Origin of the sequence: Streptomyces sp. NPDC001351, from assembly GCF_042896045.1 — a bacterium.
In the GTDB taxonomy this organism is placed as follows: Bacteria; Actinomycetota; Actinomycetes; order Streptomycetales; family Streptomycetaceae; genus Streptomyces.
Genome location: NZ_JBIAWS010000006.1, coordinates 1 through 111,088, shown reverse-complemented (window position 1 = coordinate 111,088; position 111,088 = coordinate 1). Strand labels below are relative to the sequence as shown.

The window sequence follows — 111,088 nt, the reverse complement described above, 5'->3', positions numbered from 1 at the left end:
GCCTGCGGACGGCAGTGGGCTGCGTGTATCGGTGGTGCGACCGCTGTAGCGTGGCAGATTTGTCGAGGGCATGCCATGAAAAGCCAGTGAAGCGGGTTGGGGTGATCGCCGGGAAAGCGCTGCCGAGGGGGAGGAACATGGACCTCAGTGACGGCAGTCTTCGCCTGTCGACGAGAGGACCGGCTGGTTGTGGCACGGGTCGGAGTGAACGGCGTGGAGCTCTTCTACGAAACGGCCGGGGACGGCGATCCCCTGGTCCTGGTGCACGGATCATGGGGCGACCACGACAACTGGACCCCGGTCCTCGACGCCCTCGCGAAGCGATTCCGGGTCCTCGTCTACGACCGGCGGGGGCACAGCCGGAGCGAACGCCCCGCCGGGCAGGGGACCCGCACCGAGGACGAGGACGACCTCGCGGCACTGATGGAGGCACGGGGATACGCGCCGGCGTACGTGGCGGCCAACTCCTTCGGAGCCTCGACCGCACTGGGCCTGGCCGCCCGGCGCCCCGGACTCTTCCGGGGCCTCATCGCCCACGAGCCCCCGCTCCTGGGCATCGTGGCCGACGTTCCCGAGCTGCAGCCGCTGATGACGGACATCGCGAAGAAGATCGAATCCGTGATCGCCCATCTGCGGGCGGGCGAAACCCTGGCGGGAGCATACGAGTTCGTGGAAGAGGTCGCGCTGGGCCCCGGAATGTGGGAGCGGCTGCCGGACGCGGTCCAGGAGACGTTCCTGCGCAACGCCCCCACCTTCGCCGACGAGCAGTCCGATCCGAACTGGGCCGTCCTCGACCTCGACCGCCTCGCCGGCTACACCGGGCCCGCCCTGCTGTCGAAGGGCACACAGAGCCCGCCGTGGTTCGCCACGATCGTCAGCCGGCTGTCCGCGGCCCTGCCGCAGGCGCGGACACACACCTTCGAGGGCGCGGGGCACATCCCTCATGTCACGCATCCGGCGATTACGTCGACCTCGTGACCGGTTTCGTCGAAGGGGCGGCCCGCCGGTCTCCATGACCCGTGGCTCTACGGGGCTGTCGGGTCTGCGCGGGGTCAGTCGCCGTCGCCGAAGGCCGCGTGTCCCTGTTGCCCCTGCTCGCCCTGGGCGACCTCGATGCCCGCGTGCAGATCGGTTGCCGCGTCCAGCACCGCCGTCGCCGATACGGCCACGCAGGCCAGGAGCAGACAGGCCAGGGAGCGGGGGAGCAGACGGGCGGCGGGTGCGGGAGTGGTCAGGAGGGCGGTGACGCGGCGAGGGACCGGGCCCGCCGTGGCCGTCAGCGACAGGCGCGGGCGCGCGGAGGAGCCCGCCGCCCGGGCCGCGAGGGCGGCGCGGCCCACGGCTCGGGCGGTGAGCGCGCGATCGCCCGTCGCCTGCGCCGCGGACTCGTCGGCCCAGCGCTCCAGGGCGTACGAGAGCGGCGCGCGCAGGCCGCGCAGCGCGGGGTGCAACGCGACGGCGAACTCCACGGCCGCGAGGAAGACGTGGTGGCGGCCGGTGAGGTGGGCGCGCTCATGGGCGAAGAGCACCTCGCGTTCGCCGGCGCTGAGGGCGCGCAGCATTCCGGTCGTCACCACGATACGGCCGGGCCGCCCGGGCAGGGCGTAGGCCTCGGGCCGGTCGTCGTGCCGCACACAGAGATCGCCGGCGCTCGCACCGCTGCGGAACTGCCGGTGGGCGGCGCGCAGTTCGCGCAGGTGGCGGCGGGCCCGGTCGAGAACCAGGACGCCGAGACCGGTCAGCGCGAGGGCGGCCGGCACCGCGGCCGGCACGGTGGCGGGCAAGCCGGCGCCCAGCAGCTGCGGGGAGAGGTGTGCCGCCTCGGCGACGAAGGACAGACGCAGGGCGCCGGCCAGGGCGAGCATGCCCAGCGCCGCCGTGCTGGAGAGGGCGAGGACCAGCGCGAGAGCCGTCAGCGCCCAGGCGGCCGTCCGCGGCCGCAGCTGCTCGGCGCCACGCCGGGCCACGGGCACGGCGAGGAACGGCATGAGCAACGGAAGCCACACGGCGTAGATCACGGGATTCCTCCAGGGGCCGCCGGACCGTAGTCGACCAGCCTACGCGCCGCAGCCGACAACAAGATCCCCAAGGCGCTGTTCACACACTGCCCCCACCGCCCTCCGGGCCGCCCTCCAGGAGTGTGCGCAGGAGCTGTTCGTCCTCCGGGCTCAGATCGGAGACGAAGCGGGCGAGGACGGTGCCGCGGTCCTCGTCCTTGTCGAGTTCGGCGTGCATACGGCGGGCCGTGAGGCCGGGGGAGTCCTGGGCCGGGGCGTAGGCGTAGCCGCGGCCGGAGCGCGCGCGGGTGACCGCGCCCTTGGCGTGCAGACGTGTGAGGATCGTGGTCACCGTGGTGCGGGCGAGACCGCCGCCGAGCTCCAGCTGGACGGCGCCGGGCGTGAGCGGCGCGTCCGCGGCCCACAGTGCGGCCAGCACGCTCGCCTCGAGCTCGCCGGCCGGCCGTCGGTCCGTGCGCCCGTCGACCGGGCCGTCGACCGGCTCGTCAATCTGCCCCTCGGGCATGGGAACACTCCTCGGCTCTCATTCGTCTACAGTTCAGTAGACGGTCTACATGACTGTAGTCGCTAGACGCGGGTCCGTACCCGCTCCGTCTCCACGTCCCAGTATGAGAGGGGTCGCCTCCGTGGCAGCTGCCCAGTTCGCCGTCGCCCAAGCGGTGAACGTCCTGGATGCCGGATCCCTGCTGTCCGCCTTCGGCGCGTTCGGTATCGCGGTCGTCATGTTCGCCGAGACCGGCCTGCTGGTCGGTTTCTTCCTGCCCGGCGACTCGCTGCTGTTCACGGCCGGGCTGCTGTGCGTCCCCGGCGTCCATGGATCCGTGCACCTGTCACTTCCGCAGGTGCTGGCCGCCGCCGTGGCCGGCGCACTGCTCGGTGCCCAGACGGGGTACTGGCTCGGGCGGCGGGGCGGCCGCGCGCTGCTGGCCCGCAGCCGCGCGAAGAAGCTGCACGAGGGCGCGGCGCGGGCCGAGGAGCTGCTCGCGCGCTACGGGCATGCCAAGGCGGTGGTCCTGGCCCGCTTCGTGCCGGTCGTGCGCACCGTGCTGAACCCGCTGGCCGGGGCCCTCGACGTGCCGGTGCGTGTCTTCACCCCGTGGCAGGTGATCGGTGGCCTCATCTGGACGATCGGTCTGGTGCTGGGCGGTTACGCGCTGGGTTCCTCGGTGCCGAACGTCGACCGCTACCTGCTGCCGCTGGTCGCGCTCGTGGTCCTCCTCTCCCTGACCCCGATCGCGCTCGAGGCCCGGCGCGCCCGCGCCCGCCGCGCCTCCGAGGAGGCCTCCTCGTGACCGGCCTCGCCTTCGGCGGCGCCTCGGTGGACGGCGGCGCGTACACCTGGATCACCGGTCTCGCCCGTCACACCCCGTCCGCCGTGAACACCGTGATAGCCGTCTGGTCCGACTACGGCCTCGCGCTGTTCGGCGTGCTGATGCTCGCCGTGTGGTGGCGGGCCCGCAGCGCGGGGGAGGCGCGGATGGTCCGGGCGCTGGCGGCACCTGTCGTCGTGGTGGTCTGTTACGTGGTCGATGTGCTGGTCAAGTCGGCCGTCGCCGAACGCAGACCGTGCCGGACACTGCACACCGTCACAGTCGAGGCATGCCCGGCCGCGGGCGACTGGTCGTTCCCCAGTAACCATGCGGTGATCGCCGGTGCCGCCGCGGTGGCGCTGTGGCTCGCGCACGAGCGCCTCGGCCGGATCGCGGCTGTGGCCGCCGTCCTGATGGCCGTCTCCCGGGTCTGGATCGGCGTGCACTATCCGCACGACGTGGTCGTGGGCCTGGCATTCGGCGCGGCCCTGGCCTGGCCCCTCACCACCCTGGCGGACCGCGCCGCCCCTCTTGTCACCCGTGCGGCGGCCACTCGGCTCAGGCCGCTGGTGACGGCTTCATGACTGGGCACGAGGGGGAGGGAGACGAGCGGGGAGCTGGGCGTGGTGGAGGAGCCGCGAACGGCGGTGAAGCTGCCGGGACCGGTGGAGGAGCTGCGAACGGCGGAAAGGAGGTCGGGCCTGGTGGCGATGCTGGGCGCGGTGGGGGTGCTGCTGGGCCGGGCGGTGACGGTGAGCGCGGCGAGTGTGATGCCGGATCCGCCGGGGGCGGAGGGGCCGGGCACGTAACCCGGCGTTCAGCGCGGGGCCCGGCCGGCGGAGGGCGGCGGCCGGCGGTTCCGGGAGCGCAGGCGCGCGACCCTGCCGGGCGGCCGCGCAGGAGCCCGAGCGGACGAGGGCCGAGCGCCAACCGGAGCGGGCAAGGGCCGGGCCGAACCGGGCAAGGGCCAGGCGTCAACCGGACCGGACAAGAGCCGGTCGTGCATCGGGCCCGGCAAGGGCCAGGCGTGAGTCGGGCCGGACCACCGCCGGTGCTGCTTGCCGTCGTCTGCGCGCTGCTGTTCGCCGGCCTCGCGACCGCGGTGGGACTGCGCCACGGCGCCCCCCTGCCGGGAGACACGGCGGCCCACGCGTGGGGGCTTGCGCACAGGCCCCCGGAGGGGGTGGCGCTCGCCCGCGGGATCACGGCGACGGGGACGGGGCCCTGGCCGTACGTACTCGTCGTGATCGCCGGGCTCCTCGCGGGGCGCACCGCGCGTGAGCGGCTCCGGACCGCCGTAGTCCTCCTGGTCGTGCTGGTCGCCGGGCAACTGGTCCGCACCGGACTGATGGAACTGCTTGCGCGGGCCCGCCCGGCCCCCGCCGACTGGGCGACGCATGCGTCCGGCTTCTCGTTCCCCTCCGGCCACGCCACCAGTTCCGCCCTCACCGCAGGTCTGCTGTGCTGGGCGACGACTCGTCGCGCCCGCGTGGATCTCGCCCGCACGACCTGCACCCTCGCGGTGTGCTGGGCGGCGGCCGTCGGCCTGACCCGCGTGTACCTCGGGGTGCACTGGGCGAGCGACGTCATCGGCGGCTGGCTGCTCGCCGTCGCGTGGCTGGGTCTGTGTTGGTGGGGCTGGGCGCGGTGGCTGCCCGTGGAGTCGACGGGGCGCGAAGGGCCAGGGGCACCCGGCACGGGCACGGCGCTGGACGAGCCCGCCGTGCCCCTGTCCCCGGAGGCTTCCGGCCCGCGTCTGCCCACGGACGCTCGCGGCTTGCCCCCGTCTTCGGGCGCCTCCGGGCCGTCTCCGTCTTCGGAGGCCTTCGGTCCGCGTCTGGTCACGGACGCTCCTGGCCGTCCCCCGTCCCCCGACTCGGCCCCGTGATCGGACTACTGCTGCCTGCCTTCGTCTCCCCACCCGCCCCCGCCCAAGGACGTTCCGGACCCGCACCCTCCCGCTGACACCCCCTGGTCCGCCCCTGTCCTGGGAAACCCCCATAACCCCCACCCACAACCCCCGCACACCGCACCACCGCCGATGGAGGACCATGCCCCCCAAGATCCTGGTCGTCGAGGACGATCACGCCTTGCGTGATGTGCTGCTGCGTGGGCTGCGGGACGAGGGCTTTGACACCGTGCCGGCCGCCGACGGCGCGACCGCGCTGCGGCTGGCCGGGGACGAGGTGGCCGCAGCTGTGCTGGACGTGGGGCTGCCGGACGCGGACGGGCGGGACGTGTGCCAGGCGTTGCGGGCGAACGGGTTCGTGGCCCCTGTCATCTTTCTCACCGCACGGCAGAGCCTGACCGACCGGCTGTCCGGGTTCTCCGCGGGCGGCGACGACTACCTGCCGAAGCCCTTCCACCTGGTGGAACTCGCCGCCCGGCTGCGCGCGGCACTCAAACGCGCCGCACCGCCGCCCCGCCCCGCGGCCGGCGGCCTCGTACTGGACGCCCTGCGGCACTCCCTGACCGTGCGCGGAACCGAGGTCGACCTCACACCGACGGAGTTCCGGCTCCTGGCCCCCCTCATGGCGACCCCCGGCGAGATCGTGAGCCGGCGCGAACTCGTCCGGGCGGGCTGGCCGGAGGGCGCCCAGGTCAGCGACAACACCCTCGACCAGTACCTGACCCGGCTGCGCCGCAAGCTGCGCGAGGCGGGCAGCGAGGTCACGATCGGCACCGCGCGCGGCATCGGGCACCGGCTGACATGACCGCACCCCCCACCCGGCCGGCGGCCCCACGCACCCCGCGCGTCGGCCTTCCTCCCCGTCTCGTCCCCCGCACCCTGCGCGGCCGGCTCTCCCTGGTCGCGCTCACCACCGCCGCACTCCTGATGATCATCCTGACCGTCGTCTTCAACACCGTGGTCCGCCACCATCTGCGGCGTCAGGCGGACGACGAACTGCGCACCCGAGCGGCCGCCGTCGCCACCACCGTGGACACCGGCGGTCCGCGGGTACGGGTCCTGGAGACCGTCAACGACCATCTCCTCGACGCGAACGTGTGGATCTACGCCGGTCGGCGGCTGCTGGAGCAGCCGCCCTCGGCAGGCGCGCTCACCCGGGTCGCCGAAGGCCTGGCCCGCCGGGGCGGACGGCGCTGCGTCACCGCCTCCGGCCACGGTTCGGGCCCCGTCCGCCTCTGTTCCGAGCCCGTCCCCGGCGCACAGCAGGCGGCCACCATCGTCACGGCCCTGGACCTGTCGCCGTACCGCAGTTCGGCCGACACTCTGCTGCTGGGCTCGTTGGTCCTGGACGCCGTGATGCTGGCCTGCACCTACGCGCTGACCCGGCTGGCGGTAGGACGCGCGCTGCGTCCCGTCGAGGCGATGACCGACCAGGCGACGCAGTGGAGCGCGGTGGCCTCCGAGGAACGGTTCGGCAGCGCGGACCGCCCGGCCGAACTCGCCCGGCTGGGGGCGTCGTTGGACGCCCTCCTCGACCGTATCCGCGCGGTGCTGCGGCATGAGCGGCAGCTGACCGGCGAGCTCTCGCACGAGCTGCGCACCCCGCTCAGCAGGATCGTCGCCGAGCTGGACTGGTACCGCTCGCGCCCGCGCACCGCGGCCGAGACCAGCGCCGTGCACGAGACGATCGCCGAGGCCGCCGAGTCGATGCGCGCCATCTGCGACACCCTCCTGGACAGTGCCCGCGAGGACGCGACCACCGCCGCCCCCGGCACCGCCCCGGTCCTGCCCACCCTGCGCCGTCTCGCCGCACAGGCGGATCCCCCCGACCACGTGATGGTCACGGTCGACGCGGCCGGTGCCGGTGACGGCTCGGACGGACGGCTGGAGGCCGGCGTACCGGACGCACTCCTCGAACGGATCGTCAGCCCGCTGCTGGCCAACGCCCTGCGGTACGCCGAGTCGAGCGTCACCCTGAGCGCGGACCGCGACGGCGGCGGCGTACGCATCTGTGTCACGGACGACGGACCGGGCGTGCCGCCCGCCTTCGCCGGACAGCTCTTCCAGCCCGGCCGCCGCGCCGACCCGGACGACGGACACGGCGGAGCGGGCCTCGGGCTGCCGCTGGCGCGGCGCCTGGCCCGCTCCGCGGGGGGCGAGGTCTCCCACGATCCCGAACTCGCCCCCGGTGCACGCTTCGTGGTCAGACTGCCGCCCGGCTGACTCCCTCCGCGAGACGGCGCTCGCGCGCCTGGGCGTACCCCATCAGCCCGAGCAGTACGGCCAGCAGCACCGCCGACGAACCGGCAGTCCCGAGATCGAGGCCGCCCTTGGCGACGGGCTTGGTGAGGAAGTCGCCGGCCGTCGCACCGAGCGGCCGGGTCAGTACGAACGCGAACCAGAACAGCAGCACGTTCGGCACCGCGGGCACCTTCATCAGGGCGACCAGGACGGCGAGCACCCCGCCGACGAGCAGCGCACCACCGGCGTAGCCGAGGCCGGAGCTGTCGGAGAGGAAGTCGCCCATGGAGGTGCCGAGCGTGTTCGAGACGAGGATCGCCGACCAGAACAGCGCCTCCCCGCGGAAACTGACGATGTCCCGGATGACGAACGTCATCCCGGTCAGCTTCCACACGGCGAAGATGACGATCAGCAGCGAGATGAGGATGGCGGCGCCCGCCGGATAGCCGAGGCCCAGGCCCTGCGGCCCCCAGCCCAGCGAAGTGGCGCCGCCCGAAAGGTACTTGGCGCTGGCGTCGCGGTTCATGAAGTCGGACATCGTGGTGCCGGCCATGCTGGTCGACAGGATGACGGTCCAGTAGAAGAACGGGTTGTAGCGCCGCGACCTGAGCTGGACGACCAGCGTCACGATGAAGACCAGGAACAGCGCGATCGTGGTCAGGAAGTAGCCGAGCTTGAGGGTCTGCGAGAAGAGGTCGCCCGCTGTCTCGCCGAGGGTGGTCGCCGCGATCTTCATGATCCAGAAGGCCAGGGTGACCTCCGGGAGCTTCTTCACTACATCGCGACGGCCGGCGGCGGCGTCGAGGTCGCTGAGGACCGTCGACTCGGCCGCCTGTGTGGGGGGTTGCCGGGTCATGCGGTGGGGATCTCCTGTCGTCGTTGCGGTTCGGTGACGTCCTTGCGAGGGATCACGAGGAAGACGAGCGAGCCGAGGATCACCGTGCGGAACAGCGCGTTCGGCACCACGGTGCCCAGGCCCGGGCGAACTGGGCGACCTGCAGCTTGATCACCCAGACATATACGGCGACTTCGCGAACCTTGTTCAAACGCGGGGCACGATCGGCGGCGGGTGAACGGCGCCGCAGCAGCGCCGTGCGTGTACGCCGCAGCCGCCTCGGTTGCCCCAGACGTATCCAACGCCATAGGGGGGACGCTGTCACCGGAAACCTGAACGCATCCTGACTGCGGTGCCGTCACAGGGCTCTCGAACGGACCAGTCCGGCCAGCACCAGCAGCCCCGGCACCAGCGGCAGCCAGACGGTCAGCAACCGGTAGCCGAGCACGGCCGACACGCTCACCGAGCCAGGGGCGCCGGCCGTGGTCAGCGCCCAGGCGAGCGCGGCGTCCAGGGAACCGAGGCCGCCGGGGGTCGGCAGCAGGACGGCGGCACTGCTCGCGGCGAGATAGGCGAGCGCGATGCGCCCTGCGGGCAGCGGTACGTCCAGGGCGCGGACGACGGCGACCACCACCGCCGTGTGCAGGGCCGCGAAGGCCAGCGAGCCGCCCCACAGGGCCGCGGCGCGCCGGGGGTTCTCGTGCACGGCGCGTACGTCGGCCGCCGCGCAGGCCAGCGCCCGCCGCAGCCGCGTCCGCCGCACGAGCAGGACGGCCACGGGTACGGCCACGGCTGCCGCCAGCGCGCCGACCAGCAGCTTCGGTCCGCCCACCGACGGCAGCCGCAGCACACCGGGACAGGCGAGGGCGAGCACCGCCATCAGGGCGATCCGGACGACGGCCCCGGCGGTGGACTTGACCGCGAGGGCCGTGGCCGCGCGGCCGGGTGCCAGTCCGCTGCGCATCAGGAACCGCAGGTTGACCGCGCCCGCGCCGAGCCCGGCCGGCAGCAGATGGTTCGCCGCGGAGGCCGCGAACTGCACCGCTACCAGTCGCCCGGCGGGTAGCGCCTCGCGCACCGCGCCCTGCTGTGCGAGCGCCGCGCATGCCCAGGTCAGCAGGGTGAGCAGGGCTGCCAGCAGCAGCCGGCCGCGGTCGGCCACGGCCAGGCGGTCGACGCCCGAGTCGAGGACGGCCCAGTGGAGGGCGGCGAGGCCGAGGGCGGCGGCGGTGAGGACCAGTGCGGCCGCGGTCTGCCACGGCGCGAAGCGGTCCGCGGGCCGCGCGGATGTGCTCCGCCGCGGGGCCCGGACGGGCCGCCTTTCGTCTGCGGCTTCGTCGTGGCCGGTCGCGCCCCTCAAGGAGGCTGCCGAACCGCACCGGATCTCGCCAAGGGTGCTTGGCCTGCCGGCGGCCACGGACGAGGTGACCTCGGCGTTCATGCGTGCCGCCCTTCCACGGTCGTGGTCATCCCTGACCGCCTTCCTTGCCTACGGCGCCGGGAGCCAGATACGCGTAGCCGCCCGTCAAGCGGTGCGGCTGCCACGTACGGGCGTACGAGGGCGGGTGGATGAGGTGAGTGGTGAGGAGGACGACCGGCATGCGGTGGGCTGTTCGTGCGAGCTCCGCGCCGGTGATGTTGGCGTCGTGGCCGCCCGTGTGGGCGGAGGCGCAGCCCGCGGCGAAGGCGACCGGTACGGAGTCGCCCTCAGTGACCAGGCACGGTGGGTGTACGCCGAGACGGCGCAGGTCCGCGGCGGTGCGGCTCCAGACACGGTGCTCGGCGGCGGTTCTCGACACGGCGCGCTCCAACACGTCGAACTGGACGGCCAGATGGCCCGCGAGCCCCACAGCCACCACGGTCACCGCCAGGGTTCGCCGACGCCCGCCCGGCGCGTCGACCAGACGGGCCAGGGCGTCCGCGACCGGGATCGCGAGCAGGGCGTAGGCGGGCAGCAGGAAACGGGGCGCGGCATAGCCGATCAGGAAGAGATACGGCACGGCCGCGGTGACCGCACAGGCAAGCGGCAGCAGCGTGCGGGTCGTACGGCGGGCCCGTACGGCGATGACCAGCGCTGCGGCGGCGAGCAGCGGGAGGACGAACCACCAGGCGATCACCGGCGGGCTCGCGATCGCCCCCGTGCACGGGCGGCACAGGGCACGCCCGCCGAGGCTGCGGAGCTGGTCGACGACGGCGTTGTGCAGGCCCAGGCCGCCCTGGATACGGGAGCCGGCGGCCAGCCGGGCGCCGACGCCGCCGTAGTCGACGTATGCCTCGACGATCCACTCGGTGGCCCCCGCCGCGAGGCCGGTGACCAGGGCCAGCAGGAGTCGCAGCCGGCGTCGAGGGTGGACGAACAGCACGAGCGCGAGCAGCGGGAGGGCGACCCAGACGGCGTCCGTGGGCCGTATCCAGGCCATCAGCGCCGCGCCCGCGGCCACGCCCCACAGGGCGCCGCTCCGGGTACGGTCGGACCAGGTGTGCAGGAAGAAGCCCACGGTGGCCGACGCGCCCACGGCCACCCAGTAGTTGGGCATGGCCTGGGGGCCGTAGAAGAGGGTGATCCACAGTGAGGCGAACAGCGCGCCGCCTGCCGCGATCACTCGTACGGGGAACAGGCCCCGCCAGGCTCGCAGGGCCCAGTACAGGCCGAGCCCGGACAGGACCGCCAAGTACACCCGCAGCAGCGCGGTGGACGACGACCAGGAGGCGACGGGAGCCACCAGCAGGGTGATGCCGCGGGCGCGCGGTGCGCTGAAGAAGGCCGCCGGGGCGTGGCTGCTGACCTGGCTGACGTACACCGTCTCGTCCCAGCCCAGGCCCATTCCGGGCCGCACCAGGGCGAGTTGGAGCAGTGTGAAGGCGGCCGCCACCGCCGCGAGCCACCACTCGCCCGCGGAGCGCCACGGCGGCCGGGGGGTCGCCGGCGGCCCGTGCCGGGTGGCGCGGGTCGGAGCGGTGTGGGGGGTCCTCGTCATCGTTCACCCATCCGGCCCTACAGGTTGTAGGGTCGATCTCACCCTACAGGTTGTAGGTCGGGAGCAGGCCGGAGCCGGGTAAGGGGCGGGTGCGACTTGGTGACCGCCGGACCCTACGCGCCGTAAGGTGGTGGCCATGGCAGGTACGACGTCTCGCGGCAGGGGCGAGCGACGCAGCCCCGGCGAGCTGGAGAGCGAGGTCCTCGCCACCCTGTGGGCGACGGACCGGGCCCTCACCCCGGCCGAGATCCAGACCGACCTCGGCGGCGACCTCGCCTACAACACCGTGCACACGATCCTTCGGCGGCTGCACGACAAGAGCCTCGTCCTGCGGGACGCCGACGGCCGGCGCGGCGCCTACCGGCCGGCGAAGAACGCGGCACAGATGACCGCCGAGGCCATGCACCAGGCCCTGGACCGCGGCCCCGACCCGATAGCGGCCCTCCAGCAGTTCGTCACGGGCCTGAGCCCGGCGGAGGAGGCCGCGCTGCGCGCACTCCTCGGCGAGAGCGGTACGTGAGGCGGCGGCCGCAGCACGGCCAGGGAGTTCATGAGGCGCGCCTGTTGCGACCATTCGGCAGGAGGCGCAGGGGCGGCGGGCGAAGGAGGCGGCACGGGCCATGAGGATCGACGTCTACACCCCGCTGCTGCTGTCCCTGCTGCTCGCTTTCGTCAGCCCCCAGGTCGGCCTGCGCCTCGCGCCCGCTCCGGCGGCCCGGGCCCTGACCGTCGCCGCCGTCCTCGCCGCGGGTGCCACCACCTGGGCGCTGGTCCTGCTGACCGTCACGCTCGTCGACGAGGCACCGCCGGTCGTCGCCGACGCCCGTGAGGACGGGCGGGTACTGCCCGATCCCGTCCCGGAGATCGTCGCCCTCGCCGCGCTCGCGGTTCTCGCGGTGGCCGCCTGCCGGGTCCTGCGGGCGATCCGCGCCGAACGCGCCACCCGCCGCACCCTGCGCCGCCTGTGCGAGGGCCACCCGGACGGCACCGAACTCGTCGTCGCGGCCTCACCGACCGCACAGGCGTTCGCGGTGCCCGGAACCCCGGGCCGGATCCTGGTCACCTCCGCGATGCTCGCCGCACTGCGACCCGCCGAACGCCGCGTCCTGTTCGCCCACGAGCGCGCCCACCTCGCGCACCGCCACTCCCTGCTCGTCCACGCGGTCACCCTCGCCGCAGCGGCCAACCCCCTGCTCGCGCCGGTGCGTACGACGGTCGCCTACCTGGTGGAGCGCTGGGCCGACGAACACGCCGCCGAGGCAGTGGGCGACCGCAGGACCACCGCCCAGGCCCTGGCCCGAGCCGCCCTGGTCGCCCACCGCCCCGGCTGCGCACTGCACTTCTCCGACCGGGCCGTCACCCGCCGGGTCGCCGCCCTGCAGACGGCCCCGCCACCTCACCTGCGCCCCATCGCCGCGGCAGTACTGGCCCTCGGGATCCTGCCCGCCCTGGGCGCGGCGGACGCGACGGGGGATCTGCTGCACCTTCTGGGCAGCGTGCTGACCTAAGCCGGGCGCCGGCTCTGGAGCGGCCAGGGGGCGCGGGCGCTCGCCTGGGCCGGGCGGGAGTCCGGTGCTTGCCCCGGGTGGACGTGGGCGGGCGCCGGCCCTGGTCCGACGGTGGCGCGGGGGCTTGCTGTGTGTGCCGGCCTCGTCATCCGGTCCGCCCCGCCCCCGCCTCAGTCCCCCCGGCCGTCCCCCTCCGTACCCCCGCCGCAACCCCCACCGCCACGCACCCCAACACCAGCGCCAACGCCCCGAACCCATATGTCAGGGTCGCCGCGGTCGCCACCCCCGCCACCAGCAACGGGCCGCCCGCATCGCCCAGTTCGCGTCCGAGTTCCGCCGCGCCCATCGTCTGCCCGAGTCGTTCCTGCGGGGTCTTTGAGGCCAGGGTCGCGAAGCCGAGCGGGGTGATCAGGCCCGTGCCGGTGCCGATGAGGGCGGCGGCGAGCAGGACGCCGGTCAGGCCGGACAGCATCGCGCAGGCCAGGCCGGTTGCCGCGAGCAGGAGACCGGAGGTGAGCCCGGCGCCCGCGGTGAGCCGCCCCGCGTCCAAGGCCCGTCCGGCACGCGGCTGCACCACCGCCGCGCACCCCGCGAGCACCGACACCGCGGCCCCCGTCGCCACCGTCCCGAGCCCCGCCACCGCACCGGACACCGGCAGAAAGCCCACCCCGGCCGAGAGCGCGGCCGTGGCCCCCGCGAGCGCGGCCGTCGGCACGAGAAACACCGGGTCCGCAAGCCGCCGCGCCAGATCCAGCAGCGTCTGCCGGGCGCGGGGGAGCGGCGCCACGACGGGTACGGCAACCAGGGCCCACCCCGCGACGGCAACACCGAGCACCGCCAGGACGGCGAACAGCAGCCGCAGCCCGCCCGCCCACACCAGCAGGCCTCCGAGCAGCGGCCCGAGCGTGTAGCCGATGGACTTGTAGAAGCCGTAACTCCCGAAGACCCGCCCGTGCTTGGCCGCCGGATTGAGCCGCGCCACCAGCGCGGACGCGGCCGGCGAGAACGCGGAGGCCGCCGCCCCCTGCCCGAGCCGCGCGACCCACAGCCACCCCGGGCTGTCCGCGAGGACGTACACCGCGGACGAGGCGGCGAACGCCACCAGCCCGCCGAGCAGCACCGGCCGCGCCCCGACCCAGTCGGCCACCGTGCCGAACACCGGCTTCAGGACGACCTCCGCACCGTCGTAGAGCGCGAGCAGGCCGCCCAGGACGAGCAGCGAGCTGACCGCGCCCTTCCCCGCGCCCCCGAGGTTCGCGGCGATACCGTGCGCTCCGAAGGCGGTGGTGAACCCCGCCGCGTACAGCGGCCACATCGGTCGCTGCCGTCCACGGTCCATCAGGGCAGCGTACCCATCACGACACCGTGCGGAGGAGAGGGCGATCCGGACCGCTCCAGCCCACACCACCTTGATGTCGGATTCTCGCCAGCCCCGCTCCCGCCCATCGCCGATGCTGGACGCATGCAGAACGGGATGCACACCGACCGAGAGCGCTGCGTACGCGCGGTCCAGTCCAAGGACGCCCGCTTCGACGGATGGTTCTTCACGGCGGTCCTGACCACCCGCATCTACTGCCGGCCCAGCTGCCCGGTCGTACCGCCCAAGCCCGAGAACATGACCTTCTACCCGAGCGCGGCCGCCTGCCAGCAGGCCGGATTCCGGGCCTGCAAGCGCTGCCGCCCCGACACCAGCCCGGGCTCCCCGGAGTGGAACCAGCGTGCCGACCTGGTGGCCCGCGCGATGCGCCTGATCGCCGACGGCGTCGTGGACCGCGACGGCGTCCCCGGCCTCGCCGCCCGCCTCGGCTACAGCACCCGCCAGATCGAACGCCAGCTGCTCGCCGAACTCGGCGCCGGCCCCCTGGCCCTGGCCCGCGCCCAACGCGCCCAGACGGCCCGCCTGTTGATCGAGACGACCGTCCTCCCCATGGCGGAGATCGCCTTCGCCGCCGGCTTCTCCTCGATCCGCACCTTCAACGACACCGTGCGCGAGGTCTTCGCGCTCTCCCCGAGCGACCTGCGGGCGCGGCTGCCGAAGAGGAACGCCCCCGCGGCCCCCGGCGCCCTCACCCTCCGCCTCCCCTTCCGTGCCCCCCTCAACCCCGACAACCTCTTCGGCCATCTCGCGGCGACCGCCGTACCCGGCGTGGAGGAGTGGCGGGACGGCGCCTACCGCCGCACCCTCCGCCTCCCGTACGGCCACGGCATCGTGACCCTGGCCCCCGAACCCGACCACATCGCCTGCCGTCTCACCCTCAGCGACGTGCGCGACCTGCCCGTCGCCATCAGCCGCTGCCGCCGGATGCTCGACCTGGACGCCGACCCGGTCGCGATCGACGACCAGCTCCGCACGGACCCGCTGCTCGCGCCGCTGGTGGACAAGGCCCCCGGCCGACGCGTCCCGCGCACGGTCGACGAGGCGGAGTTCGCCGTACGAGCGGTCCTCGGCCAGCAGGTCTCCACGGCCGCCGCCCGCACCCACGCCTCCCGCCTGGTCACGGCACACGGCGACCCGATCGACGACACCGAAGGCGGCCTCACCCATCTCTTCCCGACCCCCGAGGCGCTCGCCGCCCTTGACCCGGACTCCCTGGCCATGCCCCGCACCCGGCGCACCACCTTCACCACCCTGGTACGCCAACTCGCCGACGGAACGGTCCACTTGGGCCCCGAGAGCGACTGGCCCGAAGTCCGCGCCCAGCTCCTCGCCCTCCCCGGTTTCGGCCCCTGGACCGTCGACGTCATCGCCATGCGTGCCCTCGGCGACCCCGACGCCTTCCTCCCCACCGACCTCGGCATCCGCCGCGCCGCCCGGGAACTGGGCCTCCCGTTCACCCCGGCGGCCCTCACCGCCCGCGCCGCGGCCTGGCGCCCCTGGCGGGCGTACGCCGTCCAGTACCTGTGGGCGACCGACAGCCACCCGATCAACTTCCTGCCCGTGTAAGGACGTCCGCGATGAGCCCCGTGAAGCACCACACCGTGATCGACAGCCCGTACGGCCCCCTCACCCTCGTAGCCGACGACGGCATCCTGTGCGGCCTCTACATGACCGAGCAGCGCCACCGCCCACCGGAGGAGTCCTTCGGCGCGCGGGACGACACGCTCTTCGACGAGACCGAGGAACAACTGAAGGCCTTTTTCGCAGGCGAGTTGAAGGAGTTCGCCCTTGAACTCAGCCTGAGCGGGACGCCGTTCCAGCGCGCGGTCTGGCAGCAACTCCAGCAGATCCCCTACGGCGAGACCCGCTCCTACGGCGAACTCGCCCAGGCCCTCGGCAACCCGTCCGCCTCCCGCGCGGTCGGCCTCGCCAACGGCAGGAACCCGATCGGCATCATCGTCCCCTGCCATCGAGTCGTCGGCGCGAACGGAAGCCTGACCGGCTACGGCGGCGGCCTCGACCGAAAGCGACGACTGCTCGATTTCGAGCGGGGAGCCGCCCTGTTCCAGCGGCCGGGCCTTGAAATCGGGCTGTTGAGGCAAGGTCACCCTGATCAGGTATGAGCCTGACCCCCAATCAGTTCTCAGGGTGTGGTGGGGGGTTACTCGGGGACGCTCCTGATGAACGGGGCTGCCGGGGTGCATGAGACTCGTGGTCGGGCCGGGCGTTCGCCGGTCCGACCGTCACCTTGGGAGAGTCCTCACGTGAACTGTTCCGTACGTCGTACGCGTTGGTCCACCGTGGCAGCCGCCGGCGCCGTGCTGGCCGCCCTGGCCGTGAGCGTGGCCGCCCCCGCCTCCGCCGCGATCCCGGCCACGGCGCCTGCGGCCACGGCGGCCGACGCGCCGCTGCCCGCGCTCGATCCGGGCCGGCTCAGGGCGGCCATCGGCGGCCTGCCCAGTGCGGACGTCACCGGCGCGCTGCTGCGGATCACCGGCAGAGCCGGCCACTGGTCGGGCACCTCGGGAGTGGGCGACCTGGAGACCGGCCAGGGCGTCCCGCGCAACGGGCACTTCCGGATCGGCAGCATCTCCAAGGTCTTCACCGCGACCGTCGTGCTCCAACTCGCCGCCGAGCACCGGATCGACCTGGACACACCCGTGCAGCACTACCTGCCGGGCGTTCTGCCCGCGGAGCTGCCGCCGGTCACGGTGGGCCAGCTGCTCAACCACACCAGCGGCCTGCCGCGAGGGGCCGACAGCCCGGACTTCGGCGACGGCAGCCCCGAATGGTTCGCGGCCAACCGTCTGAAGACCTTCACCCCGCAGCAGGTGATCGACCTGATGGCCGGTCAGCCGATGCAGTTCGCGCCGGGCACCGCGCAGCAGTACAACGGCATGAACTACTACGTCGCCGGCGTGCTGATCGAGAAAATCACCGGGCACACGTTCGCCCACGAGGTGCGGTCCCGGATCACCCGTCCCCTCGGCCTGCACGACACCTACGTCCCGGACGCGGACGACCCGTCCCTGCCCGGGCCGCACTCGCACGGCTATCTGATGGTCAAGTCCGCGGACGGTACCAAGCACCCGGTGGACGTCACCGAACAGAGCCCCTGGCCCTGGGCCGAGGGCGGCATGATCTCCACCCCCGCCGACCTCGACCGCTTCATCACCGAGCTGTTCCGCGGCCGGCTCCTTCCGTCGGCCGAGCAGGCCGAGCTCTTCGCGGTTCCCGACGTCCCCAGCCGGCACAGCAGCCAGTGCCGCACCCAGGCGGACGCCGGCCGGGCCTGCATGACCATGGGCCTGATGCGGGTCAAGGCCTCCAACGGCGTCGTGGTCTGGGGCAAGACCGGCTCCCGCCCCGGGTACACCAGCGGCGTCTTCGCCACCAGCGACCTCTCCCGCAAGATCGTCTACTCCCTCAACCCCAACAACCTCGACGGCACCGAGATGCGCCGCATACAGCAGATCGCCGCAGCCTCCTTCGGCACCATCGTCCCGGCCGGGAGCTGACACACCGTCATAAACGCCGGACGACGGCGATCCGGGCTCTAGCTGCGGCTCTCCGCGCTCAGCCGGCCCAGGAGTTCGGGCAGTGCGGAGCCAATGGGTTCCCGTACGACTTCGTCGGCCCGGTCGTCGTACGGCGTCGGCTCGGCGTTGACGATGACGAGCCGTGCGCCCTGGTCGGCGGCGACGCCGGCGAGTCCGGCGGCGGGCTGCACCTGCAGGCTGGTGCCGACGGCGATGAACACGGAGCAGGCCTTGGTGATCGCGAGAGCCTCACCGAGGACCACCGGGTCGAGGCGCTCGCCGAACATCACCGTCGCCGACTTGAGAATGCCCCCGCACTCCAGGCACGCCGGGTCGTCCTCCCCGGCCTCGACCCGGGCGAGCGCGTCCTCCATCGGCCCGCGCGCATGACATCCGGTGCACACGAAACTCCGCGCGGAACCGTGCAGTTCGAGCACCTTGCGGGCGGACAGCCCGGCGAGCTGGTGCAGTCCGTCGACGTTCTGCGTGATCACCCGCACGGGCACCCCGGACCGCTCCAGCTCCGCCACCGCCCGGTGCGCGGCGTTGGGCTCGGCCTTGAGCGTGCGGTTCTCGCGCCGCATCTGCCAGGACCGCCTCCGGATCTCCGGATCGCCCATGTAGTACTCGTACGTCACGAGCTTCTCGGCCTCGGGATCCTTCCGCCACAGCCCGTTCGGGCCGCGGTAGTCGGGGATCCCGGAGTCCGTCGAGATACCGGCACCGCTGAGGATCGCGACCAGGGGCTTGCTCATGGCACCGAGGGTAGGACGCGGGACCGGGTGGGGCGAACGGATATTCGTGCGCGCCGTCCGGTGCTAGGTTCCGGCCATGGCCAAGGTCACCGTCTCGCTCGACGCCGAACTCGTCGTGGAAGTCATGGTCCTCGCGGGCGTCGGCAGCCCGCAGGACGCCGTCGAACTCGTGGTCCGCGACTACATCGAGCGCGGCCACCGGACCGAAGCCCGGGTTGCCGCCCGGGACGAGGGGCTGCGTGACGTGGACGTCAAGCCACGTGACCCGGAGGGGTGAGGCCACGTTCGGTTACGCCACCCGCCGCCCGTTCTCCAGCTCCGCCGTGCCCGAGCCCTCCGCCAGGACGTCCAGGGCGACCCGGACGCGGTGGCCGAGGGTGCCCAGCAGGTAGTCGTCGAGTTCCTCGCGGGGGACGAGGCGCCAGGAGAGCAGTTCCTCCTCCTGCAGGCGGATCGCCTTGAGGTCGTCCTCGTCGAGGACACCGCCGTCGTACAGATAGGCCACGAGCGGCGGCCAGCTCGGCTTGTACACCCAGTCGACCGCGAGCAGCCGGCCCAGTTCGCGGTCGAGGCCGATCTCCTCCAGCGTCTCGCGGCGCGCGCCCTGGCGCGGGGTCTCGCCGTCGTCGGACTCGATCGTGCCGCCCGGCAGCGCCCAGCCCTCACGGTAGTTGGGCTCGACGAGCAGCACCCTGCCCTCGGTGTCGCGGAAGAGGGCGGCGGCCCCGGCGAGAATGCGGGGCAGGCCGGCGAGATACGTGGCGAAGTCTGGCGTGGAGGTCATCCAGGAAGGGTAACCAGCTCGCGCAGTCACCTCTCGCCCTCACCGCCCGGCCGAGGCGACGGACCAGGCCCGCCCCCCGGCTAGGTCTCCGCCTCCGCCAGCCGCACCGTCCTTGCCGCCAGCTCGCTGATCCGCACCCCGTCGAAGCCGAACACCGCGCTGCGGACCGTGTCCTCCAGCGGCTCCTTCCACTGCGCCGGAATCGCGTCCGCCCCGGTCAGCACGCCCGCCACCGAGCCGGCCGTCGCCCCGTTGGAGTCGGTGTCCAGGCCGCCGCGGACGGTCAGCGTGATGGTGCGGGTGAAGTCGCCGTCGCCGTACAGAAGCCCCGCGGTCAGGACGGCGGCGTTCGGGATGGTGTGGATCCAGCCGAGCCCGGCGGTCTCCTCGGCCACTGTCGTGAGCGTGTCCTCCCAGGTCATCCGCGTGTCGTGGAGGGAGACGACCCGCCGCACGGTACGGGCGAGCCTGCTGCTCGCCGGGATGACCGCCAGGGCCTGGTCGACCGCGTGCCGCACGGTGGGCGCGGTGAACGCCGCCGCGATCAGAGCCGCCGCCCACATCGCGCCGTACACGCCGTTGCCGGTGTGCGACAGCACCGCGTCCCGGCGGGCGAGGGAGGCGGCGCGCCGCGGTGCGCCCGGACAGGTCCAGCCGTAGATGTCGGCGCGGATCAGGGCGCCGATCCACTCCTGGTACGGGTTCTCGTACGTGGCCGTCAGCGGCGGCTTCAGCCCGTTGGCGAGATTGCGGTACGTGGCCCGCTCCGCCGTGAAGGTCTGCAGATACGGCAGTCGCAGCAGCCACAGCTCGCCGACCTGCTCCGTGCTGAAGTCGAAGCCGTGCGTCTCCAGGAGGTCCAGGCCGAGGATCGCGTAGTCGACGTCGTCGTCGCGGCAGCTGCCGTGGATACGGCCGCGCACACACTGGCGCCACTCGGGGCGCAGCTCGAAGCCGTCGCTCTCGTCGGCGGGCTCGGGGAGATAGTCGGTGAGGGGCAGGGCGGCGGCCTGCCGCAGATAGCGGTCGATCCGGTCCCGCGTCCACAGGTCGCCCTGCTCGACCGGCTTGCCGAGCATGTTGCCCGAGATCCGGCCCAGCCAGCCCCCGAGGATGCGGTCCGCGAGCTCTGGCTCAGTGCCCACAGGGGTCATAGCAGAAGGTTTACCCAATTTGGGCGCAGGCTGCGCGGGGTTCGGCAAGGGCGCACAGTGGCCGCGCCCCAGGGGCGCGGGGCTGTGTCGATGTGCGGCTCCGCCGCGTGGGCGCGGCCAGCCACGACGGGCGTGTAGACGATCGACGGCCAGTCGCTGCCCCGCGCCGGATCTGCGCGTCGCGGAGCGCCATGCGTCCAGGCTCCGGTCACGGAATGACGCCGGCGGCATCCGCCGGTTAAGGTCGCAGCGGCGCGACTGGCCTTGACGTGCGCGAGGCCCGGAGAGCAAGGGGAAACAGGTGACACAGCGCGTGCTCATCGCCGCGGACAAGTTCAAGGGGTCGCTGACGGCCGTGCAGGTCGCCGAGCGGGTGACGGCCGGGCTGCGCCGGGTCGTGCCGGAGCTCCAGGTGGAGTCGCTGCCCGTGGCCGACGGCGGTGACGGGACCGTGGACGCGGCGGTCGCGGCCGGTTTCGAGCGGCGCGAGGTGCGCGTCGCGGGTCCGCTGGGCGACGAGGTGACGGCGGCATTCGCACTGCGCGCGGGCACGGCGGTCGTGGAGATGGCCGAGGCCAGCGGGCTGCAGCGACTGCCGGCCGGCGTCTTCGCACCGCTCACGGCATCGACGTACGGCTCCGGCGAGCTGCTGCGGGCCGCGCTGGACGCGGGCGCGCGCACGATCGTCTTCGGCGTCGGCGGCAGTGCGACCACCGACGGCGGGGCCGGCATGCTGTCCGCGCTGGGGGCGCGGTTCCTGGACGCGGAGGGTGAGCCGGTTCCCCCGGGCGGCGGCGGTCTGAGCGAGCTCGCCTCAGCCGACCTGTCCGGCCTCGACCCGCGCCTCGCCACCGTCGAACTGGTCCTGGCGAGCGACGTCGACAACCCGCTGACCGGCCCGAAGGGCGCACCCGCCGTCTACGGCCCGCAGAAGGGCGCCTCCCCGGACGATGTGGAGGCTCTGGACACGGCCCTCGCGCACTACGCGAAGGTGCTGGAGGAAGCGGTCGGCGCCAAGGCGGCGGAGTTCGCCGCGGCCCCGGGTGCGGGTGCGGCGGGGGGCATCGGGTACGGCGCCCTGCTCCTGGGCGCCGCCTTCCGCCCCGGCATCGAGGTGATGCTCGACGTGCTCGGCTTCGCGCCGGCGCTGGAACGGGCGGACCTGGTGATCACCGGGGAGGGCTCCCTGGACGAGCAGACCCTGCACGGCAAGGCCCCGGCCGGTGTCGCCGCCGCCGCGCGCGCCGCGGACAAGGAGGTCGTCGCGGTGTGCGGCCGCCTGGCGCTGCCGCCGGACGCGCTGGGGCGGGCGGGGATCCGGCGGGCGTACCCGCTGACCTCCGTGGAGGCGGACGTCGCCACGTGCATTGCGGACGCGGGGCCGATCCTGGAGCGGGTGGCGGAGCAGATCGGGCGGGACTTCCTGACCTGAGACCAGGCTTTTTCGCCCCCGCCGCGTTCGGCTGAGGCCACCGGCAGCCGAAGGGCCCCGAACCCAATGGGTTCGGGGCCCTTCGCCGTCGTACAAGCGCCGCTACGGCAACTGCGCCGCGCGCGCCTCGCGCCGGTTGTCGCGGAAGTTGTTCACCCGGCGAGCCGTGGCGAACAGTGGGATCACCGCACCGGTGACCAGCTGGAGCGCGCACCCCGTCTGGAGGAGCAGCTGGCCGCTCGGGGCGTCGAACGCCCAGGCCGCCAGCAGGCCCATCGACACGACGATCCAGGACAGCATCGCCACCGCGAGCCGGCCCCGCGGCTTCGGGTACTCGACCCGGCTCACCATCAGCCAGGCCGTGCCCAGGATCGCCAGGAGGGTCGCCACGAAGGGCAGCTCCAGCAGGACGATCGAGACGACCGTCAGTGCGCCGAACGGCGAGGGCATGCCCTGGAACATGCCGTTCGGGACGGTCACGCACGAGAATCTCGCCAGACGCAGCACCACGGCCAGGAGCACCACGATTGCCCCGACCGCGGCCACCCGCTGATGTGCGTCGTCCGCGACCATGCCGTAGACGAGGACGAAGTACGCCGGCGCCAGACCGAAGCTGATCAGGTCCGACAGGTTGTCCAGCTCCGCGCCCATGGGGGAGGAGCGCAGCTTGCGTGCCACCAGGCCGTCGAACAGGTCGAAGACCGCCGCGCACAGCATCAGGATGACCGCGGTGGCCGCGCTGTGGCGGGCCATGCCGGTCTCCTGGTCGCCGGTGAGGTGCGGGATCAGGATGCCGGTGGTGGTGAAGTACACGGCCATGAAGCCGCACGTGGCGTTGCCGAGGGTGAGGGTGTCCGCTATTGAGAGGCGGAGAGAGAGGGGCATCTCCTCCTCTTCGTCCACCCCGTCGGCCTCGGGCACCCAGCCCGCCTGGGTATCAGGATCAATCACGGTCAATGCGAGTCACCCCAGCCACGGTCTTCTGGCCGACCTCGACCGCGACCTCCACGCCCTCGGGCAGGTAGATGTCGACGCGCGAGCCGAAGCGGATCAGACCGATGCGGTCACCCTGCTCGACCTTCGTCCCCTGCGGGATGTACGGCACGATGCGGCGGGCCACCGCGCCGGCGATCTGGATCATCTCGATGTCGCCGAGTTCGGTGTCGAAATGCCAGACTACGCGCTCGTTGTTCTCGCTCTCCTTGTTGAACGCCGGAACGAACCCGCCGGGGATGTGCTCGACCGACGTCACCTCGCCGGAGAGCGGCGCGCGGTTGACGTGGACGTTGAGCGGGCTCATGAAGATCGCGACGCGGGTACGGCCGTCCTTCCACGGCATGATGCTCTGCACCACACCGTCGGCGGGCGAGATGACCCGGCCCGGGGCGATCTCGCGCTCGGGGTCGCGGAAGAACCACAGCATGCCCGCCGCGAGCGCGGTGGCGGGCACGGCCACGGCCTTGGCGACGCCGGAGCGGCGCGCCCGGGCCAGGCTGAGGGCTGCGGTGGCGACGGTCGGCAGAAGCCACGGCGATGCTCCGCGCGCGAGGCGTACGCCGGCCCGGCTGTCGCGTGGTGCAGAGGTTTGGCTGTGGGGCATGGATGACCTTCGTAGCGGATGATGCCGCGCTGTAACGGGGGACGGCGGCTTTCCCGGGATGGTACCGGTCGCGGGCCGCAACTGGGCAAGCCAGGAAGCCGAGTCGGCGGCCGAAGAGTGCTGACGGGGTGTGATCTTCTTCTCCAAGAAAACACCCCGTATCCGGACATCTAGCCCTGGAACCGATACTCTTCGAGCAGCCTGCGACCAATGATCATTTTTTGGATCTCGGCCGTACCTTCACCGATCAGCAACATCGGGGCCTCACGGTAGAGGCGCTCGATCTCGTACTCCTTGGAGAAGCCGTAGCCGCCGTGGATCCGGAAGGCGTCCTCCACGACCTCCTTGCAGTACTCGGAGGCGAGGTACTTCGCCATGCCGGCCTCAAGGTCGTTTCGTTCCCCTGAGTCCTTTTTGCGTGCCGCGTTGACCATCATGGCATGCGCGGCCTCGACCTTGGTAGCCATCTCGGCCAGCTTGAACTGGATGGCCTGGTGCTGGGCGATCGCCTTGCCGAAAGTGTGACGCTGCTGGGCGTACTGGACGCCGAGCTCGAACGCACGCTGAGCGACGCCGCAGCCACGCGCCGCCACGTTCACCCGGCCGACCTCCACGCCGTCCATCATTTGGTAAAAACCCCGGCCGGTCTGGCCGCCGAGCACACGGTTGGCCGGAATCCGCAGGCCGTCCATGATGAGTTCGGTGGTGTCGACGCCCTTGTAGCCCATCTTGTCGATCTTCCCGGGGATGGTGAGGCCGGGGCGGACCTCTCCGAAGCCGGGCTCCTTCTCGACCAGGAAGGTCGTCATCGACTTGTGGGGCGCGGTGCCCTCGGGGTGTCCTTCATCACTTCGGACCAGTACGGCGACCAGAGACGACGTTCCACCGTTGGTCAGCCACATCTTCTGGCCGTTGAGGACGTACTCGTCACCGTCCCTGACCGCCTTGGAGGTGATGGCGGACACGTCCGAGCCGAGGCCCGGCTCCGACATGGAGAAGGCGCCGCGGATGTCGCCGGCCGCCATGCGCGGCAGGAAGTGGTCCTTCTGCTCCTGCGTGCCGTGCTGCTTGAGCATGTACGCCACGATGAAGTGCGTGTTGATGATGCCGGACACCGACATCCAGCCACGGGCGATCTCCTCGACGCACAGGGCGTAGGTGAGGAGCGACTCGCCCAGGCCCCCGTACTCCTCGGGGATCATCAGGCCGAACAGGCCGAGTTCCTTGAGGCCGTCGACGATCTGCTGCGGGTACTCGTCGCGGTGCTCCAGCTCGGTGGCGACCGGGATGATCTCCTTGTCCACGAAGTCGCGGACGGTGGAGAGGATCTCCTGCTGGATGTCGGTCAGACCGGCGGTCTGGGCGAGACGGGCCATGGCTTACTTCTCCGACTTCTTTTCCGCAGGTGCGGTGAGCTCCGGGCGGCCGGGCTGCTCGCCGCCGCGCTCCTTGATGTACGTCTCGGTGGGCACCATGACCTTGCGGCGGAACACGCAGACCAGCGTGCCGTCCTGCTTGTAGCCCTTGGTCTCGACGTAGACGATGCCGCGGTCGTTCTTCGACTTCGACGGCCACTTGTCCAGCACGGTCGTCTCGCCGTAGATCGTGTCGCCGTGGAAGGTCGGCGCCACGTGCTTGAGCGACTCGATCTCCAGGTTGGCGATCGCCTTTCCGGAGATGTCCGGGACGGACATGCCGAGCAGGAGGGAGTAGATGTAGTTCCCGACGACGACGTTCTTGCCGAAGTCCGTCGTCTTCTCCGCATAGTTCGTGTCCATGTGGAGCGGGTGGTGGTTCATGGTGAGGAGACAGAACAGGTGGTCGTCGTACTCCGTGACCGTCTTGCCCGGCCAGTGCTTGTACGTCGCCCCGACCTCGAACTCCTCGTAGGTGCGTCCGAACTGCATCGCGCTCAGGCCTCCGGGATCTCGAACTTCGACGTGCGCTGCATGCCGGCCGCACGCCCCTTGCCGGAGATGACCAGCGCCATCTTGCGGCTGGCCTCGTCGATCATCTCGTCGCCGAGCATCGCGGAGCCCTTCTTGCCGCCCGCCTCGGACGTGTAGTAGTCGTACGCGTCCAGGATCAGCTCGGCGTGGTCGTAGTCCTCCTGGGAGGGCGAGAAGATCTCGTTGGACGCCTCGACCTGGCCCGGGTGCAGCACCCACTTGCCGTCGAAACCGAGGGCCGCGGCGCGCTGGGCGACCTCGCGGTAGCCGTCGATGTTGCGGATCTGCAGGTAGGGGCCGTCGATCGCCTGGAGGTTGTTGGCGCGGGCGGCCATCAGGATCTTCATCAGGATGTAGTGGTAGGCGTCCGCCGGGTAGCCGGGCGGCTGCTCGCCCACGACCAGCGACTTCATGTTGATCGACGCCATGAAGTCCGCCGGGCCGAAGATGATCGTCTCGACGCGCTGGGACGCCGTCGCGATCTCGTTGACGTTGTTGAGGCCCTGGGCGTTCTCGATCTGCGCCTCGATGCCGATCTTGCCGACCTCGAAGCCCATGGTCTTCTCGATCTGGGTCAGCAGGAGGTCGAGGGCGACGATCTGCTGGGCGGTCTGCACCTTCGGCAGCATGATGCAGTCGAGGTTCTGGCCGGCGCCCTCGACAACGGTCACGACGTCCCGGTACGTCCACTCGGTCGTCCAGTCGTTGACGCGCACGACCCTCGTCTTGCCGGTCCAGTCGCCCTCGTTGAGGAACTTGACGATGGTGTGCCGCGCCTCGGGCTTGGCGAGCGGGGCGCACGCGTCCTCGAGGTCGAGGAAGACCTGGTCGGCGGGGAGGCCCTGCGCCTTCTCCAGGAAGCGGGGGTTGCTCCCGGGGACCGCGAGACAGGAGCGTCGCGGACGCAGACGGTTGACGGGCGTGGTCATGCGGGGACCTCCAGGGGGTCGAGCTTGTTCGCTGTCCGGATCTCGTCGACGATGCGGCCGATGATTCCGGTGATGTCGAAGTCCTTCGGGGTGAAGACCGCGGCCACTCCGGCGGCCCGCAGCTGTTCGGCGTCGCCATTGGGGATGATGCCACCGGCGATCACCGGTATATCTGTGGCACCGGCCACACGGAGGCGTTCCAGCACGTCCGGGACCAGCTGGGCGTGCGAGCCGGAGAGGATGGACAGCCCGACCGCGTGCACGTCCTCGGCGAGGGCCGCGTCCACGATCTGCTCGGGCGTCAGCCGGATGCCCTGGTAGACCACCTCGAACCCGGCGTCACGGGCGCGCACGGCGATCTGCTCGGCGCCGTTGGAGTGCCCGTCCAGGCCGGGCTTGCCGACCAGGAAGCGCAGCTTGCCGACGCCGAGGTCCTTGGCCGTCAGATCGACCTTGCGGCGGACCTCGGACATGGCCGAGCCCTCCTCGGCGGGAACCGCGACCGGCGCCGACGACACGCCGGTCGGGGCGCGGAACTCGCCGAACACCTCGCGCAGGGCCCCGGCCCACTCGCCGGTGGTGACTCCGGCGCGGGCGCACTCCAGGGTGGCCTCCATGAGGTTGTCGGTGCCCTTGGCGGCCTCCTTCAGCTTCTCCAGCGCCTTGCACGGGCGCGGGTGGTTGAAGGGCGGCTGATAGCGGGTGTCGCGCCAGTGCTGCAGCGAGGCGATGACCCGGGCCTCGACAGCTGGATCGACTGTCTGGATGGCGGTGTCGAGATCCGCGGTGAGTGGATTGGGCTCGGTCGTCTCGAAGATGTTGACGCCGACGATCTTCTCTTGACCGGACTCGATACGGGCGCGCCGCTCGGCGTGCGAGGAGACGAGCTGCGACTTGAGGTAGCCGGACTCGACGGCGGCCATCGCGCCGCCCATCTCCTGGATCCGCTCGATCTCGGCCAGGGATTCCTCGACGAGTCCCGCGACCTTCGCCTCGATGACGTGCGAGCCCTCGAAGATGTCCTCGTACTCCAGCAGATCGCTCTCGTGCGCCAGGACCTGCTGGATGCGCAGCGACCACTGCTGGTCCCAGGGGCGGGGCAGACCCAAGGCCTCGTTCCAGGCCGGGAGCTGGACTGCACGCGCGCGTGCGTCCTTGGAGAGGGTCACGGCCAGCATCTCCAGCACGATCCGCTGGACGTTGTTCTCCGGCTGCGCCTCGGTCAGACCCAGGGAGTTGACCTGGACGCCGTAGCGGAAGCGGCGGTGCTTGGGGTTCTGGATGCCGTAGCGCTCAAGCGTGATCTTGTCCCAGATCCGCCCGAAGGCGCGCATCTTGCACATCTCCTCGATGAACCGGACGCCCGCGTTCACGAAGAAGGAGATACGGCCGACGACATCGCCCATGCGCTCCTGCGGCACCTGACCGGAGTCCCGGACGGCATCCAGGACCGCGATCGCCGTGGACATCGCGTACGCGATCTCCTGGACCGGCGTGGCGCCCGCCTCCTGCAGGTGGTAGCTGCAGATGTTGATCGGGTTCCACTTGGGCAGGTGGGAGACCGTGTACGCGATCATGTCCGTCGTCAGACGGAGGCTCGGCCCCGGCGGGAAGACGTGCGTGCCGCGGGACAGGTACTCCTTGACGATGTCGTTCTGGGTCGTGCCCTGGAGCCGGGTGATGTCCGCACCCTGCTCCTCGGCGACGACCTGGTAGAGCGCCAGCAGCCACATGGCGGTGGCGTTGATCGTCATCGAGGTGTTCATCTGCTCCAGGGGGATGTCCTGGAACAGCCGGCGCATGTCACCGAGGTGCGCGACCGGCACACCGACCCGGCCGACCTCGCCGCGGGCGAGGATGTGGTCGGAGTCGTAGCCGGTCTGCGTCGGCAGGTCGAACGCGACCGACAGGCCCGTCTGGCCCTTGGCGAGGTTGCGCCGGTACAGCTCGTTGGACGCCTCGGCCGTGGAGTGACCGGCATACGTGCGCATGAGCCACGGCCGGTCCCTTTCCTTTTGTGCCTGCGCCAGAGGGCGCTCTGTGTCGGAGCCGACGTTCCTCAGCCCGCGGTCGCTGCGCTCCCTTGTCTTCGTCTCTTTCGGCTCCGACGCGCCCTCAGGCGCAGGCACGGGCTCCCGCACGCCTTCGGCGGGCTGACGCTCAGTCATCTATGACCTCGGGTGTCTCAGATGTTGCGGAAGCGGTTGATGGCGTCGATGTGCTTGGCGCGCAGCTCCTCGTCGCGCACGCCCAGGCCCTCCTCGGGGGCCAGGCACAGCACGCCGACCTTGCCCTGGTGGAGGTTGCGGTGCACGTCGTAGGCCGCCTGCCCGGTCTCCTCCAGGGAGTAGACCTTCGACAGCGTCGGGTGGATCTTGCCCTTCGCGATGAGCCGGTTGGCCTCCCAGGCCTCGCGGTAGTTGGCGAAGTGCGAGCCGATGATCCGCTTCAGCGACATCCACAGGTAGCGGTTGTCGTACTCGTGCATGTAGCCCGAGGTCGAGGCGCAGGTGGTGATGGTGCCGCCCTTGCGGGTGACGAACACGGAGGCGCCGAAGGTCTCGCGGCCGGGGTGCTCGAAGACGATGTCGATGTCCTCGCCGCCGGTCAGCTCGCGGATGCGCTTGCCGAAGCGCTTCCACTCCTTCGGGTCCTGGGTCTGCTCGTCCTTCCAGAACCGGTAGCCCTCGGCGTTGCGGTCGATGACGTTCTCGGCGCCCATCGAGCGGCAGATCTCCGCCTTCTGCGGGCTGGAGACGACGCAGATCGGATTGGCGCCGCCGGCCAGGGCGAACTGGGTGGCGTAGGAGCCGAGGCCGCCACTGGCACCCCAGATCAGAACGTTGTCGCCCTGCTTCATGCCGGCGCCGTTGCGGGAGACCAGCTGCCGGTAGGCGGTGGAGTTGACCAGGCCCGGGGCGGCGGCCTCCTCCCAGCTGAGGTGGTCCGGCTTCGGCATCAGCTGGTTGGACTTGACGAGCGCGATCTCGGCGAGGCCGCCGAAGTTCGTCTCGAAGCCCCAGATGCGCTGCTCGGGGTCGAGCATGGTGTCGTTGTGGCCGTCCGACGACTCGAGTTCGACGGACAGGCAGTGCGCGACGACCTCGTCACCGGGCTTCCAGGCGTTGACGCCCGGGCCGGTGCGCAGGACGACGCCCGCGAGGTCGGAGCCGATGATGTGGTACGGCAGGTCGTGGCGCTTGGTCAGCTCCGACAGCCTGCCGTAGCGCTCCAGGAACCCGAAGGTCGACAGGGGCTCGAAGATCGAGGTCCACACGGAGTTGTAGTTGACCGAGGAGGCCATGACGGCCACCAGGGCCTCGCCCGGGCCGAGCTCCGGCAGCGGAACCTCGTCCAGGTGGATCGACTTGCGCGGGTCCTTGTCGCGGGTCTCCAGACCCGCGAACATCTCCGTCTCGTCCTTGTGCACGGTGATCGCGCGGTACGACTCGGGGAGCGGCAGGGCGGCGAAGTCGGCCGGCGTCGATTCCGGCGACTGGATCGCGTCCAGGATGTCCTTGGTGGTCACGGTGTTGCCTCCGGCGATACGCGTCCTGAGGGAGGGACGCTGAGGGTTACGTCGGTGCCGTCGGTTCGGCGGTCATGCTGTGCGGCAGCGCTTTGTGGCGCGGGAGGTTGCCTGTGACGCAGGCGTCCGGGCGGGGCAAGTCGATGACTTGTTGGGACAGCCGGCGTACGCATGGTCTCTGCACGCCGGCCGCCCGGACTCCTTCAACGTATGACACCGCGTGTCACCCCGCAAGGCACTGAGTGCCAGATATTGCTCTCAGGTGAAATCTTTACGTAACAAATGAGCGATGATCGATCGAACGCGGCTTGAAATCTGCTCGAAAAGGGGCTCTGACATGCCAAAACGGCCACCCCGAAGGGTGGCCGTCGTCACAGGGCGGAAGAGACCTCAGCGGTCCTTCAGGGCCTGCTCGATGGTCCGCATGACCTCGTCCAGTGGGGCGTCGGTGCGGGCGACGGTGACCAGGACCTCGCCCTGGGTGGAGACGGCCGCCGGAGCCGTCGACGGGGTCGTCGTCGTGGTGCTGCGCCCCGCCCCGATGCCCGTCCCGAACGTCTTGCGCACGATCGCGAAGGCGTGATCCAGCTGCGCCTCCACGTCGCCCTGGCCGCCGGCCCGCAGCCAGCGTCTGAGGACGTGGTTGTGGGCGGTGACCACGGCGGACGCGGCGACCTCCGCGAGCAGCGGGTCGTCGTTGGCGTCGTCGTCGTGCGCGTGCTCGTCGAAGTGGCCGAGGAGATAACGGGTGAAGAGGCGCTCGTAGCGCGCCACCGACGCGATCTCCGCCTCGCGCAGGGTGGGCACCTCGCGGGTGAGCTTGTAGCGGGCGACCGAGATCTCCGGCCGCGCCGCGTACATCCGCATGACTTCCTTGATGCCTCGGCACACCGTGTCGAGCGGGTGCTCGTGCGCGGGAGCCGCGTTGAGAACGGCCTCCGCACGGATCAACGTGTCGTCGTGGTCGGGGAAGATCGCCTCTTCCTTGGAGCGGAAGTGGCGGAAGAAGGTGCGGCGCGCGACCCCGGCAGCGGCCGCGATCTCGTCGACGGTGGTCGCCTCGTACCCCTTGGTCGCGAACAGCTCCATCGCCGCGGCCGCCAGTTCGCGGCGCATCTTGAGCCGCTGGGCGGCCGCGCGACTGCCTGCGGCACTTTCCGGCGCGTCGGGCGTAGCTGGTGTACGTGAGGACTTGGCGGGCTGGGACATGACCCGAACGTACTGCATGTGTGCAGCTTGTTGCGCGTGTACGGGGGTGACCCCGCCCTGCGCGGGCGGGGGTCCTCCGCTGGGGCCGAGGAGTCCGCCCCAGTCCGTCTCGCCTCTGAACCAGTCGCCGGCGCCGTCAGCGGCGGGCATATTCGCGGAAGCCGCGGCCCGTCTTGCGGCCGAGGCAGCCCGCGGCCACCAGGTGCTCCAGGAGCGGCGCGGGGGCCAGGCCCGGGTCGCGGAACTCGCGGTGCAGGACCTTCTCGATCGCCAGGGAGACGTCGAGCCCGACGACGTCCAGGAGTTCGAAGGGGCCCATCGGGTAGCCGCCGCCCAGCTTCATCGCCGCGTCGATGTCGTCAAGAGACGCATAGTGTTCCTGCACCATCTTGATCGCGTTGTTGAGGTACGGGAAAAGCAGGGCGTTCACGATGAAGCCCGCACGGTCGCCGCAGTCGACCGCGTGCTTCTTGATCCGCCCGCACACCTCGCGAACCGTCGCGTGGACGTCCTCGGCCGTCAGCACCGTACGGACGACCTCGACCAGCTTCATCGCGGGCGCCGGGTTGAAGAAGTGCATGCCGATCACGTCCTGCGGGCGCGAGGTGGCGCGGGCGCAGGCGACGACGGGCAGCGAGGAGGTCGTGGTGGCCAGGACCGCGCCCGGCTTGCAGACCTTGTCCAGCGCCTGGAACAGCTGCTGCTTGATCTCCAGGTCCTCGGCGACGGCCTCGACGGCCAGGTCGACGTCGGCGAAGGACTCGTAGGAGCCGGCTGCGGTGATCCGGTCGAGGGTCTGCGCGGCGGCCTCGGCGGTCAGTCGGCCCTTGTCGACGGAGCGTGACAGCGACTTGCCGATACGGGCCTTTGCGGCCTGCGCCTTCTCCTCGCTGCGGGCGGCGAGGACGACCTCGTACCCGGCCTTGGCGAAGACCTCGGCGATGCCGGAGGCCATGGTGCCGGAGCCGGCGACGCCGACCGAGCGGACCTCGCGGCCCGGGGTGAGGGCGGCGCCGTCCAGCGGCGTCAGCGCGTCTCGCACGACGGTGGCGCTGCCGGGGGCCTCGTAGGTGTAGAAGCCGCGGCCCGACTTGCGGCCGGTCAGGCCCGCCTCGCTGAGCTGCTTGAGGATCGGGGCGGGGGCGTGCAGGCGGTCGTGGGACTCGGCGTACATGGCCTCCAGGACCGTGCGCGCGGTGTCGACACCGATCAGGTCGAGCAGCGCGAGCGGGCCCATCGGGAGGCCGCAGCCGAGCCGCATCGCGGCGTCGATGTCCTCGCGGGAGGCGTACTTGGCCTCGTACATCGCGGCGGCCTGGTTGAGGTAGCCGAAGAGCAGTCCGTCGGCGACGAAGCCGGGCCGGTCGCCGATCGCCACCGGCTCCTTGCCGAGGTCGAGGGCGAGGTTGGTGACCGCGGTGACGGCGGTGGGCGCGGTGAGGACGGACGAGACGACCTCGACGAGCTTCATCGCCGGCGCCGGGTTGAAGAAGTGCAGGCCGAGCACGCGCTCCGGACGGGCCGAGTCGGCGGCGAGACGGGTCACGGACAGGGCGTTCGTGCCGGTCGCCAGGATGGTGTCCGGGCGGACGATGCCGTCGAGTTCGCGGAAGATCTGGTGCTTGATCTCGTACGACTCCGGGGCCACCTCGATGACGAGGTCGGCGTCGGCCGCGGCGCGCAGGTCGGTGGAGGTGCTCACGCGGGCGAGGACGTCCGCGCGCTCCTGCTCGGTCAGCCGGCCCTTCTCCACGGCGCGGGCGGTGGCCGCCTCAAGGGTGGCGAGCGCCTTGGCGGCCGCGGCCTCGCTGATGTCGATGCCGACGACCTCGCGGCCGGCCTTGGCGAGGACCTCGGCGATACCGGTGCCCATGGTGCCGAGGCCGACGACGGCAATGGTCGTGAGCGAAGCGGAAGGGGTGTGGGACAGGGGAGTGGCCATCGCGGGACTCCAGGCATGAGGGTGACGACTGGGAGAGCGCCCGGGTGCGCCGAGGGAAGGCCGGCCGAAGCCGGACCTGGCGCACCGGGTGCGTGAAAGAAATGCGGGTGTTGCCGGGCTGCAAGCGCACACGCCCGATGCCGTCGCCGTGGGCGCGCACACGCCTGGAGCGAACGGTGGGAATCCGACCGGCCCTGTCCCGGGGCCGGGTCGTGCTGCGGTACTGAGGTACCGAACCGACTTGCTCTTACGGCAGCTGCGTCACCAGGCCACCATAAGCAGATGCGAGTGGGTAACTCGCTCGTCTGAGCTTAACCGGCGGGTAACGAGCGCGCCAGTCCCCGTGTTTGTGATGTACGTCCCGAGAGATCGGCGGCCCCTCTAATCTTCGGTGTCATGGACGAAGAGTTGCGATCACTCACGGAGCGTTTACGGGTGGAGTCGGGGGCGACGGCCGCGTACGACCGTCTCGTGGCCACCGAGGATCCCGACGAGCTGGCGCGGGTGCTCACCGAGCCCGGGCAGCCGCTGTGGGCCCGGGAGCTGGCGGCGTTCCGGCTGGGGCTCGCGGGCGACCGGCGTGCCTTCGAGTCCCTCGTCCTGTTTCTGAACCACCGCGATCCGCAGCGCTGCGCCTCCGCCGCCCACGCCCTCGCCCGCCTCGACGACCCGCGCACCGCGCGCGCGGCGGCCGCCCTCGCCACCAACGAGCTCCGCGTCGCCTACGCCCTCCACCCGGTCCGGCTCCTCGCACAGCTGCGTGCCCCCGAGTCCGTGCCCGCGCTGATCACCACCCTGGAACGCAGACTGCGCCCGCACGACCCCTACCGCAGGGTGGCGCTCGCCTGCGTGGAGGGCCTCGGCGCCCTGGAGGACGCCCGCGCCAGACCCGTACTCAACGAGGCACTGGCCCACCCGGCCCTGGCGGAGGCGGCGGTCCGGGCGCTGGCCAGGATCCCGAGACAGAGGTGACGCCGGGTCAGCCAGTGAGCTTCCTGACGTACCGCACCTCCGGTATGTCGACCCCGTCCACCTCGAAGGGCTCCTCGGCGCCGTCCGGGCGGAAGCCCGACCGCTCGTAGAAGCGGCGGGCGCGCGCGTTCTCCTTGAGCACCCACAGGTACATACGCGTGTGCCCGGCGGCCGTGCACCGCCGTACCGACTCCTCGATCAGTGCCCGCCCGACGCCCACGCCGTACGACTCGGGGGCCACGTACAGCGCGTACAACTCGAGCTCCGCGGTGCGCACTTGACCGGCCCGGTACGGGCCGTGGCAGGCCCAGCCGACGATCTCCGAGTCCTGCTCGGCGACCAGGTTCACCACCTCGGCGCTGCGCTCCAGGAAACGGGTGCGACGGCGCTCGGCGTCCTCCGGCACGCTCATCGTGTCGAGGTAGGACTGCGGGACGATCCCCCGGTAGGCCGTCTGCCAGCCGCCGACACGGATCTCCGCCACGCGCTTGCAGTCCCGCAGGGTCATTTCGCGGACCTGGAGGGCACTCACTCGCCCACCACTGCGAACGCCTCAATCTCCATCAGGAACTCGGGGCGGACCAGGGCGGCGACCTGTACCGCGGAGGCGGCGGGGAGGCGGTCGTCGGGTATGTGGGTGGCGCGGGCCGTGCGGATCGCGGGCAGGTGGGCCGTGTCCGTGACGAAGTAGGTGAGTTTGACGACGTCGCCGAAGGTCGCCCCGGCGGCGGCCAGGCAGCGGCGGAGGTTCTCGAAGACCTGGCGGGCCTGGGCCCCGGGGTCGCCCTCGCCGACAAGCCTGCCGTCCTCGTCCAGCGCGAGCTGGCTGGCGATCGCGACGAAACGGCCCGTGCCCATGACGACGTGGCTGTACTGCGCGGCGGGGAAGACCCCGTCGGGGGCGGTGATCCTGGTCAGCTCACTCATGTGTCCATCGTGGACCATGGGTCCGACAACGCCCCCGACGGGACCTCACCTTCGGGTCGTGCTCAGCCGCGGAAGCCGATCAGTCCGTGCAGCGTCGCGCCGCCGACGGCGTCGGAGCTCGATGCCGCCTTCGTGCTCAGCGCCGCCTTGGAGCTCAGCGGCTTGGGGTCGGGCGTCTTCGGGCACACCGCGTCGATCGGGCCGCCGCCGCGCGGCACCGTGCCGTCGGACAGGTATGCCGCCAGATACTTGTCGAGGCAGGCGTTCCCGCTCAGCGTGATGCCGTGGTTGCCGCCGCCCTGCTCGACCACGAAGCTGGAGCCGGCCAGCAGACGGTGGACCGTCGCGCCGCCCTGGTACGGGGTGGCCGCGTCGTTGGTCGCCTGGAACAGCAGCACCGGCGGCAGCTTGTCGTTGGCGACGTGCACCGGCTTCAGCGAGGCCGTCGGCCAGAACGCGCACGGCGCGTTGTACCAGGCGTTGTTCCACACCATGAACGGCGCCTTCTCGTAGACCGCCCAGTTGTCCTTGCGCCACTGGTTCCAGTCACGCGGCCAGGAGGCGTCACGGCACTGCACCGAGGCGTAGACGCTGTAGCCGTTGTCCCCGGAGGCGTCGACGGCGCCGAAGTTCTGGTACGCCTCGACCAGCGGGTCGGATTTCTTGTCGTTCACGTACGCCGCGAACGCCTCGGCCAGATACGGCCAGTAGCCGTTGTAGTAGCCGCCGGGGATGAACGTGTCCTCCAGCTCGGAGGCCCCCACCTTGCCGCCGGCCGGCTTCTTGGCGACCGCCTTGCGCATCGCGTACCACTTGGCTTCGACCTTGGCCGGGTCGGTGCCGAGCTTGTACGTCGAGTCGTACTTGGCGATCCAGGCCATCAGGGCCTTGTGGCGGGCGTCGAAGGCGTAGTCCTGCGCGAGGTTGTCGTCGTACCAGACGCCGGTCGGGTCGACGATCGAGTCCAGGACCAGGTGCTTCACGCGCTGCGGGAAGAGCTTGGCGTACACGGCGCCCAGGTAGGTGCCGTACGAGTAGCCGAAGTAACTGGTCTGCCGGGCGCCCAGGGCCGCGCGGATCGAGTCCATGTCCTGCACGGCCTGAATGGTGTTGATGTACGGCAGCAGGCTCGCGTACTTCGTGCCGCAGGCGGCGGCGAAGGACTTGGCGCGGTCGAGGTTGGTCTTCTCCAGGGCCGGTGTGCTCGGCACGGTGTCCGGGCGCACCGGGTTGAAGTGGCCCGGCTCGCAGTCGGGGGCGGGCTCGCTCTTGCCGACCCCGCGCGGGTCGAAGCCGATGACGTCGTACTGGGCCGCGACCGCCTTGGGCAGGGAGGACGCGACGAATCCGGCGAGCGTGAGGCCGCTGCCGCCGGGCCCGCCGGGGTTGACCAGCAGCGGGCCCTGGCTCTTCTGCGCGGTGTGCTTCACGCGCGAGAGCGCAAGGGTGATCTGCTGCCCGTGCGGACGGTGGTGGTCGAGCGGCACGTTGAGCGACGCGCACTGGAGCGTCGGATAGTTCGTGGTGGCGCAGTTCTTCCAGGTGAGTTCCGCGGCAGGAGCGGACTGCGGGGACTGCGCGGTGCTCGCGCCGGCGGGGAGAGCCGTGAAGCTCCCGGCCACGACGACGGCGGCACCGCACAGCACCGCTGCGCGCTTTCTCATGAAGTCCTCCCAGGACGGAGGGTTTCGGGCCGTGAGTCTCACGGTCCTCGCCGCATCGTCCCGGAAAGCCGCCTTGGAAGAACTCGTTCTCGCAAGACTTGACCCGATTGGGTCGAGGGATGCGCTCGTATGCTCTCAAATGAGCGTGAGTTGGGTAGGTTCGGACACCGTCGGCTCGGGTGTCTCGGGCGGCTGGATCCGCCGTGGCATCCCCGCGCGCGTGGGCCCGATCCCGTACTCCTGTGCCAGCTCATGGACCTGACGGGTGATCCGGCGCTGGTACCACTTCGGGGCGTAGGCGCCGTCCGCGTACAGGCGCTCGTACCGGCGCACCAGGTACGGGTGGTGCCGGCCCAGCCACGCCATGAACCACTCCCGGGCGCCGGGGCGCAGATGCAGCACCAGCGGGGTGACGGAGGTGGCCCCGGAGGCCGCGATCGCCCGTACGGTGGCGCGCAGTTGGGCCGGTTGGTCGCTCAGGAACGGGATCACCGGGGCCATCAGGACGCCGCACCCGATGCCGTGCTCGGCGAGTGTGCGGACCACGTCCAGGCGGCGCTCGGGCGCGGGCGTCCCCGGCTCCACCGTGCGCCACAGCTCGGTGTCGGTGAAGCCCACCGACACCGAGATGCCGACGTCCGTCACCTGGGCCGACTGCACCAGCAGATCGAGGTCGCGCAGGATCAGCGTGCCCTTCGTCAGGATCGAGAAGGGGTTCGCGTGGTCGCGCAGGGCGGACAGGATGCCCGGCATCAGCCGGTAGCGGCCCTCGGCGCGCTGGTAGCAGTCGACGTTCGTGCCCATCGCGATGTGCTCGCCCTGCCAGCGGCGCGAGCCGAGCTGGCGGCGCAGCAGCTCCGGGGCGTTCACCTTGACCACGATCTGCGAGTCGAAGTCGAGGCCCGAGTCGAGGTCCAGATAGGTGTGCGTCTTGCGGGCGAAGCAGTACACGCACGCGTGCGAGCAGCCGCGGTACGGATTCACCGTCCACTCGAAGGGCATGCGCGAGACGCCCGGCACCCGGTTGATGATCGAGCGGGCCCGCACCTCGTGGAAGGTGATGCCGCGGAATTCAGGCGTGTCGAAGGTGCGGCTGACCACCGCGTCCGCGCCGAACAGCGCGGCGTCCGCCGGCCGGCTGTGCCCGCCGGACTCCACTGTGAGGTTCTCCCACCGCATGACGCCTCCTCGGTAGCGCTGCCCCGAGTGAAACACGTGTTCGATTTTCCGTGCAAGGCCTGTTTCCGATCGCTCCACGAGCCGCGGGGCCGTCCTCGGGCACCCCGATTTGGGCGGCCGTGGGCGGGGGTGGTTGGCTTGCCCCAACCCCGAGAGAAGCAAGTCCTGGAGGAAACCGATGGCGCAGGTCGAGGCCACTACCGAGCGGGTCGTCGCGGCAGACGCGGAGACGGTGTTCGACGCCGTCGCCGACTACAGCGGCACCCGCGCGAAGCTGCTGCCCGAGCACTTCAGCGAGTACGAGGTGCGCGAGGGCGGCGACGGCGAGGGCACCCTCGTCCACTGGAAGCTCCAGGCCACCAGCAAGCGCGTGCGCGACTGCCTCCTGGAGGTCAGTGAGCCCACCGACGGCGAGCTCGTCGAGAAGGACCGCAACTCCTCGATGGTCACCACCTGGCGCGTCACCCCGGCAGGGGAGGGCAAGTCCCGCGTCGTCGTGACCACCGTCTGGAACGGCGCGGGCGGCATCGGCGGCTTCTTCGAGAAGACGTTCGCGCCCAAGGGCCTCGGCCGGATCTACGACGCCGTGCTCGCCAAGCTCGCCACCGAGGTCGAGAAGTAAGGTCCGGCCGCTCGGGGGCCGTTGACGCCCCTCACCGGATCGAGTGGATCTCCCTGCGCCGCACCGGTCCGCCGTAACTCGTCGCGCTTGCCCGTAGTTGCCGCCTTGAGCGGAATTGTGTGGCAGCGCGGCGAGGGGAGCGGTACGTGAGCGGGACGACGGCGCAGGGCGAACTGCGGGGCGAACCCGCCGTGGCGCCCCCGCAGGCCCCCGCCGCACCGGCCGGACCGGCCGGACCGGTCGAACTCAGCCCGCGCCGGGTGCGGTTGGTCTTCCTCGGGCTGATGCTGGCGCTGCTGCTCGCCGCCCTGGAGCAGATGATCGTCGCCACCGCGCTCCCGAAGATCGTCGGCGAGCTGCACGGCCTGGACAGGATGTCCTGGGCGATCACCGCCTACCTCCTCACGGCCACCGTGGGGCTCCCGGTCTACGGCAAGCTCGGCGACCTGCTCGGCCGCAAGGGCGTCTTCCAGTTCGCCATCGTCGTCTTCGTGATCGGCGCCGCGCTCGCGGGCCGGGCGCAGAGCATGGACCAGCTGATCGCCTTCCGCGCCGTCCAGGGCGTCGGCGCGGGCGGGCTCATGATCGGCGTGCAGGCGATCATCGCGGACATCGTGCCGCCCCGCCGGCGCGGACGGTTCATGGGCCTGATCGGCGCCGCGTTCGGCCTGGCGTCCGTGGCCGGCCCCCTGCTGGGCGGGTACTTCACCGACCACCTCTCGTGGCGCTTCTGCTTCTACTTCAACGTTCCCTTCGGCCTGGTCACCCTGGCCGTCGTCACCGCCGTACTGAAACTTCCCAAGCCGCAGACCAAGGCGCGGTTCGACGTGCTGGGTGCCGTGCTGCTCGCCGCCGCGTCCACCTGCCTTGTGCTGCTGACCAGTTGGGGCGGCACCGAGTACGCCTGGGACTCGCGGATGATCCTCGGTCTCGGCGCGGGAGCGGCGGCCGCCACCGTCCTCTTCCTCGTCGTCGAGCACTTCGCCGTCGAACCCCTCATCCCGCTGCGGCTGTTCAGGGACTCCGTCTTCAACACCAGCGGTCTGGTGGGCCTGGTGATCGGCGTCGCGCTCTTCGGCGCCGCCAGCTATCTGCCGACCTTTCTGCAGATGGTCGACGGGGCCTCCGCCACCGAATCGGGCCTGCTGATGCTGCCCATGATGGGCGGCATCGTCGGCGCCTCCATCGTCTCCGGGCAGCTCATCAGCCACACCGGGCGCTACAAGATCTACCCCGTCCTCGGCAGCGCCGTCTCCGCCGTCGGCATGTGGCTGCTCTCCCGCCTCCAGGCCGACACGCCCCGACTGCACTACAGCCTCTGGATGGCCGTCCTCGGCGCCGGCATCGGCATGGTGATGCCGGTCCTGATCCTCGCCGTGCAGAACTCCGTGCCGCCCGGCGATCTCGGGACGGCCACGAGTGCGAACAACTTCTTCCGGCAGATCGGCGGCAGCGTCGGCGCCGCGGTCTTCGGCACCCTCTTCGCCGACCGGCTCACCGCCGCCCTCGACAAGCGGCTCCCCGCGCGCGCGAGCGCGCCGCTTCCCGACCCGCAGGCCATCACCCCGCAGCTCGTCCACGCACTGCCCGCGCCGCTGCGCGACGACTACATCCGGGCGTACGCCGACGCCATGCCCCGGATCTTCCTCTACCTGGTGCCGGTGCTCGCCCTCGGCCTGCTCATCGCGTTCTTCCTCAAGGAGAAACCCCTGGTGTCCTACAACACCTCCGAAACCGAGCCCGCGACCGCCGCGATCCCGCAGGCCCGTTCGCCGTACGCCGCCGGAGTCCCCCTCTCCGGCACGGTGCAGCACCCCGACGGGACCGTCGTCCCCCGCGCCGCGCTCACGCTCATCGACGCCACCGGACAGCAGATCGGGCGGGGCGCGAGCGGCGAGGACGGGCGGTACGCGCTGTCCACGACCGGCACGGGATCGTACGTCCTCATCGCCGCCGCGGGCGGCCACCAGCCGCAGGCCGTCTCCGTCACCGTCGGCGAGCGCCCCGTGGAGCTGGATGTCGTCCTCGGCGGCGCCGGACGCCTCGCGGGCGCCGTGCTCACCGCCGACGGCACCCCCGTGCGCGACGCCACCGTCACGCTCACCGACGTGCGCGGCGAGGTCGTCGCCACCACCCGCAGCGGACGCGAGGGCGGCTACGTCATCACCGAGCTGGTCGCCGGCGAGTACACCCTGGCCGCGAGCGCGCCCGGATTCCGCCCGGCCGCGCTCCCCGTCACCGTCCAGGCCGCCCGGGAGACCCGCCAGGACGTCGAACTCGCGGGCGGCGCCGTGCTGCGCGGCACCGTGCGCACCAGCGGCGGGCGGCCGGTCGAGGACGCTCGTGTGACCCTGCTCGACGCGGCGGGCAACGTGGTGGACACGCTGACCACCGGCCTCGACGGAACGTTCCGGTTCGTCGACCTGTCCTCCGGCGAGTACACCGTCATCGCGGCCGGTTACCCGCCGGTCGCCACCGTGCTCCGGGTCGCGGGAGGCGGTCGGACCGAGCGGGACCTGCAACTGGGGCACGAAGACTGACGTGGTGTCATACGCTCCGGCGCGCGCCCCCGCGCGCGGGGGCCGTTCCGTTGCACCAATTCCCGCATTGCCGCACATCACCACCGGGCGGAGCTTTACGGTGGAGTAGGCGGCACAGATCTTGCGGAGCCGTGGGGAGAGAGGGCCTGGGCCATGGACAATGGCACCGACCGTGGCACCGAGAGGGACACGCCTCCCAGCCGCGGAGCTGGGAACGGCGCGGCGACGGAGTCCGCCGCGGTCGGCCGCATCCCGCTGGCCGTGGTCGTGGTGGACCGTGACGGCCTCGTCTCCCACTGGAGCAGGGGCGCGGGCCGGCTCTTCGGAGTCCCCAAGGACGACGCGATAGGCCGCGCCGCGGTGGACCTGCTGCCCGTCTCCGGCGCACTGCCCGAGCACGAGGACATCAGCCCCTACGGATCGTACGGCGCGTACGACGGACTCGGCCCCGACCTCGAGTCGTCCCTCGACGGCAGGCTCTCCTACCCGGCCGCGGGCCGCGCCCGGCTCACCGTCCCCGAACCCGACGGCGTCCACGCGCGCGTGGACGTGCTGTGGTGGGCGTACCCCCTGGTGGGCCCGGGACACGAGCGGCTGCTCGTCCTCGCCGCCGACACCGCCGGACTCCGGCAGGACGAACCTGACGGCGGCGAAGGGGAGCCGGCGTTCGAGCGGATCGCACCCGGCTTCGCCCTGCACACGGACTTCCCCGGGGCCGAGGAGCTGGCCCGCCGGCTGCCCGAGATCCTGCCCAGCATGAGCGTCGACGAAAGCGCCCGCATCGTCGCGCAGGTCCTCGAACTGGGCTACCCCGTCCTGGAGTTCAGCCAGAACGACCGGGTGCCCGTCACCCCCGACTGGGGCGTCCCGCGGCGCATCGAGCGCAAGGCCCGCCGCGAGCGGGCCGCGCGGGCGGCGGCCGAGGGCCTGCCGGTACCGCACGAACTCACCGACGACGCCGAGGACCTCGAGTACGCCGCCGTACGCGAACACCTGGAGTTCCTCAACGAGGTCAGCGGGCGGATCGGCACCTCGCTCGACCTGGCCACGACCATCATCGAGGTCAGCAAGGCCGTCGTCCCGCGCTTCACGGACGTCGCCGGCACCTATCTGCGCGAACAGGTCGTCGCCGGCGAGGGATTCCCGGACGGCGTGCCGGACACCACCACCATGTGGCACCGCGTCGCCCTCGAGCACACCGACGAACCCGGCCGCTGGGACGACGTCGTCCCGGTCGGCGAGGCCATGCCCTTCCCGGCGCACACGCCGTTCTTCCAGTGCATGACCAGCGGCGAGCCCGTCCTGGTGCCGCGCATCAGCGAGGAGATGGGCCACGCCATCGCCTCGCAGTTCGAGAAGCGGGACATCCGGCCGCTCATCACCCACCGCTCCATGCTGATCGTGCCCCTGAAGGCACGCAACGTGGTGCTCGGCTTCATGATCCTGCTGCGCCACCCGGAGCGCGTCGAGTTCAACGACATGGACCGGGTCACCGGCGCCGAACTCGCCGCCCGGGCGGGCCTCGTGCTCGACAACGCCCGCATGTACACCTACCAGGAGTCCGTCGCCGAGACCCTCCAGGACAGCATGCTGCCGCACATCCCGCCGCGCATGGCGGGCTGCGACATCGCCACCCGCTATCTGCCGGGCACGCTCCTCGGCAGGGTCGGCGGCGACTGGTTCGACTCCGTGAAGCTGCCCGGCGCCCGCACCGCGCTGGTCGTCGGCGACGTCATGGGGCACGGCCTCAACTCGGCCGCGATGATGGGCCAGTTGCGTACGGCCGTACAGACCATGGCCGCCCTCGACCTGCCGCCCGCCCAGCTCCTGCGCAACCTCGACGACCTCGCCCAGCGCCTCGGCGACACCTACCTCGCGACCTGTCTGTACGCCGTCTACGACCCGATCGCGAGCGAACTGCACATCGCCAACGCAGGCCACATCCCGCCCGTGCTGGTCCGTGCCGAGGACGGCCGCAGCGAGCTGCTCGACCTGCCGACCGGCGCGCCCATCGGCGTCGGCGGCGTGCCCTTCGAAGCGGTACGCGTGCGTGTGGAGCCCGGCGACCGCCTCGTGATGTGCACCGACGGACTGGTCGAGGTGCGCGGCGAGGACATCGGGGTGGGCCTCGCGACCCTCAGCGAGTCCGCCGCCCACCCCGCCGCCTCCATGGACGACGCCTGCGACTCCATCATCCGCGCCCTCAACACGCGCGGCGGCCGCAAGGACGACGTGGCCCTGCTGATGGCCCGCCTCAACGGCATCGAGCCGGACGACGTCGCCGAGTGGCGGCTGGCCCTCGATCCGATCGAGGTCGGCCGCGCGCGTGCCGTGGTCCGCGAACAGCTCCACGACTGGGGGCTCGCCAAACTCGCCCCCAACGCCGAGCTGTTGGTCAGCGAACTCGTCACCAACGCCGTACGGCACTCCCACAGCCGCCCCGTCGAACTGCGGCTCGTCCGCGGCGACACCCTGCTGTGCGAAGTGGACGACGACGACCACGACCTGCCGACCCTGCGCAGCGCCGGTCCGGAGGAGGAGTCCGGACGCGGACTGCGCGTGGTCAGCGCCCTCGCCCGCGAGTGGGGCACCAGCCGTACGAAGGCGGGCAAGACCGTCTGGTTCGAACTGACCCTGCCCCGGCGCTGACCGTACGACAGACACCTGCTGACTGCACATCAGGCGCGTGCGGGGCGCACGGGGGCGTACGCCCCTCGAATGCGGAGTGAAGGAATGCGCCGCGCGCTTGTAGCCGTGACCAGGGCGCGATAGACCGTACTCGCCCGTCACTTGAATCGGGCCAGTATGGCCAATACGTCGCACCCTGGGGAGTTGGGCATGAGCGTGACGAGTCGGTACCGGGAGGCCTGGGAGGGCTTCTGGCGTGCAGCTCCGGAGGAACAGGGGGCCGTGTTCTGGGACGCGGATCCGACCCTGACCGTCGGCATACATCTGGGCCTGTTCGAACCGCACCTCGCCGACCCCGGCCTGGCGATGGTGGACCTCGGCTGCGGCAACGGCACCCAGACCCGTTTCCTCGCCGACCGCTTCCGGCGGGTGGTCGGCGCGGATCTGTCCGCCGCCGCCGTCGACCATGCCCAGCACGCCGACCCCGCCGGACGGGCGACGTACCGCGTGCTGGACGCCGTCGAGAAGAGCGAGACGGAGACGCTGCACGCCGAGATCGGCGACGCCAACGTCTATATGCGCGGCGTCCTGCACCAGGCCGAACCGGACGACCGGCAGCCCATGGTGGACGGGATCGCCGCGCTCGTCGGCGAGCGCGGCCGGGTCTTCCTCGTCGAACTCTCCGAGGCCGCCAAGCCCGTCCTGCTGGGGCTGGCGCAGAGCCCCACCGGACCGCCGGCCAAGCTCGCACCGATCTTCCGGCACGGCATCGCCCCCGGTGAAGTCGCCGACGACGCCGTGCCCGAGTATCTGCGCACGGCCGGCCTCACCGTCCTGGCAAGCGGCGAACTCCCGCTGACCACCACCGAGTTCGACACCGAAGGCAACCGGATCGTGCTGCCGTCCAAGTGGCTGGTGGCGGGGCGCACGAGCTGAGGGCCGACACCATGAGGTGAGGGTGGGGCGCAGGGGGACTCCCACGGACAGCGGTTCGTGTCGCCGGGTCCCACCCCCCACGTCACGGAAATCCGAACCGTGACGCTGGGCCCGGCCGCTGCTTCCTGGCCGGTTTCCCCCGCGGCGCGTAACGTGGCGCATCATGAAGATCCTGATCAGCGCCGACATGGAGGGTGCCACGGGGGTGACCTGGCCGGCCGACGTGCTGCCGGGGACACCGCAGTGGGAGCGGTGCCGCTCGATGTTCACCTCGGACGTCAATGCCGCCGTGCTGGGGTTCTTCGACGGCGGGGCGGACGAGGTCCTCGTCAACGAGGCCCACTGGACCATGCGCAACCTGCTCCTCGAGCAGCTCGACGAGCGGACGGAGATGCTCACCGGGCGGCACAAGTCCCTCTCCATGGTCGAGGGGGTGCAGCACGGGGACGTGGACGGCATCGCCTTCGTCGGCTATCACGCCGGGGCCGGGATGGAGGGCGTCCTCGCCCACACCTACCTCGCGAACTCCATCACCGGGGTGTGGCTGAACGACGTACGCGCCAGTGAGGGCCTGCTCAACGCGCATGTCGTCGCCGAGTACGGGGTGCCCGTCGTCCTCGTCACCGGCGACGACGTGGCCTGCGAGGACGCCCTCGGATATGCGCCCGAGGCGCTGAAGGTCGCCGTCAAGGACCATGTGTCGCGGTACGCGGCCGTGTGCCGTACGCCGGCCAGGACCGCATCCGACATCCGGGCCGCCGCCAAGGAGGCGGCGCAGCTGGCGGTGCGGCACCAGCCCGTCCAGGCAGGACCGTTCACCGTCGCGCTCGAATTCGACGCCGAGCATCTCGCCATGGCCGCCACCGTCGTACCGGGCGTCGGCCGGATCGGGGAGCGGAAAGTGGCGTACACCAGCGAGACGATGTACGAGGGGATCCGTACCTTCAAGGCGGTCACCACGATCGTCTCGGCCGCCGTGGAGGAGCAGTATGGCTGACCAGCAGGCTCTGGACGAGGTCGTGAAGTTCACCTCCGACCTCATCCGGATCGACACCACCAACCGTGGCGGCGGCGACTGCCAGGAGCGGCCCGCCGCCGAGTACGCCGCCGAGCAGCTGGCCGGGGCCGGACTCGAACCCACGATGCTGGAGCGCACCAAGGGGCGCACGAATGTCGTCGCGCGCCTGGAGGGGACCGACCCGGCCGCCGACGCGCTGCTCCTGCACGGTCATCTGGACGTCGTACCCGCCCGGGCCGCCGACTGGACCGTGCACCCCTTCTCCGGAGAGATCCGCGACGGGGTGGTGTGGGGGCGCGGAGCCGTCGACATGAAGAACATGGACGCCATGATCCTGGCCATGCTGCGGAGCTGGGCGCGGGAGGGTGTGCGGCCCCGGCGTGACATCGTCGTCGCCTTCACCGCCGACGAGGAGGACAGCGCGCGGGACGGTTCCGGGTTCCTCGCCGATCAGCACCCGGGACTGTTCGAGGGGTGCACCGAGGGCGTCAGTGAGTCGGGGGCGTTCACCTTCCACGACGGCAGCGGGCGGCAGATCTACCCGATCGCGGCCGGTGAGCGCGGCACGGCCTGGCTGAAGCTCACCGCGCGCGGGCGCGCCGGACACGGCTCCAAGGTGAACAAGGAGAACGCGGTCACCCGTCTCGCCGCCGCGATCACCCGCATCGGCGAGCACGAGTGGCCGCTGCGGCCGACTCCGACCGTGTGGGCCGCGCTGTCCGAACTCGCCGCGCTCTACGGCCTCGACGTCGACCTGGACAACATCGACGAGCTGCTCGACAAGCTGGGCCCGGCCGCGTCGCTCGTCGAGGCGACCGTCCGCAACAGCGCCAACCCGACCATGCTGGAGGCCGGCTACAAGCTCAATGTGATCCCCGGGGAAGCGGTCGCGTATGTCGACGGGCGGTATCTGTACGGCGGCGAGGACGAGTTCCGCACGACCCTCGACCAGCTCACCGGACCCGACGTGGAGTGGGAGCTCCACCACCGTGAGGTCGCCCTCCAGGCGCCGCTGGACTCGCCGACGTACGCGAAGATGCGTGCGGCCGTCGAGGAGTTCGCGCCCGAGGGGCAGGTGGTGCCGTACTGCATGACGGGCGGCACGGACGCCAAGCAGTTCTCGCGGCTCGGCATCACCGGGTACGGGTTCACGCCGCTGAGGCTCCCGGAAGGCTACGACTACCAGGCCATGTTCCACGGGGTCGACGAGCGGGTCCCGGTCGAGGCGCTGCACTTCGGCGTCCGCGTCCTCGACCGCTTCCTGCGGACGGCCTAGGCGAGTTGGGGGAGAACGTGCAGAGACTGCCGTACGGTTCCTGGCCCTCGCCCATCGACGCGGCGCTCGCCGCCGCGCACGACGGGCGCCCCGAGTACGTGGGCTTCGTGGGCGACGAGGCGTGGTGGACGGAGCCACGCCCCACCGAGGGCGGCCGCCGCACCCTGGTGCGCCGGCGCGCCGACGGCGAGGAGGAGCCACTGCTGCCCGCGCCGTGGAACGTCCGCAGCCGCGTCATCGAGTACGGCGGACAGCCCTGGGCCGGGACGGTCGTGGCCGGACGGCCGCTCGTGGTGTTCGTGAACTTCGCCGACCAGCGGCTCTACCGTTACGAGCCCGGAAGCGACCCGCGGCCCCTCACCCCCGTGTCGCTCGTGGGCGGCGGACTGCGCTGGGTGGAGCCCCAGTTGCAGGTCGAGCGCGGTGAAGTGTGGTGCGTGCTGGAGGAGTTCACCGGGGACGGACCCGCCGATGTGCGCCGCGTCCTGGCCGCGGTGCCGCTGGACGGCTCGGCGGCCCAGGACCGGGATGCCGTACGCGAACTCACCGACGACCGGCACCGGTTCGTCACCGGTCCCCGTGTCTCACCGGACGGGCGCAGCGCGGTCTGGCTGGCCTGGGACCATCCACGGATGCCGTGGGACGGCACGGAACTGGTCCTGGCCCAGGTCGCCGGGGACGGCACCCTGAGGCAGACACGCACGCTCGCCGGCGGTCCGGACGAGTCGATCGCCCAGGCGGACTGGGCCGCCGACGGCTCGCTCCTCTACGCGAGCGACCGCACCGGCTGGTGGAACCTCTACCGCGACGGTGTCCCCCTCTGCCCGCGCGAGGAGGAGTTCGGCGGGCCGCTGTGGAAGCTCGGGCAGCGCTGGTTCGCCCCGCTGGACAGCGGACTGATCGCCGTCGTGCACGGCCGCGGCGCCACCGCGCTCGGCATCCTCGACCCGGAGACCGGCGAGGTCGTCGACGCGGCCGGCCCCTGGACCGAGTTCGCGTCCACGCTCGCGGTGCACGGCGAGCGCGTCCTCACCGTCGGAGCCAGCCCGCGCAGCGCGTACGAGGTGGTGGAGCTCGACACCCGGGCGGGGCGGGCCCGGGTGATCGGCGCCGGGCACGAGGACGCGGTCGACCCCGCGTACTACCCCGAACCGCAGATCCGCACCTTCACCGGCCCCGCCGGACGCGACATCCACGCGCACATCTACCCGCCGCACAACCCGGGCTGCGTCTCGCCCGGCGACGAGCTGCCGCCGTACGTCGTCTGGGTGCACGGCGGCCCCACCAGCCGGGCGCCGCTCGTACTGGACCTGGAGATCGCCTACTTCACCTCCCGGGGCATCGGCGTCGCCGAGGTGAACTACGGCGGTTCGACCGGGCATGGGCGCGAGTACCGGGGCCGGCTGCGCGAGCAGTGGGGCGTGGTCGACGTCGAGGACTGCGCGGCCGTCGCGCTCGCCCTCGCCGACGAGGGCACCGCCGACCGCGTGCGGCTCGCGATCCGCGGCGGCAGCGCGGGCGGCTGGACCTCGGCCGCCTCCCTCGCCGCCACCGACGTCTACGCCTGCGGCACGATCCTGTACCCCATCCTCGACCTGGCCGGCTGGGGCTCGGGGGAGACTCACGACTTCGAGTCGCAGTACCTGGAAACCCTGGTCGGGCCGCTCGCCGAGGTGCCCGGGCGGTACGCGGAGCGCTCGCCCGCCGAGCACGCCGACCGCATCACCGCGCCCTTCGTGCTGCTGCAGGGCCTGGACGACGTGATCTGCCCGCCCGCCCAGTGCGAACGGTTCCTGGCGCGGATGGAGGGCAGGCGGGTGCCGCACGCGTACCTCGCCTTCGAGGGGGAGGGGCACGGGTTCCGGCGGGCGGAGACCATGATCCGTGTCCTGGAGTCCGAACTCTCCCTCTACGCCCAGGTCTTCGGGTTGAATCCGCGCGGTATCCCCACATTGGAGCTGACCGAATGAGAGACCTCCTGCGCCCGGCCCGGCTCGCCCCCGGCGCCCGCGTGGCCGTCGTCGCGCCCAGCGGTCCGGTGCCGGAGGAGCGGGTGCAGGCCGGTCTGGACGTGCTGCGGGGGTGGGACCTCGACCCGGTGGTGGCACCCCATGTGCTGGACCGGCACGGCGCGTTCGACTACCTGGCGGGCACGGACGCCGACCGGGCCGCCGATCTGCAGGCCGCCTGGTGCGACCCCTCGGTGGACGCGGTGCTGTGTGCGCGGGGCGGGTACGGGGCACAGCGGATGGTCGACCTGCTCGACTGGGAGGCGATGCGGGCTGCCGAGCCCAAGGTGTTCGTGGGCTTCAGCGACATCACGGTCTTGCACCAGGCGTTCGCCAACCGGCTGGGCCTGGTCACCCTGCACGGACCGGCGGCCGCCGGGATCGACTTCATCAAGCACGCCCGGGCGCAGGAACACCTGAAAGCCACCCTGTTTGCTCCGGAGACGGTCCGCACCCTGGTCTCCGACGGCACCGCTCTGGTCGGCGGGCGGACCCGGGGCGTCACGCTGGGCGGATGTCTGAGCATGCTCGCCTCCGACCTCGGGACACCGCACGCCCACGACGGTGCCCGCGGTGGGCTGCTGCTGATCGAGGACGTGGGCGAACGGGCGTACCGCATCGACCGGATGCTGACCCAGTTGCTGCGCAGTGGATGGCTCGACGGCGTCACCGGGATCGCGCTCGGGTCGTGGGCCAAGTGCGGTCCCTACGAGGACGTGCGTGCCGTCCTCGTGGACCGGCTCGGGGGCCTCGGCGTGCCCGTCGTCGAGGAGTTCGGATTCGGGCACTGCGAGGGCGCGTTGACCATCCCCTTCGGGGTGACGGCCGAACTCGACGCCGACGCGGGAACCTTGACCCTCGACGAGCCTGCCCTCCTCTGAACCGAACGGGCGATCGTCTTCACTGAATATCCGTCAAGAACACTCGTCTGGGCGATTGACCTCGTATGACACGTGTCACACCATGACAAGCGGTGGTTACTTACTGGTCGGTAAGCAGGGCTGTCCTGAGTGTGGAGGTCTCAGTGTCCCGACGCGTGTTCAGATCCCGGGCTCCGCTCGCTCTCGCCCTGGGCGCGGCGCTCGCCGCGCCCCAGGCACTCACCGCTCCCGTGTCCGCAGCAGGCCAGTACAGCGTCACGGCACTGAAGTTCACCGTCCAGGCCGGCGGCCGCCGCTGCGCGGTCGACGCCGATCTGTACCGCCCGGCGGGCGTAGACAGCTCCCACCGGGCCCCGGCCGTGCTCGCCACGAACGGCTTCGGCGGCAGCAAGTCCGACGGCACCACCGACGCCATCGGCAAGGCCCTCGCCTCGCGCGGCTATGTGTCGCTGATCTACTCCGGGCTCGGCTTCGGCCGCTCCGGCTGTCTGATCTCACTCGACGACCCCGGCATCGACGGCACCGCCGCCTCCCGGCTGATCGACTTCCTCGGCGGCAAGCGCGCCGCCGACGACGGCACCAGGGCCGACTTCGTCACCCTCGACGGCGCGGGCGACCCGCGGGTCGGCATGATCGGCGGCTCGTACGGCGGGGCCATCCAGCTGGCGACTGCCGCCGTCGACCACCGGGTGGACGCGCTGATCCCCCTGGTCACCTGGAACGACCTCGCCTACGCGCTGGACCCGAACAACGCCGGCGGCACCGTCCCCGGCGCCTTCAAATGGCAGTGGACCAACGGGTTCTACCTCCTTGGCGAGGGCCAGACGCTGACACAGCCGAACCTCGACCCCTCCCGGATCAACTCCCTCACCTGTCTGCACTTCGTCACCCGGGCTTGCGCCACCATCCGCACCCTGAACTCCGGAAGCTACCGCCCGGGCCCCACCGCCGCGATGCTCGCCTACGCCCACAGCGTCTCCCCGGCGTCGTACCTGAACCGGGTCCAGGCGCCCACCCTGCTGATCCAGGGGCAGGCCGACAGCCTCTTCAACCTCAACGAGGCGACGGCGACGTACAGGACGCTCAAGGCGCAGGGCACACCCGCAGCGATGATCTGGCAGTCCTGGGGGCACAGCGGCGGCATGGTGGACGGTGAACTCAACCTCGCCCAGGGCAACTTGGACACCAGCTATGTCGGCAGGCGCATCCTTTCCTGGTTCGACCACTACCTCCGGGGGCAGCACACCGGCACCGGACCGGCCTTCGCCTACTACCGCGACTGGATCACCGACCCCGCCCACGCATACGCCACCGCCGACCACCTCCCCGCCCTCAGCCGGAGGCTCTACCTCTCCGGGGACGGCAAACTCGTCGACAACAGCAGGAAGGTGGCCCTCGGCAGCCGTACGTACGCCAACCAGCCGACCCCCACGAGCCATTCGGAGACCTCGCTGGCCGCGCTCGGCGGGCTGCCGGACCCCGCACCGTTCGACACCGAGGGCACGTACCTCGCCTGGACCAGCGAACCGCTCACCCGCGCCACCGATGTGGTCGGCGCGCCAAAGGCCACGCTCAGGGTCGACTCCCCGCAGGCCGCCAAGGCCCAGAACTCCGACAACGCCGCCGACCGGCTCGTCCTGTTCGCCAAGCTGTACGACGTCGCGCCCGACGGCACCAAGACGCTCGTGCACCGGCTGGTCGCGCCGGTCCGGGTACCGGACGTGACCAAGAGCTTCACCGTGAGCCTGCCGGGCATCGTGCACCGGTACCAGAAGGGGCACCGGCTGCAGTTCGTGATCGCGGCGAGCGACGACGCCTACTTCGGCAACCGCGGGATCAAGGCGGTGACCGTGGCCGGCGCGCCCGGGAACGCCGGCGTGCTGGAGCTGCCCGAGCTCGGCGGGTGAGGCGCTCCGCGGGCAGTCCTCACCGTGCCCAAGGGGGTCTTCGGGCGGATCCTGGCGGCATCAGCCCGCTGGACCGCCGTAGGGTGGCGAGATGCCGCACACCGCATCCCGTTACCTCGCCGAAGGCCCCCGCGTGGGTATACGTCACTTCACCTACGAGGACGGTGCCGAGTTCACCGCCCGTGCCCGCGAGAGCAAGGACCTGCACCACCCCTGGCTGTTCCCGCCGGACACCGCGGGGGCGTACACCGCGTACGCGGGCCGGCTGATCGAGGACCCGACCAAGGCCGGGTTCCTCGTCTGCGAGAAGGACGGCGCGCAGGGGGCCGGGGCCATCGCCGGGTACATCAACATCAACAACATCGTCGAGGGCGGCTTCCAGTGCGGCGCGCTCGGCTACGGCGCCTTCGCGCACGCCGCCGGGCGCGGCCTGATGCGGGAGGGTCTTGACCTGGTGGTGGGGTACGCGTTCGGGCCGATGCGGCTGCACCGGCTGGAGATCAATGCGCAGCCGCAGAACGCGGCGTCCATTGCGCTGGCGCGCGCGTGTGGTTTTCGGCTTGAGGGGTTCTCGCCGAAGATGATTTTCATTGACGGGGACTGGCGGGATCATGAGCGGTGGGCGATCACTGCCGAGATGCGGGACGCTTCGCTGTGACTGCGGCGACTAGGGGGTGCCGCGAGTGGTTGTCGTTTGACTGCCGCGCCGTCGTGGTTGATCGCGCCGTTCCCCGCGCCCCTGCGGGGCGCGGGTCGCGCCTTTGCTGAATTCTGACCGGTAGGTCCCCTGGTCAGGTCACCGGTGAGCGGCTTCCATGGTGATCGTGACGAGCATCCGACGTGAGGTACTGACGTTGCCCGCCGCGGAGTTGGGGCCGGACAATCCGCTGCCCCCGTTGCGGCTGCTGCACGAGGTTCACCGCATCGAGGACCGGGACCGGGACGAGCTGCCGCGGGAGATCGCCCGGCAGATCGGCTACGAGCCCTTGCGCAGCCTGCTGCCGGTGCGGGTCCGGGACGGGTACGGGCGGACGCGTGAGCCGCGCGAGTTCGACGCCCTCGTGATCGAGAACGGCCGGCTGCGCGCTACCGTACTGCCCGGGCTCGGTGGTCGTGTCGCCTCCCTGCTGCACAAGCCGACCGGCCGTGAACTCCTGTACCGCAACCCGGTGTTCCAGCCCGCCAACTTCGCTCTCAACGGCGCCTGGTACTCGGGCGGCATCGAATGGAACATCGGCGCCACGGGCCACACCACGCTCGCCTGTTCCCCGCTGCACGCCGCCCGCGTCCCCGCTCCCGACGGCGGCGAGATGCTCCGGCTGTGGGAGTGGGAGCGGCTGCGCGACCTGCCCTTCCAGGTCGACCTCTGGCTGCCGGAGGACTCCGACTTCCTGTACGTCGGCGTGCGCATCCGCAACCCGCACGAGCGGCCCGTGCCGGCCTACTGGTGGTCCAACATCGCCGTACCGGAGGAGCGCCGGGTGCTGGCGCCCGCCGAGGAGGCCTGGCAGTTCGGGTACGAACGGCGCCTGCGGAAGGTGCCCGCACCGTCGGGCGCCCAGGTGCAACAACTCCCTTACGCCGCAGACTACTTCTACGACCTGCCCGATGAGCAGCGGCGCTGGATCGCCGCGCTCGACGAGGACGGGCACGGTCTGGTGCAGACCTCCACCGACCTGCTGCGTGGACGCAAACTCTTCGTCTGGGGGAAGGGCCCCGGCGGACGCCGCTGGCAACGATGGCTCACCGAACCCGGCACGGGCGGCTACTCGGAGATCCAGGCCGGGCTCGCCCGCACCCAGCTGGAGCATGTACGGCTGGAACCGGAGAGCGAGGTGTCGTGGCTGGAGGCATACGGCCCGCTGAGCTCCCCGGAGGCCGCCGGCGAAGTGGAGGCTCGTCTCGAAGCTGCCCTGCCGCGCGCCGTCGTCGACGCCGCCCACGCCGCCTGGAAGCCGCACGCCGACACCGAACCCGGCGAGATCCTCGCCGTCGGCTCGGGCTGGGGCGCCCTCGAAGTGCTGCGCGCCGACTTCAAGCTGCCCGGCACACCCTTCGAGGAGGACACGCTCGGCGAGGCCCAGGAGCCCTGGCTGCACCTGCTGCGGACCGGGGCTCTCCCCGAGCCGCGCCGGGTGCGGCCCCCCGGCGAGACACTGGTCGCCCCGCACTGGCGGGACATGCTGGAGACCGCGCCCGCCACCCCGCTCACCGAGTACCACCTCGGTGTCGCCCAGTGGCACGCCGGCGACCGGGCGCAGGCGGTGCGCAGCTGGGAGCGGGCCCTCGAACTCGCCCCTTCACTGTGGCCGTTGCTGCGCTGCCTCGCCGTCGCCGACCAGGAGAGCGGCAACCGAGACCGGGCCGCCGACCGGTACGCCGACGCCTTCGACGACCTGTGCCACGAGCGGCGCGACGGCGGGGAACGGTGGACGGCGGCCACGGCCGCGCTGGGCCGCGAGGCGATCGAGGCCCTGCTCGCCGTACGCCGCACGGCTCAGGCGCGCGGGGTCTGGGAGCGGCTGCATCCCGCCACCCGGGAGCGCGGCCGGTTCCGCCTGATCGAGGCGGGGCTGCTGCTCGCGGAGGGGCGGCGGGAGGAGGCCCTGGACGTCTTCAGGGCGGGCTTCGAGGCCGCCGACCTGCGGGAGGGAGCGGAGGCGATCGGCCGCCTGTGGTCGAGGCTGACCGACGATCCGCTCCCGGCCCACTACGACTTCCGTATGCGACCGCCGGAGGTGTAGGACCTGCACGACCTACACGTTGCGGTCCACGTACTCGTACACCATGCCGTCCGGGTGCATCGCGATCAGGTTGCGGCCCCCCGGCGTGGGCACCGGGCCCGCGACGATGTGTGCGCCGAGCTCGGTGAGCACCCGGTGGGTCTCCTCGACGTCCTTGACGGCGATCGTCGCGGAGATCTTGCGCAGCACCTCCAGCTCGGCCTCGGGCCCGCTCATCAGCAGGAAACAGCCGACCGCGGCCACCTGGACGCCGCCGCGTTCGAAGCGCTGGGCTCTGCCCCCCGCCAGCCGTTCGTAGAAGGGGACCGCGGTCTCCAGGTCGTCGACGCAGATGCGCAGCGTGGCTCCCAGAATGTCCATGCCCAGAGCCTAGTTGGGGCGGCCGGGCGAGGAGATCACTTCCGATCGTTTCGGTGATCGTCCTCGGCCCGGCCGCCCCGGGGGCGTGGATCAGCCCATCGCCTTGCGTACGACGTCACGCGTGCGGTCGATGACGGCCGCGACCGGACCCACCGCCACGTTCTTCAGGGCGGTGTCGGTGCCCGGGTGCGGACGCGTGGGCGCCAGCGCCTCGGCCGCCTGCACGGCGCGGGCCAGGGCCTCCAGCCGGTCGCGGTCGGCGACCCGGCTGAAGTGGGCGAACTCGTACCGCTCCTCGTTGTCGGCGTGGGCGAGCACGTCCTGGCGCAGGGCCGCGAACTGGTCCAGGAACTCGGGCGAGTCCGGATCCATGTCGTCCAGCCGGGACAGGGCCGCCTTGGCCTTCTCCTCCTCCTCGATCCGGTCCTTCACGACCAGCTCGCCGCCGTCGATGTTCTTGCGGGCGAAGGGGTGGACGACCTCTTCCTCGGCGGTCTCGTGCACCGCGAGGAGCCGGACGAGGTCGTGGAAGTGCCGCTTACGGTCCGCGCCCTTGGTGTTCGCCACCTCGTCGAACAGTTCTCGGATCCGGGTGTGCTGCCCCTTGAGCAGCTCCACCACATCGGTGCGCTCGGTCATCCTGCAACTCCTGTAGAGGGGTCTGTGAGGGTTTTGGTCGTGCGAGCGGGCCGGGTACCCGGCGGCCATGGGCTGACGCACCGGTTTCCGGCCGTGACGGACCGCGTTATCCGTACGCCCGTACGGGTACTCGGCGGCCATGGAAGGCTTGGATCATCTGGAGCACCTGGACAGGCACCTGGTCGACGAGCTGGCGCAGGTGGCGCGCGAGACCGTGCGCGACGAACTGCGCGAACAGACTCGCAAGCAACGGCGTAGGGCCATGCTGTACGCCGTGTCCGGAGCCGTCGCCCTGTACGCGGGCGCGGCCCTCGCCCTCGCCCTCGGACTGGCCCTCGCGATCGGCCTGCCCGACTGGGCCGCCGCGCTGATCACCGCGGTGATCCTCGGCGTCGTCGCCTACGTCCTGCGTGACGCGGCCCGTCCCTCGGCGGCCCGTCCCTCCGCGTCCCGGGCCACGCCGGCGCGGGACGCGGAGCCGGCCGCCGCTAGCCAGGGCGACCCCGTCCTGGGCGGCCGTGCGCCCGCCGTGCCGCCGAGCGGCCGCGAGACGCCGTATCCGCCGGTGCCGCCGGTGCCGCCGGTCGCGCCGGGCGGTCCGGGCGGGGCCGCGGGCGCGCCCGTCGCGGGCGCGCCGGGCGGTGCGGGCACGCCGGCGCCGCGCCCGGACGACATCGACCCCGAGCAGCCGCACCACCGGGCGTGAGTCATGGTCCGCAAGCGGTGGGGCGTACCCGTGCCGGGGGGCCGTAAAGCCGTCGTCGTGACCGGGGCCAGCGGCGGCGTGGGCCGGGCCGCGGCCCTGGCCTTCGCCGCCCGGGGCGACCGGGTCGCCCTGCTGGCCCGCGGACGCGAGGGCCTCGCCGCGGCGGCGGACGAGGTGCAGCGCGCCGGGGGCGAGGCCCTCGTGGTCGCCGTCGACATGGCGGACCCGAAGGCGGTCGACGACGCCGCCCAGCAGGTCGCCGACACGTTCGGGCACATCGACGTGTGGGTCAACAACGCCTTCGCCGGGGTCTTCGCGCCGTTCACCGAGATCACCCCGGACGAGTTCCGCCGGGTGACCGAAGTGACGTATCTGGGCTGTGTGTTCGGCACCCGGGCCGCGCTGCACCACATGCTGCCGCGCGACCGCGGCACGATCGTGCAGGTCGGCTCCGCCCTCGCCTACCGCGGTATTCCGCTGCAGTCGGCGTACTGCGGGGCCAAGCACGCGATCCAGGGGTTCAACGAGTCCCTGCGGTGCGAGCTGCTGCACAGCGGCACCGGGGTCCGAACGACGATGGTGCAGCTGCCGGCCGTCAACACCCCGCAGTTCGACTGGGTGTTGAGCCGGATGCCGGGGCGGGCCCGGCCGGTGGCGCCGGTGTTCCAGCCGGAGGTCGCGGCCCGGGCGATCGTGCACGCGGCCTCGCACGGGCGGCGGCGCGAGTACTGGGTCGGAAGCTCCACGGTGGCCACCCTGATCGCCAACGCGGTGGTCCCCGGAGCACTCGACCGCTATCTCGCCCGCACCGGCTTCGACGCCCAGCAGGACGAGGGCGAGCACGGCGAACTCGGCAACCTGTGGACCCCTGCGGACGGAGCGCACGGACGGGACTTCGGGGCGCACGGCCGGTTCGACGAGGAGTCCCGGCCGGACAGCGCGCAGGATTGGATCTCCCGGAACCGCGGCCGGGTGGGGACGGCGCTCACCGTCGGCGCCGGCGCCCTGGCCGCACGGAAACTGACCCGGCTCGCCCGCCGTTAGGACCTCACGCGACCCGGTACTCCTCCACGTCGTCGGTCCGCAGGGTCAGCCCGTGGCCCGGGCCGGCTGTCGGGCGCACCGTGCCTCCCATCGGGTCCAGCGCCCCGTCGAAGAACATGTCCTCGATGCGTACGTGGTCGTGGAACCACTCCATGTGGCGCAGATGGGGGAGCGAGGCGGCCGCCGCGGCGTGGGCGTGCGGGGCGCAGTGCGTGGAGACCTCAAGGCCGTGGGCCTGGGCGAGCGCGGCGGCGCGCAGGAACTCCGTGAGGCCGCCGCAGCGCGTCGCGTCGATCTGCAGACAGTCGACCGAACCCGCCGCGATCATGCGGGCGAAGTAGGGCAGGTCGTAGCCGTACTCGCCGGCCGTCACATCGCACACCAGCGCGTCCCGGACCAGACGCAGACCCGTCAGGTCGTCCGAGGAGACCGGCTCCTCGAACCAGCCGACCCCGTGCTCGACCAGGGCGCGGCCCACGCGGACGGCCTGTTTGCGGGTGTAGGCGCCGTTCGCGTCGACGTACAACTCGGCCTCGGGACCGATCACTTGGCGTGCCGCGTGGACGCGGGCCAGGTCCCGGGGGACCGCCCGGCCCCAGCTCTCCCCGATCTTGATCTTCACGCGCGGGATGTGCTGCCCGTGCACCCAGCCGTTCAGCTGCGCCGCCAGATGCGTGTCGTGGTACGTCGTGAAGCCGCCACTGCCGTACACCGGGACCCGCTCGCGGCAGACCCCGAGCAGCCGGGCCAAAGGGAGTTCGAGGAGGCGGGCCTTGAGGTCCCACAGCGCGATGTCCACCGCGGAGATCGCGCCCGCGGCGACCCCGGGGCGGCCCGCGTTGCGGACGGAGCGGCACATCGCCTCGTGCACGGAAGGGATGTCGAGGGCGGAGCGGCCCTCGACCAGCGGGGCGAGCTGGTCGCGTACGAAGTCGCCGACCGCCGGCGGGCCGTAGGTCCAGCCCGTGCCGGTCTCGTCGCCCGTCGTCACCTCGGCGATCACCATGCTCGTGGAGTCCCAGGCCAGCGTGCCGTCGGCCTCGGGGGCGTCGGTCGGCACCGTGTAGACGGAGACGACGGGGCGGTGGAGTTTCATCGCGGTTCCCTCAGGTCCCTCAGGACTGCTGCAGCTGCGGCAGCACCTTCGTACGGTAGAAGTCGAAGAACCCGCGCTGGTCGGGGCCGATCTGGTTGACGTAGACCCGGTCGAAGCCCGCGTCGGCGAAGGCACGCAGGGCCGAGACGTGTTCGTCGACGTCGTCCCCGCACACCGCCTTCTCGCGCACCATCTCCTCGGTGACCAGCGGCGCCAATTGCTCGAAATGGCTCGGTGAGGGCAGGATCTGGCCCATCTCGCCCGGCAGGAACTGGTTGAACCAGCGCTTGTGCACCGTGCGTACGGCCTCGTCGCGGTCGGCGCCGTAGCAGAGCTTGGTGCCGCCGATCACCGGCTTGCCGCCGCCACCGCCCTTGCGGAACTGCTCGACCATCGAGGCGTCCGGCATCATCGTGATGTAGCCGTCGCCGACCCGTCCCGCGAGCTGCGTCGCCGCCGGGCCGAAGCCGGAGATGTCGATCGGGACGGGCTCGTCGGGGACCGTGTACAGGCGGGCGTTCTCCACCGTGTAGTGGGTGCCGTGGTGGCTGACCTCCTCGCCGGTGAACAGGCGGCGCATGATCTGGATCGCCTCCTCCAGCATCTCCATGCGGACGCTCGCGGGCGGCCAGACGTGCCCGAGGATGTGCTCGTTCAGGGCCTCACCGGTGCCCACCCCGAGCCGGAAGCGGCCGTTCAGCATCACCGCCGAGGTGGCCGCGGCCTGTGCGACCACCGCCGGGTGGATGCGCACGGTGGGGCAGGTGACCGCCGTCTCGACCGGCAGCGACACCGCCTCCGAGAGCGCGCCGATCACCGACCACACGAAGGGGCTCTGGCCCTGCGTGTCGTTCCACGGGTGGTAGTGGTCCGAGATCCACAGCGACTGGAATCCTGCCTGTTCCGCCATCCTCGCCTGTTCGACGAGTTCAGCGGGACCGAACTCCTCGCAGGAGAGGAAGTAGCCGTACTCGGGCATGGGGGACACCTCCGGAGGTGCTGGGCGTGGGGGCCGGGCCCGCTCCGGGTACCCGGCGCCCGTGGCGGAAACCGGCGGACGTTTGGGGGCCTTGACCAGGGGGACGCGGAAGGCTCCGCACGACGTACGCGACAGCGCCGGAGGCGAACGTGAGTCGACCCCGCATCGTGATCGTCGGTGCCGGATTCGCCGGGTACCGGACGGCCCGCATCCTGTCCCGGCTGATGCGGCACAAGGCCGACGTCACCCTGCTGAACCCGACCGACTACTTCCTGTACCTGCCCCTGCTGCCCCAGGTCGCCGCGGGGATCCTGGAACCCCGCCGGGTGTCCGTGTCCCTCTCCGCCACCCTGCCGCACGTCCGGCTGGTGCTCGGCGAGGCCGACTCCGTCGACCTCGACGGGCAGCGCGTGCACTACACCGACCCGGAGGGCGGGGGCGGCACGCTGGCCTACGACCGGCTGGTGCTCGCCGTCGGCAGCGTCAACAAGCTGCTGCCGATCCCCGGTGTGGCCGAGTACGCGCACGGCTTCCGGGGGCTGCCCGAGGCGCTGTATCTGCGCGATCACGTCACCCGGCAGGTGGAACTCGCCGCCGCCGCGGACGATCCGAAGAGCTGCGCCGCGCGGTGCACCTTCGTGGTGGTCGGCGCCGGATACACCGGGACCGAGGTCGCCGCGCACGGGCAGATGTACACCGACGCGCAGGTGCGGCGGCACCCGCTCCGGCAGGGGATGCGACCTCGCTGGATGCTGCTCGACATCGCGCCGCGCGTCCTGCCCGAGATGGACGAACGGCTCTCGCGCACCGCCGACCGGGTGCTGCGGCAGCGGGGCGTCGACGTGCGCATGGGGACCTCCGTGAAGGAGGCCACGCCCGGCGGGGTCCTGCTGACCGACGGCGAGTTCGTCGACACCCGCACACTGGTGTGGTGCGTGGGCGTACGGCCCGATCCGCTCGTCGAGTCCACGGGGCAGCCGCTGGAGCGCGGCCGGCTCCTCGTCGACCCGCACCTCCAAGTGCCGGGCCGCCCCGAGGTGTTCGCGTGCGGCGACGCGGCCGCGGTGCCGGACCTCGACAACCCGGGGTCGTACACGCCGATGACCGCGCAGCACGCCTGGCGGCACGGCAAGGTCGCGGCGCAGAACGTCGCCGCGTCCCTGGGGGTCGGTGAACGGCGCGCCTACCGCCACCGCGACCTGGGCTTCGTCGTCGACCTGGGTGGCATGAAGGCCGCCGCCAACCCGCTCGGCGTCCCCCTGCCCGGCCCGCTGGCCGGCGCGGTCACCCGCGGCTACCACCTCGCCGCGATGCCAGGCAACCGCGTCCGCGTAGCCGCGGACTGGCTCCTGGACGCCGTACTCCCACGCCAGGCAGTCCAGTTGGGCCTCGTCCGCTCCTGGTCGGTCCCCCTGGACACATCCTCCCCGGAACTGGCCCGGGTGCCGGGCCGCCCGGACCCCCGTCCGACGGCCGCAGCCGACTCGGGCCCGAGCGCGGCGACGGAGACCGGCACGACCGGGCAGGGCACTCCGGCGGCTCAGCAGACGACCGAGCGGGCGGGGAACCAGCCGGGTGGTGACCCTGCCACGGGGCGGGTGTCCTCCGGGTCCGCTGCCCGGCAGGCCGGTGGCGAAGCGGCCGAGTCCCCGGGTCCCGTGAAGCGACGTTCCGACAGCCCCGCGGAAGGAGACTCATGAATACCGACGAACTCGTCGAACTCGCCCAGCAGTTGCGGGTGGACAGTGTGCGCGCAGCCGACGCCGCGGGGTCCGGGCACCCGACGTCCTCGATGTCCGCCGCGGATCTGATGGCCGTACTGTTCGCGCACCACTTCCGCTACGACTTCGACCGGCCCGCCCACCCGGGCAACGACCGTTTCGTGCTCTCCAAGGGGCACGCCTCGCCCCTTCTCTACGCCCTCTACAAGGCGGTCGGCGCCATCGAGGACGGCGAGCTGCTCACCTTCCGCAAGCTGGGCAGCCGCCTCGAGGGGCATCCGACGCCCCGCAGGCTGCCATGGGTCGAGACGGCCACCGGATCGCTCGGCCAGGGGCTGCCCGTCGGCGTCGGCATCGCGCTGGCCGGCAAGCGGCTGGACCGGGGCGGATACCGGGTGTGGGTGCTGTGCGGGGACAGCGAGCTGGCCGAGGGGTCGATCTGGGAGGCCGCCGAGCACGCGGCGTACGAGCATCTGGACAACCTCACCGCGATCGTCGACGTGAACCGGCTGGGCCAGCGGGGACCGACCCGGCACGGGCACGACCTCGACGCCTACGCCCGCCGCTTCCAGGCCTTCGGCTGGCACACCATCGAGGTCGACGGGCATGACGTCGATGCCGTCGACCGCGCGTACGGCGAGGCGCTCTCGACCACGGGACAGCCGACCGTGATCCTCGCCCGCACCCTCAAGGGCAAGGGCGTCAGCGCCGCCCAGGACCGCGAGGGACTGCACGGCAAGCCGATCAAGGACGCCGAGGAGGCGATCGCCGAACTCGGCGGCCTGCGCGACCTGCGGGTGTACGTCCACGAGCCGACCGCCACCCGCATGCTGCACGCCGTGCGTGCCGGGCACCTCGAACTGCCCCGCTGGGAGAAGGGCACCCCCGAGAAGGGGGTCGCCACCCGAGACGCCTACGGGCAGGCGCTCACCGCCCTCGGCACCGGGCACAGCGACATCGTGGCCCTAGACGGCGAGGTCGGCGACTCCACCCGGGCCGAGCTCTTCGCCAAGGAACACCCCGACCGGTACTTCGAGTGCTATATCGCCGAACAGCAGATGGTCGCCGCCGCCGTGGGTCTCGCGTCCCGCGGCTGGGTGCCGTTTGCCGCCACGTTCGCGGCCTTCCTGACCCGCGCGTACGACTTCATCCGCATGGCGTCCGTCAGCGGCGCCGGCATCAACCTCGTCGGCTCGCACGCGGGCGTCGCCATCGGCCAGGACGGCCCCTCCCAGATGGGCCTGGAGGACCTGGCGATGATGCGGGCGGTGCACGGCTCGACCGTGCTGTACCCGTGCGACGCCAACCAGACCGCGCAGCTCGTGGCCGCGATGGCGGGCTGCGAGGGCATCCGGTATCTGCGCACCTCGCGCGGGGCGAGCCAGGTGATCTACGGCCCCGACGAGGAGTTCCCCATCGGCGGCAGCAAGGTGCTGCGCTCCTCCCCGCACGACCGGCTGACCCTCGTCGCGGCCGGCGTCACCGTGGCCGAGGCGCTGGCCGCCGCCGACGCGCTGGAACGGGACGGCATCCAGGCCCGCGTCATCGACCTCTACTCGGTCAAGCCCGTCGACCGGCGCACCCTGCGCCGCGCCGCCGAGGACACCGACTGCCTGGTCACCGTCGAGGACCACCACGAGGAGGGCGGCCTCGGCGACGCCGTCCTGGACGCCTTCCTCGACGGGCGGCCGGTACCGCGCCTGGTGCGCCTGGCCGTCCGTACGATGCCGGGCTCGGCCGCCCCGGACCAGCAGCTGCACGCCGCGGGCATCGACGCGGAGTCGATCGCGGCGGCCGGAAAGCTGCTGGTGGAGGAGGCGGTCGTGCGGTGAGCGGAGACGTACGCACCGTGCGCGCCGGGCGCCGCTCGGTGGAGGTCCACCGGGCCGGCAAGGTGCTGTTCCCGAGCGACGGCGATGCGAAGGAGTACACGAAGGGCGACCTCGTCGACTACTACCGGTCCGCCGCCCCGCTCATGCTGCCCCATCTGCGCGGCCGCCCCCTGATGCTGGAACGGCATCCGGACGGCCTGGACGGCCCGCGCTTCATGCAGAAGAACACCCCGGAGAACTACCCGGAGTGGATCAGCCGCGTCGAGGTGCCCAAGGAGGGCGGCACCGTCTGCCACACCGTGTGCGACGACTCCGCCACCCTCCTCTACCTCGCCGACCAGGCCAGCCTCACCCTGCACCGCTGGCTGTCCCGGGTCGGCCGGCTCGACCGGCCCGACCGGATGGTCTTCGACCTGGACCCGGCCGGTGAGGACTTCGCGGCGGTGCGCGAGGCGGCCGTGCTGCTCGGGGAACTCCTCGACGAACCGGAGCTCCCCTCGGGACTGATGACCACCGGCTCGCGCGGACTGCACGTCGTCGTGCCGCTCACCGGCCGGAACGACTTCGACGAGGTCCGCGAGTTCGCCCGCGACGTCGCCGATACCCTCGCCGGGGTCCACCCCGACCGGCTCACCACCGCCGCACGCAAGAAGGAGCGCGGCGACCGTCTCTACCTCGACGTGGGCCGCAACGCCTACGCGCAGACCGCGGTCGTGCCCCTCACCGTCCGTGCCCGCCCCGGCGCCCCCGTGGCCACCCCCATCACCTGGGAGCAGCTGGACGACCCGGACCTGAGCGCCCGCCGCTGGACCATCGCCGACGCCGTCGAGCAGGCCCGCACCGATCCCTGGGCCGGGATCATGAGCCGCGGCCGCACCCTCGGACCGGCGCGGCGCAGGCTCGACGCGTTGCGTGTCTCCTGAAGGTTTGGCCGACGCCATTGCGGCCACCCGGTCACAGAGGTGGCCATGGCTGACACAAAAGACACCAGAAATTCGCAGAGTCCACGGAATACCGACAAAAAGACTACGGCGGACAAGCAGCCGAACCCCATGGAGGTGCTGCGCCAGGCGCGCACGCAGCTCGCGGAGCTGACCGGCATGTCTGCCGAGAGCGTCTCGTCCTTCGAACAGACGGAGGACGGCTGGTCCCTGGAGGTCGAGGTCCTCGAACTGGCCAGGGTGCCGGACACGATGAGCCTGATGGCCAGCTATCAGGTCGATCTGGACCCCGAGGGACAACTGACCGGCTACCGGCGCGTCCGCCGCTACGAACGCGGGCGGGCCGACGCACACAGGTCCGGCGGCCGCTAGGCCGCCTTCCCGAACTTAATCAGACAAGGAGGCGCGGTCGGCATGACCGTTGTCCCGGCACAGCAGAGCGGCGGCGGCGGCTCCAGCAGCCTTTATGACGTTCTGGAGCTCGTCCTCGACAGGGGGCTCGTGATCGACGCGTTCGTACGGGTCTCCCTGGTCGGCATCGAGATCCTCAAGATCGACGTACGTGTCGTCGTGGCCAGCGTCGACACCTATCTGCGCTTCGCCGAGGCGTGCAACCGCCTCGACCTGGAAGCAGGACCCCACAAGAGCCCCGGCCTGCCCGACATGGTCGGAGAGATCACCGAGTCCGGCGCGCGCGGCAAGTCCAAGGGTGCGCTCTCCGGAGCGGCGGAGACCATCTCCGACGCCTTCCAGCAGGCACGTGGCGAGGGCCGCGAACGGGAGACCGAGTCCCGGCCGCGCGCCCGCAAGGCCACGTCCTCGCGCAGGAAGGAGGACCAGGAGTGAGCACGTACGTGTACGGCATCACCGCGAGTTCGCATCCCGCGCTCCCCGAGGACCTGACCGGTGTCGGCGACCCGCCCCGCCCGGTCCGCGTCCTTGAGGAGGGCGATCTGGCGGCCGTCGTGAGCGATGCCCCCGAGGGGCTGCGGCCCAAGCGCAAGGACCTGCTCGCCCACCAGAGCGTGCTCGCCGAGGCGGGCGCGGCCGGCCCGGTGCTGCCCATGCGGTTCGGCAGCGTGGCCCCGGACGACGACGCGGTCACCGGAGTGCTCGCCGAACGCGCCGACCACTACAAGGAGCGGCTGCGCGCCCTGGAGGGCAAGGTCGAGTACAACGTCAAGGCCACCCACCAGGAAGAGGCCGTCCTGCACCGCGTGATGTCCGAGAACTCGGAGATCCGCGCCATGACCGAGGCCAACCGGCAGGCGGGCGGCGGCAGTTACGAACAGCGGCTGCGGCTCGGCGAGATGGTCGTCGCCGCGGTCAAGGCCCGGGAGGCCGAGGACGCGGCCGAGGTGCAGAGCGCCCTGGAACCGGCCGCCGACGCCGTGAGCGCGGGCCCCGAGTCCACCGGCTGGCTGCTCAACGTCTCGTTCCTCGTGGAGCGTGACGCGGCCGAGTCGTTCCTCGCCGAGGTGGAGCAGGTCCGCAAGAGCCATCCGCACATCGAGCTGCGCGTCAACGGCCCGCTGCCGCCGTACAGCTTCGTCGAGCCCGGTCCCGCCGAGCACGCGGGCAGCTCCGCCGGCCCGGGCAGCGCTCAGGAGTGAGGCCGTGGGACTGATCAAGGAGCTGGTCCTGTTGCCCTTCGCGCCGGTGCGCGGCAGTGGGTGGGTGATCGGACAGGTGCTGCACGAGGCGGAACGGATCTATTACGACCCCGCCACCGTCAGGGCGGAACTCGCCCGGCTCGAGGAGCGACTGGAGGCGGGCGAGATCGACGAGGAGGAGTTCGACCGACAGGAGGACGAGCTTCTGGACCGGCTGGACATCGGTCTGCGCGGCGGCGCGGACACGGGCAAGGGGACGGCACGATGAACCGAGTGGGACTCGGCCTCGCGGTAGGGGCCGGCTACGTCCTCGGACGTACGAAGAAGATGAAGATGGCGTTCGCCGTCGGCAGCCTGGTGGCCGGCAAGCGGATGCATCTGAGCCCGCGGGCGCTCGCGGACCTGGTGTCCCAGCAGCTGCAGAACAATCCGCAGTTCAAGGAGATCGGGGACCAGCTGCGCGAGGACCTGCGCGGTGTCGGCAAGGCGGCCTCGGGCGCGATGGTGGAGCGGCAGATGGACGCCCTCGCCGACCGCCTCCACGGACGTACCGCCGAGGTCCGCGACCAGCTCTCGGGCGCGACGGATCGGGCGAAGGGCCTCGTCGATGACGAGGACGAGGCTCAGGAGGACGAGAACGAGGAGTCGGGAGAGGCTGAGGGGGAGGACTCGCGGGGCGAGTACGACGACGAGGAGCCGACCGGCGAGGAGCACGAGGACGAGGAGCGGGACGTCGACGAGCGGGAGGACGAGGAAGAGCCTCCGTCCGACGAGGCCGAAGGTCCGCGGAAGACCGCCAAGAAGACCGCGAAGAAGGCCGCCAAGAAGGCCCCGGCCAAGAAGACGGCCGCGAAGAGGTCTCCGGCGAAGAAGGCGCCGGCCAAGAAGGCCGCGTCGAAGCAGACGACGGCGAAGAAGTCCGCCGCCAAGAGGACGGCCGCCCGCAGGACGGCCCCCGCCAGGGGCGGGTCCGGCGGCACCCGGGCCCGCAGGCCGAAGGGAGGCGGTGAGCGATGACCGAGACACTCGGCTCGGCGAGCTCCGCCGCGCGCGGTGCCAAGGACGCGACCGGCCCACTGACCGACGTGGCCCACAGCGAGGCCGCCGACCGGCTCAAGGCCGAAGTGCAGGATTACCTGGCCGCACAGGCCACCCGGCTGCTGACCGGCGTCGGCCGCAAGCTCGGCGAGACCACCGTCAAGCTGAACGACATCGCCGAGGGGAACAGCCCGGGCTTCGCCAAGCTGGCGCTCGACGGCGGCCGCAAGCTCGCCGAGGGCAAGGGCCCCCTGCGCGCCGCGCTGGAGACCGGCGCCGGCCGGGCCAAGGACAACGTGGTCGAGGCCTTCAAGAACCTCGGCGGCGGCAAGGGGAAGCGCAAGGGCGGGGCCGGCAAGAAGCCGACGGTCATCATCGAGTCCGTCGACGTCGGCGTCCCCAGGCGCACCGCCTACGACCAGTGGACCCAGTACCAGGACTTCAGCACCTTCGCGAAGGGCGTCAAGAGCGCGAACCGCGCCGACGACACCCAGTCCGACTGGCAGCTCAAGGTCTTCTGGTCCAACCGCAGCTGGAAGGCGAAGACCACCGAGCAGGTGCCGGACGAGAAGATCTCCTGGACCTCGGAGGGCGCCAAGGGCACCACCAAGGGGGTCGTCTCCTTCCACCGGCTCGACGACAACCTCACCCGCATCCTGCTGGTCATCGAGTACTACCCCACGGGCCTGTTCGAGAAGACCGGCAACATCTGGCGCGCCCAGGGCCGCAGGGCCCGGCTCGACCTCAAGAACTTCGTCCGCTTCATCACCCTCAAGGGGGAGGCCGAGGAAGGCTGGCGCGGCGAGATCAGCGACGGCGAGGTCGTGCGCAGCCACGAGGACGCGGTCGCCGAGGAGGAGAACGCCGAGGAGGAGAACGGCGAGGAGAACGGCGAGTACGAGGAAGAGGATGAGCCCCGAGGGGAGGAAGAGGAGTTCGACGAGGAGGAAGAAGGCGAAGAAGGCGAAGAAGAGCCCGAGGACGAGTACGAGGACGAAGAAGACGAGGGCGAGGACGAGTACGAGGACGAGGAAGAGCAGGAACCCGAGTACGAGCCCGCCCACAGCGGGAGCCGTCGATGACCATGGCCGGCCGGCTGCCCGAGCCCTACGGATCCAACAGCGGCGCCAACCTCGCCGACATCCTCGAGCGCGTGCTCGACAAGGGCATCGTGATCGCCGGCGACATCCGCATCAACCTGCTCGACATCGAACTCCTCACCATCAAGCTGCGCCTGATCGTGGCCTCGGTCGACAAGGCGAAGGAGATGGGCATCGACTGGTGGGAGGACGACCCCGCGTTGTCCTCCGGTGCCCGCCGCAAGGAACTCGCGCGGGAGAACGCCGAGTTGCGCGAGCGGCTGGCTCAGCTGGAGAACGGCCGACTCGAAGAGGGCCGTGCAGTGCGCGAAGAGGAGGAGGCCCCATGACCGGACTGCGCTACGTCTACGCCGTCTGCCGTCCCTTCGGCGCCCCGCTGCAGTCCCAGCTGAAAGGCGTGGCGGGTGATCCGCCCAGAGTGCTCACCCACCACGGCCTGGTCGCCGTGGTCAGTCATGTGCCGGAGCGGGACTTCGCGGAGGAGCCGCTCCGCAGGCATCTGGAGGACCTGGACTGGCTGACGGAGACGGCGCGGGCCCATCAGAGCGTGATCGACGCGCTCACCGTCGTCACCACTCCGCTGCCGCTGCGGCTCGGGACCGTCTTCCGGGACGACAGCGGTGTCCGCGTGATGATCGAGGCGCGCGAGGACGCCTTCCGACGCACCCTCGACCGGCTGGAGGGGCGGGTGGAGTGGGGCGTCAAGGTGTACGCCGAACCCGAGCCGGAGGAGGATTCCGGCGCACCCGCGCAGAAGGCGGCCTCGGGCCGGGACTATCTGCGACAGCGGCGTATGCGGGTGCGGGCGAACGAGGACATGTGGAAACAGACCGAGGAGTTCGCCGAGCACCTGCACGCGGCGCTCTCCGCGTACGCCGATGATTCCCGATTGCATGCCCCGCAGAATCCCGCACTGTCCGGAGTCTCCGGCCGGAATGTTCTCAACGCCGCCTATCTGGTGTCCCGCCGTGATTCCGAGGAGTTCGTGGAGCTGCTGGACCGGAGCAAGGACGAAACAAAGCTGAACAGCCCGTCCATACGAGTTGAACTCACCGGCCCCTGGGCCGCCTATTCCTTTGCGGGGGAAGAGTCGTGACGGTTGTCGAACGTCGTGAGATCGCCCTGGTGGACCTGCTGGACCGGCTGCTCGCCGGCGGGGTCGTCATCACGGGGGACATCACCCTGCGCATCGCGGACGTGGATCTGGTGCGCATCGACCTGAACGCGCTGATCAGCTCGGTCAACGAGCAGGTTCCGTCACCCTGGGGGGAGCTGACATGACCCGGAACCGCAACCGGCTGGACCTGGAACCCGACACCGTCGAGCGCGACCTCGTCAAACTCGTGCTGACCGTGGTCGAGCTGCTGCGCCAGCTCATGGAGCGCCAGGCGCTGCGCCGCTTCGACACGGGAGACCTCAGCGAGGAGCAGGAGGAGCGGATCGGGCTCACGCTCATGCTGCTCGACGACCGCATGACCGAACTGCGCGAGCGCTACGGACTGCGGCCCGAGGACCTGAATCTGGACCTCGGGCCGCTCGGGCCATTGCTTCCCAGGAACTGACTACCAGCGGTACCAACGGCCCCTGCCTCCGGCCGCTGTTGTGCCGCGCACCAGGAATCCCAGCACCCACAGCACGAGAACCGCCAGCGCGATCCACCAGAGCATCTTCACTGCGAATCCCGCGCCGAAAAGAATCAGGGCGAGAAGCAATACGAGAAGAACAGCAACCATAATTCGAACCTCCTGTCCTCCGGGTATCCCGGAAAAGGAGATTCAGGCACCTTTTCGGCACAGAATCTCTCCGTGCAGCACGCTGAACCAGCCGTCCTCCTGCGCGCCCCACTCCCGCCAGGCGTCCGAGACGGCCCGCAGCTGCTCGGTCGTGGCGTGCCCGCCCCCGGTGGCTCGTTCCGCGTACGCCGAAGCGACGGTCCGGTCCGCCCACAACCCGCTCCACCATGCCCGCTCCTGGGGTGTGGAGAATGTCCATGTGCTGGAAGTGCTGGTCACGTCGGTCAGGCCCGCCCGCAGCGCCCAGGACTTCAGCCGCCGCCCGGCGTCCGGCTCGCCGCCGTTGGCGCGGGCCACCCGGCGGTACAGGTCCAGCCAGTTGTCCATGCCCTGGGAGGCGGGATACCAGGTCATGGCCGCGTAGTCCGAGTCGCGGACGGCTACGAACCCGCCCGGTTCGGTCACCCGCGCCATCTCGCGCAGCGCCTGCACCGGGTCGCCGACGTGCTGCAGCACCTGGTGCGCGTGCACCACGCAGAACGTGTCGTCGGGGTGGTCCAGGGCGTGTACGTCCGCGACCGCGAAGTCGACGTTCGTCAGGCCCCGTTCGGCGGCCGTGGCCCGGGCCTGGTCCAGGATCCCCGGTGCGTGGTCGACGCCGGTGACGTGCCCGTCGGGGACCAGTGCCGCCAGGTCGGCGGTGATCGTGCCCGGGCCGCAGCCGATGTCCAGGACCCTCATATGGGGCTTCAGCGAACCGAGCAGATACGCCGCCGAGTTGGCGGCGGTCCGCCAGGTGTGGGAGCGCAGTACCGACTCGTGGTGCCCGTGCGTGTAGACGGCGGTCTCCTGCGGCTTCGACATGGCGGAACTCCCCTGTTCGACGGCTTGCCGGTACGCATCACCGTACGCCCGGATGTCGAATGGTGAGACCCGCGTTTTGCCATATGGACTGACGGTGCCTCAGCCACCGGTGAGGGGGCGGTACACCGTGAGGGCCTCGGGGAGCTTCTCCAGCGTCACTTCGCCCTCCGTCTCGGTGACTTCGCCGTCGTGGGCGAGGAGCGTGCCGGGGGCGACGCCCTCCAGGTGCAGACGGCTCACCTGGACCGCCGCGTGGACGGGGGAGCGGGTCAGCGGGCCCGCCAGGGCCGCCGCGAGCAGCCGCAGCGCGGGGCGGCGGCCGCCGTGCACCACCCGTACGTCGAGCTGCCCGTCCGCGAGGTCGAGCCGTCGGCCGGGCGCCAGGCCCATCCGGTGGTAGGTGCCGTTGCCGACGAACAGCAACCACAGTGGGCGGGTCTGGCCCCCGAACTCGGCCTCCAGCGGGTGCCGGCCCGTGTGCAGGACGCGCAGGGCCGCGAGCACCCCGGCCGGCCAGCCGCCGATCCGGCCGGACCAGCGTTCCCGCACCCGCACCAGCTCCGGATAGACGCCCAGGCTGCAGGTGTTGAGGAAGACGCCCTGCCGGCTGCCGCTGACGAACCGGCCGACGTCCACGCGTACCGCCTCGCCCTGCTGGACGGCCCGGCTCAGATCGCGGACGTCCTCGACCCCGAGGTCGTAGGCGAAGTGGTTCAGGGTGCCGCCGGGCAGCACCGCGAGCGGCAGGCCGTGGCGCAGGGCGACCTCGGCGGCCGTGTTGACCGTGCCGTCGCCGCCGCACGCGCCGAGCACCCGGGCGTGCGCCGCGGCCTTCTCCAACTCGGTACTCAGGTCGCCGGGTTGGCACTCGACGACCTCGGCGGCGGGCAGGCTGTCCCGCAGGGCGCGCACCCGGTCGGCGGTGCCCGAGCCGTTGTTGGCCACCACGACCAGGCCCGCGCCGTCCGGCAGCGCCGGGACCTCGGCGCGGGGCCGGGCCGGCGGAAGGAGCTGGGCGCGGGTCGGCACCAGACCCCGTACGGCGAAGGCGGCGCCCGCGCCCAGGGCGGCTCCCGCGAGCACATCGCTCGGGAAGTGCACCCCGGTGTACACGCGGGAAAGGGCCACGGACCAGGCGACCGGGGCCACCGCCGCACCCCAGGCCGGCGACTCCAGCGCGACGCCGGTCGCGAACGCCGCCGCCGACGCGGAGTGCCCGGACGGGAACGAGGTCGTGATCGGCTGCCGTTTGAGCTGGCGTACCAGCGGTACGGGATCCAGCACCGGACGGGGGCGGCGCACCGAGCGCTTGCCGAGCGTGTTGATGGTCAAGGAGGCCAGGCCGAGCGAGGCGAGACCGCGCGCGGCGGCCCGGCGGGCCCGCGGGGTACGGCTCGCCGCCATGGCGGCCGCCACCGCGAACCACAGCACACCGTGGTTCGCGCTCCGGCTGAGCCGGGGCAGCACCCGCTCGGCGGCCGGCCAGTTCCGCTCGGCGGCGAACTCGAAGAGACGGCAGTCGAGGGCGAGCAGCCGGCCGCGCAGCGGATGGGGGCCGGGCTTCGGGACGGTGAGGTCGACGTCGGGGCTCATGAGGTGCCGGGTACCCTGAAGTGCCCGTTCTTTGTCTCACGGGCGGCGATCGACACCCGGAGGGCCCTGTATGCGTCTGCTCCTCATCCGCCACGGTCAGACCCCCTCGAACGTCGATTTCCTGCTCGACACCGCCGTCCCGGGTCCTGGGCTGACCGCACTCGGTGAGCAGCAGGCCGCCGCCCTCCCCGAGGCGCTCGCCGACGAGGACATCGAGGCCCTGTACGCCTCCACCCTGGTCCGTACGCAGCTCACCGCCGCCCCGCTGGCCGCCGCCCGCGGCCTCGACCTCCTGGTCCGCGACGGCATCCGCGAGCTCACCGCGGGCGACCTGGAGATGCTGCCCGGTGACTCCGAACAGGGTGCCCTCTACATGAAGACCGTGTTCGCGTGGGCGGCCGGCGACACGGAGCTGCGGATGCCGGGCGGTGAGAGCGGAGCCGAGGCGCTCGCCCGCTACGACGCCGTCGTCGCCGAGGCCGCACGCAGCGGCGCCGGGACGGTCGCCATGGTCAGCCACGGCGCGGCGATCCGCATGTGGACCGCGGCCCGCGCCGACAACGTCGACGTCCCCTTCGCCGCGGCCCGCCCCCTCGACAACACCGGCGTGGTGATCCTGGAGGGCTCGCCCGCCGACGGCTGGAAGGCCCTGTCGTGGGCGGGCGCCGTGGTGGCCCCGGCCGGCGAGGGCGGACCCGCGGGCCGTCCCCTCGACGAAACCGCATAAGCGTTTGCCGGACGCCTGGCACGGCCCGCAGAATGCCTCCTCATGGGACATCTGGAAGCCGCACACCTCGAGTACTACCTCCCCGACGGGAGGGCGCTGCTCGGCGATGTGTCCTTCCGGGTGGGCGAAGGGGCCGTCGTCGCCCTCGTCGGACCGAACGGCGCCGGCAAGACGACCCTGCTGCGGCTGATCTCCGGCGAGCTGAAACCGCACGGCGGCACCGTCACCGTCAGTGGCGGCCTCGGCGTGATGCGGCAGTTCGTGGGGTCCGTACGGGACGAGACGACCGTGCGGGACCTGCTGGTGTCCGTGGCGCCGCCGCGGATCCGCGAGGCCGCGCAGGCCGTCGACAAGGCCGAGCACGGCATCATGACCGTGGACGACGAGGCGGCCCAGCTGCAGTACGCGCAGGCCCTCGCCGACTGGGCGGAGGCGCGCGGGTACGAGGCGGAGACGCTGTGGGACATGTGCACCACGGCCGCGCTCGGGGTGCCGTACGACAAGGCGCAGTTCCGGCAGGTGCGCACGCTGTCCGGCGGTGAGCAGAAGCGGCTCGTGCTGGAGGCGCTGCTGCGCGGCACCGACGAGGTGCTGCTGCTGGACGAGCCCGACAACTACCTTGACGTGCCCGGCAAGCGCTGGCTGGAGGAGCGGCTGAAGGAGACCCGCAAGACGGTCCTCTTCGTCTCCCACGACCGCGAACTCCTCGCCCGCGCCGCGGAGAAGATCGTGTCGGTGGAGCCCTCGCCCGCGGGCGCCGACGCCTGGGTGCACGGTGGCGGCTTCGCCACCTACCACGACGCCCGGCGCGAGCGCTTCGCCCGCTTCGAGGAGCTGCGCCGCCGCTGGGACGAGAAGCACGCCCAGCTGAAGAAGCTGGTGCTGAACCTCCGTCAGGCGGCGTCCATCAGCCATGAGCTGTCGTCCCGCTACCAGGCGGCGCAGACCCGTCTGCGCAAGTTCGAGGAGGCGGGTCCGCCGCCGGAGCCGCCGCGTGAGCAGGACATCACGATGCGGCTCAAGGGCGGCCGCACCGGCGTAAGGGCCGTCACCTGCAAGGGGCTTGAGCTGACCGGTCTGATGAAACCGTTCGATCTGGAGGTCTTCTACGGCGAGCGGGTCGCCGTCCTCGGCTCCAACGGCTCCGGCAAGTCGCACTTCCTGCGGCTGCTGGCCGGCGAGGAGGTGGCGCACACGGGGGAGTGGAAGCTCGGGGCGCGGGTCGTGCCCGGGCACTTCGCGCAGACGCACGCTCACCCCGAGCTCCAGGGCCGCAAGCTGCTGGACATCCTGTGGGAGGAGCACTCCCAGGACCGGGGTGCGGCGATGTCGCGGCTGCGCCGCTACGAGCTGACGGCCCAGGCCGAGCAGACGTTCGACCGCCTGTCCGGGGGGCAGCAGGCCCGGTTCCAGATCCTGCTGCTCGAGCTGGAGGGTGTGACGGCTCTGCTGCTGGACGAGCCGACCGACAACCTCGACCTGGAGTCGGCCGAGGCCCTCCAGGAGGGGCTGGAGGCCTTCGACGGAACGGTGCTTTCGGTCACGCATGACCGCTGGTTCGCCCGGTCCTTCGACCGGTATCTGGTGTTCGGCAGTGACGGGCGTGTGCGGGAGACCGCCGAGCCGGTGTGGGACGAGCGGCGTGTGGAGCGTGTGAGGTAGTTCGAGGTGGGGGGCTGGGGGCTCTGCCCCCAGACCCCCGTTCGGCCCTTAAAGGGCCTCGTCCTCAAACGCCGGACGGGCTGGAAATGTCACGTCCAGCGGAGTAGTGCACCCAAGCCGCCCGCCGGGATCTGCCCGCCGCTGGCCTCCGCCGCCGGGGTCACCGACAGGGCCGGCGCGCCCATCGTCACCGCCGAGCGGATCAGGGCGTCGTCCGCGCGGGCCGGCCAGGAGCGCTGTTCGCCGAGGATCTTCAGGTCCGTGCGGCGGACCGCCAGCTGGTCGGGCTCCTCGCCGATCCACACCTCGCGGTGCGCGTCGGGGCCGTCGGGCCGGATCAGCAGCTCGTCGATGCGGTGCTCGCGGGCGGCCTCGACCAGGGCGGGCACGCCCTCCACGGCACCGGAGCGCCCCTCGGGGCCCGGTTCGCGGGCCGCCAGGAACCGTTCCAGCTCCCGTTCGGCCCGCTGCCGTACGTGCTCCGTGCGGGCCTGCTCGACATCCTCGTCGAGCAGCCTGCTGCCGGCGCCGTGCGGGGCCTCGACGGCCATGTCCTGCAGCCGCCGGGGCAGCCGGTCGTGCACCGCCCGCTTCTCCCGCTCCTCACCCACGAGAACCAGCAGGTCGGCGCGGGTCTCCTCCTGGCAGACGACGAGCGCGTCGGCGATCTCGGCCGCGTTGTGCTCCCAGGTGTTCTCCACCTTCAGCTGGAAGTGCCGCACCGACCAGTCCCCCGTGCTCGTACGGTGGACCGGCCACTGCCGCCCGCTGACCGTGCCGGCCTCCTGCCCGCCCAGTGAGGTGCGCAGCTCGAAGTCCGCGCCCTTGCGGTCGATGTACGCCACCACGCAGGCCGGGTCCTCGCCGGCCAGCTCCAGCAGGGGCGCGGTGTGCGGCAGCGGCGCCCAGTGGGCGCTGTCCCCCAGCGGGGGCCGGGCCAGCGGCGGGTCCAGCACCACCTCGCCCGCGCGGGCGAACAAGGCTCGCCCGTGGGGCTCGGAGGAGTGCTGCAGCCCGTCGAGTGCCTCCTGGACGGCCTGGCACGTCGCCTGGTCCGCCCCCTGCCGATCGAGGTCGCGGGCCAGCGCCACGGCCGTGAGATGTCGTTCGTGGGGCGTGTCCTCCGTATGCCGGGACGTGTCGACGTACACGGAGGCCCAGGGGCCCGGATGTTCGTAGAGTGGATGCAGGAAAGCGAGATCCATGGCTCCCTCCCGGATGCCGCTTGGGACTGGTGCTCACCGGGCGGGTACCCGGACCGCATGGACGAACACGACGAGCGGGGTGCCACCATGAACGGAGTCGACCCCAGCCGGCTGGACGACCAGCAGCTCATGAAGGAGCTGGAGACGATCCACCGCACACGCCACGACACGCTGCTGTACGGCTCGACGGACGCGCTGCGGGCCCACAACGATCGCATGGCCCAGCTGGAGGGCGAGTACCTGCGCCGCAACCCGCGGCGCATGGTGGCCGCGGGCCGCACCCGTGAAGGCGCACGGGACCGCCGGTGCGGGGAGTCGGCGACTCCCTGAATCACGGCACCTCCTCAGTGGCGTGCCGGCGGCCTGTCCCAGTGCCGGTGCGCCGCTATCGCGTCGACGAACGCCTGTACGAACTCGGTGTCCGCGATGCCCGGTGACGTGTCCGTCACCACGCCCCGGTCGGACACCGTGCGCCGATCCCCGGTGGACAGCCGCACGCCCTCGGGCTCCAGGGCGGCCAGGACGCCCACGCCCGAGCCGAGCGCGCCCACGGGCTTGCCGTGCCGGTAGGCGTCCCGCACGAAGCGCAGCGCGTCCGGGTCCTTCGCCACCGCCGGGGTTCCGTCCTGCCCCCCGGGCAGCAGGACCGCGTCGTACAGCACGGAGGCGACGGTCGGCAGTGCGCGGTCGACCGCGTACGACTCGCCGTCGGCGCCCCTGACCGTGCCGTCCGTCGGTGCGAGCGCCTCGACGATGGCACCTTCGGCGGCCAGCGCCTCCCGTACGGAGATCACCTGCTCGGCGTCCACACCGTCGGTGACGAGGACCGCGATCTGCCGGGTGCGGATCGAGCCGTCGCCGCGCAGTGACTCGAGGCTGAGCGCGGGCGAGGCGAGTTTGTACGTCCCCGGCTCGGCGCCGTCCGGCTCCGGCACCCCGATGCCGCGCGCCACCTCGCGGGCCAACCCGCCGTCCACCTTGGCCAGTTCCTCGACGGTCCGGGTCCGCACGGTCATCGCACCGACCTTGCCGAGCTCGAACCGGAAGGCGTCCACGATGTGCTGCCGCTCCCAGGGCGCCATGCTGTGCCAGAACATCGCCGGCTGGCTGTAGTGGTCCTGGAAACTCGGGCTGCGACGACGGATCTTGGCGCCGTCCACGCGTTCCGCGTAGTGCGTGTACGCGTGACCGTCGGCGCCCGCGTGGGCCGGGCAGCCGCCGCCGAGGGAGTTCGGGAAGTAGTTCGTACCGCTGTGGATCCGGCTCTGCCCGTACCCGTCACGCTGGTTCGTCCGCACCGGCGCCACCGGCCGGTTCACCGGCAGCTGCGCGAAGTTGGGGCCGCCGAGCCGGATCAACTGGGTGTCCAGATAGGAGAAGTTGCGGGCCTGGAGCAGCGGGTCGTTGGTGAAGTCGATACCGGGGACCACGTTGGCCGTGTGGAAGGCCACCTGCTCGGTCTCGGCGAAGAAGTTCTCCGGGTTGCGGTCCAGCACCATCCGGCCGATCGGCCGTACCGGCACCTGCTCCTCCGGGATGAGCTTCGTGGCGTCCAGCAGATCGAAGTCGAAGGCGAACTCGTCCTCCTCCGGCACCAGTTGGACGCCGAGCTCCCACTCCGGGTACTCGCCCGCCTCGATCGCATCCCACAGGTCACCCCGGTTGAAGTCCGGGTTGCGGCCCTGACACTCCTGCGCCTCGTCCCAGACCAGTGAGTGCACGCCCAGCTTCGGCTTCCAGTGGAACTTCACGAACGTGCCGCGCCCTTCCGCGTTCACGAACCGGAAGGTGTGCACACCGAAGCCCTGCATGGTGCGGTAGCTGCGCGGGATCGCCCGGTCCGACATCAGCCACATGATCGCGTGCAGCGTCTCCGGCTGGAGCGACACGAAGTCCCACAGGGTGTCGTGGGCCGAGGCGCCGGTCGGGATGTCGTTGTGCGGCTCCGGCTTCACCGCGTGCACGAAGTCGGGGAACTTGATGCCGTCCTGGATGAAGAAGACCGGGAAGTTGTTGCCGACCAGGTCGTAGTTGCCCTCGGACGTATAGAACTTGGTGGCGAAGCCGCGCACGTCCCGCACGGTGTCCGCGGAGCCCTTCGGGCCCTGCACGGTCGAGAACCGCACGAAGACGGGGGTGCGCACGGCCGGATCCTGGAGGAAGGCGGCGCGGGTGAACTCGGCGCAGGACTCGTACGGTTCGAAGTATCCGTAGGCGCCCGCGCCCCGCGCGTGCACCACCCGCTCCGGGATCCGCTCGTGGTCAAAGCGGGTGAGCTTCTCCCGGAAGTGGAAGTCCTCCATCAGCGTCGGACCGCGCTCGCCGACGGCCAGCGAGTCGTCGGTGTGGTCGACCTCGACGCCCTGGTCGGTGGTGAGCGGCCCGCCCGCCGGATCGTCGGCGTGGAAGGAGGCGCGCTGCTGCTGCTTCCGGTCGGCGGGGGAGCCCATCAGCCGGCCCCCTCGGCGAACACATGCAGGAAGGCGTCACAGAACGCCTTCAGGTCGTCCGGCTTGCGGCTGGTGACCAGCTTGCCGGTGCCGTTGTCGTCGATCTTCACCTGTTCGTCGACCCAGGTCCCGCCCGCGTTGCGGATGTCCGTCTTCAGGCTCGGCCAGGAGGTCAGCTCACGGCCCCGTACGACGTCCGCCTCGACCAGCGTCCATGGCGCGTGGCAGATCGCGGCGACGGGCCGGCCCTGGTCGAAGAAGTCCCGTACGAACGCGACGGCCTTCTCGTCCATGCGCAGGAAGTCGGGGTTGGCCACACCGCCCGGCAGGACCAGTGCGCCGAAGGAGGCGGCCGAGGTCTCGCCCACCACCTCGTCCACGGGGAAGGTGTCCGCCTTGTCGAGGTGGTCGAAGGCCTGGATCCGGCCGGACCTGGTCGACACCAGAACGGGTTCGTGGCCCGCGTCCTTCGCCGCCTGCCACGGATCGGTGAGCTCGATCTGCTCGACACCCTCGGGTGCGGTCAGGAATGCGATACGCATGATGGTTCAACGTCCTTTCCCGGCACGCCAGTTGGCCTCGTCGGAGGTGGCGCGCCTCTTGTTGCGGCGGCCCGCGCGCACACAGCGCACGAGCTCCTCGCCGTACGGCAGCACCACACAGGTGCCGATCGCGGCGGCGATGCCCGCGAGATAGCCGCGGGACAGCGGGCGGCGGCGCCGCACCAGACGCCAGGCGTCGGCGCGTCCCGCTCCTCCCCCACTCTCGGCTTCGCTCGAGCGGGGGGACCCCCATCGCAGCAGTGCCTTGACCTGGTCGGCATGCAGACACATCAGCGCGGACAGCGCGCCGTACGGCAGCGACTCGAGGAAGCTGTGGATGTGCTGCTCCAGCGGGGTGACCTCGCGGTCGCTCTTCACCGCCGTACGCACGTCCCACAGCGCGGTCGCCTCATGCACCGCGGCGCCGCCCAACTGCACCGTCAGAAGCAGCGGGTTGACCTCGTAGCGCAAGGTCAGCGCGATGGGGATGCCGACCTCCGCCATCATCAGCGAGTGGATCAACGACTCCTTCGTGCCCGCCGTGTCCTCGATGCGGCTGCGCCGGTGCATCACCCAGTCGGCGAGACCGGGCACGAACCAGCCGGGCAGCAGCCCGTACAGGAGATAGCGGGTGGTGACATCACCGACGTCGACGGTGACACCGGTGGCGCTGATCTCGGCGGCCTGGTCCCGGCTCATACGCTGCCCCGGCCGTCCGGCACGGCAAGGCTGATCTCGGCGAGCGCCGAGTCCGGGTCCTGCGCCGAGGCCAGATCGCCGAGGCTCACCATCCCGACCGGCAGGCCGTCCTCCACGACCGGCAGCCGGCGGACGGCGTGCGCGCGCATGAGCGCCACGGCGGCCGAGACGGGATCGTCCGGGCCGACCAGCACCGGATCCGGGGTGCACACGGACTGCGCGCTCACCGTCAGCGGATCGACGCCGTCCGCCACCGCCCGCACCGTGATGTCACGATCGGTGAGTACGCCCACGACCTGCTGCCCGTCGGCCACCAGCACATCGCCGATGCCCTGCGACCGCATCAGCTGCGCCGCCTCGACGAGTGACGCGTCCGGGCGGACGGCGACCACGCCCGGCGTCATGACCTCCCTGACGAAATCCGCGCTCGCTGCCATCACAATGGGTCCTTCCTCCGTTCCCGGCCGGTGGCCGTCGTCGGGGTGACGCCGCCCGCAGTACCCCCGGGCCCGGGGCCTATGCGCCGCGGCGGACCCTCGTACTCGGGCGGCCGCAGGATCCGGCCGCGCGCGGGTCTACGCCCGTCGCTTCCCGCCCGCCCCGGCGAGTGCCTCCGCCAGCTCCTGGACGGTGCTGTAGCGCGCCGTCCGGGGCAGCCGCTCCACGGGCTCGATCAGGGCGTCGGGCGCGTACGCCCGGCGCAGTGCCTGGACGAGTTCGCGGGGGCCCGCGGGGAACACGTGGCGGTTCAGGTGCCGGGCCAGTTCCGTGCGGACCGCGGCCAGGGACGCACGGGAGCGTCCCGGTGCGATCGGACCGCCCGCGACCTCCGGGTCGTCGTCGGCGGTGGGCTCCGGGTCGTGCCATTCCTCGGTCCGCGTGGGGTGCCCGGACCGGAGCAGACCCTGCAGTTCGTGCTTCATCTCTTCGTCGCGGTGGACGCTCAGCCGGTCACTGCCTCGCTGCATGACTCCCTCCAGATCTTCGGGGGTGGGCTCCGCGTACCCGAAGACCGGAGGCCGACACAGGGTTTGCGGCCCGAAAGCCGGGAACCCGACACCAGCCCTCCACGCACATCCTCGGGGAGGAATCGGCCATGGCGCTGCTCGCCGTGATCATCCCGCTTCTCATGCTCGGCATGGTGCTCGCACTCGGCCGCTACGAGGAGTTCCTGCTGCCCGTGAAGAAGGCCGACCCGAGCGATGACGCCCCGGTCGGCCCACTCGGCGCGGCGGTGCCACTCCCGGTCATGCAGGTACCGCGACGCCCGGTCCGAGTGGTTGCTTCAGGAACCAGTGCGATCAGGGCCGCACGCCGCAAGCGCCGCCGCCACCCTTCCCCGCACTCTCCTCGCTGACGCTCAGCCCCGCCTCCCGGCCGCCTTGAGCAGGGCCTCCAACTGCCGCAGCGGCTCCGCGCCGGCGATCCGCAGCACGACCGTGTGCGCGCCGGCCGCCGCAAGCTCGCCGATCCGCTCGGCGGCCTGCGAGGCGGATCCGGCGACGGTGAACACCTCCTCCTGCGGGCGGCCGAGCCAGGCGGCGTGCCCCTCGATGTGCGGCTGCAGGGCGCGGGCCACCTCGTCGGGGTCGTCACCGACGGAGGCGAAGGCGAGGACCGTCAGGGTGTGGTCCGGCGCGGCGCCGCCCTCGGCGGTCAGCGCACGGGCGTTCTCCAAGTCAGCGGGTCCATGGCCCTCGGTGATCACGGTGCCGTCCGCGACCCGGCCGGACAGTTCGAGGGAACGGGGGCGTACGACACCGGCGACCACCGGCGGCACCTCGGTCGGCGGATGCACCAACTCGACGCCCTCCAGGCGGACTTCACGTCCGGCCAGCTCCACCCGTTGCCCGCGCAGCAGAGTACGCACCGAGGTGATCGTCTCCTCCAGCAGGGCGAGCGGTGAGCGCGGCGCGACGCCCACCTGGGCCATCCACTCCCGCACCCCGTGCCCGATCCCGGCCACCAGCCGCCCCGGGAACACCCGCGCCAGCGTGGCCAGTTCCATCGCCAGCAGCGCCGGGCTGCGCAGCGGGGCGGGCGCGATGCCGAGGCCCACCCGGATGCGTTCCGTCGCTCCCAGGGCGACCGCCGCCGCCGACACTCCGCCGTTCCACCCGAGGTCCTCGACCACCCACAGGTCGTCGACCCCGAGCGCCTCGGCCCGCCGCGCGAACCCGGGCAGCTCTTCCGGCGCCCAGTCGCGGTCGTACATCACACCGATCCGTACATGCGTCATGCCCGGGAACCTATGTGCCGGTGAGATGCCGATCAACGGCCTTGCCGATGGCGGACTCCAACATGTCGGACGAAAGTAAACAGTTCAGCCCCCGTGGCCCTGACCTTGGCACTGAACTCTTCTCTGGATGGGAGGAAGTAGCGACCCTCGCGCGGAACAGTTCAGTGCGCAGACCATGATCGAACCGGGTCGCCCACAGCACCAGCGGCTCTCGAGTCAGGCTGCGGTCCCGTGCCCTTCTCGTCCAGCCATTCCAGCCCCCACAGAGTCAATTCCCTGGCGGCGGATTCCGGAACGCGTTCGTGGAACTTCCGCCGGGCTTGGGTCACCGAGGCCGCGCTCTGTCCCTCCCAGCCACCGGCGTAGACAGGGGAGTCGTGGGCTGGGCTGCCGGTGAGGGTCTGCCAGATCCAGGCTGCGGCGTGGCGTTGCCGCTGGCGAGTAACGCCCATCCGTACTGGATGGAAGATCGAGAACAGGGTTTCATAAGGGACCTCGAGAAGTTGGGATAGTGCTCTCCGGCGAGCGGCGTAATCAATGGCTCCTCGTTTCCGCAATAGATCCGCCAAAGTTCGAATTCCACTCCAGAAAGCCTGAGAGTCAGGGATTTTCTGAGTAGTTTTTCCCCAATTTTCCTTGCGGCACTGTGGGGTGGTGTCGAGCGATTCTTCGGCTTGGGCCCAAGTCCTTGCCCCGGCCAGGCGAGCGAGTGCGAGGGAGCAGAAATGCCTGCCGGGCTCATGAGATCCCTTTCCCGGAAAGGTGGGCAGTCCCCCAGTCAGCGAGGGCAGTCGCGGCCGGCGTAGGCAGACGGGTCTGGAAGCGCCACCAACCCACGCGTATCGATTGCGCCGTGGCATTGCCCCACTCCTGCCTGTAGGCGGGCGCCTCGTGCGGATCACCATTGGTGAAGCGCTGCCAGATCCACGCCGCAGCGTGGCGCCGTCGCTGAGGAGTGACGGACATCCCAAGAGGACGGAAGACGGGCGTGAGAGCGCCGTCGGGGAGCTCACACAGGTCTGCAAGAGCAGCTCTGCGGGCGGCATAATCGACCAGCCCGCGTTCCTCAAGACGCTCCGCTACGAGCGTCACCGACTCCCAGAACGCGTCCGCGTCGGAGATTCGCCGGACAACCTTGGTGGCGGCACGTATGGCCTTGCCGCTGTCCATGCCTAATACCTCAGCGGCGCGCGGCCAACTGGACGCGCCCGCCAGGCGAGCCAGGGCCAGAGCGGTGAACCGCCTTCCCCACAAGGGACTGGTTCCGGGCAGATGCGCGGCAACCAGCTCGCTGTAGTCCGCAGCATCAGCGAGATGAGGAACGTGGCAGGGGCTGATTCCCACTGGTCTGACGGCGGCGAGGGCGCCGACAACACGTGAGGAACGAGGAGCAACGGCAGCCATCATTTCGTTGATGACAGCCGGGCGGCGCATCTTGCGAAGCCGGTCTCCGACACCGGCGGCCCGTTGCAGGTCCGCCAGGCGCCGGGCCCAAGGTGCCAGTGCTTGTGCACCGGTCTCGAAGTTCGGGGCATCGAGGACCGTGGAAGCGAGCGCCAAATAGGCCATGGCGTGGGCAGCTGTTGCAGGCATTGCTCCGAGGTGACTCGCGCTACCGCTGCGAATGGCCTGGCGCCGTCGACGGTCTTCTGTCACCGCTTGGGCCATGTAGCCAGGGAAGGCGGAGACATCGGTCTCATCAGAGGCGAGACGGGCCATGGCTGTCAGCAGTCGTAGGGAAGCAAACCATTCCCTCGAGGAGACAGACGTACCAGCCACGGACCCTTCGGCCCCGTCTGCGATGGCGAGTACCTGCAGTTGGAGACCAGCTAAGGAGTCGTTCACGGCTACCGTCGGCATGTCCTTGTACTGCTGCGGGCACAGCCCGCCGCGGCGGCCGCCACGGGCTGACGGCCCGACAGGCGGACGATTGCCGCATTCACCGGGACCAGGCAGCGGAGGCCTCGAGAGCAGGCCGCGTTGGTTGCTGTGGTTGCCGCGCCTGAGTGGGATGCCGCACGTGGGACAGACGTCGATCAGCAGGCAACGGTGGACGGGGCATACCGCCGCGATCCCAAGACGCCACCACAGAGGCCATTCCGGTCTCTCTGCGAGGCAGTACGGGCAGGCCCGACTTGACGTCGTCAACATCCATTCACGAAGAGCGACAAGCCGCATCGACGTCCGGTCGCTCGGCTCCAGGCCCGCGAGGTCGAGTGCGGTTCCGTCATACCGGGCGAGCTGCATGTCCTGAAGGGTTCGCACTGGCAACCCTGTCGCATCGCGCAAGCCGCTGAGGCTCTTAGGGGTGAGAATGACTCCGAAAAACACGGGCCGGGTGATTGCCGCGCCTTCGGCACACTCCAACCCCAGTGCGTGGGCAGCCCGGCCGGGAGAAACGTTCAGCGTGTCCGCAACACGATCTACCCAAGAGGGGAAAGCCTCGCCGCTAACCGGCTTCGGTACGACAGGAAGCCGGCGGGCACGGGGTACGACAACGGGACTTTGCGCAGGTACTTGTGTGATCGTGCGTCTCGGTAGCACGTGCGCTGCCGCCAATGCCGCCCCTCCCGCTTGCGCGTCCGTCTCAGGATCTTTCGGCGGCCTCTCCTGACGAACGCGTGAACGCCCGGTCCCAGTAGGTCACTTGACGTTGTTCATTCCCCGATGTTCACGGCGAGAACCCGTCTGAGGTGTTGGCCTCGCACGCGGTGGCCGTCGGCTTTTAGAGAGATCATTCGGTGTGGCGGACGAGGCGGTCAACCAACGCGGTCCGAGACCCCGTTTGTCAGTGAGCCCTGTCACAAGTGACGCCGCATTACCTCGATGCAATCGGCTCGGGCTGCTGTTGACCGATCTCGGGGATACGGCGAACCGAGATTCATGCCCAGGCCGGAAAAGGGTGGGCGGCCGCAAACGACACCTGGTGGTGGACTGCCTCGGCCTGGTCCTGGCCGTCGCAGTGACCGCAGCGAGCGTGCAGAACCGGGACACTGCAGTGCCTCTGCTCGAGCGGCTGCGCAGGCTCTACGACCGCACGCGGAGGCTCGGCCAGCACCTCGGCCACCGTCACACGAGCATCCGCAAGACGCTGAAGCGCGCGTTCCGCCTCGTCGAGTGCGGCCTGCACCCGCTCGGCCTCATCCCGCAACCACGCGACCTCTTCCCGGACCTTCTTCTCCCGGGCCTCCAGCAGACCGAGCACCGACGGCACCAGCCACCTCCACAAGCGAGACGAACGGACGAACCACGCCCATCCCTCCCGCAGCCAGCCGGAGTTCATGCCCACCCACCCCGAACCAAACGATCACGTTCGGAAAGCGGAAGGCGTGTCAGTCAGGCAGGCGTCGCTCACCTGCCGTCGAGTCGCTCACGTGCCAGAGCGGCGATGCGGGCGATTGCGGCGCCGAGGTGGCGTTGCTGTGCAGCGCTGAGTGGGTCGAACACCAGTTGCCTGACCTGCTCGACGTGAGCCGGGGTGCTGTCCTTGACCTTCTGCAGACCGGCGTCGGTCAGGGTCGCGAGGGTGTATCGGGCGTTGTTCGAGCAAGGGGCCCGGGTGGCCCACCCCTGCTGCTCGAAACGGACCATCAGCTTGGACAGCCGTGGTAGCGAGCTGTTGCACTGCGCGGCCAGGTCGCTGAGCCGCATCGTGTGCATCTCAGTCATGGCCAGCCGGGCCATCACGCTGTACTCGAAGTTCGAGATGCCCTCGTCTCGCTGCAACTGACGGTCCAGCAGTGCGGGCAGCGCCATGACCACAGTCAGCAGGTCCTCCCATAGCTTCTGCTGCTCGTCGTCGAGCCCATGGGGGGAGCCGGTCACTAGGGCACATCCTTTCGACGGCGGCTCATCCAACCCGGGCAGAACGAATTGCTCGCTGCCTGAGGTCGACACGGGGAGTGTCATACACGCAGCTTACTTGACTGGACAACACGGTATCCAGAGACGTCTTGGCTGCTCAGGAAGCAGGTAATGACCCGGCGGGGCTCTGTGGTGCCACACACCTTGACTTGCCCAGGCAAGTCAGACACACTCTTTCACAGTTGCCCAGGCAAGTCCGGCGGCGTCCGGCGTCTCGCCCTGAAGAGATCGATACCGATGGCCATGACGAACAACCCGATGCCCTTTCTCCGGCCGAGCCGGTCCGCCGGGGCCTACGACAAGCACCTTCGCCATTGACCGGATGTGCTGGGCGACTCGATCCGGTCGGTGCAGATGAGCTGATCGGCTCGCGCGCCGATCGATGGCATGGACGAGGTGGCGATCACCGGTCCGGAGATTCCCCCCGTTCGCCATGGATCCGACAACCACGAAGCCATAGGAGAGTGCCGTGAAGGCGATTCGCTATCACGAGTTCGGTAGCACCGACGTCCTGCGCCAGGAGGAGGTGGAGCGTCCGGTTCCCGGTGCCGGCCAGGTGCTGGTGAAGGTGGCAGCCACCTCGTTCAACCCCGCCGACGACCACACCCGGCTGGGTCTCATGGCTGAGATGATCCCCACCCCGCTGCCGATCACCCCCGGCCTCGACGTCGCCGGCACCGTTGCCGAGCTCGGCGACGGAGTCAGCGGACTGCAGGTCGGCGACCCGATCATCGCCATGCTCCCGCTGGAGGAGCACGGCGGGGCCGCCGAGTACGCGGTCGTGGCGGCCGACTTGGTGACCGCCGCTCCCCGCAGCATCACTCTGACCGACGCCGCATCACTACCCCTGGCAGGGTTGGCCGCTCGCCAAGCGGTAGTCGAGCTCGCCGGAATCAAGGCCGGCCAGACCGTTCTCGTCAACGGGGCAGGCGGTGCGGTGGGAAGTATCGCGGTCCAGCTCGCCGTCGCAGCCGGCGCCAAGGTGACCGCCGTCGCAGGCCCCCAGCACGCCGATCGCTTGAACGGTTACGGTGCGGAGAATGTCGTCGGTCCCCTGGACCTCGACGCAGGCCCGGCCGCCGTCGGTGGCTTCTTCGACGCGGTGGTGAACCACGTACGCCTGGCTCCCGAGGACGCCGCGAAGCTGACCGCCTACGTGGCCGACGGCGGCATCGTCGTCAGCTCAGCCGGCCCGGTGCCGGTCGACGAGGCACGCTCGGTGCGCACGGCGGGCGTGTTCACCCGCCCCGACGCCTCCCACCTGGCCGACCTCGTCTCCCGCGTCGACAACGGCGTCCTCAAGCTGCACATCGCCGACCGTCGACCGCTGGAGGAACTGCCGACCGTCCACGAGGATGAGAGCAACGGCAAGCTTCTCGGCAAGACGGTCATCGTCGTAGCCTGACGCCGCCGTGGTCGACGCCGGGCCGGACTCGCTGTTTTGGCACGGTGGGGTCGTCTCGCAAGAACGTGGACGCCACCCAGGCCCGCTAAAACCACGGGTGGTGTCCGGACCCGTCCACAAAGGCGCACCGGGTGTGGATGGTGAGACGCCATCCGCTTACCGTTCGGCAGGCTTGATCAGTTGAACAGGGTTCCTTTTCGGGTGATCTCTCGGTTGTCGGGGCATAGCGGCAGGGCCTCTTGGTAGCTCGGGGTTGCGATCCCAACCGAGCAGTACCAGGAGGCCCTGTTGTCGCAGCGTCGACAACGGCGTCAAGTGGGTCAACCTGCCCTGTGACTTCCCGCCGTACCGGCGGGTGGACGCGTTCGCCCGCCGCTGGCAGGTGACGGGCTTGCTCGCCGAGCTCCACGACCGGCTGCGCGACAAGGTGCGCCAGAAGGAGGGCCGCGACGCCCGACGGCTGCCATCGTGGACTCGCAGTCAGTGCGGGCAGCAGCGAACATCCCGGGCTCCACGACCGGCTGGGACGGCGGCAAAAGGGTGGGCGGCCGCAAACGACACCTGGTGGTGGACTGCCTCGGCCTGGTCCTGGCCGTCGCAGTGACCGCAGCGAGCGTGCAGAACCGGGACGCTGCAGTACCTCTGCTCGAGCGGCTGCGCAGGCTCTACTTCTCCGTCCGGCTCGTCTGGGCGGACGGCGGCTATGCGGGGCGCCTGGTCGACTGGGCGGCCGAGAACCTCCACCTCACGCTCGAGATCGTCAAACGCTCTGACGAGACCACGGGGTTTGTGGCGCTGCCGCGCAGGTGGGTGGTGGAGAGAACGCTGAGCTGGCTGATGCGCTCGCGTCGCCTGGTGCGCGACTACGAGACGCTGCCCGCCATGCACGAGGCCATGGTGCTGTGGTCGATGACCATGCTCATGAGCGGCCGCCTGGCCGGGCGCCGGCCCGGTGCCTTCAGACGGCCGGCGTCCCGAGCGGGGTGAACACTCCCGGCCGCGTCTGGAGCGCCCAGCCTCGTTCCACCAGGCGTTTCGCCTTCGACCGAAGTCCCTCGACCTTCGCCGGGACCGCCTGAAGCCCCAGGGCCGCAGCCAGCTGCTGGCACCGCATGCCTTCCCGGCCCGCCTCCGACTCCAGCACGGAAATGATCCGCTGGTAGTCCGCAGGCAGGGCCGACGCCGTCATCCCCTCGGTCCGTCGCGGCACCGCGGCCCCTGCCACCGCGCTCCGCACCGGCTCCACGACCGCACGCGGAGGCTCGGCCAGCACCTCGGCCACCGTCACACGAGCATCCGCAAGACGCTGAAGCGCGCGTTCCGCCTCGTCGAGTGCGGCCTGCACCCGCTCGGCCTCATCCCGCAACCACGCGACCTCTTCCCGGACCTTCTTCTCCCGGGCCTCCAGCAGACCGAGCACCGACGGCACCAGCCACCTCCACAAGCGAGACGAACGGACGAACCACGCCCATCCCTCCCGCAGCCAGCCGGAGTTCATGCCCACCCACCCCGAACCAAACGATCACGTTCGGAAAGCGGAAGGCGTCTCAGGTCGCCGTGGTCGGCGGTCAGCTGGTGCAGGGCGTTTGGGTGGTGTAGTTGTTGACGGAACACGGATGGAGCCCTTTCGGGCCCAGCTTCCACGACAGCTCTCCTGTGTCCAGTGCCGCTTGCCAGGTCGTGAGAATCCCTGCGATCACCAACTGCTCCAGTAGCGGGGGAAGGACGGCCGCAGGCACCCCGCACTCTCGCGCTACAAGGTCCATCTCGGCGACTCCATGTTTGCTTCCGCGGGTGGTGCGGACGACGAAGGAAAGGGCGGCAAGTCGTAGGAGTGGGGTCGAGGTACGAGCAGGGCAGGTGCCGCGCAATGCCCAGTCGGCGGCGCGCAGCCGGTCTGGCCGGGCCGGATACTGAGTGAGCAGACCCGCGTCGAGCATCTGGACGGCAACTGCGCGGTCCGGTGGAAGTGGACGAAGCAGCCCCGCTTCGATGAGCTCACGCCACGAATCCCTGGCGGGTTCGAGGCGAAGGCTGCGCACCACGCCGTGGGGCAACCTGACTTGAGCCGAGTTGTTCATGCGTAGTGCGCACTGAAGGGCGAGCATGCGGGCGCCAGCCCTTGTCTCCTCGGGCAGCACCGTGGCGAGATAGTTGAGCATCTCGCGCACCCGCGTCTGGCTGTCTGGCCCTCTCGGGCGTCGCCTGCGTCGAGCGCGCGTCTGCCCGGAAGGTGCGACTGCGGCCAGGGTTGTTTCGGGGACGACGGCGGCCTGGGACGTGGCCGCCGCGCACGCTGTGCAGGCGTCGGAGAGGCGCCAGCGGCGTCCGCCTCGTTCTCGGACGAGGAGGAGTCGGATCGGGCCGTTGCACCCGCGGTGGCGGGGATGCTGTCGACAACCCCGTTCGTGGCACTGGCAGGTCCGCAGATGCGCGGGGAGAGGATCTTGACGTGCATGCGCGGCCAGGTGGGCCAAGAGCTCGGTTCGAGCGGCGGTGCCGACGAGCGGCCGCCCGCCGTGCGTGCACTGATGGCACACGAGTACCGGTCCGCCGGGCTGGGGGCGCAGTTCGACCGTCCAGGTGCGCCGGACTCCCGGGCGTACGGAGCAGAGCCTCATGGCGCGCGTCTTCCTCCCGTCGTTCATTGCGCCGGCCCTCTGCCGGACTGGAGTCGGGCGCACACGCTAGTGCAGACCTCTGCCCTTCGCTGCGCCGCTGACGGGCGGAAATAGGGCAGAGGTCTGCACTGACAGGGCAGGTGTCTGCACCTTCCGATGGGTGGGTGACGATCTTCCCGCCCGACCCGGACTTCGAGGCTCTACGTCTGGAGCTGGCCCGGCTGCGTGCGGTGCGGGGATGGACCTACGACGAGCTTGCCGCCCGCAGTGGCCTGGCCAGAAGGACCCTCATTGAGATCGAGCAGGGTCGCACGATCGGCACCCTCAAGTCATGGCACGCCCTCGCCCACGCCCTGGGCACCCCGCTCGATCAACTCTTCGGCGCCCTCTGCCGCGGGCATGAACCCCCGCAGTCGATGAACGGCTGACGAGCCGCCCGGGCGTGTCGAGTAATCAGCCGATCGAGCAGATCGTTGCGAACGTCTGAGCGTTAAGTCGAACGCGCGTTGCCCTAGATAGGGCTGATCGGTGGACGTCCACGGCCCGGACGTCGCTCTACGGCGTGTGGGCTGGCACCTTCGCGCCCATGCACCCCTCACCTGTACCCCGGCGCTGGGACAGCAGGCCGGTCCCGGCCCACCCGCGACGCTCGCTGTGTGTCGATCCCGACAGCCCGAGCAGACTTCTGCGCTGTGCCCAGCGTGACCGCTGCCGTGAATGCGGCAATCCAGTCGAGTGGTATCAGCGAGTCCGGGACCGTCCCGTCCGCCTGCATCCGCAGGAGTTGCCCGCGGCGGCGGTACCCGCCGACCACCGTTGGCACGTCAGTTCCGGCCTTGCGTACCCCTCCGGAGACGGCAGCGCCTGGTGTCGACTGACCCACGCCAGCGTCTGCCCGGCCCGTGACGCCGGTGCCGCCGCGGTGCCCGAGCTGGCGAGTCTCCGTCGGAGGTTGGCCGTGAACACGCGTCGCCTGGCGGACGCCGGAAGTTTCACCCCAGCGGTACCGGCGGGCCCTGCGGGCCGACAGCCGGATGACCTTTGCCGGCCCGCCAGACCCACCGTCCAGATCCTGTACGTCCGCTACCTCGCCGCACGCCCCCTGGACGAGATCCAGTGCGTGGCTCAGACCCGACGACGTGACCGATGCACCTTCACGATGCTCGCTTCCGGCGACGCTGCGGGTGTCTGGAGACTCGTTCCCGCAACCGCCACGCAGGGGCAACTGGCTCTGCCTGCTGAGGTGATGGCCGTGTACGACCTGAGTTCCCTGCCATACGGCGAACAGCTCCGCTGGCGAACGCAACGCTGCCCCCAGCACGCAGCCACTCCAACAGCCGCGGATTTGGCGTTGACGGACTGGGAACCCTTCGACCCGCTCGTCCACCTCGCGTACGTACACCGGCGACTTCCCACCCACAGCCGTCGACCCCATCCTGGCAGCGGGACGCAGAAGGCGGTCCGGCGATGAGAAGACCGCACGCGGTAGAAATCATCCTGACCAGGCCGGTCACCGGAGCAGAACTGCACAGAGCCTGCCGCAGGGTGCCGCTGGCGGCCAACATGGACCGCACCCGCCTGATGGCCGTGCACCGAGCCAAGTCTCCGGGACGCGCGCTGCGGTCCCTGCGCCACGAACTCGATCGGCTCCTGCCCATCGACGTCTTGATGACCCACTACCCCGACGCGGCAGGCCATGTCCTTCTCAATATCGCGTTCACCCGCGCCATGTACTCCGCGATCAGCCGTGCCGCGACAGCTCGGGGTCAGAAGCCCGCAGGCTTCCTCTCCCGGACCGTCGTCAATGTAGTTGAACGGGACGAGCGGGCTCGCACCCGGCACCTGACCGCGCAGCTCCAGGACCTCCTCGTCCAACACACCCCTGAAGCTGTACTCGCCTGTGCGGCACGCGTCCTGCTGGACGACCAGAGTCCACGGTCGGGATCCTGGCGCGACGCGGACGACCAGTGCCGAAGCGCCGCGCACACGAGAAACTGACCCTTCTGCACCACGGAGCCCCTGTTGCACACGCCGACCGATGAACAGGCCCACGCCGTCGACACTTTCCGGGACGGTCACCACATGGCGCTGCAGGCTGGTGCTGGCACCGGTAAGACCAGCACACTGGGTCTGCTGGCCGCGAGTACTCGACGCCGAGGCCGCTATCTCGCTTTCAATAAGGACATTGCCGATGATGCCGCCGCCCGGTTCCCGCGCTCCGTGCAGTGCAGGACCGCACATGCTACGGCCTTCGCCGCCCTTGGCCACCGGTTCGCTCGCCGGCTCAGCAGCCCGCGCCAGTCGGCCTGGCGGGTCGGGCACGCCCTCGGTGTCGGAGCCCCCTTGCGCATTGGTGATCACGAGATCAGCCACCGGACCCTCTCCCACACCGTCCTGCGTACGGTCACTCGCTTCTGCCAGTCCGCGGACAACACCCCGGCTCCCCACCACGTGCCGACACTGCGAAGGCTGAGTACACCGAGCGAGCGGGACCAACTTGCGGAAGCTGTCCTGCCGTTCGTCGGAAAGGCATGGAAGGATCTACAGAACCCCGACGACGGAGTGGTCCGCTTCGAGCACGACCACTACCTGAAGATGTGGGCCCTGACCGAGCCGAGAATCGAGGCCGATTTCCTTCTCCTCGACGAGGCCCAGGACACCAACCCTGTTCTGGAGCAGGTCTTCGCCGCGCAACGCGGACACGCCCAGCTGGTCATGGTCGGTGACTCCGCCCAAGCCATCTACGGGTGGCGAGGCGCCCGGGATGTAATGACGGGCTTCGACGCCACTCACCTCACCTTGACCCGCTCCTTCCGCTTCGGCCCGCTCCTGGCCGAACAGGCCAACAGATGGCTCGCGCTCACCGACGCGCCGATCAGGCTGACCGGCACCGACACCATTCCAACGAAGGTCGGCTTGGTCATCTGTCCGGACGCGGTGCTGTGCCGAACCAACATCGGCGCCATGACCGAAGTCATGAGGCAGTTGGAAAGCGGCCGGCGGGTGGCTCTGGCCCGGGGTGGGCAGACACTTCTTGCGCTGGCGCGCGCCGCCCGGGATCTCAAGGAGGGCCAGCGCACATCCCACCCCGAACTGGTTCTCTTCGCTTCATGGGGGGAGCTGCAGGAGTACGCGGAATACGATCCCGCCGGCCGCGATCTCCAGCCGTTCGTGGAGCTCGTCGACACCCACGGGCCCGAAGCCATTATTGCTGCTGTCGACGCGCTGACCGGTGAAGACAAAGCCGAGGTCACGATCTCCACCGCTCACAAGGCAAAAGGCCGGGAGTGGCTCAAGGTCAGGATCGCTGACGATTTTCCCCCGCCGCCGGACAGCGACCAATTGGACGACAGCGGCCACCCGATCCCGGAACCTGTGAGCGACACTGACGCCCGTCTCGCCTACGTCGCCGTCACTCGCGCCCGGACCCAACTGGACCTCGGAGGGCTTGCATGGATCGAGAACCAACCAGCCCCTGTCGACGGCGCCTGACGCGTATTGCAGGCCTGCCGAAAAAACCAGGCTGTGCCGCCTCGCCGCGAGATCTACGAGGAAGGTGCAGCTGCGATGACCAGTTCGCCCATGGCGGCCACGGCACCAGTCACGGGGATCTTCCACTCCAGATGGTCCGGCCACAGCATGACACCCAGCGCGCCCTCCAGATCCACCATGGTGAGCATGTCCGGCCAAACCGTCCCGTTGAGAACGTTCGCGATCACCTGACGATTGACTCCGCTCCTGCGCGACACCGCGTTCGAGCTCATCTGCTGATCCGTCATGGCCTCGGCGAGCCTGCGCGCGATGGCCTGAGCGACGAGGGCGTCGCGGTGCGGCTGCATCATGGCATGCGGCCAGCCACCGCTGACCACTTGGTCTCTCGGCTTTGCGCACGTCTCCTTCCTCCGGGCACCCGACAAGTGGCTGAGGCACCCTCCCAATGCGCGCCACCCCCACCACGCGGCTGATGTAGCGCCCCTTGGGCCGGCTATTCGTACGGCTGATTCGTCGGCACCTGCTTGCGGAGACGGCTTGGAATGTGGGTTCGGGACAGGTCGGCCAAGCGGCAACAGCACGCACGTCAACGGTCGTACGGCTGATGGCCGCCAGCAGGAAGACGGCATGCGCGCCTCTGCGCCCCGGTGTGGTGCGCAGAGGCGCAGCACTCAGGCCGACGGGTAGCTGCTGACAAGCTGGCCCATGCTCATGAGGGCCCGGTTCAGGGTGCCGGAGTCGGCGATCACGGTCTGGCCTGTCATCACCTTGTTGTGCCGGGATGCGAGGAGTGCGTAGAAGGGCCCGTACTCCTCCGGGGTGGGCAGGTGCTGAAGGGGCGTGGACCATTCGAACGCCGCGCGGAAGGCGTCCGCGGGAATGTCCGACTGCTTGGACTCGTGCAGGTCGAGAGCGCCGGGTCCGCGGAGCTGACTGCCCGCGATGCCCGAAGGGGCGACGGCGTTGACCCGTACCCGCGGGGCGAACTCGAACGAGAGCTGGTTCACCAGGCTGCGCACCGCCCCCTTGCTGGCCGTGTAGGCCGCACCGCCGCCGTCGGCTGCGAACGCCGCCTGTGAGGCGGTGAGCACGATCGCCCCTTCCTCGGCCTGCAGCAGGTCGTGCATGATCCGCGCGGTCAGGGCGTAGCCCTTGACGTTGATGGAGAAGACCTCGTCGAACAGTTCGCCGACGCGCTCGACGGGGATGTCGGTCAGCCGGACGTTGCCGTCGAAGATGCCCTGCGCGCCGATGAGGGAGGTGAGCCGGCCGTAGCGGTCCTCGATCTGAGATCGGCAGGCACGAAGATCGTCGATGTTGCGTACGTCGCCGTGCACGACGAGGACGTCGTCGCCGAACTCCTTCTTCAGCCCGAGTACCTTGGCCTGGTCGTACTCGAGGATCGCGAGCTGCGCGCCCTGTTCGAGACAGTGGCGGGCAACCCCGAGACCGAGCCCCGAGCCGCCACCGGTGATGAGGACGACGTGGTCGTCAAGCAGCTTCATGGGTGGTGCGTTCCTTCCGGTTGGCGCACGACACTGTGGTGTCGAGGGCGGGATTGTTCGTGCGGGCGAGCGCGAGTGCCTCGTCCCAGGTGCCGCCGCGGGCGAGCAGCTTGCGGTAGTCGCGCAGCGAGCGGACGCGCCCGCAGGCGAACGCGGCGTGGAGCTCGCCGGCGTGGCCGAACAGGACGAGAAACTCGCCCGCGTCGAGTGAACCCTCGACGACGAGGCTGCGGTCGCCCGCGCGACGGCGGCCGTAGCACTGGAACCGCATGCCGTACTGGTCGGTCCAGAAGTACGGCACTCCCTGGTAGGGCGTGGTCTCGCCGCGGGCGATGTTCAAGCCGATGTGCCGGCCCTGCTCGACCGCGTGGGTCCAGTGCTCCACGCGTACGTGCTGTCCCAGCAGCGGGTGGTGGAACGCGGCCACGTCACCTGCGGCCCACACTCCGGGTACGTTGGTCCGGCCGGCGGCGTCGGTGACGATCCCGCCGGTCACCTCGATCCCGGAGCCCGCCAGCCAGTCGACGGCGGGTTCGGCGCCGATGCCCGTGAGTACGAACGGGGTCCGGTGCACACTTCCGTCCGTGAGCCGGACCTCGTACGCCCCTGGTCGTCCCGTGACCGACGCCACGGCGACGGCACCGCGGAAGCGGACCCCGTGTGCGGTGTGCAGGTCGCGGAGATGGGTGGCCAGTTCGGTCCCCAGTACGGGCTCCAGCGGCAGCGGGAGCGCGTCGAGGACCGTGACCGTCACGCCCCGCGCGACGAGAGCGGCCGCGACCTCCAGTCCGATGAAGCCGGAGCCGATCAGGGTCATCTCGCCGTATCGCGCCGCGGCCTCGCGCAGCACCCGCAGGTCCTCGGGGGTGCGCAGGGCCGGCAGTACCTCGCCCGCGAGGCTCCTCATCTCGCGGGGGCGGCTGCCGCAGGCGATGACCACAGCGTCCCAGGGAAGCGCCTCGCCGTAGGTGGTCACCACGTAGCGGCGGTCGACGTCGAGCCCCGCCGCGGCGTGCCCGAGACGCAGGTCGAGGCGGCTGGCCTCGATGCGTTCGGGAGAGCGGAGTTCGAGGAGTTGCGGGTCCTCCTCGGCGACAAGCAGGGCCTTCGACATCGTGGGCCGGTCGTACGGCTGGTGCAGCTCGGCGCCGAGGACGGTGATGGAGCCGGTGAATCCGGCCTCCCGGAGGCCGTCGGCGGCGCTGAGGCCGGCGGCGGAGGCTCCCACCACGACGACCCGCTCAAAGCCGCCGGTCACGGCTTGGGTCCCGAGTTGAGTGCGATGGCCTGTGCGGGGCAGACGCGGGCGGCCTCTTCGAGGTCCTCCCGCTCGTCGGCGTCGACGGTGTCGCGCAGGAGAACAGCCGTCGGGCTGCCGGGCGGGGTGTCGAAGACGTCGGGCATGACGCTGACGCAGATGCCGTAGGACTTGCAGCGGGTGCCGTCGAGGGAGACGGAGAGGCTGTCGCTCACAGGAAGACCCCAAGGTTCGGAGTGGCCAGCGCCGTTTCGGTCAGCACGATTTCGCGGGACAGCAGGCGTGGGCCCGACGGTGTGAGGCGCAGCTGGTCGTAGCGCCTGCACGGGATGAGATCGAAGTGCGGGTCGATGCCGCGCTGGCGGTAGACCAGCAGGGCGCTCGACACCTTGATGACGTCGGGGCGGTCGGTCTCCTCGACCTCGACGCTGCCCACGATGCGCAAGGTGCGGGACGGAGGTACCTCCGAGTACGCGTGGTCGGTGTTGAGCCGGTCCAGGCGCGTGCGTACGTGGGCCTTGGTGTCCCGCACCCGGAAGGCGTTGCGGTCGATCTCCTTGGCACGCGGTTCCGCTGCCTGCCGGATCGGCACGGTGTAGAGAAGCTCGTCGTCAAGGAGTCCGTACCACTCCTCCTCGCGGCCCTCGTCGAGCAGCCGGGCCTCCAGCGCCAGGAACTGGGTGGCCAAGGCCTGGAGTTGGGGGTTGGCGCTCACGGGCGGGACGACGCGGGGTGTGTCGGTCGTGGTCATACTGACGCAGCTCCCTCGGTGCCGGCGCCGGTGTTCCCGCGCATCACCTTCAGCCAGTGGCGGTAGAAGTGGAGCTGCGCGTGCTCGCCGTAGCCGGTGTTGCGCTTACGGCCCGGGCCTGTCCACGAGGGGTCGTGCGACTGGTCGACCTGACTGTTGTTGCCCTGCTGGAAGTGGAACTCCATGCCGGCCTTGCGCATCCACGGACTTCGGGCGGCGCGCGGTGCGCCTTCCCAGGCGACGGTGTCGTCCTGCTCGAAGATGCCTGCCGAGCCGAAGGTGAACTGGCCGTTGAGATAGGAGTCGCGGGCCTCGTCCTCCGACATGAAGTCCCAGACGAACTGCCAGTTCCACAGTTCGATCTCGCCGGGGCCGATCGGCTGCCACTGCCGGAAGCTGGTGATCACCGACAGGGGACCGCCCGGCACGGACGGGGTGTTCAGCCGGATGAAGCTGAGGTTGGGGAAGATCGTTCCGACCGTCGGCGGCTCGTGGTTGACCACGTGGAGCTGTGCCTCGTCCAGACCCGACAGGTCGAAGTGCCGGGTGATCTCCGGCGCGTAGCCCCAGAGCACGTAGCCGGGATGGACCGCCTTGGTCCAGGCATGGCCGGCGAAGGCGTGGCCGTTCTCGAATTCGTAGACGCGCGCGATCTCGCACGTCATCTGCAGCCCCTGGGAGACCGCGACCTCTTCCGTGCTCCAGTGCAGCGTGTCGACGTGGTAACCGTCGCCGGCGAAGTTCTCGGCGGCCGTCTTCCAGTCGGCGTGCAGCCGGTAGCGCTCCGGAGGCCCGGCGACCCGCATGCCGCCGGGTGCCAGCCCGACGATCAGGTCGAGCATCCACCCTGCCCCGCCCAGGTACTCGTCCAGCGACGGTCCGTCCGGGTCCAGCGAGGCGAAGACGAAGCCCTGCCGGGTGGCCACCCGGGGCGCGTGTATCAGGCCCCATGCCTTGGGGTCGAGACGCTCGCCGTAGGCGTCGTGCAGGTGCGGGGTGCCGACCAGGTCTCCGTTGTTGCTGTAGGTCCACCCGTGGTAAGGACATTTGAAGAAACGGGAGTTGCCGGCATCGGTCTGGCACACCTGGGTGCCCCGGTGACGGCAGTAGTTCGACAGCACGTTGATGCCGCCCTTGCCGTCGCGCGTGACGATCACCGGATCGAGGCCGATTCTGCGCTGCACGAAGTCACCCGCCTTGGGGATCTCGCTCTCGTGCGCGACGAACACCCAGCACTTGGTGAATATCCGCTCGATTTCGGCGCGGAAAACCGCCTCGTCGTTGAAGATTTCCACCGGGACGAGATCGTTCTTCAGCGAGGCCTCGACGCGGTCCAGGATGGTAGCGGCATCGGCCGTTTCTGGAGAGATGGCAGTCATGGGGCTCCCTTGCCTCAGTCGTGCTCAGCAGGGGCGATCAGCGGAATTCCGTGGCCCTGCCTGCGGCTCGAGACGTCAGGCTATTGGTGCCATCACATGGGGAAAAGCAATTCCTGTCGATGAGTCGGCATTGATCCAATCGATGGAACGCGGCCAGGCTCCTCCTGACCGGTCCTGTCTCAGCCGGCTGCCGGGGCGGGCGGCGTGTCCCGGATGTAGGCATTTGCGAAATAATGCATGCGCTGCCGCAGCCAGGCATGGCCCGGATCGTCGTCCATGCGTCTCGTCCAGACCATCGTTTCGGTGCCCGGCTGCAGCTCCATGGGAGGCTCGAGCAGCCGCAGGCCTGTCGCCGGGGCGATGCGGCGCCCGAGCGTTTCGGGGATCAAGGTGATGAGCCGGGTACCGCGGATCAGGAACGGGGCGAGTTCGAAACTCGTGGTGACCTCGACGTGGCGCGGGATGCCGAGCAGGTCGAGATTCAGTTCGGCCAGGGAGGGGCGCCGGTCGGGGCTCGTCGCGAGGTACGGCAGCTCGCTGAACTGCTCGACCGAGATGCTCTCGCCCACATCGGGGTGCTCCTGGTCGACCGCGAGCACGTAGCGGTCGGTGTACGCGGCCTCACTGCACAGGTCAGGGCCGCTGGGCACCAGCTCGCGCGGAACGATGACGAGGTCGATCTGGTGGCGGATCAGCTGTTCCGCGTACTCCTCCGCGAAGGGCTGGATGCGCAACCGCACGTTCGGAGCCTCGGTCGGCAGGTGCACCAACAGCGGATGCAGTACGGCGACGGCCGCGTAGCTGCTCGCCATCACCGAGTACGTCCTGTGGTCGGTCGCGGGATCGAAGCGGTCGCGCTGTGACAGCAGCGACTTGATGTCGGTCAGCGTCTTCTGCACGGGCTGCACCAGCGACTCGGCAACCGGTGTGGCAACCATGGTCCGTCCCTGCCTGACGAGGATCGGGTCGTTCAGGAGCTTGCGGAGCCGAGCCAGCGTGGAGCTCATGGCCGACTGCCCGACGGACAGACGGGCCGCCGCCGCGGTCACGCTTCGTTCCGCCATCAGGGCGTCGAAGGCGACGAGCAGGTTCAGATCCACCCGGTTGAGATCCAGGGGCGCATTGGTGGTGGGCATCGACCGGAATTCCTGTCTGTGCTGAAGGCATGCCGAAAGAAGTCGGCTGCCGCGGCTCGACGGTCGACTCCGACCACGGATTGATGTCGTCAATCTGAACGCATCACTATCGATTGTTTGTATCGAGGAGTGCGTCTGTCTAGCGTCTTGCAGCGGGAAAGCGACGCGAACGATCTGTTCGGCGTCACTGAAGAGCAGGAGTCGACGATGACCGCAGCCTTCCGTCCGATCACCCATCTCAGACATGTGGGTATCGGTGTGCCCGACTACGGCAAGGCTCTGGAGTTCTACAAGAACCTCTGGGGACTGCAGCCCGTGGCCGACGACAGCGGTGTGACCTTCTTCGCCACTCCCGCGGACCCGGAGCAGTACGTCCTTCGCGTCCGGCAGGACCAGGAGAAGCGACTGGACCTCATCGCCTTCGGTGTGAACTCTTCCGAAGAAGTCGACGAGTTGGCCTGTCGGCTAGCGGTCGGCGGAATCACGCTCGACCGGGAGCCCGGCAAGCTGGACACCCCGGGCGGCGGATACGGCGTCCGGTTCTTCGACCCCGACGGCCGACTCGTCGAGGTGTCCGCCGGGGTCGCGCAGAAGCCCTTCCGGGAGCTCGAGGAACGCGAATCCGTCCCCAAGAAGCTCAGCCACGTGGTGATCAACTCCACCGATGTGGCCGCGACCAAGGCGTTCTACGAGACGTACCTCGGCTTCCGCCTCTCGGACTGGCTCGGCGACCTGATGTGCTTCATGCGCAGCGGAACCCAGCATCACATCCTCGCCATCTCCCGAGCACCGCGCGTCTCGCTCAATCACATCTCCTTCGAGATGCGCGGCATCGACGAGTACATGCGCGGGTCCGGGCGTCTGATGCGCGCGGGTCACCGCCCGCTGTGGGGGCCAGGCCGGCACGGCCCGGGAGACAACACCTTCATCTACTTCCTCGACCCGAACGAGAACGTCGTCGAGTACACGACGGAGCTGGAGACGATCGAGGACGACGAGGCGTGGGAGCCCCGCGTCTTCGACAGCACCTCTCCTCAGTCGCAGGACCAGTGGGGGACCGGCGGGTCGATGACCGAAACCATGCTGCCGGTGCTGCTCAAGCAGACGGACGGCGGTCTGTGGACCCCCTCGCCGATCTGATCCCTCCCCCTCCTCCTGATCCCTCCTCCGCAAAGGCCACTGAAGTGACTCTTTTCCTCGATGACGCGGCGGTACAGGCGGCCTTCGACTGGGAGCTGGCAACCTCGGCGGTGCGCGAGGCATACGCGACGAGCGTGGACGGAGCACGCTATCCGGCCCGCGGCATGGCCCGCGGAGACCACGGCTGGCTGCGCACTCTCACCGGCGTACCGGCCGGACGCGAACTGATGGGAGCGAAGATCATCGCGGCCGCGATGCCGACGCGCCGCGCCTCCTACCTCATCCCCCTGTTCGACCAGCGGACGGCCGAGCTGGTGGCCCTGCTCGACGGCCACTCCATCACCGGTTACCGGACGGCGGCCACCTCGGCCGTCGCGGCGGACCTGCTGTCGCTGCCCGGCGCCCTGACCGTCGCCGTGATCGGCTCCGGTTTCGAAGCGCAGAACCATGTGCGCGCCCTCGCCGTCGTACGAGACCTCAAGGACGTACGGGTGTACAGCCCACGACCGGAGAGCCGAGCCCGTTTCGTCGCCGAACTGTCCGACCTGCCGATCACGCAGGCGGCCGGCGCCGAGGAGGCCGTCGCAGGCGCCACGCTGGTCGTCTGCGCCGCCCGGTCCCGCGACGAGACCCCCACCCTGCTCGGGAGGTGGCTCCGACCAGGCATGACCGTCGTGTCCATCGGATCCACCCTGCCCGAGCAGCGTGAGGTGGACCCCGAGGTCATCGCCCGTGCCGACGTGATCGTGGCGGACATGGTCGAGGAGGTGCTCGACGACACCGGGGACCTGATCGCCGCGCGGGCCGCCGGTCTCGACGTGGCGGGCGAGATCCGCTCGCTGGCCGACCTCGTCGGCGAGCGCGTCCCCGGGCGCACCCGCGCCGATCAGATCGCGCTGTACAAGTCGGTCGGCTCAGCGGTCCAGGACCTGGCGGTCGCCGGCATGTGCGCGCGCAACGCCGAGCGGCTGGGACTCGGCACCCGGATGCCGGCCACCATTCATCCCGTGCAGAAGTGAGAGAGCCGCCATGACCATGGAGACGACCGTTCCACTCGGTCTGTCCGACCCCACGCTGCTGCGCACGGCCGCCTACGTCGAGGGCAAGTGGCTGGAAGCCGGCGACGGCGGTCGGCTCACCGTCCGCAACCCGTCGACCGGTGAACTCGTCGCGGACCTGTCGGCACTCGGCAGAGCGCAGACCGCCCAGGCCGTCGACGCCGCTCATCGTGCTCTGCCCGAGTGGCGGGCGCGGTCGGGCAAACAGCGCGCACAGGTGCTGCGGCGCTGGTTCGACCTTGTCACCGAGCACACGGAGGACCTGGCCCGGCTGATCGTCCTGGAGGAGGGCAAGCCACTCGACGAGGCCCGCGGGGAAGTCGCTTATGCCGCCTCCTTCATCGAGTGGTTCGCCGAGGAGGCCAAACGGATCCGCGGCGACGTGTTCGCGGCACCGGAAGGTTCGCGCAGGGTGCTGGTGCTCAAGGAGCCGGTCGGGGTGTGTGCGGCCATCACCCCGTGGAACTTCCCCGCCGCGATGATCACCCGTAAGGCCGCTCCGGCACTGGCCGCGGGCTGCACGATGGTCGTCAAGCCCGCCGAGCAGACGCCCTTGACGGCATTGGCCCTCGCCGAGCTTGCCGAGCGGGCCGGTGTACCGGCCGGGGTCCTCAACGTGGTGATCGGCGACCCGCGCGAGATCGGGCCCGAGCTGACAGGCAATCCGCTGGTCCGCAAGGTCAGCTTCACCGGCTCCACCGAGGTCGGCAGGCTGCTCCTGGCCCAGTCCGCCCAGACGGTGAAGAAGACCTCGATGGAACTGGGCGGCAATGCGCCGGTGCTCGTCTTCGACGACGCCGACGTCGAGACCGCCGTCGCCGGTGTCGTCGCCACCAAGTACCGCAACACCGGCCAGGCCTGCATCAGCGCCAACCGTGTCTACGTGCAGGCGGGAATCCACGACCGCTTCGCGGAGGCGTTGACCCGCAGGGTTGAGGACCTTGTCGTCGGAGACGGCTTCGATGACGGCGTGCAGCAGGGACCGCTCATCGACGAGGCAGCGGTGGGGAAGGTCGAGGAACATCTCGCCGACGCCACGAGGCGGGGTGCCAGGATCCTGTGCGGCGGTTCGCGGCACCGGCGTGGAGGGCTCTTCTTCCAGCCCACCGTGTTGGCGGACGTGGCCCCGGGCATGCTCGTCACCCGCGAGGAGACCTTCGGCCCGCTCACCCCGCTCATCCGCTTCACCGACGAGGCCGAGGCGGTCCGCATGGCCAACGACACCGACTACGGTCTGGCCGCCTACCTCTTCACCCGCGACGCCGAGCGGACCTGGCGCGTCTCGGCCGCCCTGGAAGCGGGGATGGTGGGCATCAACACCGGCCTGATCTCCAACGAGGTCGCCCCCTTCGGCGGCGTCAAGCAGTCGGGGCTGGGGCGGGAGGGCTCCGTCTATGGCATCGACGAGTACCTGGAGATGAAGTACCTGGCCTGGGAAGGCGCCGGCGCGCCCTGAGCCGACTGCCGCGCCGGACACCGCAGCACGAACGAGTCGCGCCGAGACCGACCCGCCAGGCGCTGAGTCACCGCCCCCATCACCCACGCACCGAGGCAAGGACGACCATGCCTGCATACACCCGCACAGAGGCCCGGGACTGGGCCCGCGAAAAGCTCGTCGGAGCCGTCAACTGCACGATCCCGTCGTTCACCGCCGACCTTCGCGGCATCAACGAGCAGGGCATCAGGCACGACATCCGGCTCGCCGAGCAGCACGGATTCCTCGGCACCCTGGGCGTCTCCGAGGTCAGCATCACCCTGCCCGAATATCTCGACTTCCTGCGCATCGTCCGTGATGAGGCGGGCGACGGCTTCGTCGTGGTCCACCACGGCAGTTGGAGCACCCTGGAGCAGAACATCGAGGCGGTGCGCGGCGCCGAAGAGGCCGGTGCCGACCTGGTGCTCCTGTCCTACCCGCCGAACTTCTACCCGGAGTCGGAACAGGAGGTCTACGACTACACCAAGGCCGTCTGCGACGCCACGAACCTCGCGGTCATCCTGTTCCCGATGTACCTGTGGGGGTTCAGTCCCCGGGTGCACCCCTCGGACATCCCGACGCGGCTCATCCGCCGGCTCATCGACGACTGCCCCAACATCGCGGTCATCAAGGCCGAGGGCGGCTTCCCCAGCATTCAGAGCGCCATCGAGTGCCACCGGCTCTTCGGCGACGAGGTCGTCATCTCGGTGCCCATCGAGGGCGAGCTCATCCCGCTGGCACAGGTCATGCCCGTCCAACTGTCCGCCACGAGCGACCACGAATACTTCGGGCCCATGATCCCGCGTGTCATGCAGCTGCTGCGCGAGGGCAAGTACGACGACGCCACCGACATCTACTGGCAGCTGCATCCGGCCCGCAAGATCAAGGGCGGCCTCGCTCCCGTGCTGCACGGCGGTGCGTTCATCAACCGGCAGGCATGGAAGTTCCAGGGGTGGCTGCAGGGCTACAACGGCGGACCGCTGCGCCAGCCCACCCAGCGCATCCACGACGCCCAGATGCACGCCCTGCGCAAGGGACTCCTCGACGCCGGACTCGAGCCCAGCATGGACCCGTTCCGTGAGTTCTTCATCGGAAGGAACCCGGCGTGACCCCCAACGAACTGGACCGTGCCAACCCCGCCGGCGCGATCGCCGATGCCGCCAAGCGCTGCTCCAACTGGGGGCGTTGGGGACAGGACGACGTACTGGGCACCCTCAACTTCCTCGACGAGGGCAAACGCCGGGAGGGCGCGGCCCTGATCCGGCGCGGGGTCTCCTTCTCGCTCGCCCAGCGCTTCGACACGAACGGTCCGCAGAACGGCTGGCGCCGCAGGACCAATCCCGTGCACACCATGCTCTCCTCGGGCCTGGACGCCGAGTTCGGTCCGCCGGAGTTCCCGCACGGCCTGGGCGGTGCCGACGACGTGGTGTTCATGCCGTTGCAGGCGTCGACGCAGTGGGACGGCCTCGGCCACGTCTTCGACCACGGCATGGCCTACAACGGACGACGCGCCTCCGCGGTGGTGACCAGCGAAGGCGATCAGCTCACGGGTATCGAGACTGTGGCCGACCGGATAGCAGGCCGAGGAGTGCTGCTTGACGTCGGCCGAGCGATCGGCACCGACGGAGAACTGCCGGACGGCTTCGCCATCACCGCCGAGCACCTCGAAGCCACGATCGCGGCACAAGGCGAATCCTCCCGAGTGGGCCGGGGCGATCTGCTGCTGGTCCGTACGGGACAGCTGGCGCGGACGCGTCGCGACGGCTGGGGCGACTACGCGGGCGGGCCGGCACCCGGCCTCTCGTTCACCACCGCCGACTGGCTGCACACCCGCGAGATCGCCGGTATCGCCACTGACACCTGGGGCTTCGAGGTCCGGCCCAACGAATTCGACCAGGCCTTCCAGCCGCTGCACCAAGTGGCCATCCCGCACATGGGTCTCTTCATCGGCGAGATATGGGATCTCGACGCCCTCGCGGCCGACTGCGCTGCCGACGCAATCTACGACTTCTTCCTCACCGCCGCCCCCCTCCCTGTCACCGGTGCCGTCGGAGCCCCGGTCAACCCCATCGCCATCAAGTAGAGCCCCGGAAAGGACGCACACCATGCGCTTCGCCACCTGGGAAAGCGCCGGCCGCCGCGCCGCCGGTGTCGTCGGCGAGCACGGGCTGCACGCCCTCCCCGGTACGACGACGGTCCTGGACCTCGTACGAGCCGGACTGCCGACCGCCCTTGAGGCCGGTGCCGCCGCCCTCGACAGCTCCTCCCCGACACCGATCGATTCCGTACGGCTGTTGCCGCCGCTGGAACCGCCGACCGTGCGGGACTTTGCGGCATTCGAGGAGCACGTCGAGGGTGTTGTGCGGTCGGTCAGCGGAGGCGGCGTGGTCGTACCGGAGTGGTACGAGGCGCCGGCCTTCTACTTCACCAACCCCTATGCCTTGATCGGCGCGCACGACGAGGTCCCGGTCCCGCCGGGCTCACACGTGCTGGACTTCGAACTCGAAGTGGCCACCGTCATCGGCAAGGACGGCGCCTCACTCACCCCCGAAGAGGCACGGGACCACGTGTTCGGCTATACCGTCCTCAACGACTGGTCCGCGCGGGACCTGCAAGGCCGCGAGATGAAGGTGGGCCTCGGGCCCGCCAAGGGAAAGGACTTCGCCACCACCCTGGGACCGTGGCTGGTGACCGCCGACGAGCTGGACACCTACCGCGACGACGAGGGGTTCCTGCAGCTGGACATGCGGGTGTCGGTCAACGGCACCGAGGTCGGCCAGGATCTGCTGAGCAACATGAGCTGGACGTTCGAGGAGCTCATCTCGTACGCGTCCCGCGGCACCTGGGTGAAGGCCGGTGACGTCCTCGGCTCCGGGACCTGCGGCAACGGCGGCTGCCTCGGTGAGTTGTGGGGCCGCAGCGGGACGCGAACACCGCCTCCGCTCGAACCCGGAGACATCGTGGAAATGACAGTCGAGGGCATCGGTTCGATCCGCAACCGAGTCGTACCGGGCGAGCGGCCCACGCCGATCACCGCTGCACGCCGACGGCCGCGCCTGCGCAAGCGGACAGCCTCCGACAGGACCTGAATCAGGTCCAGGAAGGCCAGAACGACATGCGGGCGGCCGGCGACCTGGACCTCCTGAAGCTGCTTGGTCAACTTCTCGGCGAGGGCGTCCAGTTCACTCAGAGGAGCGTGATCCACTGCCGCTCCGGCATCCCGGACCCTCCCGCGATCTCGTGGCGTGCCGACCCGCCGACGGATCGTAGGCGGGGGTCGGTCACGGGCGCAGCCGACCCCGGCAGACCGTCGGAACCGGACCTGCCCGATGATCTACGGCATAGACATCGGCCGCCGACCGGCACGAGTCCCCGTATCGTCGCTCACACCAGACCCGTGACCTGCGATTTCACGATGCACACCACTCAGTGGGATTGGCCGGTGCCGGAGTCCCCGATGAGCGGTCGTCGATGGGGGCTGATCGAAGGGGCGCTGCCGCTCCATACCGAACCGGCGAGCTCCATACTGGATACGGTGTTGCTGTTATGGTGCTGGCTGAGGAGGTGGACGTTCAGTGGCAGCAGCTGGTCCTGTGCGAGCGACCACGGCATCGGGTCGGGGCCCGGGGCGTCCGCCCGTGCCGCTGGAGCGCATCGTCGCTACCGCACTGCAGATCGTGGACGATGAAGGGGCCGACGCTCTCTCGATGCGGACGCTGGCCCAGCGTCTGGGCTCGGGCACGGCGACGCTGTACCGGCACTTCGACAACCGGGCAGCGCTGGTCGCCCATGTCGTGGACCGCATGTTCGGCGCCGTGGAACTGAAGGGCGACGAACTCCTCGCGATGGGCTGGCAGCAAGCCCTGCGGACGGTCGCGCACACCATGTTCGAGGCCCTGGCCCGGCACCGGAACGCGGCGCGCCTGGTGGTCGAAGAGATTCCCCTGGGGCCGAACGCCATGGCGCTGCGGGAGCACTGTGTCGCGGCACTCCTCGACAGCGGCTTCCCGCCGCGACTGGCCGCGCACGCCTTTGCCACCCTCTCCCGCTACGTCCTCGGATTCGCCATACAGGTCAACGGTCATGGCGGCGGCGGGCAACTCGACGACGCGCAACTGTCCGCCGTCTTTCAGGGCGTCGATCCAGCCTTGTTCCCGGCAACGGTCACCGTCGCCGGGTCGATGCCCGTTCCGATCGAGGAGGAGTTCTCCTTCGGCCTCGAACTCCTTCTCAGCGGGCTTGCCCGCCTGCGCGACGACGCCTGACCAGCCAGGACGATGCGAGCCTGAGGCCGCCCGCCCACGGAGTCATCTCGGTCGGCCTGGAGCGTCGCCACAGCTGCTGGTGCTGAGCGCGTGATCTCGTGTGGTCGGCGGTTCGTCAGCGGAAGGCGAAGTGCTCGGCGTGGAGATGGTGGCGGGGGACGCCCTGGCGGTGGAGGGCGCGGGTGAGGTTTTCGATCATGGAGGCGGGGCCGCAGAGGAAGACGTGTGTGTCGGGGGTGATCGGTCCGGCCTGGGCCTGGATTCTTTCGGCGGTCAGACGGCCGTGGCTGCGGCTGAACGTCGGGTGGAGCCGGAACCCGGGGCGGTGTGCTGCCGCTGCGGTGAGTTCCGGGAGGAATGGCGCCTCGTCGGCGGTGGGGGCGCAGTAGAAGAGGTCGGTGCGGGGCGGCGCCGCACCGGGGTGGGTGAGCCAGCCGAGGAAGGGCGCGATGCCGATGCCTCCCGCGATCCATATCTGCCGGGGTCCGCCGAGGGTGTGGTCGAACATGCCGTAAGGACCCTTGAGGGTTGCGGGGTGTCCTTCACTTATGTCTGTGTAGAGGCGGCGTGTACCGCGGCCCACGGCACGGATGGTGAGGCGTACCGAGCCGTCGGCCTGCGTACCTGCGACGCTGAAGGGGTGTTCGTGCCAGCCGCCGGCGCGCAGGTAGACGAACTGACCTCCTGTCACGGGAAGGGTCGTCTCGCCGGTGGGCGTGAGGGTGAGGTCGAGGATGTCGGGTGTCGGCCGCTCGACATGGTGGATGGTGTAGTCCGCCCGGGGTTCTCTGTGGCGTAGCACCAGTTCGTCGTAGGTGTAGGCGGTCATGCCGATGGTGGCCATGGTGACGTAGATCGCCAGGAGGGGCGTGGATCCGTTGATGATGAGATCGAGGAACCAGCCGTGCAAGAGCGCCGACAGGAGCAGCAGGCCGGTGAGGCGGTGCAGGAACAGCCAGCGCTCGTAGGGCAGTCGGAGGATGCGGCCGACCTGGCCGAGTGAGATGAGGACGAGCAGTAGCAGGCCGATGGCGGAGACGGCACCGAGGAGATGGCCCATCCCTGCCGACGCGGCCCGGTGGGCGTAGCCGTACTGGCTCCCGTCGAAACCGGAGAAGAAGTGGAGGAGCAGGTGGGGGGTGAGCAGGAGTATGGACCATACGGCGTACAGCTTGTGCTGACGGTACATGCGGTCCAGGCCGCCGAACCACTGCTCCAGCCACATCAGGCGGGTGGCCAGTACCAGGGTGCAGGACATCAGGTAGACGGACAGGACGCCGGCGAACTCGCCGACGAAATAGACAGCGCTGAGGCCCTCTGGCCTGAGCCGGTCCCAGGCCAGATAGAGCATGACCGCTCCGGTCGTGACCGCCAGGGGTCCGACGTGGCGCTTCTTCAGGCGCGCGTCCAAGGGGGCGCGTGCGATCCGGATGGCGTAGATCGCTATCACGATCAGGACGGGCATCGTCTACCCCTCGGGGGCCGGCACTGTGGACGAAGGGGCGCTGGTGAAGGCAGGCGGGCCGTGTGGTCGCGGCTTGAGCGCCCTCGAGCCCAGGTGGCTGTGGTTCCGGCCACCTCTAATATTGGCTACAACGTAGCCGTTTAGCTGGTTTTGGTCCAGTGGTGCAATCGGATGCCCGTTGGCCAGCCCTGGATCTACCCTTCGGGAGCGTGGCGGTCTGAAGCCATCCCCGTCGGTCGGCTCTTCGAGGTGAAGTCACAGCTCGAGGCGGCATTGCTTTCAGGGTGACACTGCCGGAGCTGCCCTCCGTGGCATGGGCTCGATCCGCAGCGCTTCAGGCGAACAAGGCCGCGAGGTATGAGGCGACAAGCGCCGCGCACACAGCGGCGGGCACAAATTTGGCAACCGGGTCGCCCTTGCGCAGGTGTACGACCACAGCTCCGGCGAGCAGCAGGAGAAGCCCGGCCCCCGCGAGGCCGCCGAGCAGCGGCATGGCGAGGCCGAGCGCCACGCCGGCGGCTCCTGCCAGTTGCAGCACGCCGATGCGGCGATAGGCGGCGACGGAGAAGCCGGTCTCGGCGGCCAGCTCGCGCGCCTTCGGCGATGCGAGTGTGTTGAGCACTCCGATCCCCCCGAAGATCAGGGCGATGGCGCAGGCGAGGGTGATGGTGAGGATCATGAGGTATCTCCAGGTGCCGGCGTCGCGGCGGCGTGGGCGTCAAGGGTGACGGCCTGATGGCGGGCGGGGCGTCACGAGACCGTTATGGGATGTGTCGGGCGCGGTCGAGTTGCCGGCCGAGCGCATCGCTCGGCGCCCAGACGGGCGATTCGGTCGATCGATGCAGCGGCTCAGCCTAGCGAAATAACGGCAACAATGTAACCGTTATGGTGGTCGGCTTCGGAGCGAGTTCGCGGGGGCGTGGGCGTAACGACGTTCACGCAGCCGGTGCCGTCGCCAGGTTGTAGATGGTCCTGAGGGCAGGCCTTTGCTCAGCGAGTTGCCGAGGAAGTCATGGACGTCGCCCGCACGGGTTCACCGGTCGGCTGCCATAGGCATCCCGCATTCGCGAACTCCCCGACGGCCCCACTTCTTTACGGGTCCTTACTGAGCGTTTGGTCGGGTGATTCGTGTTTGGTCCCGGGTCAGGTTCCGCGCCAGTTCAGGGTGGCGTCGCCCTCTGAGTCTGCGGGCCATGAGGTCGATCATGGCGAGGTGGATCATGGCTTCGGAGCGGTGCGGGTGTGTCTCGTAGTCGCGGGCGAGGCGTCGGTGGTGCATGAGCCAGCCGATGCTGCGTTCGATGGTCCACCGTCTCGGGATGATCGTGAACCCGTGGGCGCCGGGCGGGCGCTGGACGGGGTGGACGTTGATGCCGAGGCGCGCTCCGTGGTCGATGACGGTGGTGCGGTAGCCGGCGTCCACCCAGGCCTTCGTGATGTGCGGGTGGGTGGCGGCGATGCGGGAGAGCAGGGTCACGCCGGCTGCGGTGTCGGAGACGCTGGCGGCGGTGACCAGCACGGTCAGTAGCAGGCCGAGGGTGTCGCAGCCGAGGTGGCGCTTGCGCCCGATGATCCGTTTCCCGGCGTCCGTACCCTGGTCCGCGAGGGGCACGTTGGCGGAAGTCTTAATTGTCTGGGAGTCCAGCACGCAGGCCGACGGCTCCGCCCTTCGGCCCTCGGCTTCCCGGACGCGCACCACCCAGCGCACCGATTCCACCCACGTCCTGGCCGCGGTGCGGGACCTGACCCGCCTGGAACTGGTCACCGAGGCGGTTCGCGCCGCGCTCGAAGAGGTTGCAGGTGTCTCTCCTCATCTGCTGGACGGGCTGGTCGACGAGGGCTGGGGGCTGCGCTACGGCCGCCCGGTCCACCTGGGAAAGAACCCCACCAAGCCCGTGACCAGGATTCTTGCTACCGGAAACGACGCCGTCAGGCTTCTGGAACACCTCCACCGCTTCGGAGCGGACCGCATGTCCGGTCCTCGCATCCAGGCTCTGCGGCAGATCATGGTGCAGAACTATCACCGTGATGCCGCGGGACACCTGCGCTGGCGCACCGCCGAGAAGGAAGGCGGGGCGGGTCTGCCACCCTCGTCCCGGGCCATCGTCTCGCCCTACGACACCTCGGCCCGCTACCCGCGGCACGGGCACATCATCAGCTGGAAGGGGTTCGCCGCTCATCTGACCGAGACCTGCGCCTCCGACGGCCCCAACGTGATCACGGATGTCGCCACCACCGCGGCCACCACCCACGACAGCCAGGTCCTGCCCGGCGTCCACACCCGCCTCGCCCGCCGCGGCCTGCTGCCCGCCGAGCACCTGGTCGACGCCGGCTACACCTCCCTGCCCCACCTGGAACAAGCCGCCCGTGAACACCAGGTCACCGTCTCCGGGCCGCTGAAGAGCAACCCCACCCGCCAGCACCGCCGAAACGAGGGCTTCGCCCGCGACGACTTCCACATCGACTACGACAAGCAGCAGGTCACCTGCCCCCAGGGACAGGTCAGCGCGGGCTGGCATGGCCCCTACCCGACCTCCTCACCCACCGCCGCCCCGCTGATCGTGGCCAGGCTCACCAAGAGCCAGTGCCGCCCCTGCCCGACCCGCACCCAGTGCACCAGCACCGCCGACGACGCCCGCACCGTGGGATTTCCCCCACGAGAGCTCCGCGACCTGGAACTCCGCGTCCGCGCCGAGCAGCAGACCCCCGAGTGGAAGACCCGCTACGCGGTCCGCTCCGGAGTGGAGAGCACGGTCAACGAGTTCGCCCACGGGCACGGTATGCGGCGCTGCCGCTACCGAGGACAGGGAAAGGTCCACGTCCAGCACGTCCTGACAGCCATCGCCGTCAACATCGAACGCCTCAGCGGACTGCCACCGGCTGAGGAAGCCCCCACACCCCGCCGGCCCACTGCCTTCCAGAACTACCTCGACCAACGCGAGATCCCTCGCCTGAAGTCCTGGCGAACCCTGGGCACTTGACTCCGCCGGCACCAAGATCCCCGACAGAGTTAAGTTCGCTGTCCGAATACGAGGCGGCCGTACTGGTCGCAGTCCTCAACGAGTGGCTGTGACCAGCACTTTCGCAACGGGCCCTAGCTTGATCTTTAACCTGTGCGGCGAGGTCGCGGAGTGCCCGACTTCTTATTCCGGGACGTGGTGGTGGTCGTCTTGCGGGGTGTGTGGACGTC

The 111,088-nt window shown here is 70.6% G+C and carries 108 protein-coding genes and 3 pseudogenes; 60 read left to right on the top strand and 51 right to left on the bottom strand.

The window, feature by feature from the left end; genetic code table 11:
• The first annotated feature begins 189 nt into the window (after positions 1 to 189).
• Positions 190 to 978, top strand: coding sequence for an alpha/beta fold hydrolase (locus ACFY1U_RS22835; protein ID WP_390695962.1), 789 nt, complete (start codon positions 190 to 192; stop codon positions 976 to 978).
• A 74-nt stretch (positions 979 to 1,052) separates the two neighbouring features.
• On the opposite strand, the gene ACFY1U_RS22830 is transcribed toward ACFY1U_RS22835, so the two are convergent.
• A complete protein-coding gene (locus ACFY1U_RS22830) occupies positions 1,053 to 2,018 on the bottom strand; it encodes a M56 family metallopeptidase (protein ID WP_390695961.1) in 966 nt (321 codons plus the stop codon).
• Positions 2,019 to 2,097: 79 nt separating this feature from the next.
• Positions 2,098 to 2,523, bottom strand: a complete 426-nt coding sequence (locus ACFY1U_RS22825; protein WP_390695960.1) for a BlaI/MecI/CopY family transcriptional regulator — start codon at positions 2,521 to 2,523, stop codon at positions 2,098 to 2,100.
• A 103-nt stretch (positions 2,524 to 2,626) separates the two neighbouring features.
• On the opposite strand from ACFY1U_RS22825, the gene ACFY1U_RS22820 reads away from it, so the two are divergent.
• From ACFY1U_RS22820 to ACFY1U_RS22795, 6 genes are all read left to right on the top strand, one after another.
• Complete coding sequence (locus ACFY1U_RS22820; RefSeq protein WP_390695959.1) at positions 2,627 to 3,310, top strand: DedA family protein; 684 nt, start codon at positions 2,627 to 2,629, stop codon at positions 3,308 to 3,310.
• The gene (locus ACFY1U_RS22815) at positions 3,307 to 3,912 is read left to right on the top strand and encodes a phosphatase PAP2 family protein (protein WP_390695958.1); all 606 of its coding nucleotides are present in this window, start codon (positions 3,307 to 3,309) and stop codon (positions 3,910 to 3,912) included. Before ACFY1U_RS22820 ends, ACFY1U_RS22815 begins: the two co-directional genes overlap by 4 nt.
• A gap of 42 nt (positions 3,913 to 3,954) precedes the next feature.
• A complete protein-coding gene (locus ACFY1U_RS22810; protein ID WP_390695957.1) occupies positions 3,955 to 4,137 on the top strand; it encodes a hypothetical protein in 183 nt (60 codons plus the stop codon).
• A 218-nt stretch (positions 4,138 to 4,355) separates the two neighbouring features.
• Positions 4,356 to 5,216, top strand: a complete 861-nt coding sequence (locus ACFY1U_RS22805) for a phosphatase PAP2 family protein (RefSeq protein ID WP_390695956.1) — start codon at positions 4,356 to 4,358, stop codon at positions 5,214 to 5,216.
• A gap of 163 nt (positions 5,217 to 5,379) precedes the next feature.
• Positions 5,380 to 6,042: a response regulator transcription factor gene (locus ACFY1U_RS22800; RefSeq protein ID WP_390695955.1), complete on the top strand. Its 663-nt coding sequence runs from the start codon at positions 5,380 to 5,382 to the stop codon at positions 6,040 to 6,042.
• Positions 6,039 to 7,460, top strand: a complete 1,422-nt coding sequence (locus tag ACFY1U_RS22795) for a sensor histidine kinase (RefSeq protein ID WP_390695954.1) — start codon at positions 6,039 to 6,041, stop codon at positions 7,458 to 7,460. The genes ACFY1U_RS22800 and ACFY1U_RS22795 overlap by 4 nt, the downstream gene beginning before the upstream one ends.
• Here ACFY1U_RS22795 and ACFY1U_RS22790 read toward each other — a convergent pair.
• The 3 genes from ACFY1U_RS22790 to ACFY1U_RS22780 all read right to left on the bottom strand — a co-directional run bounded on the left by ACFY1U_RS22790 (position 7,441) and on the right by ACFY1U_RS22780 (position 11,291).
• Positions 7,441 to 8,334 (bottom strand): hypothetical protein, encoded by an 894-nt coding sequence (locus ACFY1U_RS22790; RefSeq protein WP_390695953.1) that lies wholly within the window; start codon positions 8,332 to 8,334, stop codon positions 7,441 to 7,443. The genes ACFY1U_RS22795 and ACFY1U_RS22790 overlap by 20 nt on opposite strands.
• Before the next feature lie 337 nt (positions 8,335 to 8,671).
• Positions 8,672 to 9,754, bottom strand: coding sequence for a lysylphosphatidylglycerol synthase domain-containing protein (locus tag ACFY1U_RS22785; RefSeq protein WP_390695952.1), 1,083 nt, complete (start codon positions 9,752 to 9,754; stop codon positions 8,672 to 8,674).
• Between the two features lie 25 nt (positions 9,755 to 9,779).
• Positions 9,780 to 11,291: a hypothetical protein gene (locus ACFY1U_RS22780; RefSeq protein ID WP_390695951.1), complete on the bottom strand. Its 1,512-nt coding sequence runs from the start codon at positions 11,289 to 11,291 to the stop codon at positions 9,780 to 9,782.
• A 136-nt stretch (positions 11,292 to 11,427) separates the two neighbouring features.
• Here ACFY1U_RS22780 and ACFY1U_RS22775 point away from each other — a divergent pair, with 136 nt between their 5' ends.
• On the top strand, positions 11,428 to 11,811 hold the full coding sequence (locus tag ACFY1U_RS22775) for a BlaI/MecI/CopY family transcriptional regulator (protein WP_390695950.1): 384 nt from the start codon (positions 11,428 to 11,430) through the stop codon (positions 11,809 to 11,811).
• 100 nt (positions 11,812 to 11,911) lie between these two features.
• A complete protein-coding gene (locus ACFY1U_RS22770; protein ID WP_390695949.1) occupies positions 11,912 to 12,799 on the top strand; it encodes a M48 family metalloprotease in 888 nt (295 codons plus the stop codon).
• Between the two features lie 145 nt (positions 12,800 to 12,944).
• On the opposite strand, the gene ACFY1U_RS22765 is transcribed toward ACFY1U_RS22770, so the two are convergent.
• Entirely contained in the window at positions 12,945 to 14,114 is a 1,170-nt protein-coding gene (locus ACFY1U_RS22765) for an MFS transporter (RefSeq protein WP_390696408.1), read from the bottom strand.
• 159 nt (positions 14,115 to 14,273) lie between these two features.
• Here ACFY1U_RS22765 and ACFY1U_RS22760 point away from each other — a divergent pair, with 159 nt between their 5' ends.
• From ACFY1U_RS22760 to ACFY1U_RS22750, 3 genes are all read left to right on the top strand, one after another.
• Entirely contained in the window at positions 14,274 to 15,743 is a 1,470-nt protein-coding gene (locus ACFY1U_RS22760) for an AlkA N-terminal domain-containing protein (protein ID WP_390696407.1), read from the top strand.
• A 20-nt stretch (positions 15,744 to 15,763) separates the two neighbouring features.
• The gene (locus ACFY1U_RS22755) at positions 15,764 to 16,300 is read left to right on the top strand and encodes a methylated-DNA--[protein]-cysteine S-methyltransferase (protein WP_390696406.1); all 537 of its coding nucleotides are present in this window, start codon (positions 15,764 to 15,766) and stop codon (positions 16,298 to 16,300) included.
• 141 nt (positions 16,301 to 16,441) lie between these two features.
• Entirely contained in the window at positions 16,442 to 17,695 is a 1,254-nt protein-coding gene (locus tag ACFY1U_RS22750; RefSeq protein WP_390695948.1) for a serine hydrolase domain-containing protein, read from the top strand.
• Between the two features lie 38 nt (positions 17,696 to 17,733).
• On the opposite strand, the gene ACFY1U_RS22745 is transcribed toward ACFY1U_RS22750, so the two are convergent.
• Positions 17,734 to 18,471 carry an NAD-dependent deacetylase gene (locus tag ACFY1U_RS22745; RefSeq protein WP_390695947.1) on the bottom strand — a complete coding sequence of 246 codons (738 nt, stop codon included), beginning with the start codon at positions 18,469 to 18,471 and terminating at the stop codon, positions 17,734 to 17,736.
• Between the two features lie 76 nt (positions 18,472 to 18,547).
• On the opposite strand from ACFY1U_RS22745, the gene ACFY1U_RS22740 reads away from it, so the two are divergent.
• The gene (locus tag ACFY1U_RS22740; RefSeq protein ID WP_390695946.1) at positions 18,548 to 18,748 is read left to right on the top strand and encodes a type II toxin-antitoxin system VapB family antitoxin; all 201 of its coding nucleotides are present in this window, start codon (positions 18,548 to 18,550) and stop codon (positions 18,746 to 18,748) included.
• A gap of 12 nt (positions 18,749 to 18,760) precedes the next feature.
• On the opposite strand, the gene ACFY1U_RS22735 is transcribed toward ACFY1U_RS22740, so the two are convergent.
• Together ACFY1U_RS22735 and ACFY1U_RS22730 are read right to left on the bottom strand one after the other, a co-directional pair.
• Complete coding sequence (locus ACFY1U_RS22735; protein WP_390695945.1) at positions 18,761 to 19,255, bottom strand: NUDIX domain-containing protein; 495 nt, start codon at positions 19,253 to 19,255, stop codon at positions 18,761 to 18,763.
• An 80-nt stretch (positions 19,256 to 19,335) separates the two neighbouring features.
• Positions 19,336 to 20,409 carry an ADP-ribosylglycohydrolase family protein gene (locus tag ACFY1U_RS22730; RefSeq protein WP_390695944.1) on the bottom strand — a complete coding sequence of 358 codons (1,074 nt, stop codon included), beginning with the start codon at positions 20,407 to 20,409 and terminating at the stop codon, positions 19,336 to 19,338.
• Positions 20,410 to 20,722: 313 nt separating this feature from the next.
• On the opposite strand from ACFY1U_RS22730, the gene ACFY1U_RS22725 reads away from it, so the two are divergent.
• Positions 20,723 to 21,841: a glycerate kinase gene (locus ACFY1U_RS22725; protein ID WP_390696405.1), complete on the top strand. Its 1,119-nt coding sequence runs from the start codon at positions 20,723 to 20,725 to the stop codon at positions 21,839 to 21,841.
• A gap of 102 nt (positions 21,842 to 21,943) precedes the next feature.
• Here ACFY1U_RS22725 and pssA read toward each other — a convergent pair whose 3' ends face one another.
• The 9 genes from pssA to ACFY1U_RS22680 form a co-directional block, all read right to left on the bottom strand.
• Positions 21,944 to 22,762 carry a CDP-diacylglycerol--serine O-phosphatidyltransferase gene (pssA, locus tag ACFY1U_RS22720; RefSeq protein WP_115910140.1) on the bottom strand — a complete coding sequence of 273 codons (819 nt, stop codon included), beginning with the start codon at positions 22,760 to 22,762 and terminating at the stop codon, positions 21,944 to 21,946.
• A 22-nt stretch (positions 22,763 to 22,784) separates the two neighbouring features.
• Positions 22,785 to 23,441 (bottom strand): phosphatidylserine decarboxylase, encoded by a 657-nt coding sequence (locus tag ACFY1U_RS22715; protein WP_365840083.1) that lies wholly within the window; start codon positions 23,439 to 23,441, stop codon positions 22,785 to 22,787.
• A gap of 170 nt (positions 23,442 to 23,611) precedes the next feature.
• Positions 23,612 to 24,817, bottom strand: coding sequence for an acyl-CoA dehydrogenase family protein (locus ACFY1U_RS22710; RefSeq protein ID WP_390695943.1), 1,206 nt, complete (start codon positions 24,815 to 24,817; stop codon positions 23,612 to 23,614).
• A 3-nt stretch (positions 24,818 to 24,820) separates the two neighbouring features.
• Entirely contained in the window at positions 24,821 to 25,348 is a 528-nt protein-coding gene (locus tag ACFY1U_RS22705; protein ID WP_031168225.1) for a MaoC family dehydratase, read from the bottom strand.
• Positions 25,349 to 25,353: 5 nt separating this feature from the next.
• Positions 25,354 to 26,319 (bottom strand): CoA ester lyase, encoded by a 966-nt coding sequence (locus ACFY1U_RS22700; protein WP_115910143.1) that lies wholly within the window; start codon positions 26,317 to 26,319, stop codon positions 25,354 to 25,356.
• Entirely contained in the window at positions 26,316 to 28,349 is a 2,034-nt protein-coding gene (locus ACFY1U_RS22695) for a protein meaA (RefSeq protein WP_390696404.1), read from the bottom strand. Before ACFY1U_RS22695 ends, ACFY1U_RS22700 begins: the two co-directional genes overlap by 4 nt.
• Before the next feature lie 155 nt (positions 28,350 to 28,504).
• Positions 28,505 to 29,848, bottom strand: coding sequence for a crotonyl-CoA carboxylase/reductase (gene ccrA, locus ACFY1U_RS22690; RefSeq protein ID WP_390695942.1), 1,344 nt, complete (start codon positions 29,846 to 29,848; stop codon positions 28,505 to 28,507).
• Between the two features lie 390 nt (positions 29,849 to 30,238).
• Positions 30,239 to 31,057, bottom strand: coding sequence for a TetR family transcriptional regulator (locus ACFY1U_RS22685; RefSeq protein WP_390695941.1), 819 nt, complete (start codon positions 31,055 to 31,057; stop codon positions 30,239 to 30,241).
• Positions 31,058 to 31,193: 136 nt separating this feature from the next.
• Positions 31,194 to 32,999: a 3-hydroxyacyl-CoA dehydrogenase family protein gene (locus tag ACFY1U_RS22680; RefSeq protein WP_390695940.1), complete on the bottom strand. Its 1,806-nt coding sequence runs from the start codon at positions 32,997 to 32,999 to the stop codon at positions 31,194 to 31,196.
• 396 nt (positions 33,000 to 33,395) lie between these two features.
• Between ACFY1U_RS22680 and ACFY1U_RS22675 the strand changes: the two genes are divergently transcribed.
• A complete protein-coding gene (locus ACFY1U_RS22675) occupies positions 33,396 to 33,971 on the top strand; it encodes an adenylosuccinate lyase (RefSeq protein WP_390695939.1) in 576 nt (191 codons plus the stop codon).
• Between the two features lie 7 nt (positions 33,972 to 33,978).
• On the opposite strand, the gene ACFY1U_RS22670 is transcribed toward ACFY1U_RS22675, so the two are convergent.
• From ACFY1U_RS22670 to ACFY1U_RS22655, 4 genes are all read right to left on the bottom strand, one after another.
• The gene (locus tag ACFY1U_RS22670) at positions 33,979 to 34,479 is read right to left on the bottom strand and encodes a GNAT family N-acetyltransferase (protein WP_390696403.1); all 501 of its coding nucleotides are present in this window, start codon (positions 34,477 to 34,479) and stop codon (positions 33,979 to 33,981) included.
• 20 nt (positions 34,480 to 34,499) lie between these two features.
• Complete coding sequence (locus ACFY1U_RS22665) at positions 34,500 to 34,898, bottom strand: RidA family protein (protein ID WP_390695938.1); 399 nt, start codon at positions 34,896 to 34,898, stop codon at positions 34,500 to 34,502.
• A gap of 62 nt (positions 34,899 to 34,960) precedes the next feature.
• Positions 34,961 to 36,562: an alpha/beta hydrolase gene (locus ACFY1U_RS22660; protein ID WP_390695937.1), complete on the bottom strand. Its 1,602-nt coding sequence runs from the start codon at positions 36,560 to 36,562 to the stop codon at positions 34,961 to 34,963.
• A gap of 135 nt (positions 36,563 to 36,697) precedes the next feature.
• Positions 36,698 to 37,741, bottom strand: coding sequence for an Rv2578c family radical SAM protein (locus tag ACFY1U_RS22655; RefSeq protein ID WP_390695936.1), 1,044 nt, complete (start codon positions 37,739 to 37,741; stop codon positions 36,698 to 36,700).
• Between the two features lie 178 nt (positions 37,742 to 37,919).
• Here ACFY1U_RS22655 and ACFY1U_RS22650 point away from each other — a divergent pair, with 178 nt between their 5' ends.
• The 11 genes from ACFY1U_RS22650 to ACFY1U_RS22600 all read left to right on the top strand — a co-directional run bounded on the left by ACFY1U_RS22650 (position 37,920) and on the right by ACFY1U_RS22600 (position 54,302).
• A complete protein-coding gene (locus ACFY1U_RS22650) occupies positions 37,920 to 38,363 on the top strand; it encodes an SRPBCC family protein (protein ID WP_390695935.1) in 444 nt (147 codons plus the stop codon).
• Between the two features lie 146 nt (positions 38,364 to 38,509).
• A complete protein-coding gene (locus ACFY1U_RS22645) occupies positions 38,510 to 40,903 on the top strand; it encodes an MFS transporter (RefSeq protein WP_390695934.1) in 2,394 nt (797 codons plus the stop codon).
• Positions 40,904 to 41,056: 153 nt separating this feature from the next.
• Positions 41,057 to 43,552: a SpoIIE family protein phosphatase gene (locus tag ACFY1U_RS22640; RefSeq protein WP_390695933.1), complete on the top strand. Its 2,496-nt coding sequence runs from the start codon at positions 41,057 to 41,059 to the stop codon at positions 43,550 to 43,552.
• 189 nt (positions 43,553 to 43,741) lie between these two features.
• Complete coding sequence (locus ACFY1U_RS22635) at positions 43,742 to 44,467, top strand: class I SAM-dependent methyltransferase (protein ID WP_390695932.1); 726 nt, start codon at positions 43,742 to 43,744, stop codon at positions 44,465 to 44,467.
• A gap of 163 nt (positions 44,468 to 44,630) precedes the next feature.
• Positions 44,631 to 45,464: a M55 family metallopeptidase gene (locus ACFY1U_RS22630; protein WP_390695931.1), complete on the top strand. Its 834-nt coding sequence runs from the start codon at positions 44,631 to 44,633 to the stop codon at positions 45,462 to 45,464.
• Positions 45,457 to 46,761, top strand: coding sequence for a M20/M25/M40 family metallo-hydrolase (locus ACFY1U_RS22625; RefSeq protein ID WP_390695930.1), 1,305 nt, complete (start codon positions 45,457 to 45,459; stop codon positions 46,759 to 46,761). Before ACFY1U_RS22630 ends, ACFY1U_RS22625 begins: the two co-directional genes overlap by 8 nt.
• 17 nt (positions 46,762 to 46,778) lie before the next feature.
• The gene (locus ACFY1U_RS22620; RefSeq protein WP_390695929.1) at positions 46,779 to 48,731 is read left to right on the top strand and encodes a prolyl oligopeptidase family serine peptidase; all 1,953 of its coding nucleotides are present in this window, start codon (positions 46,779 to 46,781) and stop codon (positions 48,729 to 48,731) included.
• Positions 48,728 to 49,651: an LD-carboxypeptidase gene (locus ACFY1U_RS22615; protein WP_390695928.1), complete on the top strand. Its 924-nt coding sequence runs from the start codon at positions 48,728 to 48,730 to the stop codon at positions 49,649 to 49,651. The genes ACFY1U_RS22620 and ACFY1U_RS22615 overlap by 4 nt, the downstream gene beginning before the upstream one ends.
• 143 nt (positions 49,652 to 49,794) lie before the next feature.
• Positions 49,795 to 51,558 (top strand): CocE/NonD family hydrolase, encoded by a 1,764-nt coding sequence (locus ACFY1U_RS22610; protein ID WP_390695927.1) that lies wholly within the window; start codon positions 49,795 to 49,797, stop codon positions 51,556 to 51,558.
• 91 nt (positions 51,559 to 51,649) lie between these two features.
• Positions 51,650 to 52,216, top strand: coding sequence for a GNAT family N-acetyltransferase (locus tag ACFY1U_RS22605; protein WP_390695926.1), 567 nt, complete (start codon positions 51,650 to 51,652; stop codon positions 52,214 to 52,216).
• A 157-nt stretch (positions 52,217 to 52,373) separates the two neighbouring features.
• The gene (locus ACFY1U_RS22600; RefSeq protein WP_390695925.1) at positions 52,374 to 54,302 is read left to right on the top strand and encodes a DUF5107 domain-containing protein; all 1,929 of its coding nucleotides are present in this window, start codon (positions 52,374 to 52,376) and stop codon (positions 54,300 to 54,302) included.
• A gap of 12 nt (positions 54,303 to 54,314) precedes the next feature.
• Here the strand turns inward: ACFY1U_RS22600 and ACFY1U_RS22595 are convergent, their stop codons facing one another.
• Entirely contained in the window at positions 54,315 to 54,662 is a 348-nt protein-coding gene (locus tag ACFY1U_RS22595; RefSeq protein ID WP_030936891.1) for a VOC family protein, read from the bottom strand.
• 90 nt (positions 54,663 to 54,752) lie between these two features.
• On the bottom strand, positions 54,753 to 55,301 hold the full coding sequence (locus ACFY1U_RS22590; protein WP_390695924.1) for a hemerythrin domain-containing protein: 549 nt from the start codon (positions 55,299 to 55,301) through the stop codon (positions 54,753 to 54,755).
• Between the two features lie 139 nt (positions 55,302 to 55,440).
• Between ACFY1U_RS22590 and ACFY1U_RS22585 the strand changes: the two genes are divergently transcribed.
• The gene (locus ACFY1U_RS22585; protein ID WP_390695923.1) at positions 55,441 to 56,007 is read left to right on the top strand and encodes a phage holin family protein; all 567 of its coding nucleotides are present in this window, start codon (positions 55,441 to 55,443) and stop codon (positions 56,005 to 56,007) included.
• Positions 56,008 to 56,010: 3 nt separating this feature from the next.
• Positions 56,011 to 57,051, top strand: a complete 1,041-nt coding sequence (locus ACFY1U_RS22580; RefSeq protein WP_390695922.1) for an SDR family oxidoreductase — start codon at positions 56,011 to 56,013, stop codon at positions 57,049 to 57,051.
• A 4-nt stretch (positions 57,052 to 57,055) separates the two neighbouring features.
• On the opposite strand, the gene ACFY1U_RS22575 is transcribed toward ACFY1U_RS22580, so the two are convergent.
• Both ACFY1U_RS22575 and ACFY1U_RS22570 read right to left on the bottom strand, forming a co-directional pair.
• Entirely contained in the window at positions 57,056 to 58,147 is a 1,092-nt protein-coding gene (locus ACFY1U_RS22575; protein ID WP_390695921.1) for an enolase C-terminal domain-like protein, read from the bottom strand.
• Positions 58,148 to 58,166: 19 nt separating this feature from the next.
• Complete coding sequence (locus ACFY1U_RS22570; RefSeq protein ID WP_390695920.1) at positions 58,167 to 59,126, bottom strand: LLM class F420-dependent oxidoreductase; 960 nt, start codon at positions 59,124 to 59,126, stop codon at positions 58,167 to 58,169.
• A 149-nt stretch (positions 59,127 to 59,275) separates the two neighbouring features.
• Here ACFY1U_RS22570 and ACFY1U_RS22565 point away from each other — a divergent pair, with 149 nt between their 5' ends.
• Genes ACFY1U_RS22565 through ACFY1U_RS22505 form a run of 13 tightly spaced genes read left to right on the top strand, consistent with a single transcriptional unit; the run spans position 59,276 to position 68,933 of the window.
• Positions 59,276 to 60,826 carry an NAD(P)/FAD-dependent oxidoreductase gene (locus ACFY1U_RS22565; RefSeq protein ID WP_390695919.1) on the top strand — a complete coding sequence of 517 codons (1,551 nt, stop codon included), beginning with the start codon at positions 59,276 to 59,278 and terminating at the stop codon, positions 60,824 to 60,826.
• Positions 60,823 to 62,679 (top strand): transketolase, encoded by a 1,857-nt coding sequence (locus ACFY1U_RS22560; protein WP_390695918.1) that lies wholly within the window; start codon positions 60,823 to 60,825, stop codon positions 62,677 to 62,679. The genes ACFY1U_RS22565 and ACFY1U_RS22560 overlap by 4 nt, the downstream gene beginning before the upstream one ends.
• Positions 62,676 to 63,602 (top strand): non-homologous end-joining DNA ligase, encoded by a 927-nt coding sequence (ligD, locus tag ACFY1U_RS22555; protein WP_390695917.1) that lies wholly within the window; start codon positions 62,676 to 62,678, stop codon positions 63,600 to 63,602. Before ACFY1U_RS22560 ends, ligD begins: the two co-directional genes overlap by 4 nt.
• Positions 63,603 to 63,647: 45 nt before the next feature.
• Positions 63,648 to 63,992, top strand: a complete 345-nt coding sequence (locus tag ACFY1U_RS22550) for a gas vesicle protein (protein WP_390695916.1) — start codon at positions 63,648 to 63,650, stop codon at positions 63,990 to 63,992.
• A gap of 42 nt (positions 63,993 to 64,034) precedes the next feature.
• Complete coding sequence (locus ACFY1U_RS22545; protein WP_390695915.1) at positions 64,035 to 64,466, top strand: gas vesicle structural protein GvpA; 432 nt, start codon at positions 64,035 to 64,037, stop codon at positions 64,464 to 64,466.
• A complete protein-coding gene (locus ACFY1U_RS22540; protein WP_390695914.1) occupies positions 64,463 to 65,233 on the top strand; it encodes a GvpL/GvpF family gas vesicle protein in 771 nt (256 codons plus the stop codon). The genes ACFY1U_RS22545 and ACFY1U_RS22540 overlap by 4 nt, the downstream gene beginning before the upstream one ends.
• 4 nt (positions 65,234 to 65,237) lie before the next feature.
• A complete protein-coding gene (locus ACFY1U_RS22535) occupies positions 65,238 to 65,501 on the top strand; it encodes a gas vesicle protein GvpG (RefSeq protein ID WP_390695913.1) in 264 nt (87 codons plus the stop codon).
• Positions 65,498 to 66,250, top strand: a complete 753-nt coding sequence (locus tag ACFY1U_RS22530) for a DNA primase (protein WP_390695912.1) — start codon at positions 65,498 to 65,500, stop codon at positions 66,248 to 66,250. The genes ACFY1U_RS22535 and ACFY1U_RS22530 overlap by 4 nt, the downstream gene beginning before the upstream one ends.
• On the top strand, positions 66,247 to 67,353 hold the full coding sequence (locus ACFY1U_RS22525) for an SRPBCC family protein (RefSeq protein WP_390695911.1): 1,107 nt from the start codon (positions 66,247 to 66,249) through the stop codon (positions 67,351 to 67,353). Before ACFY1U_RS22530 ends, ACFY1U_RS22525 begins: the two co-directional genes overlap by 4 nt.
• Positions 67,350 to 67,700: a gas vesicle protein gene (locus ACFY1U_RS22520; protein ID WP_390695910.1), complete on the top strand. Its 351-nt coding sequence runs from the start codon at positions 67,350 to 67,352 to the stop codon at positions 67,698 to 67,700. The genes ACFY1U_RS22525 and ACFY1U_RS22520 overlap by 4 nt, the downstream gene beginning before the upstream one ends.
• Positions 67,697 to 68,467 carry a GvpL/GvpF family gas vesicle protein gene (locus ACFY1U_RS22515; protein ID WP_390695909.1) on the top strand — a complete coding sequence of 257 codons (771 nt, stop codon included), beginning with the start codon at positions 67,697 to 67,699 and terminating at the stop codon, positions 68,465 to 68,467. The genes ACFY1U_RS22520 and ACFY1U_RS22515 overlap by 4 nt, the downstream gene beginning before the upstream one ends.
• Positions 68,464 to 68,652 carry a gas vesicle protein gene (locus ACFY1U_RS22510; protein WP_030936857.1) on the top strand — a complete coding sequence of 63 codons (189 nt, stop codon included), beginning with the start codon at positions 68,464 to 68,466 and terminating at the stop codon, positions 68,650 to 68,652. Before ACFY1U_RS22515 ends, ACFY1U_RS22510 begins: the two co-directional genes overlap by 4 nt.
• Complete coding sequence (locus ACFY1U_RS22505) at positions 68,649 to 68,933, top strand: gas vesicle protein K (RefSeq protein ID WP_351478557.1); 285 nt, start codon at positions 68,649 to 68,651, stop codon at positions 68,931 to 68,933. The genes ACFY1U_RS22510 and ACFY1U_RS22505 overlap by 4 nt, the downstream gene beginning before the upstream one ends.
• Here ACFY1U_RS22505 and ACFY1U_RS22500 read toward each other — a convergent pair whose 3' ends face one another.
• The 3 genes from ACFY1U_RS22500 to ACFY1U_RS22490 all read right to left on the bottom strand — a co-directional run bounded on the left by ACFY1U_RS22500 (position 68,934) and on the right by ACFY1U_RS22490 (position 71,561).
• A complete protein-coding gene (locus ACFY1U_RS22500) occupies positions 68,934 to 69,104 on the bottom strand; it encodes a hydrophobic protein (RefSeq protein WP_365835244.1) in 171 nt (56 codons plus the stop codon).
• A gap of 42 nt (positions 69,105 to 69,146) precedes the next feature.
• A complete protein-coding gene (locus ACFY1U_RS22495; RefSeq protein WP_390695908.1) occupies positions 69,147 to 69,968 on the bottom strand; it encodes a class I SAM-dependent methyltransferase in 822 nt (273 codons plus the stop codon).
• Between the two features lie 99 nt (positions 69,969 to 70,067).
• The gene (locus tag ACFY1U_RS22490) at positions 70,068 to 71,561 is read right to left on the bottom strand and encodes a bifunctional phosphatase PAP2/diacylglycerol kinase family protein (RefSeq protein WP_390695907.1); all 1,494 of its coding nucleotides are present in this window, start codon (positions 71,559 to 71,561) and stop codon (positions 70,068 to 70,070) included.
• A gap of 70 nt (positions 71,562 to 71,631) precedes the next feature.
• On the opposite strand from ACFY1U_RS22490, the gene ACFY1U_RS22485 reads away from it, so the two are divergent.
• Positions 71,632 to 72,288, top strand: a complete 657-nt coding sequence (locus ACFY1U_RS22485) for a histidine phosphatase family protein (RefSeq protein WP_390695906.1) — start codon at positions 71,632 to 71,634, stop codon at positions 72,286 to 72,288.
• Between the two features lie 42 nt (positions 72,289 to 72,330).
• Positions 72,331 to 73,950: an ABC-F family ATP-binding cassette domain-containing protein gene (locus ACFY1U_RS22480; protein WP_390695905.1), complete on the top strand. Its 1,620-nt coding sequence runs from the start codon at positions 72,331 to 72,333 to the stop codon at positions 73,948 to 73,950.
• Between the two features lie 89 nt (positions 73,951 to 74,039).
• Here ACFY1U_RS22480 and ACFY1U_RS22475 read toward each other — a convergent pair whose 3' ends face one another.
• Positions 74,040 to 75,155 (bottom strand): Vms1/Ankzf1 family peptidyl-tRNA hydrolase, encoded by a 1,116-nt coding sequence (locus tag ACFY1U_RS22475; protein WP_390695904.1) that lies wholly within the window; start codon positions 75,153 to 75,155, stop codon positions 74,040 to 74,042.
• A gap of 57 nt (positions 75,156 to 75,212) precedes the next feature.
• On the opposite strand from ACFY1U_RS22475, the gene ACFY1U_RS22470 reads away from it, so the two are divergent.
• A complete protein-coding gene (locus ACFY1U_RS22470; RefSeq protein WP_390695903.1) occupies positions 75,213 to 75,485 on the top strand; it encodes a DUF6158 family protein in 273 nt (90 codons plus the stop codon).
• A 14-nt stretch (positions 75,486 to 75,499) separates the two neighbouring features.
• Here the strand turns inward: ACFY1U_RS22470 and ACFY1U_RS22465 are convergent, their stop codons facing one another.
• The 5 genes from ACFY1U_RS22465 to ACFY1U_RS22445 all read right to left on the bottom strand — a co-directional run bounded on the left by ACFY1U_RS22465 (position 75,500) and on the right by ACFY1U_RS22445 (position 79,814).
• Positions 75,500 to 77,605 carry a catalase gene (locus ACFY1U_RS22465; protein WP_390695902.1) on the bottom strand — a complete coding sequence of 702 codons (2,106 nt, stop codon included), beginning with the start codon at positions 77,603 to 77,605 and terminating at the stop codon, positions 75,500 to 75,502.
• Positions 77,605 to 78,147 (bottom strand): type 1 glutamine amidotransferase domain-containing protein, encoded by a 543-nt coding sequence (locus ACFY1U_RS22460; RefSeq protein WP_390695901.1) that lies wholly within the window; start codon positions 78,145 to 78,147, stop codon positions 77,605 to 77,607. The genes ACFY1U_RS22465 and ACFY1U_RS22460 overlap by 1 nt, the downstream gene beginning before the upstream one ends.
• A 6-nt stretch (positions 78,148 to 78,153) precedes the next feature.
• Entirely contained in the window at positions 78,154 to 78,846 is a 693-nt protein-coding gene (locus ACFY1U_RS22455) for a diguanylate cyclase (protein ID WP_390695900.1), read from the bottom strand.
• On the bottom strand, positions 78,843 to 79,283 hold the full coding sequence (locus tag ACFY1U_RS22450) for a CBS domain-containing protein (protein ID WP_390695899.1): 441 nt from the start codon (positions 79,281 to 79,283) through the stop codon (positions 78,843 to 78,845). The genes ACFY1U_RS22455 and ACFY1U_RS22450 overlap by 4 nt, the downstream gene beginning before the upstream one ends.
• 138 nt (positions 79,284 to 79,421) lie before the next feature.
• Positions 79,422 to 79,814 carry a DUF2795 domain-containing protein gene (locus ACFY1U_RS22445; protein WP_390695898.1) on the bottom strand — a complete coding sequence of 131 codons (393 nt, stop codon included), beginning with the start codon at positions 79,812 to 79,814 and terminating at the stop codon, positions 79,422 to 79,424.
• 128 nt (positions 79,815 to 79,942) lie between these two features.
• Between ACFY1U_RS22445 and ACFY1U_RS22440 the strand changes: the two genes are divergently transcribed.
• Entirely contained in the window at positions 79,943 to 80,203 is a 261-nt protein-coding gene (locus ACFY1U_RS22440; RefSeq protein ID WP_390695897.1) for a hypothetical protein, read from the top strand.
• Between the two features lie 3 nt (positions 80,204 to 80,206).
• On the opposite strand, the gene ACFY1U_RS22435 is transcribed toward ACFY1U_RS22440, so the two are convergent.
• The 3 genes and pseudogenes from ACFY1U_RS22435 to ACFY1U_RS22425 all read right to left on the bottom strand — a co-directional run.
• Complete coding sequence (locus ACFY1U_RS22435; protein WP_390695896.1) at positions 80,207 to 81,085, bottom strand: LLM class flavin-dependent oxidoreductase; 879 nt, start codon at positions 81,083 to 81,085, stop codon at positions 80,207 to 80,209.
• 738 nt (positions 81,086 to 81,823) lie between these two features.
• Positions 81,824 to 82,804: a hypothetical protein gene (locus ACFY1U_RS22430; protein ID WP_351924725.1), complete on the bottom strand. Its 981-nt coding sequence runs from the start codon at positions 82,802 to 82,804 to the stop codon at positions 81,824 to 81,826.
• Positions 82,805 to 83,134: 330 nt separating this feature from the next.
• Positions 83,135 to 83,629 (bottom strand): annotated as a pseudogene (locus ACFY1U_RS22425) (TniQ family protein); the annotation flags it as partial.
• Between the two features lie 346 nt (positions 83,630 to 83,975).
• Here ACFY1U_RS22425 and ACFY1U_RS22420 point away from each other — a divergent pair.
• Positions 83,976 to 84,095, top strand: a pseudogene (locus tag ACFY1U_RS22420) (transposase); the annotation flags it as partial.
• A 341-nt stretch (positions 84,096 to 84,436) separates the two neighbouring features.
• Here the strand turns inward: ACFY1U_RS22420 and ACFY1U_RS22415 are convergent.
• Complete coding sequence (locus ACFY1U_RS22415; RefSeq protein WP_351924689.1) at positions 84,437 to 84,910, bottom strand: MarR family transcriptional regulator; 474 nt, start codon at positions 84,908 to 84,910, stop codon at positions 84,437 to 84,439.
• Positions 84,911 to 85,418: 508 nt separating this feature from the next.
• On the opposite strand from ACFY1U_RS22415, the gene ACFY1U_RS22410 reads away from it, so the two are divergent.
• Positions 85,419 to 86,354 carry an NADP-dependent oxidoreductase gene (locus ACFY1U_RS22410; RefSeq protein WP_351924687.1) on the top strand — a complete coding sequence of 312 codons (936 nt, stop codon included), beginning with the start codon at positions 85,419 to 85,421 and terminating at the stop codon, positions 86,352 to 86,354.
• A 468-nt stretch (positions 86,355 to 86,822) separates the two neighbouring features.
• Positions 86,823 to 87,341: a transposase gene (locus ACFY1U_RS22405; RefSeq protein ID WP_390695895.1), complete on the top strand. Its 519-nt coding sequence runs from the start codon at positions 86,823 to 86,825 to the stop codon at positions 87,339 to 87,341.
• Here the strand turns inward: ACFY1U_RS22405 and ACFY1U_RS22400 are convergent.
• A complete protein-coding gene (locus ACFY1U_RS22400; protein ID WP_390695894.1) occupies positions 87,313 to 87,852 on the bottom strand; it encodes a hypothetical protein in 540 nt (179 codons plus the stop codon). The two genes, ACFY1U_RS22405 and ACFY1U_RS22400, sit on opposite strands and share 29 nt — an antisense overlap.
• A 70-nt stretch (positions 87,853 to 87,922) precedes the next feature.
• Positions 87,923 to 88,516: a hypothetical protein gene (locus ACFY1U_RS22395; protein WP_390695893.1), complete on the bottom strand. Its 594-nt coding sequence runs from the start codon at positions 88,514 to 88,516 to the stop codon at positions 87,923 to 87,925.
• Between the two features lie 623 nt (positions 88,517 to 89,139).
• Between ACFY1U_RS22395 and ACFY1U_RS22390 the strand changes: the two genes are divergently transcribed.
• The 4 genes from ACFY1U_RS22390 to ACFY1U_RS22375 all read left to right on the top strand — a co-directional run bounded on the left by ACFY1U_RS22390 (position 89,140) and on the right by ACFY1U_RS22375 (position 92,467).
• Positions 89,140 to 89,403 (top strand): helix-turn-helix transcriptional regulator, encoded by a 264-nt coding sequence (locus ACFY1U_RS22390; RefSeq protein ID WP_310770139.1) that lies wholly within the window; start codon positions 89,140 to 89,142, stop codon positions 89,401 to 89,403.
• A gap of 158 nt (positions 89,404 to 89,561) precedes the next feature.
• Entirely contained in the window at positions 89,562 to 90,446 is an 885-nt protein-coding gene (locus tag ACFY1U_RS22385; protein WP_390695892.1) for a DUF6083 domain-containing protein, read from the top strand.
• The gene (locus tag ACFY1U_RS22380; protein ID WP_390695891.1) at positions 90,443 to 90,973 is read left to right on the top strand and encodes a hypothetical protein; all 531 of its coding nucleotides are present in this window, start codon (positions 90,443 to 90,445) and stop codon (positions 90,971 to 90,973) included. Before ACFY1U_RS22385 ends, ACFY1U_RS22380 begins: the two co-directional genes overlap by 4 nt.
• A 24-nt stretch (positions 90,974 to 90,997) precedes the next feature.
• Positions 90,998 to 92,467 carry a UvrD-helicase domain-containing protein gene (locus ACFY1U_RS22375; RefSeq protein WP_390695890.1) on the top strand — a complete coding sequence of 490 codons (1,470 nt, stop codon included), beginning with the start codon at positions 90,998 to 91,000 and terminating at the stop codon, positions 92,465 to 92,467.
• Positions 92,468 to 92,520: 53 nt separating this feature from the next.
• On the opposite strand, the gene ACFY1U_RS22370 is transcribed toward ACFY1U_RS22375, so the two are convergent.
• The 7 genes from ACFY1U_RS22370 to ACFY1U_RS22340 form a co-directional block, all read right to left on the bottom strand.
• The gene (locus ACFY1U_RS22370) at positions 92,521 to 92,817 is read right to left on the bottom strand and encodes a helix-turn-helix domain-containing protein (protein ID WP_390695889.1); all 297 of its coding nucleotides are present in this window, start codon (positions 92,815 to 92,817) and stop codon (positions 92,521 to 92,523) included.
• A 321-nt stretch (positions 92,818 to 93,138) separates the two neighbouring features.
• Positions 93,139 to 93,972: an SDR family oxidoreductase gene (locus ACFY1U_RS22365; RefSeq protein WP_390695888.1), complete on the bottom strand. Its 834-nt coding sequence runs from the start codon at positions 93,970 to 93,972 to the stop codon at positions 93,139 to 93,141.
• On the bottom strand, positions 93,959 to 95,230 hold the full coding sequence (locus ACFY1U_RS22360) for an NAD(P)/FAD-dependent oxidoreductase (protein WP_390695887.1): 1,272 nt from the start codon (positions 95,228 to 95,230) through the stop codon (positions 93,959 to 93,961). The genes ACFY1U_RS22365 and ACFY1U_RS22360 overlap by 14 nt, the downstream gene beginning before the upstream one ends.
• The gene (locus ACFY1U_RS22355) at positions 95,227 to 95,445 is read right to left on the bottom strand and encodes a ferredoxin (RefSeq protein ID WP_389077269.1); all 219 of its coding nucleotides are present in this window, start codon (positions 95,443 to 95,445) and stop codon (positions 95,227 to 95,229) included. The genes ACFY1U_RS22360 and ACFY1U_RS22355 overlap by 4 nt, the downstream gene beginning before the upstream one ends.
• Complete coding sequence (locus ACFY1U_RS22350) at positions 95,442 to 95,981, bottom strand: aromatic-ring-hydroxylating dioxygenase subunit beta (protein WP_389077267.1); 540 nt, start codon at positions 95,979 to 95,981, stop codon at positions 95,442 to 95,444. The genes ACFY1U_RS22355 and ACFY1U_RS22350 overlap by 4 nt, the downstream gene beginning before the upstream one ends.
• Positions 95,978 to 97,360, bottom strand: a complete 1,383-nt coding sequence (locus ACFY1U_RS22345) for an aromatic ring-hydroxylating dioxygenase subunit alpha (RefSeq protein WP_390695886.1) — start codon at positions 97,358 to 97,360, stop codon at positions 95,978 to 95,980. The genes ACFY1U_RS22350 and ACFY1U_RS22345 overlap by 4 nt, the downstream gene beginning before the upstream one ends.
• Positions 97,361 to 97,539: 179 nt before the next feature.
• Positions 97,540 to 98,496 carry a LysR family transcriptional regulator gene (locus ACFY1U_RS22340; RefSeq protein WP_390695885.1) on the bottom strand — a complete coding sequence of 319 codons (957 nt, stop codon included), beginning with the start codon at positions 98,494 to 98,496 and terminating at the stop codon, positions 97,540 to 97,542.
• A gap of 207 nt (positions 98,497 to 98,703) precedes the next feature.
• Here ACFY1U_RS22340 and ACFY1U_RS22335 point away from each other — a divergent pair, with 207 nt between their 5' ends.
• The 7 genes from ACFY1U_RS22335 to ACFY1U_RS22305 all read left to right on the top strand — a co-directional run bounded on the left by ACFY1U_RS22335 (position 98,704) and on the right by ACFY1U_RS22305 (position 106,433).
• Entirely contained in the window at positions 98,704 to 99,636 is a 933-nt protein-coding gene (locus ACFY1U_RS22335) for a VOC family protein (RefSeq protein ID WP_390695884.1), read from the top strand.
• Positions 99,637 to 99,680: 44 nt separating this feature from the next.
• Complete coding sequence (locus ACFY1U_RS22330) at positions 99,681 to 100,655, top strand: ornithine cyclodeaminase family protein (RefSeq protein WP_389077256.1); 975 nt, start codon at positions 99,681 to 99,683, stop codon at positions 100,653 to 100,655.
• A 16-nt stretch (positions 100,656 to 100,671) separates the two neighbouring features.
• Positions 100,672 to 102,150: an NAD-dependent succinate-semialdehyde dehydrogenase gene (locus ACFY1U_RS22325; RefSeq protein WP_390696402.1), complete on the top strand. Its 1,479-nt coding sequence runs from the start codon at positions 100,672 to 100,674 to the stop codon at positions 102,148 to 102,150.
• A gap of 107 nt (positions 102,151 to 102,257) precedes the next feature.
• Positions 102,258 to 103,277 carry a dihydrodipicolinate synthase family protein gene (locus ACFY1U_RS22320; protein WP_390695883.1) on the top strand — a complete coding sequence of 340 codons (1,020 nt, stop codon included), beginning with the start codon at positions 102,258 to 102,260 and terminating at the stop codon, positions 103,275 to 103,277.
• The gene (locus ACFY1U_RS22315) at positions 103,274 to 104,251 is read left to right on the top strand and encodes a cyclase family protein (RefSeq protein ID WP_351924657.1); all 978 of its coding nucleotides are present in this window, start codon (positions 103,274 to 103,276) and stop codon (positions 104,249 to 104,251) included. The genes ACFY1U_RS22320 and ACFY1U_RS22315 overlap by 4 nt, the downstream gene beginning before the upstream one ends.
• A 22-nt stretch (positions 104,252 to 104,273) precedes the next feature.
• The gene (locus ACFY1U_RS22310; RefSeq protein WP_390695882.1) at positions 104,274 to 105,257 is read left to right on the top strand and encodes a fumarylacetoacetate hydrolase family protein; all 984 of its coding nucleotides are present in this window, start codon (positions 104,274 to 104,276) and stop codon (positions 105,255 to 105,257) included.
• 549 nt (positions 105,258 to 105,806) lie between these two features.
• Positions 105,807 to 106,433: a TetR/AcrR family transcriptional regulator gene (locus ACFY1U_RS22305; RefSeq protein WP_390695881.1), complete on the top strand. Its 627-nt coding sequence runs from the start codon at positions 105,807 to 105,809 to the stop codon at positions 106,431 to 106,433.
• Positions 106,434 to 106,548: 115 nt separating this feature from the next.
• On the opposite strand, the gene ACFY1U_RS22300 is transcribed toward ACFY1U_RS22305, so the two are convergent.
• The 3 genes and pseudogenes from ACFY1U_RS22300 to ACFY1U_RS22290 form a co-directional block, all read right to left on the bottom strand.
• Positions 106,549 to 107,898 (bottom strand): ferric reductase-like transmembrane domain-containing protein, encoded by a 1,350-nt coding sequence (locus ACFY1U_RS22300; RefSeq protein ID WP_390695880.1) that lies wholly within the window; start codon positions 107,896 to 107,898, stop codon positions 106,549 to 106,551.
• Between the two features lie 334 nt (positions 107,899 to 108,232).
• Entirely contained in the window at positions 108,233 to 108,577 is a 345-nt protein-coding gene (locus ACFY1U_RS22295; RefSeq protein WP_390695879.1) for a DoxX family protein, read from the bottom strand.
• A 464-nt stretch (positions 108,578 to 109,041) separates the two neighbouring features.
• Positions 109,042 to 109,588 (bottom strand): annotated as a pseudogene (locus ACFY1U_RS22290) (transposase); the annotation flags it as partial.
• Here ACFY1U_RS22290 and ACFY1U_RS22285 point away from each other — a divergent pair.
• Positions 109,512 to 110,879: a transposase gene (locus ACFY1U_RS22285; protein WP_390695878.1), complete on the top strand. Its 1,368-nt coding sequence runs from the start codon at positions 109,512 to 109,514 to the stop codon at positions 110,877 to 110,879. The pseudogene ACFY1U_RS22290 and the gene ACFY1U_RS22285 overlap by 77 nt on opposite strands.
• The last annotated feature ends 209 nt before the right edge of the window (positions 110,880 to 111,088 follow it).

Excerpts from the sequence above, each read along its gene's own strand:
- ACFY1U_RS22580 (WP_390695922.1), top strand. The coding sequence starts at position 56,011 with ATGGTCCGCAAGCGGTGGGGCGTACCCGTGCCGGGGGGCCGTAAAGCC.
- ACFY1U_RS22715 (WP_365840083.1), bottom strand. The coding sequence starts at position 23,441 with ATGCCCCACAGCCAAACCTCTGCACCACGCGACAGCCGGGCCGGCGTA.
- ACFY1U_RS22820 (WP_390695959.1), top strand. The coding sequence starts at position 2,627 with ATGAGAGGGGTCGCCTCCGTGGCAGCTGCCCAGTTCGCCGTCGCCCAA.
- ACFY1U_RS22350 (WP_389077267.1), bottom strand. The coding sequence starts at position 95,981 with ATGACCACGACCGACACACCCCGCGTCGTCCCGCCCGTGAGCGCCAAC.
- ACFY1U_RS22440 (WP_390695897.1), top strand. The coding sequence starts at position 79,943 with ATGGCGCTGCTCGCCGTGATCATCCCGCTTCTCATGCTCGGCATGGTG.
- ACFY1U_RS22525 (WP_390695911.1), top strand. The coding sequence starts at position 66,247 with ATGACCGAGACACTCGGCTCGGCGAGCTCCGCCGCGCGCGGTGCCAAG.
- ACFY1U_RS22605 (WP_390695926.1), top strand. The coding sequence starts at position 51,650 with ATGCCGCACACCGCATCCCGTTACCTCGCCGAAGGCCCCCGCGTGGGT.
- ACFY1U_RS22470 (WP_390695903.1), top strand. The coding sequence starts at position 75,213 with ATGGACGAACACGACGAGCGGGGTGCCACCATGAACGGAGTCGACCCC.
- ACFY1U_RS22800 (WP_390695955.1), top strand. The coding sequence starts at position 5,380 with ATGCCCCCCAAGATCCTGGTCGTCGAGGACGATCACGCCTTGCGTGAT.
- ACFY1U_RS22640 (WP_390695933.1), top strand. The coding sequence starts at position 41,057 with ATGGACAATGGCACCGACCGTGGCACCGAGAGGGACACGCCTCCCAGC.
- ACFY1U_RS22785 (WP_390695952.1), bottom strand. The coding sequence starts at position 9,754 with ATGAACGCCGAGGTCACCTCGTCCGTGGCCGCCGGCAGGCCAAGCACC.
- ACFY1U_RS22650 (WP_390695935.1), top strand. The coding sequence starts at position 37,920 with ATGGCGCAGGTCGAGGCCACTACCGAGCGGGTCGTCGCGGCAGACGCG.
- ACFY1U_RS22685 (WP_390695941.1), bottom strand. The coding sequence starts at position 31,057 with ATGTCCCAGCCCGCCAAGTCCTCACGTACACCAGCTACGCCCGACGCG.
- ACFY1U_RS22730 (WP_390695944.1), bottom strand. The coding sequence starts at position 20,409 with ATGACCCCTGTGGGCACTGAGCCAGAGCTCGCGGACCGCATCCTCGGG.
- ACFY1U_RS22485 (WP_390695906.1), top strand. The coding sequence starts at position 71,632 with ATGCGTCTGCTCCTCATCCGCCACGGTCAGACCCCCTCGAACGTCGAT.
- ACFY1U_RS22575 (WP_390695921.1), bottom strand. The coding sequence starts at position 58,147 with ATGAAACTCCACCGCCCCGTCGTCTCCGTCTACACGGTGCCGACCGAC.
- ACFY1U_RS22490 (WP_390695907.1), bottom strand. The coding sequence starts at position 71,561 with ATGAGCCCCGACGTCGACCTCACCGTCCCGAAGCCCGGCCCCCATCCG.
- ACFY1U_RS22480 (WP_390695905.1), top strand. The coding sequence starts at position 72,331 with ATGGGACATCTGGAAGCCGCACACCTCGAGTACTACCTCCCCGACGGG.
- ACFY1U_RS22560 (WP_390695918.1), top strand. The coding sequence starts at position 60,823 with ATGAATACCGACGAACTCGTCGAACTCGCCCAGCAGTTGCGGGTGGAC.
- ACFY1U_RS22370 (WP_390695889.1), bottom strand. The coding sequence starts at position 92,817 with ATGATGCAGCCGCACCGCGACGCCCTCGTCGCTCAGGCCATCGCGCGC.
- ACFY1U_RS22665 (WP_390695938.1), bottom strand. The coding sequence starts at position 34,898 with ATGAGTGAGCTGACCAGGATCACCGCCCCCGACGGGGTCTTCCCCGCC.
- ACFY1U_RS22455 (WP_390695900.1), bottom strand. The coding sequence starts at position 78,846 with ATGAGCCGGGACCAGGCCGCCGAGATCAGCGCCACCGGTGTCACCGTC.
- ACFY1U_RS22430 (WP_351924725.1), bottom strand. The coding sequence starts at position 82,804 with ATGGCCCGTCTCGCCTCTGATGAGACCGATGTCTCCGCCTTCCCTGGC.
- ACFY1U_RS22680 (WP_390695940.1), bottom strand. The coding sequence starts at position 32,999 with ATGGCCACTCCCCTGTCCCACACCCCTTCCGCTTCGCTCACGACCATT.
- ACFY1U_RS22790 (WP_390695953.1), bottom strand. The coding sequence starts at position 8,334 with ATGACCCGGCAACCCCCCACACAGGCGGCCGAGTCGACGGTCCTCAGC.
- ACFY1U_RS22675 (WP_390695939.1), top strand. The coding sequence starts at position 33,396 with ATGGACGAAGAGTTGCGATCACTCACGGAGCGTTTACGGGTGGAGTCG.
- ACFY1U_RS22670 (WP_390696403.1), bottom strand. The coding sequence starts at position 34,479 with ATGACCCTGCGGGACTGCAAGCGCGTGGCGGAGATCCGTGTCGGCGGC.
- ACFY1U_RS22770 (WP_390695949.1), top strand. The coding sequence starts at position 11,912 with ATGAGGATCGACGTCTACACCCCGCTGCTGCTGTCCCTGCTGCTCGCT.
- ACFY1U_RS22735 (WP_390695945.1), bottom strand. The coding sequence starts at position 19,255 with ATGACCTCCACGCCAGACTTCGCCACGTATCTCGCCGGCCTGCCCCGC.
- ACFY1U_RS22380 (WP_390695891.1), top strand. The coding sequence starts at position 90,443 with ATGAGAAGACCGCACGCGGTAGAAATCATCCTGACCAGGCCGGTCACC.
- ACFY1U_RS22590 (WP_390695924.1), bottom strand. The coding sequence starts at position 55,301 with ATGACCGAGCGCACCGATGTGGTGGAGCTGCTCAAGGGGCAGCACACC.
- ACFY1U_RS22345 (WP_390695886.1), bottom strand. The coding sequence starts at position 97,360 with ATGACTGCCATCTCTCCAGAAACGGCCGATGCCGCTACCATCCTGGAC.
- ACFY1U_RS22460 (WP_390695901.1), bottom strand. The coding sequence starts at position 78,147 with ATGCGTATCGCATTCCTGACCGCACCCGAGGGTGTCGAGCAGATCGAG.
- ACFY1U_RS22700 (WP_115910143.1), bottom strand. The coding sequence starts at position 26,319 with ATGACCACGCCCGTCAACCGTCTGCGTCCGCGACGCTCCTGTCTCGCG.
- ACFY1U_RS22545 (WP_390695915.1), top strand. The coding sequence starts at position 64,035 with ATGACCGTTGTCCCGGCACAGCAGAGCGGCGGCGGCGGCTCCAGCAGC.
- ACFY1U_RS22435 (WP_390695896.1), bottom strand. The coding sequence starts at position 81,085 with ATGACGCATGTACGGATCGGTGTGATGTACGACCGCGACTGGGCGCCG.
- ACFY1U_RS22615 (WP_390695928.1), top strand. The coding sequence starts at position 48,728 with ATGAGAGACCTCCTGCGCCCGGCCCGGCTCGCCCCCGGCGCCCGCGTG.
- ACFY1U_RS22400 (WP_390695894.1), bottom strand. The coding sequence starts at position 87,852 with ATGAACTCCGGCTGGCTGCGGGAGGGATGGGCGTGGTTCGTCCGTTCG.
- ACFY1U_RS22520 (WP_390695910.1), top strand. The coding sequence starts at position 67,350 with ATGACCATGGCCGGCCGGCTGCCCGAGCCCTACGGATCCAACAGCGGC.
- ACFY1U_RS22340 (WP_390695885.1), bottom strand. The coding sequence starts at position 98,496 with ATGCCCACCACCAATGCGCCCCTGGATCTCAACCGGGTGGATCTGAAC.
- ACFY1U_RS22595 (WP_030936891.1), bottom strand. The coding sequence starts at position 54,662 with ATGGACATTCTGGGAGCCACGCTGCGCATCTGCGTCGACGACCTGGAG.
- ACFY1U_RS22320 (WP_390695883.1), top strand. The coding sequence starts at position 102,258 with ATGCCTGCATACACCCGCACAGAGGCCCGGGACTGGGCCCGCGAAAAG.
- ACFY1U_RS22585 (WP_390695923.1), top strand. The coding sequence starts at position 55,441 with ATGGAAGGCTTGGATCATCTGGAGCACCTGGACAGGCACCTGGTCGAC.
- ACFY1U_RS22740 (WP_390695946.1), top strand. The coding sequence starts at position 18,548 with ATGGCCAAGGTCACCGTCTCGCTCGACGCCGAACTCGTCGTGGAAGTC.
- ACFY1U_RS22450 (WP_390695899.1), bottom strand. The coding sequence starts at position 79,283 with ATGGCAGCGAGCGCGGATTTCGTCAGGGAGGTCATGACGCCGGGCGTG.
- ACFY1U_RS22600 (WP_390695925.1), top strand. The coding sequence starts at position 52,374 with ATGGTGATCGTGACGAGCATCCGACGTGAGGTACTGACGTTGCCCGCC.
- ACFY1U_RS22705 (WP_031168225.1), bottom strand. The coding sequence starts at position 25,348 with ATGCAGTTCGGACGCACCTACGAGGAGTTCGAGGTCGGGGCGACGTAC.
- ACFY1U_RS22475 (WP_390695904.1), bottom strand. The coding sequence starts at position 75,155 with ATGGATCTCGCTTTCCTGCATCCACTCTACGAACATCCGGGCCCCTGG.
- ACFY1U_RS22515 (WP_390695909.1), top strand. The coding sequence starts at position 67,697 with ATGACCGGACTGCGCTACGTCTACGCCGTCTGCCGTCCCTTCGGCGCC.
- ACFY1U_RS22295 (WP_390695879.1), bottom strand. The coding sequence starts at position 108,577 with ATGATCCTCACCATCACCCTCGCCTGCGCCATCGCCCTGATCTTCGGG.
- ACFY1U_RS22655 (WP_390695936.1), bottom strand. The coding sequence starts at position 37,741 with ATGCGGTGGGAGAACCTCACAGTGGAGTCCGGCGGGCACAGCCGGCCG.
- ACFY1U_RS22745 (WP_390695947.1), bottom strand. The coding sequence starts at position 18,471 with ATGAGCAAGCCCCTGGTCGCGATCCTCAGCGGTGCCGGTATCTCGACG.
- ACFY1U_RS22310 (WP_390695882.1), top strand. The coding sequence starts at position 104,274 with ATGCGCTTCGCCACCTGGGAAAGCGCCGGCCGCCGCGCCGCCGGTGTC.
- ACFY1U_RS22335 (WP_390695884.1), top strand. The coding sequence starts at position 98,704 with ATGACCGCAGCCTTCCGTCCGATCACCCATCTCAGACATGTGGGTATC.
- ACFY1U_RS22795 (WP_390695954.1), top strand. The coding sequence starts at position 6,039 with ATGACCGCACCCCCCACCCGGCCGGCGGCCCCACGCACCCCGCGCGTC.
- ACFY1U_RS22630 (WP_390695931.1), top strand. The coding sequence starts at position 44,631 with ATGAAGATCCTGATCAGCGCCGACATGGAGGGTGCCACGGGGGTGACC.
- ACFY1U_RS22660 (WP_390695937.1), bottom strand. The coding sequence starts at position 36,562 with ATGAGAAAGCGCGCAGCGGTGCTGTGCGGTGCCGCCGTCGTCGTGGCC.
- ACFY1U_RS22395 (WP_390695893.1), bottom strand. The coding sequence starts at position 88,516 with ATGCTCAACTATCTCGCCACGGTGCTGCCCGAGGAGACAAGGGCTGGC.
- ACFY1U_RS22365 (WP_390695888.1), bottom strand. The coding sequence starts at position 93,972 with ATGAAGCTGCTTGACGACCACGTCGTCCTCATCACCGGTGGCGGCTCG.
- ACFY1U_RS22625 (WP_390695930.1), top strand. The coding sequence starts at position 45,457 with ATGGCTGACCAGCAGGCTCTGGACGAGGTCGTGAAGTTCACCTCCGAC.
- ACFY1U_RS22300 (WP_390695880.1), bottom strand. The coding sequence starts at position 107,898 with ATGCCCGTCCTGATCGTGATAGCGATCTACGCCATCCGGATCGCACGC.
- ACFY1U_RS22325 (WP_390696402.1), top strand. The coding sequence starts at position 100,672 with ATGGAGACGACCGTTCCACTCGGTCTGTCCGACCCCACGCTGCTGCGC.
- ACFY1U_RS22780 (WP_390695951.1), bottom strand. The coding sequence starts at position 11,291 with ATGACGAGGACCCCCCACACCGCTCCGACCCGCGCCACCCGGCACGGG.
- ACFY1U_RS22385 (WP_390695892.1), top strand. The coding sequence starts at position 89,562 with ATGCACCCCTCACCTGTACCCCGGCGCTGGGACAGCAGGCCGGTCCCG.
- ACFY1U_RS22530 (WP_390695912.1), top strand. The coding sequence starts at position 65,498 with ATGAACCGAGTGGGACTCGGCCTCGCGGTAGGGGCCGGCTACGTCCTC.
- ACFY1U_RS22765 (WP_390696408.1), bottom strand. The coding sequence starts at position 14,114 with ATGTGGCCGCTGTACGCGGCGGGGTTCACCACCGCCTTCGGAGCGCAC.
- ACFY1U_RS22825 (WP_390695960.1), bottom strand. The coding sequence starts at position 2,523 with ATGCCCGAGGGGCAGATTGACGAGCCGGTCGACGGCCCGGTCGACGGG.
- ACFY1U_RS22500 (WP_365835244.1), bottom strand. The coding sequence starts at position 69,104 with ATGGTTGCTGTTCTTCTCGTATTGCTTCTCGCCCTGATTCTTTTCGGC.
- ACFY1U_RS22465 (WP_390695902.1), bottom strand. The coding sequence starts at position 77,605 with ATGGGCTCCCCCGCCGACCGGAAGCAGCAGCAGCGCGCCTCCTTCCAC.
- ACFY1U_RS22505 (WP_351478557.1), top strand. The coding sequence starts at position 68,649 with ATGACCCGGAACCGCAACCGGCTGGACCTGGAACCCGACACCGTCGAG.
- ACFY1U_RS22445 (WP_390695898.1), bottom strand. The coding sequence starts at position 79,814 with ATGCAGCGAGGCAGTGACCGGCTGAGCGTCCACCGCGACGAAGAGATG.
- ACFY1U_RS22550 (WP_390695916.1), top strand. The coding sequence starts at position 63,648 with ATGGCTGACACAAAAGACACCAGAAATTCGCAGAGTCCACGGAATACC.
- ACFY1U_RS22775 (WP_390695950.1), top strand. The coding sequence starts at position 11,428 with ATGGCAGGTACGACGTCTCGCGGCAGGGGCGAGCGACGCAGCCCCGGC.
- ACFY1U_RS22635 (WP_390695932.1), top strand. The coding sequence starts at position 43,742 with ATGAGCGTGACGAGTCGGTACCGGGAGGCCTGGGAGGGCTTCTGGCGT.
- ACFY1U_RS22495 (WP_390695908.1), bottom strand. The coding sequence starts at position 69,968 with ATGTCGAAGCCGCAGGAGACCGCCGTCTACACGCACGGGCACCACGAG.
- ACFY1U_RS22570 (WP_390695920.1), bottom strand. The coding sequence starts at position 59,126 with ATGCCCGAGTACGGCTACTTCCTCTCCTGCGAGGAGTTCGGTCCCGCT.
- ACFY1U_RS22760 (WP_390696407.1), top strand. The coding sequence starts at position 14,274 with ATGCACACCGACCGAGAGCGCTGCGTACGCGCGGTCCAGTCCAAGGAC.
- ACFY1U_RS22710 (WP_390695943.1), bottom strand. The coding sequence starts at position 24,817 with ATGGCCCGTCTCGCCCAGACCGCCGGTCTGACCGACATCCAGCAGGAG.